The organism is Niastella populi (assembly GCF_002078015.1).
GTDB classification, from domain to species: domain Bacteria; phylum Bacteroidota; class Bacteroidia; order Chitinophagales; family Chitinophagaceae; genus Niastella; species Niastella populi.
This window is the reverse complement of sequence record NZ_LWBP01000112.1, coordinates 57672-170716: the sequence shown is the minus strand read 5'-3', so window position 1 is coordinate 170716 and position 113045 is coordinate 57672. Positions and strand designations below refer to the sequence as shown.

Sequence of the window (113045 nt, the reverse complement as noted above, 5' to 3'; positions counted from 1 at the left end):
AAAAGTGTATCCTATGTTATGCTATACGACAGTTAGTATTTAGAATCAGGTTTGCCACAGTTTATACAGGGCCGGACTCATGCTTCCGGGAATACAGACCGGTATTTGTTCATGGTATGGGATTGCAAAAATGTGGGAATTCGAATCCATTCCATTTGAAATGACCTAAGTCTATATATGACCTGATGTCTCCTTCAATGTCCTTTTTGCGTGCTTCACAATCCGCTATAAGGCTGGTTAAGGCTCGCCCATAGGCTATTTTGTACCGGCTAATTGCCTTTTTCTCTAACTGTTCGAAAGGCAACAATTCATCACCCCATCTCGCTATGAGGAATTTATTGGCGTCACCTTTTTTACGGTCATAGCCTATTAAAAACGGGTCGGGTGATTTGTCATCAAACCACACTTCAATTGCAGGAAACCATTCATTTTCTTTACAGCGATGAATCTCCTGCAAAACCTCCAGCGGCATTGTACTAACTTCATAGTCTGTATATAGTGCTCTTTCCGGACAAAGCATTTTGCAAACTCTTTCTGTACGAGGATCCAGTTTCATGTAAGGATTTCCAACTTTTTCTACCCTACCCGCTTTTTTAAGCTGTTTTTGAAGACCCAAACCGGCACACAGTTGCTCCCATTCTTCAGCATGTTTGTGTAGCGTTTCCAGTTCTGGTTCGATAAAAATTTCAGTTGCCATATGACTTTGCTTTTATTGGTGATGAAATTTGACTGCTATTAGCTTTAATAGAATTAAAACATAATCGGCATCCCATTGCCAGCAATGTATGGTGCAATTGCGACCAATAGCTATTGTGCGGAAAAATTTGTTTGCTGGTGCCTTATTGAAGATCTTAACGCTGCAAATGTTATTACTGATCTTATTATTTTTCTTCCGGTGCAATCAGCCGAAGCGTAATTATTCTTATGCAAGTTACCCATTCCCTGTATTCATTTTTGCACTTTCAGTTCATCTTTTGCACTTTGATTATTAGTTTTTAAAGGTTTGTTACTGTTATAGATCTGGTTGCCTATCCAGTCAGTTGGTGCGATTTTAAAGGCTGCTTAAACGCGTGGGTATAGGTGTTATGCTTATGGTAAAAACATTTGGAGGCTATTGTTTTCAAATCCATCCCTGTTCATCTTTTAAAATTACTTGAAAAATGAAGTGCAATATAAACCCAAAAAGAATTGGTAGCCGCATATACAAAAACCATAAAACAGTCCCAGACACCTATTCGCGTTCTACTATGTCCATCGAATTTTTAATAACTATTTTCAAAGCACTTCAAAAAGATTTCATTGCCATATTGTACACAGAAGAACCCCTGAGAGGTATGCGAAATGATGAGATTGCCCTGTTGAATTTGGAAATAAAAAAAGCTATGGAAGCAATAAATCGGATTCAAAAAGAACTAACACTTACACAAACGTTGGTTGATTTTCAAAAACCCCATTACTAGTCCGATTTACAAGTAGCAATACTGAATATGAATATTGCTGATGCCATCTGCTCGTGGACGAAAACACGCGGTAACTGTAAAGTTGTATAAAACTAAAAAAGGACCGCTTTTCAGCGATCCTTGATTTCGAGGTTCCGACCAGATTCGAACTGGTGTAGGAGCTTTTGCAGAGCTCTGCCTAGCCACTCGGCCACAGAACCGTTTTTATTCCTGTTCCTTATTTAGATTCCAGGCAGATTCGAACTTCTGAAGGTTTTGACCTCTGCCTATCCGCCACCTGGCGAACACAGAACCATTTTGAGAACCCGGAACCCTGTTTTGTCCCCGTTCCGAATGGGGTGTGCAAAAGTAGGATATTTGTCGGATATTTGGAACAACCTTTTCAAAGCTTTTTTATGCAACGCATTCAGGAATCGGAACTGATTATCAATAAACGGGGGGCCGTTTACCATCTCGACCTCCGCCCCGAGGAACTCGCCCCTACCATTATTACCGTGGGCGATCCCGGCAGGGTGGCCGCCGTAAGTAAACATTTCGACCGCATAGAACACAAGTGCAACCACCGCGAATTCATCTCCCATACCGGTTACCTCGGCAAAACCCGCCTTACGGTCATCTCAACCGGTATTGGACCCGATAATATCGATATCGTGCTTAACGAGCTCGACGCCCTGGTAAATATCGACCTCGAAACCCGTACCATAAAACCGCAGCTTACCCAGCTCAATATTATCCGCGTGGGCACTTCCGGCGCCCTGCAGGCCGACATTCCTACCGATAGCTTCGTGGTTTCTACCCATGGGCTCGGTATCGATAACCTGCTGAACTTTTACCGGTACGAAGAAAACGAGGAAGAAAAAGCCCTGTTGCAGTCGTTCGTTACCCAAACCCAGCTCAACCATCGCATTTCACAGCCCTATATCTGCGGCAGCAGCGCCCATCTTATTAAACATTTCGTAAATAACTTCCATCACGGTATTACGGTTACCTGTCCGGGGTTTTATGGTCCCCAGGGCCGCATTTTGCGGTTGGGCCTTAGCCACCCACACCTGATCGACCGGCTTACGCAATTCACCTTCGGCCCCCACCGCATTACCAATTTTGAAATGGAAACCAGCAGTATTTACGGACTGGGCAAACTGCTGGGCCATCACTGTCTTTCCATCAGCGCCATTGTAGCCAATCGCGTAAACAGGCAGTTTTCGCGCGATGGCCAGGCCGCCGTTGAGCAGTTGATCAAAAAAACGCTCGACACTATAAGTACATGGTAATTGGGTAGTAGCAGATAAGGATATGTTATAATAAGTGAGCTAAACAACAGGCTAACTTTGTTTGTAGTAATATTGCAATAAGGAACAACAGACTATGGAATTGATCTTTCACAAATACCAGGGAACAGGGAATGACTTTGTGATCCTGGATAATCGCGATGAACGTTACAATGGTTTAACCAATGAACAGGTACGCTTTTTATGTAACCGCCGCTTCGGCATCGGCGCCGATGGCCTGATGCTGCTGAACAATGCCCCCGGTTACGATTTTGAAATGAAGTATTACAATGCCGATGGCCGCGAAAGTACCATGTGCGGCAATGGCGGCCGCTGCCTGGTGAAGTTTGCTTATAATATCGGCATCCAAAAAGATAAATACCTCTTTATTGCAGTTGACGGCCCGCACGAGGCCGAAATAGATGACGATGGCATCGTGAGCCTCAAAATGAAAGACGTGGATGGGGTAAAAGACTATCACGGCGATTTTATTCTCGACACAGGCTCGCCCCACTACATCAAAATGACCACAGATGTGTGGAATTTCGATGTATATAAAAAAGGAAAAGACATTCGCTACAGCAACACTTTCGCCAAAGAAGGCATTAACGTAAACTTCGTTGAGCAAAAGAATAACGATGAGATCATTGTTCGCACCTATGAACGCGGTGTGGAAGATGAAACCCTCAGCTGCGGTACCGGCGTTACAGCCAGCGCCCTGGTTTGTTACCATAACGAACGGGGTTTCAACGATGTAACGGTTCAAACCCGTGGAGGAAAATTAACGGTTGAATTCGACCGCACCGGCGATGATACCTATCACAATATCTGGTTATGTGGCCCGGCCGAGAAGGTGTTTGAAGGAAACGTAACAGTAAAATAATTTACCTGCTGCCGGATACCCGGCCCCACAAAACGGGTATCCGGCAGCAGCCCCCGGCCACCAATAAGGAGCCTGTCGCTTTGCACATTAGATTAAAATTAACCCGCTGCACTATCAAAAAGCGGCCTTACCTTTGCGCCGCCTATGATCCAGTACTTCAAAAATATTAATTATCAAACCATAGCGACCGATAAGGCAGAGAACGGCTCCTGGGTGAATGTTTTGCCACCACTTAAACAGGAAGAGTTTTCCGAATTATCAAACACGCTGGATATTCCCCTCGACTTCCTTACCGACTCGCTGGATATTGATGAACGCACCCGTTTTGAAGAAGCTGATAACGTAAAGCTGGTGGTTATTAAAACACCCACAGAAAACAACTCGTTCAACGAAAGCGACGCTTATTATATCACCATCCCGATCTGTATCATCATTACACACAACCAGATCGTTACGGTGAATTCTTTCGAGAATGGCGCCATAAAAAAGTTCCTGAACACGTTTCAGAACCGCCATCCCGATAACCGCAAAATGATGGTGCTGAAGATCATTGAAAAGATCATTCAAACCTACCTCGAGTTCCTGAAAGAGATCAATCAGCGCCGGAATATACTGGAACAAAAACTGTACGCCGCCAGCCGTAACGAACAATTGCTGCAGCTGATGCGCATACAAAAAAGCCTGGTGTATTTTGTAACGGCCCTGCGTTCGAATGAAATGCTGCTGATGAAAATAGAACGCACCAACTTTCTCGGGTTGAATGAGGATGAGAAGGAATTCCTGAACGACCTTATCGTCGACAACTCACAGGCCCTTGAAATGTCGAACATTTACACCAACATCCTCAGCAGCACCCTCGATGCATTTGCGAGTATCATAGCCAATAACCAGAACGAAGTGTTGCGCCGCCTGTCGGTGATCACCATTGTATTATCGTTCCCGGTACTGGTAGCCAGTATCTATGGCATGAACGTGCCGATCCCCTATAAGGATTCTCCCTACGCATTTTATGTACCCGTTTCTTTATCGCTTATAATTTCGCTGGTGATCGGCTGGTTCTTTTTGAAGAGAAAGATCTTTTAAGCTGAACGCTGAATGCAAATTATTATACTGTAAACCAATTCCGAAATGTTCAGTATTAGAGTATACGGCCTTCTGATAAACGAAAACAAACAGGTTTTAGTAAGTGATGAATTCATTCGTGGCGATTACTATACCAAATTCCCCGGTGGCGGTCTTGAATTTGGCGAAGGCACCCGCGAATGTTTGAAAAGAGAGTTCAAAGAAGAAATGGACCTCGAGATCCGTGTTGGCGATCATATTTATACTACCGATTATTTCCAGTTAAGCGCTTTCAATCCTGCACATCAGATCATTTCTATTTATTACTACGCGCATCCGCTTGAAGAAATAAAAGCGCCGCTGCGCCAGAAGCCTTTCGACTTCGACGAGCGACAACTGGCGGTTTATGCAGAAAAAAGTGAAACAGAAACCTTCCGGTTCATCAACTGGGATGATTTCTCAGAAGCATCTGTTTCACTGCCCATCGACAAAATAGTAGCCAGGATGCTGAAGGAAGGCTTATAGCTGAACGTTTAAGGCTGAACGCTTCCTTCTCCCGAATTTGTTCAAACAGCTCGATACCCGGGATCTGGCGTTCTGCATTCAGCGTTTTGCGTTCTGCGTTTAGCGTTCAGCCTTCGGCCTAATACATTGCCGGCATCATGACGGCTAACCAGGAATCTGCCCGTTTTATTGGCTGATTGGATGACTTGCCCATTTTTTTTACGAACGAAATGGGTAATGTAGCGTTAACGCCATTTTTATCATAGATGAAAATCATTTTACATCCGTCTTTCATGCCGAAAACATAACCGGTGCCCTCTCCTACCGATTGCTGATCCTGCCGCGACGGCCCCTGCACATAACTGATCTGTTGCACCTGGCTTGCCTGAATGAACCGGACCGTGTTGGAATTGTACAAATTGGCACGATCGGTATGTATGTGCTTTTCTACCATAGTACCGGGGTGACTGTGGTAATACACCATCGCTTTTTCTTTTAGCATCAATGTAGCGCCCTGCAGCCAGCGGGGGTCCGACAGGTCGCCGGAAATACAGGTTACCGTACCATCGGGAAAAACCACACCGCCATGCTCTTTGTTTCGTGCACCGGCTGAAACACAACGCGATGCGATATTATCATACATGCGATATATGGTTCGTTTGTCCAGCACAGGTACCAGGTTATCAACCACCAGCGGATGACAAACCAGGCCCCGCTTTATCAGCCGTTTTACTTTACGGGCTGTAGCACGTTGAATATTATTTACTTCCGCTGTATTATAGGCGGCGCTTTTTGCTACCGTTGAATCATCGGCAGGTATATCCTGAAAGATCTGTTGGTATGTTTTTTTAGTTCTTATTACATAACTCGCCGTTTCCATGGCATGTACATTACGCCACAATAACTTACCGCGTTCATTGTAATAACAGGCAGTGTCATCAAAACCGGTAGCAGCAAATACGATCCCGGAATACAGGATCGAGATTGAAAGAAAAATGAAAAAGATGGGGTTGACGGGGATGAATGAAAAAAGATTCTTCTTCATAAAGATAAGGTTTACAGTAAAAAATAAATTCTTGTTATCACCCTGGATAAAAGAGTGATCGTAATGACTGGGTTGGCTGGAAGAAATATAACTCCTGGTAGTGTAGCAATTCCTGGCTAAGCAATAAAACTGTGCAGTGGTATATCTAACGGGCTGCAATAATATGCTGTATAAATTGTTCAACCAAATTTACATCTTCCAAAAAACCCTTATGTGACTTATTCATTTATTAAGATTTATATAAGAAACTGATAACTATTTATTAACTGAACAACATAGAAACCAGAAGAACGGCAGCGTTGCTTTTATTCCGTCTTTATCAAAAATATATATGAGGTGCGACCTTTTATTCATTCCAAAAACATAACCCTTCGCATCGACTTTCTTCTTTTTGTTTTGTTTCTTCCCTTTCATTAATGCTTCCTGATCCTTCAGTGAAGGTCCTTGTATATAATAGCAATCTCCCACCTTTCTTTCGCCACTCGGATGACTATGATAATATGCGATACCCTCTTCCCTGAATTCAACTGCAACGCCGCTGTCACATGGATTGCCTATACCTCCAACATGAAATGAAAAAGGCTTATCCTTAAAAATAGTTCCCCCATATTCCCTAAAATCATTTAAAGAATCGGTATTCGTTCCACTATCGGGAATTTTCGCAAATATTTTCCTTATCAGATTTCGGTCAAGTATCCTTACTACATTGTTTTTAACCAGCGAGTCTTCTACATAACCGTTGCAAATCAATGCTTCTACTTTCTTCGCCTCTTCAAAACTGATTGACTTAACCTCTATTACATCGAACGTATCCTTTTTTATTGCTTTACTGACTTTATCCCAATCATAATAGATCTCTTCTTTCTTTTTACAGGTACGAATAACAAAAGTCCCTGATCCCTCCGGAGCACAATACAACTCCACTCCCTGTTCATTGTAATAATACGCCGTATCACAGGCCGCCGTTAGTGCTCCCGATGCATGCACCGGTTGTTTTAATGTCGTTGCCAGGCAAGCCAATCCCATCCCTGCGGCCTGCAAGGCAAAAGAAATCCCCCGTTTCATAATTTTAATTTTTGAATGATAATAGGATCACGTAACAGTCAATGACTGCTCATGGCACCAATGGGCACAGCATTAATACGGTTTGTAAATGGTACAAAACATTAGGTAACGGCTTCTCTGATGGATGGTAATATAAACGCAGGAATGCGACTAACGGTTAACAATATTACTTTTTAAACAGCAGGCATCCAAAATAAATACCCCCTTTATAAAGTCACGTTTTCACCCGCTGCATTATCAAAATATAATATTCTTTTTTTTCGCCACACCCAACACCTTAAATAAGAAGTTGTAATACGGCGCTTCTACCGGCAACCGCAGCCCCGGTTTTTGCGTACCATACATAGCGTTCCTGAAAATTGGGTGTTTTCACCCCTCTAAATCGCACATCACCTGTGATAGCAATTTTTATAAAAACCATATCAGTTTTAACCGCACATGAAAAGAAGCAGTGGGCCCGGCTTACCGCACTCACCCTTTTTATCAGCCTGGCCGATATTGCATCCCTTGCACTGCTGGTGTATATCATTCACTTTTATACACAGCCCGTTAATGCGGCCGGTATTTTAATTCCGGGATGGGCAGAACCGCTTTCGAACGCGCTGTTCAACCGATCATCATTGCTGCTCATCACCCTGTTCGTAGTTGTTTTTAGTTTGAAAAACCTCATTGCATGGCTTATTCATAACAGTCAAACCCGTTTCGTGCACCGGGTGGCGGCCCGCATCTCCCGCAACAACATGATGCAGTACCTCAATGGCAATTATGCCAATTACGTACAAACCGACGCTTCAGTTCTTACCCGCACCATCAGCCTGCAACCGCTTGAATTCAGCCAGCACGTACTGGCGCCGCTGCAGCAGCTCTTTACCGAAATAGTACTGATCGTTCTGGCCATTGCAGCCATCCTTCTCTTCAATGCACAGTTATTTCTTGTATTATTACTAATACTATTACCGCCCGTTTTTCTGACGGCATGGCTAACCAAAAAAAAAGGAAATGCAGCCCGCAATTATATAAAGACCAGCAGAACCGTCATGTGGCAACACCTGCAGGAATCCATTGCCGGTTTTGTTGAAAGCAATATTTATAACAGGAACCGTTTCTTTACCAACCGCTACGCCACCTCGCAGCAACTGCTGAATAACCACCAGGCCAACCTGCAGTCATTGCAGGCCCTGCCGGCCCGGCTGGCTGAAGTGTTTGCTGTTTTTGGATTACTGGTGTTGATAGCTATCGGCGCCTGGTGGCAGCAGGGCCATTACGCAACCCGGGTGGTGACACTCGGCGCTTTTATGGCGGCTGCCTACAAGATCATTCCTGGCATCGCCCGCATTATGAACGCGGCCGGACAAATTCGCACTTTCTCATTTACCATTCATGACCTGGTTCAACAACGGCCGGTGAAAAAACCCAATGCGCCTGTTGTCGTTCAACCCATTCAATCGATCTGCTTCGATAAAGTCACCTTTCAGTACGAGCACAAACCGGTATTGAATAATTTTTCCTGCCAAATGCAAACCGGTGAACTTACAGGCATCGATGGACATTCGGGAAAAGGTAAAACAACCCTCATCAATATCTTACTGGGTTTTATTTCACCGCAGGCGGGTGAAATACACTTCGATCAGCAGCCAACAGACAGCCTGCAGCGCAAACTATACTGGCAGCAAATTGCCTATGTAAAACAGCAGCCATTCTTTATGTACGATACCGTGCTGGCAAACATTACGCTCAATGATGAACAACAAAACGAACAACAGTTACAGCAGGCCCTTGAGATCACCGGCATTACTACATGGCTGCCGGCCTTACCTGCCGGCATAAATACAGTGCTTACAGAAAACGGGAAAAATATCAGCGGCGGTCAACGGCAACGTATTGCACTTGCACGGGCCTTATACAAAAATGCCAGCGTACTTATTTTAGATGAGCCCTTTAGCGAACTGGATGAGAAAACGGAAGAACAACTAATGCAACATTTACAACAACTGGCCGCGGGTGGAAAAATGGTTATACTGATAACACATAACAGGAAATGCCTTGAGAGGTGCGGGAAGATCATTTCACTTTGAAGGCTGAAAGCTGTAAGCCGCAAGCCGCGAGCGAATACAGAAAATACAACTGCAAGCGATACAGGCCAAATACAAAGCCTGTAGATTTTTGAGGCATATAAAGTGATTATTAGTCCGCAATAAGAGAACCATAAACTATAAACCAAAAACTATAAACCATGAAGCCAACCTTTTAACCCAACCTGCCGTATTGAAGTTGGTCACATAATTTGAAACACCCCTGCTAACCATTGGAAACTGTTTTATAAACCCAAAAATTCTATTGTGCAATTACCTGCCAACCGGAAATTGGATAAGTACATTGGTTACTGCCTGATCATCTTACTGGTTCCCATTACCCGGCTGCTCGGGATCTTACTTCGCAAAGATCACCGCCTGCACCAGCCCCCGCAACACCTGTTATTTATAAAATTGCTTGGTCTCGGCAGCCTTGTAGTGGCAACGGAATCAATACAGGCCATGCGGCAGCAATATCCCAATACCCGCTTCATTCTTATAACCGATTCAAATATTGCCGATGGCATTGAGCCCTTTCAGGTGTTCGATGACATCTGGCGCGTTAATACAGGCAGTTTATCCGTCACCATCAGCACCTCTGTAAAGTATATTATCAAAACATGGCGATTGCAAAAGTTATGGGTGGCCGACCTTGAAGTATATTCAAAGCTCACTACGGTTTACGCCTTACTGACCCTGGCCCGCAACCGTTTTGGTTTTTATTTACGCCCCGTGTTCTTTCGCAAATACCTCAACACCCATAATATTCCTTTTAACCAGGCGGCATGCCTCGGGGATAATTATGACCAAATGGCGCAGGCCATTACCGGCAATGAAGTGTTGCCAGCCGGTAACCAACTGCCACTGCGTAACAATGAATGGAAAAAACAATACATTATCCTGAACAATACCTGCAGCAGCCTGGCCCCGGTGCGCAAACTTCCCAATACAACCTTCGCCGTTCTTTGTAACTGGATCCTCACGCACACCCCTTATCGTATTGCGTTCACGGGCACCGGCGGCGACAAGATCGACATCGATCAATTCATCGATGAGCACCTGTCACCGTATAAACAAAAAGGCCGCCTGTTCAATATTGCCGGTTCGCTTGAATTCGAAGCGTATTACCGGTTCATGGCCGATAAAGGAATTTGTATGGTTACCATCGACAGCGGGCCTTTGCACATCGCCCGCAAACTGGGCCTGCCAACGGTTTCCATTTGGGGACCAACCGATCCGCTTGCGTATATAAAAATACCGGCATCGCAGCAACAACGGCACCTGTTCATTTATAATAAAGTGGCCTGCTCGCCCTGCGTGCATTATCATGAGCGATTGCCCTGCGGTGGTAATAATATTTGTATGAAAGAAATCAGGCCAGAAAACATCATCGAAAAACTCAACACCTTACTCATGCATTTGAATGGCGAAAAAGAACCGGCGCTTCAACGGGGTGGCGACTATCGCGGTACAGCTATTCGCCGCAGCGTATAAAAACCAAACCCCCGGTTTTTGTCAGATAAATAAATTATTTCGCTGCCCTCGATCACCAGGGCCTGTTGTTTACGATCGGGGGTTGAGGTAAGCCGGCTGTTCTTATAATATACCTGGTTGTCTTTGATCGCTACATCTGCTGCCGAATGCTGCCGTACCGGGTAAGCCGCAATAACTTCATGACTGCCCTGTTGATCCCAATAATAATAAACAAGCCGGTTGTCTTTAATGGCATAGGTATATACCAATGGCAGTTTTTCTTTTAATAAATAACTGCTGTTATCATTTTGCGCAAACAACTTCGGCACATCAACCAGCAACAGTATCATAACAAAAGCAAACAAGGGTTGCCAGCTCAGCCGGGCGCTCGCAACCACCAGCATCAGTAAAAAGAATAACAGCAACAGATACAAACGGGGATATTGCAATAACAACGGCCATGTAGCCAATGCCTGTACCGGAATGATGTTGATCAAAAAAACAAGCGCCATGAAAATATATACATATACCCGTTTGCTATTGGCCAGCGCCAGTAATGGTATCAGCAGCAGCACCAGTGAATAAGAGCTCCCGTTGGGTGATAATAACAGGCTGGCGGTTACCCAACCGGCAAAAGCAAGCTGACCGGTTGTTCTTTTATGTAAGGAAATGCCCACACAGGCTGCCAGGATCAGCGATTTGAACAGCACCATGCAAATGATAAACACCGGCATGCTGTTCAAGAGTACCTGCGGGTTCTGCACCTCGTCATATACAAAAAGGTTCTTTAACAACATAAAGGCCGACTGGAACAGGAAGGTATAGCTGTTATTCAGTTCACCGTTGTTTGCCCGCGGAAAAATGGTAAACACATAATAATGCCATGATGCAAAACCATTGAACAACAGGGAAACAAGGCCCAATAACATACAGGCGGCAACACAATATGCCAGTTGTTTATATTGTTTTTTCGCCACAAGAAAAAACAGCAACACCAGCGGGAACAACTTAAACACAATGGCCACGGCCCACAACAATGCCGCCGTTATTGTTCTCCCCTTTTTATAAGCCATAAAGCCTTCCATCAGCAGGGCAAATAACAACAGATATGCCTGTCCAAAGAAGATGTTATTGCGAACCGGAATAAAGAAGAGCACCGGTACCAGCCAGCCAACCCATTGCGGAACCGAAAAATATGTAAGGGTTCTGGCCAAAACAATTACAAACAACGTTGCCGAAACTATATTGAAAATGATCTTTGAAACGGCAATGGGAAATACCAGGAACGGCGCCATCAAAACAGACGTAAATGGCGGAAAAGGCGTATAAGATACAAATACACCGGCATATCCCTGTTGTGCAATCAATGCGTTCAGCGAATACGTATCATATACCTGCTGAAAATTTCCCTGCAGCAGGGCCCTGCTGCCAAAATAATAACCGGCATAATCGGACAAGGGCGCACCGGCGGCTTTATATACAAACCAGGCAAGTAAAACCAACAGGAAAATAATTGGGTAATTAGGCCGCATGCCATGGAATACGGTTGCAGTAAGCATATGGTTGTCTGGCAATCCCGGCAACTATGAACTATGAACTGTGAACTGAGAACTATGAACTATGAACTATGAACTGTGAACTGTGAACTGTGAACTAAAAAGCAACTTTATTCCCCGAAAGCCCGTAACAACAATCATGGTCAGTGTCATCCTCACAACATACAACCGGGCGCACCTGGTGATGGAAAGCATTTACAGTGTGCTTGGTCAAACCCATTCCGACCTCGAACTTATCATTGCCGACGACGGTTCTACCGACAATACCGAAGAACTGGTGCAAGCCCTGCCCGATCCCCGCATCAGGTATTACAAAATGCCGCATACCGGACGCACCGCTATTTTAAAGAACGCCGCCATCCGCCTCTCAAAAGGCGAACTGATCGCATTCATAGATTCTGACGATACCTGGACGGAAAACAAACTCGAAAAACAGGTGCAGTTGCTGCACAAACATGCCCACATCGGTTTCTCTATCACCGATGCTTTTTCCTATAGATCGGGGGTGATGCTGTCGCCCCGCACGTACACCAACCGGCGGGGTATAGAGTTTGCCAGTATCTTCAACCGGTTAAAGGAGAACAGGTTCGTTATGTACAACCCTACCCTTGTAATGCGTCGTTCCTGCATTGAAAAAACAGGCTGGTTCAATGAAGACATGTTTTTCTGCTCCGACTATCATTTTAATATGCGGCTTGCTTATCATTTCGATGCCGGCATCATTTACGAATCGCTTTTATGGCGCCGCATGCACGATACCAACAGGAGCACCTTGGTTTCGATTGAAAACTATGAAGGGTTCGTTCAAACTTTTGAATACCTGTATGCGCATAACATGGTTTCGAAAAAACACCTGCAAAAGGCAAAAAGCCATGCTTACCTGAATATCGGTCACGCATTTAAACAACAACGCAACCTGCCCGCCGCCCGGCAGCATTATTGGCGGTCGCTAAAACACAACCTGTTACAACCCTTTTGTTACTTGTATCTATTGAAAACGCTGGGTTCCGGGGTTCAATCAAAACGATGAGAGTGCCGCAAAACCGGTTCTATGAGTAAAAAAGGCTGCAAAGCAACTCAACCTCATAATTATACGTATGGGTTTCAATGATCTGGCCTCCGTAAAGGATTTTCAACCGGCTGAAGGTTCCGGGAGACCAAAACATTCGTGGTCTCTTATTCACCATTGACCATTCACCATTGACGTTCACACATGAACAAAGTATTACTATTCAATCCACGCAGCGCTAACACAAAGCCCAGGATCCCCAATTCTATCCTTTCCATAGCCGCAGCTATTGAAGGCTTGTATGGATATGCCATCGTTGATGGAAACCTGGAAACCGACCCCTGGCAAAAAATAAACAGCTACCTGGCCACCGGCGGGTTTGATTTTTTTGGTTGCACCTGTATGCCGGGGCCGCAACTGCGGCAGGCCATTCCCATCTCAAAACAGATCCGCACTTTATACCCGGCTGTCAAAATCATCTGGGGTGGTTATTTTCCATCGAACCAGCCAAAGGTGGTGCTGAACTCGGGCTTTGTTGATGTTATTGTAAATGGTCCGGGTGAAAAATGTTTCCCTGCTTTGATACATGCGCTGAACAATGGCGAGCCAATCACTACTATTCCCAACCTGATTTACAAAGGTGAACAGGGCATTGTAAAAACCGGTAAAGACGAGTTGTACGACCAGGATGCACTGCCCCGTTTGCCATATGAAACACTCAATACATTTTATCCGCTTCGCCGTTACCTTGGCAAAACCTATCTCGGCACCCGCACCATCGCTTATCACAGCAGCATGGGCTGCCCCTTCAAATGTTCGTTTTGCGCGGTAGTGCCTATCTACAATGCCCGCTGGCGGGGAAAAAGTGCGCAGCTGATCTATGAAGACATCAAATACCTGAAAGAAAAACACGGTGGTAATGCCATCGAGTTTCACGACAACAACTTTTTTGTATCGGAAAAAAGAACGGTTGAATTCTCAAAACTTATTCAACCCGAGAACATGGTCTGGTGGGGCGAAGGAAGAATTGATACCATCGATAAATACTCAGATCATTCGCTTGAACTGATGCGGGCTTCCGGATGCAAGATGATCTTCTATGGCGCCGAAACAGGTAATGATGAGGTTCTTAAACGGATGGATAAAGGTGGTACGCAAAGCAGTGCACAGATAAGGGCCTTTGCCGCCCGTATGGCTAAGTTCGACATCATTCCCGAATACTCTTTTGTGTTAGGCATTCCACCTGCCGGCGGAACCGATTCGCCCGATCAGGTAATGAAACAAATTGACCAGGACATTGCGTTCATCAGGGAAATAAAAGAGATAAACCCCAAAACCGAGATCATTATTTATTTATACAGCCCCGTGCCAACCGAAGGATCTGACCTGTATAAGAAAGTGCTTGAAAGCGGTTTTCATTTTCCCGAACAACTGGAAGACTGGATCAGTCCGCACTGGGAGAATTTCGATTTACGCAGGAACCCGCTAACGCCGTGGTTAACGGCTGAAATGGTTGACAAGATCAGGGATTTTGAAACCGTATTGAACAGTTACTACCCTACCGTTTCCGACATCAGGCTTACCGGTTTCAAACGCAGCATCATGCGCAGCCTGTCGGCCGTTCGTTACAAAACCGGTTTGTACTGGAAGCCTTATGAGTTAAAAGTATTGCAATTATTATGGAAATACCGGCAACCCGAAATAGAGGGATTCTGATGCGGCAGGTCATAAAAAATATAGCCACCCGGTTATACAAACCGCTGCTGGTAAAATACCTGTCGGCCACCCGCATGTATACCTGCAAAGGCATCCGGTTGGTAATACCGCCTGCGGTTTTTCATCCGGGCTTTTTCTTTAGTACGCGCTTGTTGCTGAAGTATATCGCCGCATTGCCGCTAAAGAACAGGTCATTTTTAGAACTGGGCGCCGGGAGTGGACTGATAGCCCTATATGCAGCGCGGGAAGGTGCGCGGGTAACGGCAAGCGATATTAATGCGGAGGCCATTCACTCACTGAAAATGAACAGCCAGCGTAACCGGATATCCATTACCATAATAAACTCAGATCTGTTCACGCATATCGCGCAGCAGTCATTCGACATCATTGCCATCAATCCGCCTTACTATAAAAAACAACCGAAAACACCGGCCGGATATGCCTGGTATTGCGGGGAACAGGGCGAATATTTTCAACAATTGTTCAGCAGTCTGCCATCGTATATGCACCCGCAATCGATGGTGCTGATGGTGCTGTGCGATGGGTGCGATCTGCCAATGATAAAGGCGATGGCGGCGGAGAGGGGGTTCAGGTTGAATTGTGTATACGAGAAGGGCTATTGGGTGGAGGTGAATTATATATTTAGGGTTGAGACAGTTCACAGTTCTTAGTTCATAGTTTTTAGTTCATAGTTCTTTTATGTACAGCTTTGAGCTTTTAGTTGTATTTGCTTTTGGCTTTAGGCCTTCAGCCTTCGGCTTAAGGCTGTATTATTAATTAAAATGATCAACAAACTATATCATACCTACCAACGCTATCGCACGTTACAAACCGATATCATAACGGCACTGCCGGTGGTGATCCTGATGCCGCATAGCGCCTGTAACTGCCGTTGCGTAATGTGCGATATCTGGAAGGATAACAAAAACCTGAAGCAACTCACTGAAAATGATCTTACCGGTTTATTGAACGCCTTTAGAAAATTCGGTACGCGGGTGGTAGTGATGTCGGGCGGCGAAGCATTACTGAACGCCCACTTTTTCCGTTTCTGTGAAATACTAAAACAGGAAAGCATTTCGGTCACCTTGTTATCGACCGGTATTGCGCTGGAGAAAAAAGCCGGTCAATTGCTGCAATGGGTGAACGACATCATTGTGAGCCTCGACGGCGATGAGGCCCTGCACGACCAGATAAGACAGACCCCGGGTGCTTTTCAAAAATTAAGACGAGGGGTAGAACACATTAAATCGCAGAACCCGGCTTATCGCATCACGGCCCGCACCGTGATTCACCGCCTCAACTTTCGTCACTGGATCCCCATCGTGAACAGCGCCATGGAAATGGGGCTCGACCAGATCAGTTTTTTGCCGGCCGATGTAAGCAGTCAGGCCTTCAACCGTGCCACCGTTTGGACCAGCGACCGGCAACAGGAAGTACTGGTGCATGAAGAAGAATTGCCGGTTTTTCAATCGGCCGTACAGGAACTGATAAAATATCACAAAACGGCAATTGCCCAGCGGTTCATTGCCGAACCGGCCGATAAACTGCAAAAGATCTATGCGTACTATGCGGCGTTTTATGGCAAAAATCCTTTTCCATATAAGCAATGCAATGCGCCCTGGGTATCTACGGTAATTGAGGCAGATGGAACGGTACGGCCCTGTTTTTTCCACGAACCTATCGGGAATATTCGTGAACAAAAACTGGATACCATCGTAAACAGCCGCACCGCCATCGCTTTCAGAAAGCACCTCGATATGAATACCAATAGTACCTGTGTGAAGTGTGTTTGTTATTTGAACTTGAATCCCAGGGCAGGTTTATGAGTTTGTAAGTTATTCAGTTCGTTAGTTAATAGGTTTTACGAATAGTAACGGGCTTTACCTGAATAACTGAACAACTGAACAACTCAATAACTGAACAACTAACAAACTTTCTAAGAGAACGAACAATCATGAGCAACAATATATTATTTTCACATTCCTATTTCTTAAGATTTGATCCCAAACAATGGGCTACCGGGCAACCTTACCCTCCGCTGGCCACATTATATGCTGCCGCCCTTATGCGGGAACACGGTTATTCCGTTTCCCTGTTCGATACCATGTTCGCTCACAATGCACACGATATCCAAAACACCTTGAACGAACAAACACCGCGCTTTTTTGTGCTGTACGACGATGGCTTCAACTACCTCACCAAAATGTGTTTGACCAATATGCGCGAGGCTGCCTTTGCCATGATGAAACTTGCCAAAGAAAAAGGCTGCACGGTTATAATATCCAGTTCAGACAGCACCGATCATTTTGAAGAATATCTTACCAAAGGGGCCGACTTTGTTATCATCGGCGAAGCCGAATTGACGTTGCTTGAACTGGTTAAGGCCATCGATAATAAAGAAACAGCTTTTGAACATATTAGCGGTCTGGCATTCATGCACAACAACCAGGCAGTTACCGCCCCCCGCCGCACGGTGATGAAAGACCTCGACGCATTGCCATTGCCCGCCTGGGACCTGGTTGATCTTACACCTTACCGTTCTATGTGGCTAAAAAGCAGTGGCTACTTTTCGCTGAACGTGGCAACCACAAGAGGATGCCCGTTCAAATGTAACTGGTGTGCAAAACCTATCTATGGCAACCGCTACAATGCCCGCTCACCGGAGAAAGTAGTGGAAGAATTAAAACTCTTAAAGGAAAAATTCCAGTTTGATCATATCTGGTTCTGCGACGACATCTTCGGTTTAAAACCCGGTTGGGTAAACGCGTTTGCCAATATTGTAGAGAAAGAACAATTACAGTTCAGGTTCAGGATCCAGGCGCGGGCCGACCTGTTGTTACAGGAGAACACCATCAAAGACCTGGCGCGCGCCGGCTGCCATAACATTTGGATGGGTGCAGAAAGCGGTTCGCAAAAAGTGCTCGACGCCATGGACAAAGGCACCACAGTTAAACAAATATACCAGGCCACTACCCTGCTGAAAACACACGGCATCCATCCTTCCTTTTTTATACAGTTTGGTTATCCCGGCGAAACAAAGGAAGACATTGCGAAAACCATCCGCATGATCAAAGACCTGTTGCCATATGAAATGGGCATCTCCGTTTCCTATCCGTTACCGGGAACCGTATTTTATGAACGGGTAAAAGCTGAATTGAAAGTAAAAGCCAACTGGACCGATTCGGATGAACTGTTGCTGATGTTCAGGAATACTTACCCGCCCGGATACTATAAAAAATTACATCGCTATGTGCATCTCGTATTCCGTAAACAACAGGGTTGGGCGGCGTTTCGCAATGCCATCAGGAACCCGCTGACCGCCACTATACACGATTACAGAAAAATAGCCTCCGCCTGCTGGCATCTGCCATCGCTGCTGGTTGAATGGCTGCAGTTAAACCGGTACGCGCATGAGTAAAGTAACCACCTTCGACGTGCTGGCACGTACATACGATGCCGGGTTTACCGAAAGCATTACCGGCGGCGCGCAACGGCGCACCACCTATAAATGGTTACGGCCCCTGCTTGCCGGCAATGCCATGCAGTTGCTCGAGATCAATTGCGGTACCGGTACCGATGCCTGCTGGATGGCGCAGAAAGGGCATTCCGTTACCGCTACCGATGCATCGCCGGCCATGATAGAAAAAGCGCAACGAAAAGCAGCCCTTACGCCGGCGCCCCATCAGCCCCTGTTTCAAACCTGCGCATTTGATGAATTATACACTACATTTCAGGGCAGGCAATTTGACCGCATTGTTTCCAACTTCGCCGGGCTCAACTGCGTTTCCCCCGCAGCCATCACCGGTTTGTCGAAACAGTTTTACCAGTTGCTACAACCCGGCGGCTATTTCGCCGTAGTGCTATTTGGAAAATACTGTTTATGGGAAACGATGTATTACCTGCTGAAAGCGCAACCCCGGCAGGCATTCAGAAGATGGACCAACAAAGAAGTGATGGTGCCTTTGACCGCCCAGGTGCAGCAACCGGTTCACTATTATTCCATAAAAACGTTTGCACAGTTGATGAAGCCGCTGCAACTGATACAAAAGAAACCGGTGGGGTTATGCATACCACCATCGTGGATGGAAGGTTATATGCAACAACACCGCCGCTTTTTTCAAACCCTGGTAAAATGGGAAGAAAGGACCGCCAATGCGTCCTTTGCCACCAGCCTGGCCGATCATGCATTCCTGTTATTTAAAAAAGAAGCACAATGACAATCCTGTTGACACATGGATATTTTCTGGCAGAGGACGAAAAGGAACAAGCCATCATGCGGCCCTATGTACCATTGGGCATCCTGTATATCTCTGCCTGGCTCGAACAGCATGGGTACGACAACGAAGTGTTCGACAGCACTTTTTCATCTTTCGATCTGTTATGCGCCCGCCTGCTGCAACAACGGCCACAGGTGATAGGCATTTATACCAACCTGATGACAAAACTGAATGTGCTGCGCATTATTCGTTTTGTTAAGGGAAACGAAACCCTGCAACATACAAAGATCATTTTGGGCGGACCGGAAGTAAGGAACCACGCCATCAAATTTCTTGAACACGGGGCCGATTATATTGTATCGGGTGAAGGCGAGCAAACCATGCTGGAACTGGTGCAATACATCGAAGGCACCTATACCGGAAGTATAAACGACATTGAAGGCGTATCGTACCTGCATGAAGAAAAAGGTTTACTCCAGAATAAAGAACGCACCAAACTTAAAAGCCTCGATGCCCTGCCATTTCCCAACCGGCATAAAGTGAACCTGTCGTTGTATTTCGATGCATGGAAAGGCCGGCATGGCACCAGTACCATTTCGGTAAGCACCATGCGGGGTTGCCCGTACAGTTGCAAGTGGTGCAGCCGGGCGGTATACGGACAAAGCTATCGCCGGAGAAGTGCGGGTAAGGTGGCCGATGAAATAGCGCATATAAAAGCAAACTATGCGGTAGACAGCCTCTGGTTCGTTGATGATGTATTTACCGTAAGCCATCAATGGCTTGAGAAATTTGCAGAGGAAATGACGCAGCGCAACCTGGTAATGCCATATGAGTGTATTACGCGGGCCGACAGAATGAATGAAAAAGTGATCATTGATCTGAAAAAAAGCGGCTGTTTCCGGGTATGGATAGGTGCAGAAAGCGGTTCACAAAAGATCATCGATCTTATGGACCGCCGCGTGGAAGTAGAGCAGGTACAGCAAATGATTCAACTGGCGCGCAAACACGGATTGCAGGCGGGTACATTCATAATGGTAGGTTATCCCGGTGAAACCAAAGAAGATATTTATGCCACCGTTCAGCATTTAAAGAATGCCGATCCCGACCTGTTCACGATAACAGTGGCCTATCCTATTAAAGGCACGCCTTTGTATGCCGAAGTAGAAGACCGGTTTGTTACCAGCCTGCCCTGGGAAAACAGTACCGACCGCGATATCGACTTTACAAGAACCTACAACCGGAAGTATTATGATTACGCCATCCAGATGATCAACTATGAAGTGAACTTTCACAAGGCACTTAAGAAACCTGTTGCCAATTTATTCAGACTGCCGATGTTAAAACTGCGTTCAACACTGGCAAAGGGTCATATGTGGGTGGAAGAACGGAGAAAAATTAGCTAATGTGCTAATGTGCTAATGAAATGGAGCTTAAAGTTATTGATCGCTATGCCGCTTTTACTTTTTCATTTTCCTTTCTCATTCTTCATTTCACTCTTCCTTCGACATTCGACATTCTATATTCAATATTCATCTGTTCCGCCAGCTTTTTCTCCAGCGACCCGAGCACGCTCCTTTGAAAAAACGCAGGATTTGGTTTCGCAAAATGTTTGCCGGTACACAAACCCATTCTAACCCCATGATCATTGGTGCGGCATAACTGTTCTTTCTTTTTCCACCGGCGTGCGGTAATACGCATCAACAGCTCATCGAGGGCATTGCCCAGCCGGTTATTGAGCAGCCACTCCGCCGACCTTTTTACAAAACCCGGGCGGCTCAACAACATCGATTGCCGGCCCGGTTGTTGATTGGGGAAAAAATGGGTCGTCCAGTTATTTTGTCCATAAAAACGGCTCATAGTACCATTGCCACAAACCGGCAACAAGGTGACAAGCTCGGTAGCGGTAAAAATATTCTGCTCCCTTATCAGCATGGCCTCTTCATCGATATAATAGTTCATACAATACAAATGCTGATGGCCGGTAATAAATGTGAGCTTCTTGAACAAATGCATCAGTGTTCGCGCAATCCATAACCGGTTGGCGCGGGTAATAATAAAGAAATCGATATCGGTATCGTGACCGGCAAAGTTCTTCGATAACGAGCCGGAAATGCCAACTCCCCTTACAAAGGGAAACTGGTACAAAAAGCCGCCCACCCTGTATGCCGTTTTCAACATTGTTTCGGCCTTATGATTGCCAATGATCCTTCTGGTACATAATGCAGTATCGGCCTGTAATGAAAAAAAACGTCCCAAAAGGAAAATGCGTTTGTCTTCTACCAACTGAAATAGCGTTGCCATTACCACCTCCATTTCCAAGGGCTTATCGAGAAAATTATATATCTCCTCCTGTGTAAGCGGGTAATTAAAAATATCAAAATACGCTAATACTTTAATGATACTTTGTTCAGGATATACTGGCATGCAGTAAGTATTGTTGATTAAAGGCAACTGTATAAAATGATTGGCCGTATACTTGTATTAAGAATACTATGATTCCTGAAAAAAGGTTGCCTTTATTAAAAAGGACCGTCTTACGAAAATATGTTGATAACAAAAGGGGCTATTTCGTTTGCAAACGAATAGTAGATATATTGTTTGCAACGGCTGTCATAATAACCCTGTTAAGCTGGTTATTACCGGTGCTGGCTTTATTGATAAAGCTCACTTCAAAAGGCCCGGTTTTCTTTTTACAAAAACGTACCGGTCGTGGAGGCCGATCGTTTACCTGCTATAAATTACGTACGCTGGCTCATAACCCGGCAGCGCATACTAAGTACACAGCGATAGAAGAGGATTCAGTAACACCACTGGGGTGGTTCCTCAGGCAGTCGAACCTCGATGAACTGCCCCAGTTTTTTAATGTGCTGCTGGGGCACATGAGTGTTGTTGGTCCCCGCCCCCATATGCATTCCGATTGTAATGATTTTGCTGAAGTTATCGCCGGTTACAAACTCCGCAACCTGGTAAAACCCGGCATAACCGGTTTGGCCCAGGTAAAAGGCTTTCATGGGAAAGTCGTTAGCCGGGAATGCATTCTGAAAAGATTTGAATGGGATGCCTGGTATGTACAGCATGCCGGCATGCAGCTCGACGTATATATTATATATAGTACCGCCCTGCAGCTGGTCATGTTTCTGGTACGGGGCAAAAAAGGAAATGCGGCATCAGGGCTGCATTGCAACGAAGCAACCTGGCAACGAGGCAACGAGTTGAAAACCAAACCGGTTGAAAGTCACCAGCCGGTGATCCTGAAATCTACCTACACAAAGGTGGTTGCGCCAACCCGGAACAAAGAGCTGAAAACCAAAAACTAAGAACTGAGAACTAAGAACTATGAACTGTGAACTGAGAACTGTGAACTATGAACTATGAACTGTGAACTATGAACTGTGAACTATGAACTAAGAACCGGCAACCTGAAACTCACTCATTTATATTAATTTTACATCAAAATACGGGGCTCGCGGGCGGCATTTGGGTAACATAACGGCATTTTTTGCCATTTTTTTGTATTTAACATTACCTGTTTGCCTGAGAATCCCTACCTTTGCAAACTCTTTAAAAGGGTAGTTCATGAACAGCCGACGGAATTACGATATAGCTTTTGTAGGATTGAAACCGGGCACTCATGAGTTTGAATATACCATCGACGATAAGTTCTTTGTAGAATACCAGGAGCAGGACTTCCGGAACTGCACTGCACATGTAAAACTGACGCTGGATAAGCAAAACGGCTTTATGCTGCTGAAGTTTGAAGTGGGTGGTAAACTCGAAGTAACCTGCGATCGTTGCGGCAATAATTTGCCACTGGAATTGTGGGATGAGTTCAACCTCGTGGTTAAAATGGTTGACGAACCGGATGTAATGAACGAACAGGAAGAAGATCCTGATGTTTATTACATTTCAAAAGGCGAAAGCCATTTGCACACTGCCGACTGGATATATGAATTCATCAACCTGAGCATTCCAATGCAACGGATGTGTGCAGATGATGAAATGGGCGGTCCGCACTGTAATAAAGAAGTGTTGGAGATGCTAAAAAAACTCGAGGAGCAGAAACCATCCGTGAATCCTTTATGGAAAGGATTGGAGAAGTTTAAAGACCTGGAAGACAACTGATTATTTTATTTGACGTTATAAATTTGAGTGTATGCCTAATCCAAAACGGAGACATTCCCAACAACGGGGTGCTAAAAGAAGAACCCACTATAAGGCTGAGAAAGTAACTTTAAGCAAAGACAGCACAACTGGTGAAACGCACGTACGCCACCGCGCTCACGTGAGTGAAGGTAAATTATACTATAAAGGAAAAGTAGTATCAGAAAAGGCTTAATTATATTAAGCCCCTTTTTTTTATTTCCTTTATTATTATAATAAAATAAGCCTCGTTGCCGGAAATGACTATCTGTTTAGACATGATGGGCGGAGACTTTGCACCACTGGAAGCAGTAAAGGGCGTCCGCGATTACCTGACAGAAGCTGTAGATCCGGCTCTGTTGTTTTTAGTGGGCGATGAAGCGCAGATAAATCCATTACTGCAGCAACATCAGATACCGGCCGAAAAGGTTCGTGTTTTTCACGCCCCCCAGGTAATAGATTATAACGAATCTCCTACCAAAGCATTGAAAGAAAAGCAGCAATCATCTATTGCTGTGGGCTTTCACCTGCTGGCTACAGGAAAAGCGGGCGCATTTATAAGCGCCGGCAATACCGGAGCCATGCTTGTGGGCGCCATGTATAGTATTAAACCCATCGAAGGCGTTCAACGGCCTACCATTTCTACCATTATTCCTAAAGACAACGGTAACACCGGTTTATTGCTCGATGTTGGCCTCAACGCCGACTGCAAACCCGAGCACCTGAACCAGTTTGCCCTGTTGGGTTCCCTGTATGCAAAGCATATCCTGGGTATTGATAACCCGCGCGTTGCCTTATTGAATATTGGGGAAGAAGAAGGCAAGGGTAACCTGCTTGCTCAAAGCACCTACCCCCTGCTGAAAGAAAACAGCCAGATCAACTTTGTGGGCAATGTGGAAGGCCGCGATATCTTACTCGATAAAGCCGATGTAATGGTGTGCGACGGGTTTACCGGGAATGTGATCCTTAAAATGGCCGAGTCATTGTATGAGATCACCCACCGGAAAGAATTAAAACACGAGTACCTCGATCGTTTTAATTTTGAACTGTATGGCGGAACCCCGGTACTGGGCGTTGCCAAACCGGTTATTATCGGTCATGGTATTTCCCACGCCAAAGCCTTCAGCAATATGATCCATCTTGCACAAAAAATGATCGCCACCGACCTGATGGGTAAAATGAAAGCAAGCATAACGCCGAACGCATAACGCAGAAAAGGAATCCATCAACTAAATTATAAACGCCAGTCCCGGTCATTGCCAGGACTGGCGTTATTATTTTCGCATAAATCATTCTTAGTTCATAGTTCTCAGTTCATAGTTCTTAGTTCCGGCCAACAGGCTGGCAGAACAAATAATGCGGCATTTCACAGCCTGCCCCGATGAAGTCGGGGTTTCACGATTGCCGATTGCCGATTTCATTGTACTTTAGGATATCTATGAATGAGATCCTCGGTTATCTGCGCAACTACCTTCAAAGTATCAACCGCACCGTCTTCCTGCTCACTACCCTGCTCGTAGCCATAGCCATATTCTGTAATTATACCCTTGGCATAAACGCCGCCATCATATCCATACAATCATGGCCCCTACGAATACTGGGGTTCTTTGTGCTGTTCGGTTTTGTTTTTTCCATGGCCTGGCTACTGCAATTCCTGGTTGCCGCCGATACTATTCCCAACAACCGGTTCTTTTTTGTACTGTTGCTGGTTGCGCCGGCCATTTTCGCCATCAAGATCACTTTCGAAGAAGCATCGGGCTATATCACCCAGCACATTCCTGCTCCCTGGAACCGGTACTGGTACCGGGTGATCGACTGGCCTTTAAAGCTGGTGGTGACCGCCTCGCTGGTGATCGCCACCTGGCAATGGGGCCGGTTTGAAAAACCACTGGCCGGTTTACAAACCAAAGGCTTTAATATCAGGCCATATTTGCTTTTGCTCGCGGTTATGGTTCCCCTGATAGCATTTGCCGCCACGCGGAACGATTTTCTGCGCAAGTATCCCAGAGTGCAGCGTATCGATTTTATCGATCAGTACGTACAACATGCTTTTCCCTGGAAATTACTCTATGAGCTCTCCTATGGGATTGATTTCGTGACGATAGAACTTTTCTTTCGTGGATTTTTGGTGCTTGCGTTTGCCCGCTTTGCCGGAAAACATGCCATCTTACCGGTTGCGGCCTTCTACTGTTCCATACATTTTGGAAAGCCCCTTTTCGAATGCATAACCTCCTTTTTCGGTGGTATTATTCTTGGCGCTGTAGTCTATAATACGCGTAGTATCTGGGGAGGACTAATAGTACACCTCGGCATCGCCTGGCTCATGGAGCTGGCAGGATACCTGGGGCATATTTATAAAGGATTGTAAAGCACCCGAACTACAGTAAAAACAGGTTATTATTCTGCTTCATGTATGCACAGAAAGGATATTCACGTGCAATAGCATTTAAACGGGCTACTGTTTCTTCACTGGGAGGAACAGGCATTGCGTTATCAAGCAAAAGCCTTTCTGCTGTAGTGGTGTTCTCGAAGGTGTGGGTAGTAGTACTGCTGGTAGCATTTACCAATGTGAAAGTTTTCTTTTTCATGCGCCAAAATTTACAAGTAATGAAATAGATGTAATTAAACAGGCTTTCCAATGGATACGAACGCTACTTAAAAATCAGATTGGGCTCGTTCATATAGGCAAGAAAAAGAATCAGATCGTTGTCGTTAATTCAATGGCAAACGGGAAAAAGGAAAGAAAGGTGTTTTGAGAATTACTATCTGCTCAAAGATAGATCAAAAAATATTAGTACACCAGCTTTTAACAAAAAATCTCATCGCAATTTCAGGAAAAAAAGGGCCAATAGGGAAAAATACTTACACCCATTATTAACTAAATCGTATATAGATAAAATTATAATAGGTCGTGTAATTTGGCCTTAAAACACACACAAAACGGGTATTCCTGCCCGATGCGGTTCAGTTTTTCGATCAGTTCCTCCCCTGGTGGCGGAACAACGTTTTGTTGGGGATCGATAGCCGTGTTAAGCTTTCTTCTTTTGCTTCGGCGGGTAAGCTTCCTGGTAATAACCGGCAACTCCATTGAAGGAGAAAATATGGCTGCCTGTGATTTTTTCATACGTTCCAACTTTTTATAGTTATCAGATGGTGGCCCAATTTCAATAGGTAAATGCAAACCTGCACTATGTAAACCTGCTACGAACCAAACATCATAAAAACCAAAAAGTTCATTGGGTACAGTACCGGAAAGTAAATTGGGGTGAGACTTGACATTTCGATTACAAAATTCAAAAATCCGGCTGTAAAAAGGGTGTTTAAAAAGTTATCTAAAAATTAAATCTTTTTTGAATGCTATCCAAATAAAACCCATGTGTTAACCACAAAAAAAAATGCGTCCCGGCGACACCGTCAGGACGCATATTATAAAGTTGAACAACGTTGTTTGTACAATCGCTTAATCGGCAGCCTGCAGATAATCGAGCAATACTGCGTTGCTACCCGTTCCACCGGAAACTCCTTTTAAATACAATGTAAATGCATTACCGGCGCTCAGTGTTACAGAAGACAAAGAGGCAACTACAGAATCGGAATTGGCTTTCTTAACAACCACACTGTGCGTGTTGGGTGTTATTGAATTGAATTCATTGTAAAAGCTGCCCGCTGCATTGTCGGCATACTGACGGCTGGGATCAATAAGGTTGTTATCGAAATACAGATCTACCGCGCCTACATCGGGGCTCAGATGAAAAAAACGGTAAAACGATTTATCGGATGTTAAACTTCTGTAATCATCCTTGATACGTAATGCACCAACATGGGTTGGATCGGTATTGTACAATACGAGCGTATAATAACTTAATGAATCATAAAACGCCGATGAAAGGCTGGCTACCACACTATCGGAAGATGCCTTTTTAAAGGAGATGCCAAACGTACCGGGCTCGAGGGCTGAATAGCTGGGTGATACCATGCCATAACTGATAGCCGATGAAGCCTTGGTATTATCAAAATAAACTTCCACCGATGGTGCTCTCGGAGCCAGATGCAAAAGAGAAATGTACGTTTTAGGAGTGACTGTGGAATTTTGCGCCTCTTTCAAACAGCCACTTAACAAAACGGTTAAAAAAGACAGTGCTCCCAAAACCAAAAAAGCATTTTTTCTTACTTGCACAGTTTTCATTTTTTTGTTTACAAATATGATTGTCGTAGTTGATACTATTGGAATTGCAAATCGCTGTACATCCCGCACTCAGACTACAAATTTACCAATTAGTTTAGCCGGATACGATGATTTTCCGGCCTTTATGACAAATTCTCAATCAGGTACGTTGCACACACTTTTTATAATGCCTTACGGTAATGCAAAAAGAGCCTTTCGGCCCTTTTTGAAACTGAAAAAGTTGCATTTTATTATCCATTCCGGCGCCAGCCGCCCCTGCCCTGGCCCTTTTCTCCCCTATCGCCACCCTGCTGGGGCGACTGTTGGGCCTGAGGCTGAGGTTGTTGTGGTTGCCGCCCCCTGAATCCGCCAAATCCGCCACGGCCGGCCCCGATATCCCGGGGTTGGCTTTCCTGATCCTGGCCTCCACGCCGTTCAAATTGTGGCCGCTGTTGCCGTTCACGCATTACCCGTTCCTGCTGCTGGCGGCGTACTTCAAACTGGCGGCGATTATTGGCTTCGTTATTTCGCTCACGCATCATCCGTTCCTGCTGCTGGCGGCGTTCTTCAAACTGCCGCCGGTTATTGGCCTCGTTATTCCGTTCACGCATCATTCGCTCCTGTTGCTGGCGGCGGTCGTTAAACTGGCGACGGTTATTGGCCTCGTTATTTCGCTCACGCATTACCCGCTCCTGTTGCTGACGCCGTTCTTCAAACTGCCGCCGGTTATCAGCCTCGTTATTCCTTCCACGCATCATTTGTTCCTGTTGCTGGCGGCGGTCGTTAAACTGGCGACGGTTATTAGCATCGTTATTCCGTTCACGCATCATTCGCTCCTGTTGCTGGCGGCGATCCTGAAAACCGCGGCCATTATCACCCCTTCTTTCCATATTGTTATTGAAACGCCGGTTGCCATTCTCACCTCCGGGCCTGTTATCGGCCAGGTTATTACGTTGATCGCGGTTAAACCGTTCTACCCTGCCTGGCGCATACCGGTTATTATCGCGGTTTACCCGTGGCCGGTATACCGCCACTTCATTATTACGGAAACCGGTTCTGCCCGGCCTGCCGGCATCGCGAACAGAAGCAGACCTGATAGGCGACCGGCTGTACCGCTCCGCTTCGCGCCGGCCCGGTCCACCGGTTACAAAAACGTTGCGCTCGCGATGGTAATTGTTGATGATGGTGGTGTTGTTGATGATGGTTGTATTCCGTTGCACCCCTACACAATAGTCGTATATACGTGGCGAAGCAATGTATCGCCTGTCAACAAAACACCAGTAGTTGGAAGGCGGGTTATAGCGACCAAAAGAAAGGTTGACGCTAATACTGAATTGCGGCCCCAGCGGCGCCCAGCCGTAATAGTTACCTCCGGTTCGCCAGCAAACCCATGCGGGCGACCATTCATATCCCGGCATCCAAAGCCAGCCGTAATACTCGTCATAGAACCAGCGGCCATAGTGGAACGGCGCCCAGCCCCAATCGTAATTCGAAACCCACATCCACCCGTAATCATTGGTAAAAACCCAATGACCATTGGTGCTGTAAGGCCGGAACCCTGCTCCCAGATCAGGGCGCCAGACGTATCCGTATTCAGGATAATCGATCCAGTTTCCATATGGCTCCAGCTCGTTGTAGAACGTCTGGTATGAAACCTGCACCGATACCTGTGCAGCAGCCCTGTTCCGGGCGCCGCCAAACAATAATAACAATAGTATTATTGAAGTGCTGATGGTTGTGACTCGTTTCATTTAGGTGTGTTTAAGCATACACAATCGTGAAGAAAACTTACCTGCGGCCGGTTTCCTTCTTATATGGTAGATCGATTATTATGCCATTGAACAGCCACTTACACCTTTTAATAATACTTTATGTGAAGGAAGAACTAAATATATGGTTTAACAAAACGCTTGTGCAACTAAAGTCAATGTGCTAATTTGATAATGTGCTGATTTGCCAATGAAAAACAAAAGGCACAAAGAGTAAATCTTCATGCCTTTAGCTTATAGAAATTACAACAAATAAACTTAAAATACAAAAGTCGCTTAACCCGGTAACCGGTAACTAATAATAACCAAATCCCTGCCGCATCGATTTATACAATGCTGCGGGTTTCATGGCCGGAACAATGATACGGCGAATAGTGAACAATGGGTCCTTCTCATCGCGTGGCGCATACAACTGGAATGCGGCGATCATACCTCTCTTTTTCAACTCCGGGATCGCCTGCGGGTTCCACAAACCAAATGGATAAGCAAAGTATTTTACAGGCTTACCGGTAATCGCTTCCAGTTGCTTCGTGGGTTTTTCAATTTGAGTAGCCCAGTCATTGCCCTGGTACTTCTTAACATTGTGGTGGTCCCAGGTATGTGAAGCAATGGTATGTCCTTTATCGCTAAGATCTTTGATCTGTTCTTTGGTCATGTACCTTGGACGGCCAATTGAAACCGTCATAACGAAGAACACACCTTTGAAGTCATACTTATCCATGATGGGTTTGGCCACGGTATACTGGTCGAGGTCGGTATCATCGAAAGTAAGCATCACCGGTTTTGATGGTAACGGCGTTCCTTCGTTCAGATAAGCGTATAACTGATCGGGTAAAATAGTATGGTAACCGCTATCGGCCAGCATTTTCATTTGCTCTGCAAAAGAAGCAGGCGGAACAATATAAGCCTGGGCAGTTTTTGAATCGGTAGGTTTCCAGTCGCGGATCTGGTGATAACAAAGAATCGGTACTTCGGGCCGGCCCAGTATCGTTTTGGGATCAGCTACTTTTATGCCATCGACATCAGGCATTTTGACTGGTGCAGAAGTGGCGGATTTGTCGCCTTCTGTCTTATCATCGGAAGAAGTATTGCTTTTTACTTCAGCCGCTTTTGCTGAAGCATCCATACGGCAATTGGCAGCCATAAAACAGAAAAAAGCAATAACCAGGATAGCTATTAATTCAGGCTTCGAACGGAATGTGTGTGTTTTCATAGAACGCCGCAAACTTACGTAAAATAGGCAATGCATAAACGGACAAAACCGCTGTTTTGTTGTAAAATGTACGACCTGCAAGCCTTTTTTTTGCACATACCAGGTAAAGCGTATCGTCCTTCAGTATTTACCATAGATCACTACATATTTCCCCTAAAGCAAATTTCAGAAAATACTATTATCATATCCATGACGCGTATCATTAACATAAGTTAATTTGCAGCAAGGCGGAGCGTGAATCGTGAATCATTAATGGACTCGCGAAACGTGAAACGGCAAACGTGAAACCCCGACTCCATCGGGGCAGGCTGTGAAAGGACTCGAGGGCTTCGTTAATATTGTACAAACTGCGGCGCCAAAAATCGATTGCCGGTTGCCGACGTACGCCGCGCAGAGGTTTGCCGATTACCACTTAAGACCGTTTAGATCAATGAATCAGATAAAAGATTACTATAAAATACTGGAACTTCCCACCACCGCTTCCCATCAGGAGATCAAACGGTCTTTCCGGCGGCTGGCACAACAATATCACCCCGACAAGAACAGCGGCAGTCACCTGGCGGCGGCCCATTTTCGCGAAATTCATGAAGCCTACCAGGTATTGAGCGATCCCAAAAAACGCGAAGCCTACCACTACCAGCGCTGGTATGTACGCAGCACCGGTAAACCATTTGCCAGCGCTCCGCTTACCCCGGCCCACATTTTACAGGAATGCCGTATTCTTGAAAAATACGTTGCCTCCATGAATATTTTTCACATTCGCTTCGATGCCGTAAGCCTGCACATTCGCGAACTGTTAACCCCAAACGCCATTGGCATTTTGCACGAACGGAACGAAACAGCCATCAACCGCAGCATCATTGAAAGCTTGCTGACCTCAGCCCACCCCCTACCCAAAAAATACTTTATTCCCGTAGCAGAACTGTTACTACAACTGGCCGCCGGTGACACCGCCGCTCAATCGACCATCGAGCAGGAACTGGTAGCGAAAAAACAACGTCATGTGTGGGACAAATACAAATGGGTAGTGGTGGTGATAATTACCGCAACCATTTGCTGGCTGATGTACCGGTACGGGAAGTAATGTTATCTTTATTCAACTTTTATTCATTAAAATACCTGTAGCTGTTTTTAACCACCTGGCTGTAGTTAAAATAGCGCCGGGCTAATTTCAACAGTACATATTATCGATTGACATATGGCACGCACACCTTCTGTAATGATACCACTGGGCAAAAAAGCACCCGGTTTTACTTTGTACGATACGGTAAGCGGCAACAACCTTTCGCTGCAAAAACTGAAAGGAACAACGGGTACCGTCATCATGTTTATCTGCAATCACTGTCCGTTCGTAAAACATGTGAATGCACAGCTTGTACAACTGGGCAATGATTATAAAAACAAAGGCGTAAGTTTTATTGCCATCAGCTCCAATGACGTGGCCGGTTACCCGCAGGACGGCCCCGAACAAATGAAACTGGTTGCAGAAGAATTGAAGTATCCCTTCCCCTATTTATACGATGCTACACAGGATGTGGCCAAAGCATACCAGGCCGCCTGTACGCCCGACTTTTTTATTTTCGACGGAAACCTTTCGCTGGCTTATCGCGGACAACTCGATGATTCCCGGCCCGGTAATGAAAAACCGGTTACGGGCGCCGATATCCGAAATGCGCTTGACCACCTGGTGGCAGGCAAACCGGTACCGGAAGATCAAAAGCCGAGCATCGGTTGTAATATCAAGTGGCGGGAAAGCTAAGGAAATGAGTAATGAAAAAAGCTAAGCTATTTCCGTGGCATAAACCTGCCGGGGAATATCATAGGAACCCGTTGTTTGTATAAAACATATTGTTCGCCAAATTGTGTAACCAGCTTTTTTTCTTCCAGTCTGGCCCCCAATACCGTGTACAGGGTGATTACACAGCAGGCGAGTAAATTGTTCAGATAGGGAAAAACCAGGAACAGCGCCCAGATGAACAAGAGCGTGCCAAAATAAAGCGGATGGCGAACATAGCGGTGCAATCCGCCCTGCTCCAGCACAACCGGCGCCTGTTGTTTATAAAAAACGCTGATGCCGCTGAGTGAGAAAAAGTATTTCCTGATCACTACCACCATAATGGCCAACCCCGCCAGCACCGGCAGGCATAACAATAAATTTACCCAAACAGGCGCAACGTATAACAAACGGCTTTCCATGGTTATTTGAAAAACCAGTATGCCAATGAGGGTTAGCGCAGCAAATACAGAATAGGCAAAATGATAATATTTAAAACCTGCGCCCAGCCGGCGTTGCATAATGCGCTTCCACCAATTGGCGGCCAGCAGGCTATGCAAGAAGCCGAAAAGCAGCCATAGCACCACAAGGATCATATGGTTTATGATGAACATGCCTGATAGCTGTAAGTTACGTGCCGGAACGCAATTGACAAGGCCAAAGTTCAAAGCAACAGGCTGAAAGCCAAAAAGCGGAACGTTGAAAGCCCTTTATTGAAATTCAACAAATAATTGCTTTCGGCTTAACCGGTAACTGCCGGCAATTTGCAGGTAATCTTAAATTGAGGAAACCACAAACCATAAACAATAAACCGTAAACCATAAACAGCTAAATTTGCGCCATGCATTATGTATCCGTAGAAGCGCTCACGAAGTCGTTTGGCGTAAAACCATTGTTTGAGAATATTTCCTTTCATGTTGAAGAGGGTGACAAAGTTGCGCTGGTAGCCCGTAATGGCAGTGGCAAAAGTACCCTGTTACGAATACTTGCCGGAAAGGAAACGCCCGATAGCGGCACTTCATGGATCAATAAAGAAGTGACGGTAGCCCTGTTTGAGCAGGACCCCATGTTCGATGAAAGAGGTTCCATTGCCGATAATATCTTCTATCATAACCACCCGGTAATGAATGCCATCAGGGAATTTGAAGCCATCAGCGAAGAAGGCAATGCCGAAAAACTGGGAGCAGCCATTGTAAAAATGGATGAACTGGGCGCCTGGGATTTTGACGCCAAAGTAAAACAGATCCTGGGCAAGCTGAACATCCATCACCTGAACCAGGCGGTAAATACCCTTTCTGGCGGTCAGCGTAAACGGGTGGCCCTGGCCAAAACGCTTATCGATATCGGGTTCGAGCACAAACACGTGTTACTGATCATGGACGAACCTACCAACCACCTCGATATTGAAATGGTGGAGTGGCTCGAAAATTATCTCGATCAGCAAAACGTAACCCTGCTGCTGGTTACCCACGACCGCTATTTTCTCGATTCGGTATGTAATGAAATATGGGAACTCGACGGCAGCGAACTGTACGTTTACAAAGGCGATTATGAAAACTTCATAGAAAAGAAAGCGGCCCGCCAGGAAAGCGAAGCGGCATCTATAGAAAAAGCACGTAACACCTATCGCAAGGAACTGGAATGGATGCGTAAGCAGCCAAAGGCCCGTACCACCAAAAGCAAAAGCCGCCAGGACAATTTCTATAAAGTGGAGGCCAGGGCCAAACAGCGTTTGGAAGACAACCAGCTCGAGCTGCAGATGAAGATGAACCGCCTGGGCGGAAAAGTGATAGAGCTTAAAAAAGTATACAAAAGCTATGGTGAAAAACCGATCCTCAGAGGTTTTGATTACACTTTTAAGAAAGGCGAGCGTATTGGCGTAGTGGGTAAGAACGGGGTGGGCAAATCTACCTTCCTTAATATGCTGCAGGGCCTGGAAGCTGCTGATAGCGGTAAAATAAATATTGGCGAAACCGTAGTGTTTGGCAATTACAGCCAACAGGGCCTGGTGATCAAAGAAGATATGCGGGTGATCGAATTTGTAAAAAGTATGGCGGAAAGCTTTCCGCTCGCCAGTGGCGGAAGTTTGAGCGCCGCACAGTTCTTACAATTATTCCTGTTTCCACCGGAACAACAATATACCTACATCTCCAAACTAAGCGGTGGAGAAAAAAGAAGGTTGCACTTATTATCCATTCTTTTCCGCAACCCGAACTTCCTGATCCTCGATGAGCCTACCAACGACCTCGACCTGCCTACCCTCGGGGTGCTGGAGAATTTCCTGAGCGAATACCCGGGCTGTTTACTGATCGTTTCGCACGACCGGTATTTTATGGACCGCCTGGTTGATCACTTATTCGTATTTGAAGGCGAAGGCGTGGTACGCGATTTCCCCGGTAACTACTCGCAATACCGGATATGGTTAAAGGAAAAAGAAGAAGAAGAAAAAACAGAGGTGAAGACCGAAAAGCCGGAAGTAAAGGCCGCTGCCACGGCAAAAGAGCCTGAAAAGCGGAAAATGTCGTACAAGGAAAAACGCGAGTTTGAACAATTGCAACAGGATATTGCCAACCTCGAAAAGGAAAAGCAAACCGTTACCGAGCAATTGAACAGCGGTTCACTGCCCTTCGATCAGTTACAGCAATTATCGGTTCGCATAAGCGAGATCACCAACCTGCTCGATGAAAAAGAATTAAGATGGCTGGAACTTAGTGAAATTGAAGCATAGTACCTAAAGTAATGTCATTCATCTATAAACGCCGTTATAGGGCACAGGTTGCAGGTTACAGGAACAGGTAAAACAGCATCCGGCTTCGCTGGTTTCTTCTGTAACCCGGAACTTGTAACCTGAAACAACCCGATGCGCCCATTGCCCATTGACTATCGCCACTCAACAATCAATTTCCGAAAAAACATCCAACTCCCCTATTTTTGAACTCCAACAAAAAACACACTATGAGAAGGATGCTCCTGGTAATGGCTTTGACTGGCGCTACAGCGGTCTCGGCACAAAAAATTGCCGACCCAAAGCCATTTGCCGCCACCATCACCCCCGACGATCTTAAGAAACACCTGTACATTGTAGCAGGCGCAGAAATGCAGGGCCGCGAAACCGCCAGCGAAGGACAACGTAAAGCAGCTGCTTATATTGAAAACCAGTTTAAAACATTGGGACTGCTGCCCGGCAATAAAGACAACTTTCAGGCCGGCTTCCCGGTATACCAGGATTCATTGATAAGTTCTTTTATAGAGGTGAATGGTAAACGTTTCGACGGAACAAAAGATTTCCTCATCAACCTCAGCCAGGCCAACACCAGCACCATAATGAGCAGTGAAGTTGTTTTTGCAGGTTATGGTGTCAGCGACAGTACCCGCAACGACTATAAAGACATCGACGTGCAGGGAAAAATTGTGCTGGTGATGCAAAGTGCAACCAGTTCGTCGGGCGGCAATAGCGTTCGTGTTCGAACCAGCCCGTTTATGATCATGAGAGATGCGCAAAAGAACGGGGCCGCAGCCGTTTTACTGGTGCCAGGCACGGTTATGCGCCGCGGTGCGCCGCTCGCTAAGGGCCCGCTTTACCAGGAAGCGTACAAAAAGAATATTCTTCCCAATACATACCTCATCACGGAAGACGTTGCCAGGGCCATTATGGGCGCCGAATTCGAAGCTGCGAAAGAAGCTATAAAGAATGGAAACCCGCAGCCCAAAACCTACCAGGCCGATGTAAAGCTCGATTTCAAAAAGAGTGTGAACGAGCTCAACAGCACCAATGTGATCGGTTATCTTGAAGGCAGCGATAAAAAAGACGAGTACGTTTTTATTACAGCACATTACGACCACCTTGGCAAACGCGGTGATTCAGTGATCTATTATGGCGCCGATGACGATGGTTCAGGAACCGTAAGCATACTGGAACTGGCAGAAGCATTCGTTAAAGCAAAAGCCGCCGGCAAAGGCCCGCGCCGCTCCATCGTATTTATGACCGTTTCAGGAGAAGAAAAAGGTTTATGGGGTTCGGAATATTATAGCGATCATCCGCTGTTCCCACTCGAAAAAACAACCGTTGACCTCAACATCGATATGATCGGCCGTACTGATCCCAAACGTAAGGGCGACAGCTCAAATTATGTGTATGTGGTGGGCGACGATAAGCTCAGCTCTGATCTGCGCCCCATCAGCGAGGCCATGAATAAAAAATACACGAAGCTGGAACTGGATTATAAATACAATGCACCCAATGACCCCGAGCGTATTTATTTTCGCAGCGACCATTACAATTTTGCGCGCAAAGGAGTGCCCATTATCTTCTATTTCAATGGTACACACAAAGATTATCATCAGCCCAGCGATACACCCGATAAGATCGATTATAAACAAATGGCAAAAAGGGCACAATTGGTATTTTATACCGCCTGGGAAATGGCCAACCGCAACGAGATGCTGAAAAGAGATATTCCACTCACTAAATAAGTAATAAGTAATAAGTTGTAAGTAATAAGTTTAAGGTTTAAGGTCTAAGTTTAAGCCCGTTCTGGTTGAGCCGGAACGGGCTTTTTTGCTTTATTGAAGAACCTGCTACTTACAACTTATTACTTAAAACTTATTACTTAAAACTTACAACTACCTGAAGCAACCTGCTCTTCACCCGGCTCGTATACCTTATTACAAAAGCTTATTTAAAACAATATATATGAAACGATTACTGCCCGCACAGGTAGCAGGAATGCTATTGCTTGCTGCTGTGTTTCAAAGTTGTGAGCACGATAAAGACGATGGTCCTTCTACCGTAAAGAAATGGAATGTCGACATAAAAGCCATCTATGAAGTTCCTGCGCCTGCAGGCCGAAATGAAGAAGGGGAAGCCACCATAGAACTGCTTGCCGACAACTCCCTGAAGTTCGATCTGCACATTCACAACCTGTCGGCCAGCGATAACCTCACCAATGCACATATTCACAATGGCAACGCCGGCACATCGGGCGGCATTCTTATACCCTTCAATCCTACGTTCAACGGGGCCCGGTCGAGCGGCAGGGTAACCGGGCTACGGCAGGGACAGATAGATTCATTACTGGGTTATCCCGTGTATGTAAATGTACATAGCAAAGAAGCACCGGCCGGACTGGTACGCGGACAGCTTGATAAAAAGATCGTATATGCCCAAGATATCATATTGCTGGGAACAAATGAGGTGCCGCCGGTTACCACTACCGCAACCGGCAAAGCCATCTTACGGCTTACCGGTGACAAAGTACTGTATTCAGTAGTTACGGTTAGCGATCTGGAAAGCAACGATACACTAACGGCAGCCCACATACACCCGGGCGCCACCGGAACCAATGGCTCACCGCTTATTTTCCTTTGTAATAATCTGAGTGATTTTGGCGTGGTGAAGGTGTCTGCCCCGCTCACAGATGCCAATTATAACCAGCTTTTAAATGATCCCATGTATGTAAATGCACATTCACGCCGTCATGGGCCGGGGCTGGTAAGAGGGCAGATCAGGTAATGTGCTAATTAGCTGATGTGATAATGTGATAATGCTTCACGATCGTGTAGTTCCTATAAAATCGAAGCTCACGCGAAAGCGTATAGCCAGCCTGTATTCAATTAGCAGATTAGCAAATTTGTCTTTTAATTCACCATGATCACTTCACCTCAATTCATCCTTTCTTCAACTTGAAACAATACCTGAACAGCTTTCCCTCGAAATCAAATGGCGTGGTGGCCCTGGTGATATCTTTTATCTCAGGCGTATCGATATTGCCTTTATCAAGCTCAAACTTGCGGTAATTAGTACTGAAATAGATCACGCCGCCGGGGGCCAGTGCCTGCAATGTTTTATTCAGCAGTCCGGCATGATCGCGTTGAATGTCGAGAAAATCTTTCATCCGTTTGCTGTTGCTGAATGTGGGCGGGTCCATAACCACCAGGTCGAACGAAGCGGGTGCAAGTTGATCGAGGTATTGTTTAACATCGGCATGAACATAGTGATGTTTCTTTTCATCAAAGAAATCATTCAGCCGCATATTTTCTTCAGCCCATTGTAAATAGGTTTTCGACAGGTCAACAGATGTTACGCCGGCGGCGCCGCCAGCAGCGGCATATACCGAAAAGGAACCGGTATAACAGAACAGGTTCAACACCCGTTTTCCTTTTGCTTCGTCACGCACCATACCGCGCGTAATGCGGTGATCGAGAAAAAGACCGGTATCGAGGTAATCGCTCAGGTTCACTTTAAATTTCAGCCCTGCTTCCTCTACAATAAAGTTAGCGCCTTCCGTACCAACGCGCTGATACTGCCCCAGCCTGCCGGGTTTGCGTTGCCTTTCTTTGATGTAAACATTTTCAACAGGCATTTCAAGCACATCGCAGATCAGCACAATGCATTCTTCCAGCCAGGCTTCATGTTCAGCTTCCGCCATTTCAAATTTCCGTTTGTATTCTGCCAGGTATAAATTATCGCCATAACGCTCAATACAAAGGGCAAATTCAGGAAGATCATGGTCATAGATCCGGTAACAGGCAATACCCTGCCGCCTGGCCTGTTTGCCAACATGCCGGTACACTTTTGTGAGCCGGTTACGAAACATTTCGAACTTTTCGGGAGACATGGGAGCAAATGTAGTTGAAAAGTTGACTCGTTGACTGGTTCACGAGGGAACAACATCAAAACCCAATAACTCAACAACTGAATAACTGAGAATAACTGAACAACTCAACAACTCAACAACTGAATAACTGAACAACTTTATCCCTCCAGTTTCTTTTTCAACCAAAAAAAACCTGCTGCCGTTGCAAAACTCATGGCCCCCAATGCCCACCACAACGCCGTAAACCCGGCACGTTCGGCCAGTTGCGATGCAAGGAAGGGGCCAGCCGTTTGTGCAATTGACCAGGCTATGGTATATAAACCGGCGTATTCGCCCCGGTTGTGATCGGCGCTGCGGGAGGTCCAGAAAGTGTTCATAAACGGCAGCACCAGTATTTCACCCATTGTCATAACAATTATCATCAGCAGGGCCATTATATGATCGATGTGAAAGATATTCAGCATTAAATAGGCAATGCCTACCAGCATGGTGCCCCTGATAATATAAAATAAACTTGACCGCCGGTTCTCCAGCTTGAATACCAGCACCATTTCAATTACGGCTATCATGATCCCATTTACCGCACCAATCAATCCAATGAACTGTTCATTGAAATGAAGCACTATTTTATAATAGGCATTGAGGTTAGTAAACAATTGAAAAAAGCAGGTGGCAAATAAGATGGTAAGCAAAATAAACCACAGGTATATTTTATCGCGGTAAGCAGAATGCAACGGATCTTTAACGGTTTCTTCCTTAACGGGCTTTGCCTGTTTCGATGGACGTAACAAATATACCAGCAGCAAAGCCGCCATAATATTGGTGGCGCCATCTACCCAAAACAATAACTGATAACTGCGGGCAGCCAGCACACCGCCAAGCGCGCTCCCTACCGCCCAGCCGAGGTTGATTGCCAGCCGGTGAAGGGCATACGAACGGGTACGGGTATTATCTTTACTATACGCCACAATGGCCGTTGAATTGGCCGGCCTGAATGCTTCATTTACCAGGCTAAGCAAATAGGTGAATAAACAGATGAGAGGAAATGACTGCATTTGCCCCAGCACCATGAACAGCACGCCGCCACCCAGCAGTGCAATAAGCTGCACCGGATAGTAACCTATACGATCGGTGAGTTTGCCGCCGAGGAATGCACCGGTTACCGCACCAAGACCAAACAAGGCCATAACAACCCCCGCCATACCAATACTGTATCCTTTCGAGGCGGTGAGGTAAATGGTCATGAACGGCAATACCATGGTGCCGCTGCGGTTTACCAACATAATAAACGACAGCCACCATGTTGATGGGGACAATCCACTATAAGCATTCTTATACAGGGAAAGCGTTCTGGAGATCATGTGACTGATATATTATAAAAAAAACATCCCGACAGGTCGGGATGCAATTTATAATAAATCTCCAAGCAGACGAGGGAAACTAACTACCAAAAACTTTTTTCAGGATATCAGAAACACGGGCGGCAGGATCTTTACGGATCTTTTGCTCTTCCTGTGCTACCTGATAAAACATACCGCTCAATGATTTTTCGGTAACATAACCGGCAAGATCAGGATTTATCTTATTGAAAGTAGTTGGCAGTTTATTGTATGCATCGAATACCGTTTTCCAGTAAGATGTGGCTGATGTTTTTTGTAACGCGGTATCAATTACCGGACGGAATGCAGAAGTGAGCGCAGCTACAGTTTTACCGCGAAGATAACCGGTTGCAGCCGTGTCGCTTCCTTTAAGAATGTTCAGTGCATCGGTGATGCTCATACTGGTGATCGCATTCACAAAAATAGGAGCTGCAGATTTACTGGCTTCTTCAGCAGCACGGTTCATTGATAAAATAGCATTGTCAACTAGTTTGCCCATACCGGCAGTGCGTAACGCTGTTTCTACTTTCTTTGCTTCGGGCGGCATCAATACTTTAATGGCGGCATTCGCAAAAAAACCATCTACCGACGATAATTTATTGGCGCTGTTCGTTGCACCAACAGACAATGCTTCTTTTAATCCGGATACAATTTCATCGTTGGTCAATGAGGTTTTGCCAGACGTAGCCTTATTGAGCACACTGCCCGCCTTCTTCAAAAAGCCGCCTTGTGCAAATGTGGTAACACTGGTAAACAGTAACAGAGGTAAAACTATTCGTTTCATAGAGATATTCATTAAATAATTCAGCTAAAGTAACGTGTTAAATGGTAAAAAGTTGTTAAGCCACCCTGTTATTTATCCCACACAAACTGTTCAGCCTTAGGCATTTTCTCAAATACATGCGTCACAGTATCGGGCGGAATGGTGAGTTTGCGCTGCACCAAGTCCATCCACGCGCCATCAACGGTAATAATGGCAGCAACTTCATCGCCGTTTTTCGTAATGCGATGTTGTATGGTCCATCGCGAATGATCGGGCCGCGCTTTAAACAGCTCAACATCGATGGCTATTTTGTCACCCATCTTTATCTCCCGTTTAAACAAACATTCCTCGCGGAAAATAATTGGTCCGAACTGGTGTTTCAGCATAAATGCCGGTGTTAAGCCATGCTCTCCTAAAAAAGAGATGCGCGCGTACGCCCCGAAATCATAATATACGGAATGCCGTAAATGAAAGTTGGGGTCCAGATCAGACCAGCGAATTTCCAAAGGTTTAATATATGCACTCATAAAATATGTTAAAATTGAAGACTGTAAAATTAGCCAGTTACCGGTATTATTAGTATTTTTTCAGTATCTAATCAGCATTTGTGCGATCATTACCTGCCTTCATATGCCTTACCGTCTTTTTTGCCCTTCAATATGGCAAACTGGCAAGCTATTGGCAGTGCCGTTTTGCCTCCCTATACACCTCTACGCGGTGCGATTGCGTTCAACAATTACTCGATAAAGATGCCAACAGCTCACAACTTCCTTCGGCCACGTTAAAAGAAAAAACAGTTGAGATCACGCTGTTCCATGAACAGATACAACAATGGCAATCACCTGCCATTCCTTTAACACATGAAATGGCTTATACCGGTATAATACCTGCCATTCATACCGCCACGATATTTCAACCTCCCCGGTTTTCGCCCAACGCTTAACGCACCATACATACTATAAACTCAACTGAACTGCGTAGCATTTGCGTTATGCATCAATTTGCCATTATGCAAGCTCATTGCTATGCGTAATGCGAAGCCCTGCGCCCTCTGCGCTGTATTACGCCGCATTCTGTATTGCATTTCGCGTTAAGCATTCTGCGTTCAGCGTTTCAGGTATCATTTATAACCACACTTAATTTAAATTTATGTACGCCATCCATATAACCATTACAGTTATCTTTTTACATTTAATTAACGCCTGTTCCCCAAATATGTTTGCTCACCAAACCAAACCGGTGAATATAGAAGCCACCGACAAAAAAGGCAACCTGATATTACTTGGCAAAACAACCCGTGAACGGCTGTCGCAGGCGCCATTCGATAGCTGGTACAATAAAAATTATGAGTCTTATATCGTTGACAGCAATATAGCCGCTCAGGTAAAACCATTGCTCGGCAATAAACATTTCCTGGTATTTATGGGCACCTGGTGTGGCGATAGCCGGCGCGAAGTGCCGCGTATGTACAGGATCCTCGATTATTGCCAGGTTAAGCCGTCGCAAATACAGCTTATTAATGTGAGCAACAGCGATACGGCATATAAGCAAAGCCCCGGGCATGAAGAACAGGGTTTGAACATTCGCCGCGTGCCTACCCTGCTGATCTTTGAGGGCCGGCGCGAGGTGGGCCGCGTAGTAGAATCGCCCGTAACCTCGCTCGAAAAGGACATGCTGGCCATCGTATCGGGGCAGCCTTACGAGCATCGTTACAAACTTCCCGGAAAAAATATGGCCGATACCACCCGGTTACAGCCAGCCGCCTTGTTGCGCAAGACCGGTAAAGCCGGCCCCGGCCGGCAATAAACCAGCGGTGAATTCGTTTCTTTCACTTACTGGTGAATTCAATCCATTCACTTACTTTTGGTGCCTAAAATATATTTAATGAAAAAATATGTGCTGTTGGCTTTAGCCGGTTTACCAGCCACTGTAATGCTGGCCCAGGCTCCAGCTAAAAAAAAGCCGGTTGCAGCTGCTCCTAAGAAAACTACCACCGCAGCACCTGCTGCGCCCGTTTTGAAAAATTCAGCTGATTCATTTAGTTATGCCATTGGCTTAAGCATCGCGAGTTTTTACAAAGCCCAGGGTATAAGCAATATAAACAACGCGTTAGTACTGAAAGCGCTTTCCGATGCTAAAGTTGACAAACCCCTGCTGAACGAAACGCAGGTGAATAACTGCATCGTAAACTACATGCAGAACGCCCGCAACGCCAAAGCAGGTCCCAACAAAAAAGCCGGAGAAGCTTTCCTAGCAGAAAATAAAAAGAAACCCGGAATCATTACACTGGCCAGCGGCCTGCAATACAAAGTGGAGAAAGAAGGTACCGGCGCCAAACCAAAGCTGGAAGACATGGTGAAAGTGCACTACCACGGCACCCTGATCGACGGTACTGTATTCGATAGCTCGGTAGAACGCGGTCAACCCATTAATCTGGCATTGAAAAACGTAATTCCCGGTTGGACCGAAGCGTTACAGTTAATGCCTGTTGGCAGCAAATGGAAACTGTTCATTCCTTCCGACCTGGCATATGGCGATAATCCTGCCGGACCAACCATTAAAGAAGGCTCAACGCTGATCTTTGATGTAGAACTGATTGACATCATTACTCAATAGTTTGTATCAATAAAAATCTAAGTGTGCCACGTTTTGGAAACGTGGCACACTTTACTTTTACAGGTTTATCGTTTTATCTTTCGGGTATTTCACGCTGTAGCTCACGCGATATTTCTTTATTTCTCCGGGCGCCAGCTGCGCCTTCCAGGTTAAAATCCCGGTTTCCGCATTTACGGTTGCGCCGTCATGCTGCAGTAGTTCCACTTCAATGTCTTTATTCGTTGATACCGGGTATTGATCCTGGATCTCCATTTGCACCGCTTCTTTCTTGTTGTTGCGAACCGTTATTTCAAACGTCAGGGTTTGCTTTTTGTTAGCGCCCAGGAATTTCACGCTGCTGAAATCAGCCAGCCTGTCGCGGTTTACCACTACCCTTTTATCGCGGCCCAGCGTAAGGTTGAGCGTATCCTGTACAGAGCTCGCATCGATATTTGTTTTACCTATATAGGTGCCTTCAAAAATAATATTGGCCAAACCCGGCAACAGGTTCAATGCTTCCCAGTCAACTATTTCACCCATCAGGTAGGCATCCTTATCGAGGCGCGGAGCGCTGTAATATTTATATTGTGCCGGTATTTTAAAATCTTTCAGGTTAACGTTCTGTTCTTTTCCGTTAGATGGTACATCGTAAGGCAGATCGATATCGAATACTACATTCAGCAGATTGTCTTTTACATCAACATAATCTCCTAACTCTTTCAGAGTTACCACTACAGCCCCGCCTGATGCCCGGCTCCCATATATTGCTGAAGCCTGATTGTCTTTTAAGACGTTGGTTGATTTAATAGCACGGCGATCAATTTTTTTGAACTCCTCTTTACTAATAATGTTTCCATTTACCACATATACCGGTTCTATTGCCTTCTCCTTTTCCTCGTCCCTATTTGATGTTGTGCCATAACCTGATACCACTACTTCACTTAATGCAGGTGAAGGCGCTGCTGCTACTCCGGCAATCCTGTTACTGTAATAGGGAGCCACATAATTTCCTGCATTTACAAATGCAAGATACCAGGCCTTTACCTCAGGTGCATTATTATGTTGTGAAGGAATAGAAGTAGACAATGACAGTTTCACATTATCCCAGTCAATGCCTGTGATCTGCGTCAATTTCGCTTTATAGGCCAATGCAACCGGTTTAGTGATATTCTCCACCCGAAGATCATAAGCAGGGTTCCAGCTGGCAGAAGGCGTTACATACGAGATATTGAAATCATACTGGCCGGCTATGGGACAATACAACTGCAGCATCAGTTTACCAATGGTCTTATAATTCTTTTGCTCTTCTTCTTTTATCTGCTGGTTTATTTTAGCGGTAATGGCGTGAAGCTTTTTTTCTTTTTCCTTATACCGGCTGATCTCGTTCTGCAACTCCAGCGTTTTGGTTTTATAGTACTCCATCATTTTGGTAAGCTCGGCCACACTCACCCCGGTTTGATCGCCCCGTATTTCCTTGTTGGCTTTTAACAGATCGAGCAACTCCTGGTCGGTCTTTAATATAACCTGTATCCTGTTTATTTCATCATTAACGGAATCCAGCGAATCTTCCAGCTTTTTTACAATGGGCAGCTTTTGCTCGGGCCGTAAAAAATTAGTGGAAAACTCAACCGACAAAATGGTTACGTTGCCATTACTGCCTATTTGCAAACTATTGACATCTATCCTGTTGCTGATATTATCTATCACCAGTTCATTATTGCCCCGGCTTAACGTGGCTTTTGCCGTGTGGGTCAGTTCGGCGCCAACGCGGTACACCATGGCCGATTTCAATACCGAGCTAACGATATTCTTTTCATCGCCGGCAAACACACCTGCAGCCATTGACAGGGCTATCAATAAAATAAAAGTACGTTTCATGTAATATAGTTTGGTGAGTGATTTAGTAGTAGATGCAGGTTTTTATGGAATTACATAAAGTTGAAAAGTTGATATAGTTGAAAGAGTTGATAAAGGATTTCTGTTGTATAGAATGAACAAATGCCAGCCTGAACCTTCGCCGCAAAGTATAGACCAGGAGCCAGCGAGGGCTATTCATAAAAAAGGACCATCCGCCAACCGGCTGATGATCCTTAATATTATTTTAACAATTTTTCTTAAATACTGTATTCCCCTGTATCAACTATCAACCCATCAACCTGTCAACTATTTATACAACAACTCGTAGTACTCATTCGCCATTCTGCCCGAATCGAACTGGAAGCGAACATCGCGCATTCCGTTTTTGGCGATCGTGCGCCAGGTATCGTACCGCTCGTAATACATAGGCAGAATTTCATTCTCGAGAATGTCATACATTTTTTCCAGGTCGTATTGGTCCTGTTCCTGTACGCTCATTTTGCCATAATCGGGATGGAAAATCACAAAACCATTATGCCCCTGATCAATAAACTCGGGAATCCAGCCATCGGAAGTGGAGAAGTTGATGGCGCCGTTCATGGCAGCCGTCATACCACTGGTACCCGAAGCCTCGCGGGGAACGCGCGGGTTATTTAACCAGATATCCGCAGCCTGCTTCATCCGCTTCGATAACGCCAGTTCATAACCGACAAGCACCGCCACGTTTTTATAATTTTTGCTTAAATGAACCAGGCTATTGAAATCATTGATAGCGGGGTAATCCATCGGGTAGGGTTTACCGGCCCAAATGATCTGCACGGGATGTTTGGTATTGTTCAATAATTTTTCAAATCGTGCTTTATCACGCGTTAGCAGCTCTGCTCTTTTGTAACCGGCAAAACGGCGCGCCCACACAATGGTAAATACATTCGGGTTGAATATTTTACCCGTTTGATCGGCTACTATATCAAACGACCGGCGTTTGAGGTATTTCTTGCGATCATCCCACCAGCTGTCATTGCCCTCTTCAGCGGCGCGGTACAATTGTTTATCGGCCCAATAGCGCCAGTTCTGTGCATTGGTGATTGATATGATCGGACAAACATTTTCATGCTTTCCCCACATGCTTCGCGATACTTCGCCATGTAGTTTCGATACCCCGTTGGCCAGGTGCGCAAAACGCAATGCTACCAGGGAGTGATTGAACAGATCGTCGTGCATGCCGGTGAGTTTGCGTACTTCGTCGATGCTCAGGCCGCAGAAATAACTCATCTTATGACACAGGTGTATATCGTGCTTTTCATTTCCGGCTTCTTCAGGCGTATGCGTGGTGAACACCAGGCGCTTCTTTACTTCTTCAACCTTGTTGCCGAATTTCTTGTACAGGTAAAACACCGACGATACGCCATGCGCTTCGTTCAAATGGTATAGGTCGGGATTGAACCCTAATTCATCCAGCAGCTTGGCGCCGCCAACACCCAGTAATATGAACTGGGCAACTTTGGTAGCCACGTTGGCATCGTATAAGCGATGAGTAATGGTTTGTGAAACGTGATCGTTTTCAGGCAGGTCGGTGCTCAACAAAAAAAGCGGCGCTGTTTTGAATGTTTCCGGGTTCAGATAATATGCCTTCACCCATACCAGGTGATCGTGAATGGTTATCTGAAATTTAATACCGGTATCTTCCAGGAAATGATAGTTCTTTTCGAGCCAGGTTACCTGCAGGGTGTGGTCCTGGTTACGCGCCTGATCGTAATAGCCATACTTCCACAAAATGCCAATGCCCACCATATTTTGTTGCAGCTCATATGCGCTGCGCAAATGCGATCCTGATAAAAACCCCAAACCTCCGCTATAGATCTTCAATGGTTGATGCACTGCATACTCCATTGAAAAATAAGCTACTCGTTTACTGTATTTTCCCTCTATCGGGTAAGGAACTGTAAAATTGGTAAAACTCATATACACTGTTCATTTTAAACTTCCAGGTACTTATATATAAATAGCCTGTCAATGGTACAAAGATGCTATAAAAACGGGGCGAATATAACGTATAATTCCAATTCGACGGGATTAAGCGATGTGGTTATGCCGAAAGTTAAAACAATCTGAACTAATGCTCGTTAGCACGCTTGCATGAAGTTGCGGTTTACCGGTTTCAACTTATCAGCTGCAAAAGGCATATTCCTTGTCAACCTGTTAACTGATCAACCAGCCTCCTATTTCACTTTTTCTTTACCCTTTGATGTAGACGCCTTCTTCTTAAAATAGCTTCCGCTAAAGAAACACTGTATGTCGCGGTACGATCCGCAACCGCCTTTTTCTTTCATGGTAACCTTACTGCCACTGAATGTAAATTCAACTGAACAGGGATTATCGCTTTTAACAAACTGCGCCACCGTAGGTGAAATAAAACGTGCATTACCTTTCAACTCGCCGTTACATTTGCCGCCATTTTTTTCAAAATGCACAAAGAAGATTATTTCAGAAGCATTCTTTCCATCCCGCACTGAAACGAAATTGCGGTCATTTTGCACATAGTCGCCCGAAAATTTATTATTAGCCGCCAAGGTATCGATGGGATTGAAAACGTCCTGAATTATATCTTCATTTGGCTCTGTTACAATAAGGGTAAAATTATCCCCGTTCCGGTCGTAGAAATAAACGTTCCTTTTATATATCAGGTCGCCGCCGGTTTTTTTGGTATCGCGGTAAGTGGTGATCTGAAATTTTTTATCGAGCATACCATATGCGGAACTGTAATTGTCGAAACCGGTTCTTACCAGCGTCATGGCCTGCAGGAATTTATTGTCCTTACTGAAACAGGCCAGGTAGGCGGCCCGCTTGCTGCCGGCCACCAAAGCGGTGAACAAATAGTTCTCCTTTTCCTTTTCAACAGCCCGGCCAAGTGCATATACTTTTGGCGAGGCCTTCCCAAAATCTTTCCGCCAGATGCTATCGGGTATAAATTGTGAAAATGTATTAAGCTCAAGCAGCATTGAATCATTCTGTTTCTTCAGCAGGGTGGTATCGGCTACAGAAAAAGGCAGGTTTACTTCAGGATAAAATGCAACAAAGTCAGCAGAGGTCACTATCTCACCTGCCTGTAGCGTTTTTTTATCATCCTTACATGAAAATAAGATTAAAATAAAACCCAGACTAAAAAGGTACTTCTTCATAAAACATCCAATAGCTGTTGATGAATAAAAGTAAGCATTCAATCCCACTTGTAAAAGAAAACACATTTGCCTAAAAACTAATGCCACCTTAATGCGGCACTGTTTGGCGGAGCCGATTTATTTTTTAGATTTGTCTAAATTTTATTTTAGATAAGCAATAAAAAGAGAATTTCAGATTTCTGATTAAAGGATTTTAAGATTTGTTTATTTGGCTAAGCTCAAAAGGAATTTCAGGGTTTTGCGATCTGTCAGCATGCTAAACTCAAGGAAATCTCGAAATCAGAAATCCCAAAATCAGCAATCTCACGTATGGTTCCCCAATATTCAAGCAGCAGAGAGAATTACCTGAAAGCGATCTTTCACCTGCAGGAAGTTCATGGCACTGTGACCACCAACGATGTGGCCAGTGAAATGCAAACCCGGCCTGCATCCGTGACGGATATGCTGAAGAAGCTGAAAGCGCAGAAATTATTATTGTATGAAAAATATAAGGGCTTTAAACTGAGCACGGAGGGCCGTAAAGTAGCGCTTCAGATCATTCGAAAGCACCGGTTGTGGGAATATTTCCTCGTTGAAAAACTACGCTTTGGCTGGGATGAAGTACATGAAATTGCGGAGGAACTGGAGCATATCGGCAGCAAAAAACTCATCGACCGCCTCGATGAATTTTTAGGTTTCCCTAAAACCGATCCGCACGGCGATCCCATCCCCGACAGCCAGGGCCGATGGACGCTCACCCGGCAGGTTGACCTGCTGAACCTGCCTGTAAATCAGCAGGCTGAAGTAAGCGGCATCGGCGATCAGTCGGCAGAGATCCTTGAATTACTTAACCACAAACATATAGGCCTGGGCACCCGGCTGGAGGTAAAGAAAAAGTTCGCGTTCGACAATTCCATTGAACTTAAAATAAAGAACCAGTCGCCCGTAACCATTAGTGAACATGTAGCAAAAAACGTATTTGTGAAATATGATGATGAATAGAATAAAAGGGGATGCCTCTTTAAGCGAAGTACACGAATCGGTCGATATCAGCAAAAAAGCTATGGGCTGGAAACGCGTGTTCGCATTTTTCGGCCCCGCTTACCTTGTTAGCGTAGGTTATATGGACCCCGGCAACTGGGCCACCGACCTGGCCGGCGGCAGCCGTTTCGGCTATTCCCTCATCTGGGTTTTACTCATGAGCAACCTGATGGCCCTGTTGTTACAAACCCTGAGCGCCCGGCTTGGTATCGTTCGCGGGCGCGATCTGGCCCAGGCTAACCGCGAAACCTATCCCCGCCCGGTAAACTTCCTGTTGTATATACTGGCAGAGATTGCCATAGCCGCTACCGACCTGGCTGAAGTACTGGGCATGGCCATTGGTATTAACCTGTTGACCGGCCTGCCACTTATCTGGGGCGTTTCCATTACCGTGCTCGATACTTTTTTACTGTTATTCCTGCAACGGCTGGGCATTCGTAAAATGGAAGCTTTTATCATTGCTCTTGTAGCGATAGTGGGATTGTCGTTTCTCGTAGAGATCATTATTGCCAAACCTGCCTTTGGTGAAATAGCTACCGGTCTGGTGCCTACCCTGCCCAATGAACAGGCATTATATATAGCTATAGGCATAATCGGTGCAACTGTAATGCCGCACAACCTGTATTTACATTCTGCGCTGGTGCAAACCCGTAAAATTGCCAAAACAAAAGAAGGTATAAAACAGGCATTGAAATGGAGTTTTATCGATTCAGCCATTGCACTGAATGTGGCCTTCCTCGTAAATGCCGCTATACTGGTTCTGGCAGCCACTACCTTCTTTAAGAAAGGAATGGTTGAAGTGGCCGAGATCAAAGAAGCGCACCAATTATTGTCGGGACTGTTAGGTTCATCAGTAGCGCCGGTGCTTTTTGCCGTTGCGTTGATCGCCGCCGGACAAAGTTCAACTGTTACCGGCACCCTGGCCGGACAAATAGTAATGGAAGGTTACCTGCGCTTGCGGATCAATCCCTGGATGCGGCGCATGATTACCCGATTGCTGGCCATTGTTCCTGCCATTCTGGTTATTGCCATTGCAGGAGAAAAAGAAGTAGATGCCCTGCTGGTATTGAGCCAGGTTATCCTCAGCCTGCAACTGGGTTTCGCCATCATTCCGCTTATCCATTTCGTAAGCGACAAAAAGACCATGGGCTCGTTTGCGATAAAACCCATTGTGCAAATAGCTGCCTGGATAGTGACCGCCACGCTGGTGTACCTGAATCTTCGCATGTTGATCAACGAAGTAAGCTCATTCTTTGCGGGGCCTACCAATATTTTATGGAATATCCTGATCATTACCAGCGGCGCCGTTTTCCTTGGCTTGCTGGCCTATATTATCTTTTATCCCATCTTCAGCAAATCAAAAAATGCATCTATACAAATGCACCCGCATGTAGATGGATTGCAAAAACTAAACATCCCAACCTATAAAAAGATAGCGGTAGCACTTGATTTCGGCGAGCATGACGACCAACTGCTGGCACACGCCATAGGCCAGGGAAAGGGAAATGCCGAATACCTGTTGATACATGTGGTAGAAAGCGCCTCGGCGCGTTTGCTGGGCAGGGAAAGTGACGATTACGAAACCCGCCACGATGAAGCGCGCTTACAAATGTATGTTCAACAATTACAGGAACAGGGGCTGACAGCCACCAGTCAACTCGGTTTCAGGAACCGCGCGGAGGAAATTGTCAGGATTATCAAAGAATCAAAAGCCGATATGCTGGTCATTGGCGCTCACCGTCACAGCGGCATCAAGGACTGGTTGTATGGCGAAACCATCAACTCTGTACGGCATGAGTTGAAGATACCGATCTTGGTAGTAAATCTATAACAGTTTATTGTTTATTGTTTTTGGTTTATTGTTCTTGCACTTCCAGGCTCGCGCAATTATTTTAGTTGTTCGAACCGCGAAGCAACCATAAACAATAAACGATAAACCATAAACTACTTCTTCTGAAGTAACAGGTGTTTTAACCTCGAAAACGTTTCCGGTTTAATATTGAGGTAAGAAGCAAGGACCTTCTGCGGCACCCGCTGCAACATATGAGGATGGTTGTTGATGTATTCGAGAAAGCGGTCGCGGGTAGAAGTGTTTAGCTGATCGAAATAGCGGGCGTCCTTTTTTATGAACATCTGCATAATGATAGCGCGGCCCAGGACTTCGGCTTCGGGCACTTTTTCGAGCGCCTCCTGCATGCGGTCGTGCCGTATTGAAACCAGCACCGTAGGCTCTAGTGTTTGAATGATGACTTCAGAGGGAACGCGGTGATGAAAGGAGATCTCAGACTGGATGATATGCCCCTCGGTGGCCAGTTGCAGGGTAACCTCGCCCCGAATGGGCGAAAGCACGTATTTACGAACAAGGCCTTTGATAACTACGTTCAGGTAATCCTCCATTTCGCCCTGGTTAACCAGTCTCTTCTTTTTCTCAAAACGGCGGATCTCAAGGTAAGGTATCAATTGCTCCACCGATCCACGGCTTATTTCCGAGAATCGCTGAAGATGCACCAGTAGTTGTTCGTAGCATTCCCGGGCAACAATATTTTTTTCCCCCATAAAAAAACATCATTTAAGATAAGGAGCATCTGAGTTCTTTTTGGTTCTCAGTAAATGCTTGAGCCGGCTGAAAGTTTCAGGTTTTATGTTCAGGTACGAGGCCAGGTACTTTTGCGGTACCCGCTGAAACAGTTCCGGGTTTTCGTTCATAAAACGCAAAAAACGCTCTTTTGTGCTATACCGGATGCGTTCAAGCTCCCAAACTTCTTTTTGCAGGAACAATTCGGTAATGATCAAACGGCTTAAACGCTCCAGTTTAGGGTATCGGCTATATAACTGTTCTGCTTTGTCGTGATGGAGTGAGTAAAAAGTGGTGGGTTCTATGGTTTCAACCACATACCCCGAAGGGTTTCCTGAAAAATACGATACGGAAGAAGAGATCAGCTCTCCTTCCTTTGCTATCTGGGTTATTATCTCTTCTTTTCCCTTTACAAAAAACTTTCTGGCCAGTCCTTTTATAACGAAATACAAATACTTTTCCGTTTCGTTTACGTCGGTTAGCCGAACTTTTTTATCTACAGATCTTACTTCAATGGAATTGATAAGTGCCTCCAGTTCCTCAGCCGGAAGATCAATAAACTGGTCTATATACTTCTGTAATATAGCAACCATACTGCAAGTTATGTTTTATCAACAATTAATAGTTGGGGTTTCACCGGGAGCCTCAGTTTTTTAGGTACATATATGTAGCCGCTTCTGGAAAAACAACATACGATCGGGCGGTTGGGCAGCTAAAAAGCCTTTTGCACATTTGGCCATTCTGCTGTAGGTTTGCACCCTTATTTGAAGGCAAAAACAAGCATTTATGGCACAAAAAATCAATGTACAGAATCCTGTTGTAGAACTGGATGGCGATGAAATGACACGCATTATCTGGAAATTCATCAAGGATAAACTCATCCTTCCCTACGTTAACGTCGATATCAAATACTATGACCTGGGTGTTGAATACCGCGACCAGACCAACGACCAGGTTACAATTGATGCCGCCAATGCTATCAAACAGTATGGTGTAGGGATCAAATGTGCTACTATCACTCCCGACGAAGCGCGGGTAAAAGAGTTCTCCCTGAAACAAATGTGGAAGAGCCCTAACGGTACCATTCGTAACATCCTGGATGGTACAGTATTCCGTGAACCCATCGTAATCAACAATATCCCCCGTTTGGTTACCAACTGGACAGCCCCCATCATCGTTGGCCGCCACGCTTTTGGCGATCAATATCGTGCTACCGATTCAGTGATCAAAGGAAAGGGTAAACTCACCATGACCTTCACTCCCGAAGACGGCGGCGAACCTCAGACTTTCGAAGTATATAACTTCAAAGGCGATGGCGTTGCCATGACAATGTACAACACCGACGAAAGCATCAGGGGTTTTGCCCGCAGTTGCTTCAACATGGCCCTCGCTAAAAAATGGCCTTTGTACCTGAGCACAAAGAACACCATCCTTAAAAAATACGACGGTCGCTTCAAAGATATTTTCGAAGAAATTTATCAGAACGAATTCAAACAGGCTTTCGATCAGGCCGGCATCGTTTATGAGCACCGTTTGATCGATGACATGGTTGCCAGCGCGCTGAAATGGAATGGCAATTTCGTTTGGGCCTGTAAGAACTACGATGGCGACGTTCAAAGTGACACTGTAGCGCAAGGATTTGGTTCACTGGGTTTAATGACCTCCGTTCTGATCACTCCCGATGGCAAAACCATGGAAGCTGAAGCGGCTCACGGTACCGTTACCCGTCACTACCGCGACCACCAGAAAGGCAAACCAACCAGCACCAACCCTATCGCTTCTATCTTTGCATGGACAAGAGGACTGGCCTTCCGCGGCAAGCTCGACGGCAACCAGGCCCTTATCGACTTCTGCAACACATTAGAGTCTACCTGTATAGAAACAGTTGAAAGCGGTAAAATGACTAAAGATTTGGCCGTTTGTATCCATGGAAATAAAGTAGAACACGGAAAACACTTCCTGTATACTGAAGAATTCCTCGATGCCATCGATACCAACCTGAAAAAGAAAATGGGTCTTTAATAACTCTCCCGGTCTGAACCGGGATCAAAATCAGCAGGTTATAATAATTTTCATATGCCCTGGCGTTACGATAGCTATCGTACCGCCGGGGCCTTTTTATTTACACCCCTTCGCAAACTGTATTGAAACACTCTGAATATGGCTATCTCCTCCTCCCCGGCTTACACCGGCGTTGCACCGGATAGTAAGGGCCAGTGCAATTTCTATGCAATTCCTATGCAATTTCCAGGGCTGTTATAGTGCAATCGGGGACCATAAACCTGCAGTCGGGAAGCCAGTCGTACGGCTGCGGTAGTATTTATGGTAACCATCCTGCTCCCCCAAACAAAAAGGCCCTTCCCACCGAATAGGATCGGCATCGGGAAAAGCCTTTGTGATGATAATACCCCTTAACTTACCTATTTTAAAAGTTCTTTGTGCTCAATTTTTAGTTCCCCGCCCCGGGGGCTGCTCTCCTTAGCCCCTGTGCGCTCTGCAGGATTATTGAATTATCACAACTTGTCCCGATATAGTCGGGATTATCGGATAATTACCTTATCACATTCACTATTTCTGTGCCTGAGCAGGCTGCCGCACCGGAATTCCTGTTAACGAAACCATAAACCCCACCAAACATTTCAAAACCCGCTGCCGCCTGAGACATAATTTCTACAAAAAAGGCCCCGTTTTCACCGGGGCCTTTAGAAATGATTGATTAAACCCTAAACAGTACATTCTTTAACGTGCAGGAACCACTACCGCGAGCTTAGCGGTTAATCATCACCTTGTTATGTAGGGTCGATGATCTATTTTAATTGACAGTTCACGCAATAAATACGTTGCGCCTTCAGTTAAGTAAGCATGTTAAAGTATAGATAATGTACCGGTAATTTTTACGGTAGCGGAGAAAAGCCGTTCGAACGTTTTGCAGAAACATGTCATGTTCAAATACTAAATGACAGCAGGATCACCGGCTTAAATATTATAACAAAAAATATTTTGCCATTAATCTGAAAAGCCCGAACGTTATTTGTGAAAGAGAGTTGAATTACAGCACGTTGTCGAAACATTAACCCAGTTATTACCCTTCCTTTTAAAAATATTTAAGTTTTCTTGCCAGGGGAACGCCCATGTACGCGTGAAGGATTAAACAAAAGTACGGCCGGCGTTCCTATTTTATTTTAAAGTAAAAGGTCTGACGGGTTTCCCATCAGACCTTTTTTATTCCTGCATTTCAACATTATCGAATTATCACATTACTTCTTCTTCTCTGCCCGCTTTTTCAATTCGGCAACCGGAATAACAACCATTCTTCCAATCGGTTCCTTCCCCCTGTACGTGATCACTTTCAAATTAACGGCATCAACCGGCACTTTTACCGCCTGGGTGTATTTGGGATAGAACCGGTCGGGAAATGAATTATCGAAGCTGTAATAGATATCCAGTCCCTTCACCTCAGTGGTCATTTCAACTTTCAACTGATCGCCGTCTTTGGAAGCATTGAAAATTGGATCGTACATACTGGGTGCATACTTTATTTCGGCTACATCAAAACGGGTGAAATGATCTTCCACACGGCGAATGAAGTCGTTCCAGTTCTTTTTTTCTTTAGGCGTCCAAACACTTTCTGCCACCGCGAACGCCCGGGGCCAGGTCATATATTGTGCATGGCGCATATTGTACACCTGCTCCGTCCACAAGTTGGCCTGACCGCCTTTGATAAATTTAGGATCTGCGCCCTCGGGCACCGGTTCAAAGGCATATGAATTTGTTAAGAGCACCGTTTGGTAAACCGGCGGCTCAATAGCGGCGTCGCCCTGCATCAGATCGATGTACACATGGTTATTGGGGCTCATTACAACTTCATGTTTTAGGTTAGCTGCTTCCGCCCCGCCTTTTGAACCGCGCCAGCTCATCACCGCCGCATTGGGCGCCAGTCCGCCTTCCAGAATTTCATCCCAGCCCATCATCTTTTTTCCTTTCGACTCAATGATCTTTTCCACGCGTTTAACAAAATAACTTTGCACCTCATGCATATCTTTCAGGTTCTCCTTTTGCATCAGTTGTTTTACGGCGTCGCTTTTCTCCCAGAAATTCTTGGCGCATTCGTCGCCTCCCATATGAATATATTCAAATGGAAACAGTTGGGCTACTTCGGTGAACACTTTATCGAGCACTTCGTATACTTTTTCATTGGCCGGGCACAGGGTATTGTCAACCAGCGCATAAAAGGTGCCGTTGCCCCATTGCATGAATTTTTCGCCTGAGTTTACCCGGTAAGTGCCGGGTGTGCACGACAATTCGGGATATGATGCCACAACCGCCATGCTATGACCGGGCACATCCACTTCGGGAAGAATATTCACGAAACGATCGGCTGCATATTTAACCAGCTCTCTGATATCGTCGTGGGTATAAAAACCGCCATAGGTGCGCGGTTCATTATCGGCAGGGGGCGTGAAAGTACCGAATGTACCCGTTTTCTCAACGCGCCAGGCGCCTACCTCTGTAAGTTTTGGAAGCGATTTTATTTCAATGCGCCAGCCCTGGTCATCGGTAAGGTGCAAGTGTAATAAATTGTACTTGTACCTAACCATATTGTCTATGTAGTCTTTAACCTGTTCTTTGGTAAAGAAGTGGCGCGATACATCGAACATCAGACCACGCCAGGCAAAACGCGGATAATCGGTAATGTGTACACCGGGAATAACCCAGCCTGCTTTTTTTACCACCACAGGGCTTTCTATTTCTTTAGGCAGTAACTGAAACAGGGTTTGAACGCCATAGAACAAGCCTGCCGCATCATTGGCAGTAACCTGTACACCCGTTGCCGTCACATCCAATGTATAACCTTCTTTGCCGATCGATTTGTCGGCTGTTTTGTTGATTGCAAAACTGATCACATTTCCTTTAGCGCCAGGAGCAGCGGCAGCCAGTGTGTAACCGGCAGCTTTTTTTACCTTATCGGTGAACATCCGCACCACCCGTTGTACTTCGGCATTTTTAGCATCGGCGGCAACTTTGGTTTGGCCGGAAAGCATGAACCGGGCGCTCTTTTTTTCAAGCGAAACCGGTTGTGGAATAATGGCAATGTCATTCGCTGTTTGCGCAACCACCATGGTACCAATTAAAAAAGAGGTAAGTAACAGGCTGATTTGTTTCATATTAATCTTATTCTTTGAGGATGTTTTTTCGTGAATCGTGAATCGGCAATCGTGAATAACCCCAAAGTCGGAGTTAGCCGCGAAATGGTTGCACCCGAATTGTAGGCCAGCCAATTGCAGGGCGGTCTGCATTGCCGACTGCCGATTGCCGGTTTGTAAATTAAGGGAAAATATCCGGTCACTTCCATGAAAATTAATGCAAACGATTGATCCTCTTTATTGAATGATCATTAATTTGTAACTTCCCAAAAACAATCAAATACATGAAGAAATTGCTGGTTCCTACTGACTTTTCAGATACATCGAAGAATGCGGCCCTGTTTGCCGCTCAAATGGCTGCAGACGTTCAAAATGCAACGATCATACTGATCCATGTATCAGATAAGATAACCGGCGGCTCAGACGGATCTCCTTTAACCGAAGACGATGATGACCGTCGTATCATTCTTTCACAGGCGCTTAGCCAGTTGAAAGACGAACTGTTAGCCGTAGCCAACGTACCTATTGAATTCGTTATGGAAAAAGGCTCTTCCCTTGTGGAAATCCTCAGCCGCTATGTTCGCCACCAGGGCATTGACCTGGTGATAATGGGTATTACCGGCGCCACCCGCCTCGAGCAGATCTTTATGGGTAGCAATACCCTCGAAATGGCCCAGGAAAGCGCCTGCCCGGTTTTGATCATTCCGCCAGACGCAAAATACCGCAAGATCAAAAATGTGGTGCTCGCCAGCGACTTTAAAGATGTTGATTCCACTATTCCCCTGGCGCCGCTGAAAGCCACCCTCGACCTGTTCAAACCAGCCCTGCATATAGTGAATGTCGATAGCGAGCATTATGTTGAGCTCACCGACGAATACAAAGCTGAAAGAAAAAAGCTGGAAACCATGTTGAGTAAGTATACACCTGAGTTTTACTTCATCAGGCAATATGATTTCTTTGACGCCATCAGCCAGTTTGCCGAAGACAAGAATATCGACCTGATCGTAATTGTTCCCAGGGAACGTTCTTTCCTCAGCGGTCTGTTCAAAACCAGCCACACCAAAAAGCTGGCCTATCACAGCCATATTCCAATTGTGGCCATACACCAATAAAATGCTGAACGCTGAACGCCTAACGCTTAAGGCTTGCTCGCGAAATTCCGACTAGTCTGCTACTGCCTACCCGCAAGGTTATAAGCCGTAATTCCCGACAGCCTGTGCTTTGGGCATTCAGCGTTAATTTTCAACTGTATTCGTATTTGCCCTGCTTCGGCTTTTATCCTTCAGTTGTATTTTGCGTTAAGCGTTCGGCATTAAGCGTTAAGCTCAAACTTACAGCGGTGAATAATACTATTAACTGAATGCTCAGTTACAGTCATATTGTTTTTTTTGAAGTGGCTTCCCACCTCAGCTTCTCCAAAGCGGCCGATATTTTATTTATCAGTCAGCCGGCTATTACCAAACACATTCAATCACTCGAAAAGCATTATAAAGTAAGCCTGTTCGAACGTAAAGGCAATTCGGTATCGCTCACCAGCGAAGGCCGGATCCTGCTCGAATCCGTGGTAAAAGCCCGGGAGCTGCAACGCCAGCTGGAATTCGACCTTACCAAACAAAAGAATCTGCAGCTAGCCCGGGGCTCGCTAACGCTGGGCACCAGCACTACCATATCACTTTACGTTATTCCACCCGTTTTCTCGGCCTTTCACCAACAATATCCCAATATCGATCTCACCCTTATTAACCGCAACTCGGAGAACATTCTGAAAGCCCTGCTCGATCATGAGATCGACCTCGCCATCACCGAAGGGCGCAACACCATTACCTCCGTGAAATATCAGTTCTTTTTAACAGATGAGGTAATACCCGTTTGCAGCGCCAAAAGCAACCTGGTAAAAAAGAAAAACCTCACTCCCGATGACCTGAGGACCCTACCCGTAGCCTTACGTGAAAGAGGTTCCGGCACACTGGCAGCGGTTACCGAAGCATTGCAAAAATGTAAAATAAGTATCGCCGATCTGCAACATAAAATAGTACTGGGCGGAACCGAGGCCCTGAAGAATTTTCTGCTCGATGATGTTTGCCTGGGCTTTTTGCCGTTGCGGTCAGTTGCGAGGCAACTGAAGAATGGCGAACTGGTTCGGTTATCCATTGCTGGTTTGCAAATACATCGTGCGTTCTATTTTATGCAACGGCGCGGTTCAGAAACGGATCGCATCAATCAACTCTTCATTAAACTGGCTACCAGCCATTATAACAAAAAGTTATAGCATATAAGCAAACGGTATCGTTGCGTTTGCAGCAGGTTGTTACTTTTACCTTGTCATTACGGAACAATGAAAACAGTACAACCACTTACCTCGTTATCACAGCTTGTGTGTTCGCAGTGCGAACAAACTTACAGTGCATTTGAGATACAATCTTTTTCTGCCTGTTGCCGGCAGCCACTGACAGCCGGATACAACCTGGATGAAGTACCGGCAAAAACGGTGCTGCACAACCGCCCGGCCACCATGTGGCGTTACAAAGAAGTTTTGCCTGTGCTGGAAGAAGAGAACATCGTAAGCCTTGGCGAAGGCATGACGCCCATTCTTGAACTAAAACGTTTACAGGCAGCCTATGAGTTGCCTAATCTCTATTTGAAAGATGAATCGAAGAACCCGACGGGTTCATTTAAAGCAAGGGGATTAAGCGCTGCCGTTTCAAAAGCAAAGGAATTCGGGGTGGAAACCTGCATCATACCAACAGCCGGTAACGCCGGCGGGGCGCTGGCAGGCTATTGCGCCAAAGCAGGGTTGAAAGCAATTGTAGTAATGCCCCGGCATACGCCGCAGGTATTTAAAGATGAATGCGAACTGTACGGCGCTGAACTGATTTTGGTCGACGGGCTCATAAGTGACTGCGCCAAAAAAGTAGCCCGGCTAAAAGAGTCGATCAACTGTTTCGATATCTCTACCATGAAAGAGCCTTACCGGCTGGAAGGTAAAAAAACCATGGGCTATGAAATTGCAGAACAAAACAACTGGACGCTGCCCGATGTGATCCTTTACCCAACCGGTGGCGGTACGGGGTTGATCGGCATGTGGAAAGCGTTTAAGGAAATGCAGCAAATGGGCTGGATAGACGAAAAACTTCCCCGCCTGTATGCTATACAGGCAGAAAACTGCCAGCCTGTGGTACAAACCTGGAAAGGATTACAACCCAACGCAAAAAATTATACCGGCCAACCTTCCCTCGCGAATGGACTGGCAGTACCTAATCCCTTTGCAGAAGATATGATGTTGAAAGCGCTGCGCGAATCGAAAGGCCAACCGCTGGCCGTTAGCGATAATGAGATGGTAGCTGCGGTAAAAGAAATTGCACGAAAGGAAGGCCTGATCATTGCCCCCGAAGGCGGCGCATTGTGGAGCGCGTTATTGCAACTGGTGCAGCAGGGAATTGTTCAGCGGGCCGAGAAGATCTTGTTGTTGAACACGGGGAGCGGGTATAAGTACCTGGAAAATATTTTATAAAACTATGATTACTTCTTCTTTGACTTTGGGGTATTAATATTAGGTGTACCGGCTGATTTTGGCACACCATAAGTTGTAAGCATTTTATTAGCCTTGTCTAATTTTTCCTTAAAGATCACTTGCCCCTTATACTTTTCCAGGGATTTCATACTTTTCATATTTCATACTTCAGACAAGCACATTAGTTTCCAAAACAGAGATACCCGTTAGTAAAAATAAACTAACGGCAGGTATTAACGAAACTAACTGAATTGATCGTGATTAACTTCTTAAGACAAAAAAAGCACAACAGACTTATTCAGTTGTTGTGCCTATATTAGGTTATACTATTTCAGATTTACACAGCCGGCTCCTGCTGGCTTAAACAATGGAAACTTCCCAAACCCCAAATGATATCGGTCGAATCGATGCCCACTACTTTTCTATCGGGGAAATGCTGCTGAATTATCTGCAATGCCTTATCATCATTGACGCAACGGAATGTAGGCACAATGACCGCCGCATTGGCAATGTAGAAGTTTGCATAAGAAGCCGGCAAACGCTGGCCATCATATACCACCGCATTGGGCATAGGCAGCTCAACAATATTCAACTGCTGGCCGTTCAGCAAACGCATGCTTTTCAGCTGACGTAAATTATGTTGCAACAGCTCGTAATTCTCGTCCTGTTTGTTTTCCTCTATTACGGTCAAAACGGTATTGGCATTTACAAAACGAACGGTATCATCGATATGCCCGTCGGTATCATCGCCAACAATACCTTCATCAACCCACAGCACCTGCTCTACCCCGTAATAATTATACAGGTATTCTTCTATCTGCTGCCGGTTCAAATGCGGGTTACGATTTTCGTTCAACAAACAGGCCGTTGAAGTAAGCAAGGTGCCCTGTCCGTTAAACTCAACAGAACCACCCTCCATCACAATACCAGGGTTATATACCGGAATGTTGTAGTGTTTGCCTATTAAAGTAGGAATAACATCATCGAGATCGTATGGCGGATATTTATTTCCCCATGCATTATACCCCCAGTCAACAATCACTTTTTTGATTTCGGCGTTGGGATTTATCAAAAAAGCCGGACCATGATCGCGGCACCAGGCATCGTTGGTTGGGTGAATGAAGAATTGAATTTTGCCGAGGTCAGCACCTGCCTCTCTCAGGCATTTGATGGCAAAAGCCTTCATGGCTTCATTTATCACGTTGATGCACACGTTCTCACCCGCAGCCACCTCTTTTATGAACTGGCTGTAATTAGGATAAATGCTTTCAATTTTACCGGGCCATGATGCCTCTTTATGCGGCCAGCTTAACCACGTGGCGGTATGCGGCGCAAATTCGGCGGGAAAGAAATAGCCTGATTCTTTGGGTGTTGGTGTATCTGGAAACTGAAATGATGCCATTCTTAGTAATAAGTTCTGAGTTCCTGGTTTTAAGTTCTTAGTTGCCGCGCCGGGCGAACCGTATTTGCTTACAACTTGTAGCTGTATTTAGTCCTCGTCTATAAACCGTTTTGTAATGGGTTGGTAGCTATCGATCCTGCGGTCGCGCAAAAACGGCCAGTGGGTGCGATAACGATCGCTCAGACCGGTATTCAGTTCCATCACATGCACTTCTTCCTGATCGGCCGATGCCTGGTATAGAATAGTGCCGAAGGGATTGCTCACGAATGAACCGCCCCAGAATTTCATGGCGCCGTTCTGCTCGAGCCCTACGCGGTTTACGCTAACTACGTGCACCCCATTTGCCACGGCATGACCGCGTTGTATGGTTTGCCACGCATTATACTGTTCTACATTGGTTTCATCATCCTGTGAAGTGGCCCAGCCGATAGCGGTTGGGTAGAACAGGATCTCGGCTCCCATCAGCGTCGTGATCCGCGCTGCTTCAGGATACCACTGATCCCAGCAGATGAGCACGCCAATAGTGGCGAATTTTGTTTTGAACACTTTGTATCCCAGATCGCCGGGCGTGAAATAGAATTTCTCATAGTACGCCGGGTCATCGGGTATATGCATTTTACGGTATTTACCCAGGTACGTACCATCGGCATCGAGCACGGCGGTAGTATTGTGATAAATGCCCTGTGTTCTTTTTTCAAACAAGGAAGCAATGATCACCACACCGGTTTCAGCCGCTACCTTAGCCAGCGCTTCAGTAGAAGGACCGGGAATGGGCTCTGCCAGTTTAAAGTTGTCATAATCTTCCACATCGCAGAAATAGAGCGAAGTGAAGAGCTCCTGCAAACACACGATCTGCGCACCTTTGGCTGCCGCCTCACGTACTTTGGCGATCGCTTTCTGCAGGTTGGCATCTTTATCGTTGGTGCAGCTCATTTGCACCATCCCTACTTTTACTTTTGTCATTTCTTCCAGATCCGCCCGGCTGGCGGCACGTTTAAAGGTTTAAAATTCTTTGTTCTGCATTATAACAGGGAACTATCTTATTTGTTGACCTGTAACCTTATCGACTTGTTAACTTTTGCCTTGTCAACTCGTTAACTATTCAACCCGTCAACTAAGTTTCAACCTGTAATAAAGCGTCTAAATTCCTGATCCCTATCTTCTTCTCACAAATAAACCCTTCGGCATATTTTACGCCGATACGTTTTCCCATCATCCGGGCACGGCCAATTACGCTATCGAGGAAATCAGGTGTGGAAATATAGGTTTGCGGCCCGTCGCCTCCATTCTCTTTATTGAAGAATTGCGTTGAATATGCTTTTACGGCTTCCATGCGCTGCTCGAACACATCGGAGATATCAATGAGCAGGTCGGGCTCATGATACCAGTCCTGCAAATAATGCAGTATGTATTTAGGGCGCCAGCGTTGTTGCGGGTTCCCGTTCTCATCTTTTGTTTCAATTTTCGCCAAACCCGATAAAAAACAGGCTGTGGCTATCAGTTGGCCGGCACGGCCATGATCGGGGTGACGGTCTTCCAGCGCATTCGCCAGCACTACTTCGGGCTGCCAGGTCCTGATGGCCCGTATCAGCTGCAGCTGGTGCTCCTCATCGTTCTTAAAAAAGCCATCGCGCATTTTCAGGTTGGCACGCACCTGCACACCCATTATTTCAGCGGCTTTGGCAGCCTCGGCATACCGGGTTTCAATGGTTCCCCGGGTGCCCAGTTCCCCTTGTGTAAGATCGAGGATCCCGGCTTTCCTGCCCCGCTTTATTTCATTAAGGATCGTTCCCGAACAGCTTAATTCCACATCATCAGGATGAACGCCTATGGCCAGTAAATCCAGTTTCATAATAAAATTTGAGCCGCAAAGGTATGAAAAGAGTTTATTGTTTACGGTTTGTGGTTTGTGGTTATTTCCGGGCTTTGTAGAGGTTTAACAATAGCTTACCGCCTTTGGTTCAGGCAGTTAAAGGTTTGTTGTTTGTCGTTTGTGGATGTTTCCCGCCTTAGTAGAGGTTTAACAACAGCTTACTGACCGGTTTTCAGACAGATAAAAACCGTTGGGGTTGCCTGAATAAAAAGCAACCACAAACCATAAACTACAAACCCTTAAAAACTCATTCCCCAACGAATAAGTGCATCTACCTCTGCCGGCGCATTGTCTATCCGCCTGTCGGAGCGCTTCTTCCCAAGCCGCACAATTATTGTTTTTTTGGAAGGAATAACAATCACGTATTGTCCCAGAATGCCGCGGGCATAAAATATTTCGGGCCGGCTGGGAACTATCCACCACTGATAGCCATAATACGTACAGGGTTTGCCGGTGGCATCGGGGATCATACAGGGCTTTACCGATTGGTGAAAGTAGTCCAGGGGAATTATTTCATTGCCCTTCCAGCGGCCGCTGTCGAGCATCAGTTTGCCCAAACGGGCAAAATCGCGGGCGTTGGAATTAAAGCAACAATAGGCCTTTTCGCTTCCACCTATGCGGTCGGTGCTCCATAATGCTGCATGTTCGGCCCCCATCGGTTGCCACAGTTTCTCCGAAGCATATGCGCTGAGCGATTTTCCGGTTGCCTTTTCCAATATGAGCCCCAGTAGTTGCGTATCGCCCGATTTGTATTCGTGCAGGGTGCCCGGCTGGTGTATAATGGAAACCCCGGTAGCTGTTTTGTAAATGTTATGCCCGTAATACAATTCGGTAGTAACCGAAAACGGGTTGGCATATGACTCATCCCAGTTGCTGCCACTGCTCATGGTAAGCAGATCGATAATACGCAGTTTTGCTTTTTCGCCGGTTTTGAATTCCCGCAGGTAATTGCCTGCCGGTTCCTCAAGCGATTTGATCTTTCCTTCCTTAAGGGCAGCACCCACCAGCAGGCTGGTTATGCTTTTGGCCATGGAAAAAGAACCGGATAAGGTAGAATCGCTGTAGCCATCCCAATAAAATTCATACAAAACCGAATCATTCCTGATGGCCAGCACTGCAACGGTTTCCAGTTCTTCCAGCATTTTCTTCAATGCAACCGGCAGCGGGTTCCTGTTATACCCTGTGGAAATAACCCAGGGCTGCGGTTCACCGGTGACCACGGTGTTATTGGAGAATATTTTATAATCGTCAATATCGGCAAAGTTGTACCATACCGCCTCAAAAAGATAAGTGCGGCCTGAAATGACGGCATATGCAGAAAAAGCGACAATAATCGACAGAATGACAACTACAATAGCCTTAATAAACTTTCTCATAGCGGCGGTTGTTGAATGAAGGTAACAAATTGAACCAACCTGTATGAACCATCTTACTGATTATTACTGTTTTTTTCGGGTCTGTGTAAAAAAAGGCAATGTATAACACAATAAAAATTAACTGAAAACCTCCGGGAACGTGTTCGTCCCTTTTTTTTGCTCTTTTCTCATTTTCAAGTAGCTTCGCAGGTCTTTATTAGAAAGAGACAAAGAAAGTCAGTAACAGAAATACTGCCGGAAGAATCGGTAAATCGTAAAATCTAAAATCGTAAATCGAAATGGCATACGACGTAGTAGTTCTCGGAAGCGGCCCCGGCGGATATGTGGCAGCAATCCGGGCATCTCAACTGGGATTCAAAACCGCAATTATTGAAAAAGAAAGTCTGGGTGGTATTTGTTTGAACTGGGGCTGTATTCCCACCAAAGCCCTGCTGAAAAGCGCCCAGGTATTTGAATACATTAAGCATTCAAAAGATTATGGTATCGAAGCCTCAGGAACCGCTGATTTTTCGGCAGTAATTAAACGCAGCCGCGGTGTTGCCGACAAAATGAGCAAAGGCGTTACCTTCCTCATGAAGAAGAACAAGATCGATGTGATCATGGGCTTCGGAAAACTGAAAGCAAAAGGACAGATCGAAGTGAAAGCCGCCGACGGCAAAACACAGACCGTTGAAGCAAAACATATCATTCTGGCTACCGGTGGCCGCAGCCGCGAACTGCCCAGCCTGAAAATAGATGGCAAAAAGATCATTGGCTATCGCGAAGCTATGGTGTTACCGCAACAACCAAAGAGCATGATCGTGGTAGGCAGCGGCGCCATCGGCGTTGAATTCGGTTATTTCTATGCCACCCTCGGTACTAAAGTGACCATCGTTGAGTTCATGGACCGCATCGTTCCGGTTGAAGATGAAGAAATTTCAAAAGAACTCGCAAAGAACTTCAAGAAGAACGGTATCGAAATCATGACCAGCGCCGAAGTTACCAGTGTTGATACCGGCGGAAACGGTGTTAAAGCCAAAGTAAAAACCAAAGAAGGCGAAGTTACGCTGGAAGCTGATGTGGTATTGAGCGCTGTAGGCGTATCGGCCAACATAGAAGGCATCGGCCTCGAAGAGCTCGGTGTAAAAACTGAAAAAGGCAAGATCACTGTAGATAAATATTACAAAACAAACGTACAGGGCGTATACGCTATCGGCGACTGCGTTCCCGGCCAAGCATTGGCGCACGTAGCTTCAAAAGAAGGCATCATTTGCGTTGAAAGCATTGCCTACAGTGAAAAGAAATACAACCACCAGCCCGAAGCGCTCGATTACGGCAACGTACCAGGTTGTACGTACTGCACACCCGAGATCGCCTCTGTTGGTTTAACAGAAAAACAGGCTAAAGATGCCGGTTATGAGATCAAGGTTGGTAAATTCCCGTTAAGCGCTGCCGGTAAAGCTTCTGCCGCCGGTCATAACGAAGGTTTCATTAAAGTTATCTTCGACGCTAAATACGGCGAATGGCTCGGCACCCACATGATCGGTTACAACGTAACTGAAATGATAGCCGAAACTGTAGTTGCCCGCAAACTGGAAACTACTTATCACGAAGTACTGGATAGCATCCATCCTCACCCAACCATGAGTGAGAATATCAAAGAAGCTATCGAAGTAGCTTACGGTGAAGCGATTCACATTTAATTGAAATATCATTTATATAAAAAAAGGATCATCTGGTTTCAGGTGATCCTTTTTTTATGCCCGCCATCCCCCGACTTCATCGGGGCAGGTTGTGAAACCGGTACCCTCCCCAGCCTCTCTACCAGTTGGCGGAAAGAGAGCGCGTTTTAACCTGTCAACCCGCCAACTTGTTAACTCGTCAACCCGCCTTCAATTATCAACAACTTATCCCGGCTTTATTCGATCATCAAATTATCACATCCGCTATGAATCCCGCCAATTAATGTTTAAATTTAGAATATGGATATAAACCCCTGGGGCATCCTGTTCTCTTATGGCGTCATATTTATCGTAATAACCGTGGTTTGCATGCTGCTGCTCACGCTGTTACACGACCAGCATATGTTCCGCTTCAAAAGCCGCTCAGGCTATTTATTATGGGGAGTTGCCGCCGGTTTGCTGGTAACGTTCATATTTGTTTCTCTCACATTTAAAACCCGCCTTACAACCCGCGAAAATGTTGTTGTGCCGCCTGTATCGGCTAATAAATAAAAAAAGGACCACCTGTTGACAGATGATCCCCTATAAATATTGAATAATGAATATCGAATGGTCAATGTCGAAGTATTCCTTACTTCAACATTCATTATTCAAACTTCAACATTCGATTTTTTTATTGTCCCTGCGCTTCTTTACTTCCAAACACTTTCTTCAACAGGTCGGTAACGCGTGCAACCGGATCTTTACGGATCTTCTGTTCTTCCAGACTTACCTGGTAAAAGATGCCGCCGATGGCTTTTTCGGTTACAAAACCACTCAGATCGGGATTGATCTTATTGGTAGCGAACCTGTTGTAGGCATTGAACACATCGCCCCAGTATTTCGTGGCGCCCACTTTTGAAAGCGAGTTATCGATAACCGGTTTAAATGCAGCCGTCAATGAAGCAGTGGTTTTTGATTTCAGGAAATTGGTTGCTGCAAAATCACCGCCCTTTAAAATGCCCAACGCATCCTGAATGGTCATGCTTTTGATGGCGTCGATAAATATGGGCGCGGCTGATTTTGCTACATCCTCTGCCGCCCGGTTTACCGATAAAATGGCTTTATCAACCAGGCTGCTCATGCCCAGATCGCGCAATGTTTTTTCAACCTTTTGCGCTTCGGGCGGTAATAAGATCTTAATAGCGGCATTTTTAAAAAAGCCATCGAGGGACGAAAGCTGGCTTGAAGAGTTTTGAGCGCCTACTTCAAGCGCTTGTTTCAAGCCGGAAGCAATTTCATTTGACGTTAACCCGCCATTGGCACCGACGGCATAAGGCTCCAGCGCCTTCATAATGTGTTGGGAATGCTCACAGCCGGAAAACAGGATTACACAGGATAATAATTGGATAATTTTTTTCATCATCAATAGTTTACTGATTATATTATGCAAGATTAAGGCGTAAAATTAAAAAAATGCAAATATCTGTCTGGGAAAAAGAAAGTTTTTATGCTCCAAGGGATGTGATCATCGTGGGCAGCGGCCTCGTGGGCTTATGGTGCGCCTGGTATTTGAAAAAAAACGATCCCAATATTTCCATCGCCATTGTTGACCGTGGTATTATTCCCACCGGGGCAAGTACCCGCAATGCCGGTTTTGCCTGTTTTGGCAGCGTTACCGAACTGATTGAAGATGCCGCCCGCTTTGGGGAAGACAATATGCTGCAACTGGTTGAAATGCGTTATAAAGGTTTACAACGCATTCGTAAAGTGTTCAAAGAGCCGGCAATCGATTTTGATCTCTGCGGCGGCTACGAACTTTTCACGCCAAACGATAACATTAATAAAAGTGCGCTCGGGCACGATACAGAACGGTTGAATAAATTGCTGCACGATATAACGGGCAGGAAAAGAACGTTTAAAAAAGCAAACAAAAAGATCGACCGCCTCGGCCTGCATCATGTCGATTACCTCATCGAGAATAAACTTGAAGGTCAACTGCATTCCGGCAAATTATGCCAGGCTTTATTACAGGCTGTGCAGGCGATGGGCGTTACCGTATTAAATGCCATCGAAATAAGCGGGCTTGAAAAAGTAAATGATAACGTAGTATTATATACGAACCAGCTCATGCATTTTAAAGCAGCCAGGGTATTGATCTGCACCAATGCATTTGCCCGGCAGCTGTTACCCGATCTGAATATTGTTCCCGCCCGCGGACAGGTGCTTGTTACCTCCCCTATTGAGGGATTACCATTAAAAGGCACATTTCATTATGATGCCGGGTATTACTATTTCCGTAACCTGGGCAACCGGGTACTGCTTGGCGGCGCACGCAATAAAGCGTTTGAAGAAGAAACAACCACCGGGCTCGACATTACCGAAAAAATACAACAGGAGCTGGAACATTTTCTGAAAACATATATACTGCCCGGTTACGAATACCAGATCACCGATCGCTGGAGCGGCATCATGGGTATGGGCAATGAAAAATTACCCATTGTAAAAGAAGTATCGCCGCAGATTTTCTGTGCTGTACGTATGAGCGGGATGGGGGTTGCTTTGGCGCCTGTTATTGGAGAACGGGTTGCTGAGTTAATGATTTCGTAACTAAATCTCACAGTTCACAGTTCACAGTTCACAGTTTATAGTTCACAGTTCATAGTTCACAGTTCATAGTTTAGGGGCCAGGAAAGACATTATTTATCTGTACTTTTATAAGTATCTATATTTAGTAACAGGCTTTGAAGTAGTACAACTAATTTATTCAATCTAATAAATTTATAATGGCTACATTCAACACATTTGAAGAAATTACAGCCTGGCAAAAAGCACGTGTACTATGCTCAAAGATTCAAACGCTTACTACAACAACAGACCTTGCAAAAGACTATAAGTTAAAAGATCAGATCAATGGCTCCAGTGGTTCAATAATGGACAACATAGCAGAAGGTTTTGGCAGAGGGGGAAACAATGAATTCATTCAATTCCTTACCGTTTCATTGGGCTCTGCTTCCGAATGCCAATCACAACTATACCGCATTTTAGATCGTAAGTATATTAATAAAATACAGTTTGATGAATTGTACTTTTTATGCAATGAGATCAGGAAGATTATCTTTGGGCTAATTAACTATATCCAGGCAAGCAGCCAAAAAGGACTAAAATTCAAAAACCGTAATAACAACAAGAACAATAACAACTCTTCGGGTTCAAACAATAACCCATTAACAATCAACTAAAATAGAAGCTACCCCCGTAAACCATCAACTATTAACTACGAGCTATGAACTATGAACTGCGAACTATGAACTGCAAACTATGAACTGTGAACTGTGAACTAAAATCTTGTCTTAGTCGAAATTATCGTAGTCATAAATCCTAATACCGCAATCAAACCAAGTGACCAACGCAAACTCGCCGCATGCGCTATAAAACCTATCATGGGCGGACCAGCCAGAAATCCCAGGTAACCGATAGTTGACACTGCGGCCAACGCTACGCCAGGTGAAAACACGGTTGACTTACCTGCAACCCCATACACAAGCGGTACCACCGACGAAACGCCAATACCTACCAGCATAAAACCGATGGTAGCCGTTACGATCGCAGGGAATGCAACGGCAATGATCAGGCCCGTTGCTATTACCAGTCCGCTCACCTGCAACAACCGCAGGGTGCCCAGCCGCATAACCAGTTTATCTCCCGCAAAACGGCCGCCGGCCATCGTGCTCATAAACGCGGTATAGCCCAATGGTATCAAACCTTTTGGCGCTTCCACCACTTTTTGAAAATATACTCCGCTCCAGTCGAACATGGCGCCTTCGCAAACCATACAACACATGGCTATCAAACCCAGTTTCAGCAGGGTTGCATCGGGTTTTGCAAACAACGGGCGGTCGTCACCGGCATTGATATCCTTTCGCAGGGAATTGCGGTACAACAGCGTGATCAACAAATAAGCGGCGCCGGTGATAATACAAAAATGTACAAATGGAGTTAAATGAAAATTGATCATCAGGGTGCCAATTGCTGCACCGGTAAAACCGGCGAGGCTCCAGATACCATGAAAAGATGCCATAATTGAACGGCCATACAATGCTTCAAGACTCACGGCCTGGGTGTTCACGGCAATATTGAACAGGTTCCCCATTAACCCAAAAACAAATAAAACCGCTACCAGTTGCCATGTTTCCTGCACCAGGCCAATATTGCATAAAATAAGCGGGTACAACACCGCCGATAATAACACCATTTTACGGCTTCCAAAATGATGTACCAGCCAACCCGAAAATGGCAACGATACCATTAACCCTACCGGGAGGGCAAATAATACCGCTCCCAGTCCCCCTTCACTTAATCCCAGTTTCGACACAATATCAGGAATACGGGAAGCCCAGCTGGCAAAACATAATCCCGCAATAAAAAAGAAGGACCCTATCGATAACCGCGCGGCCCGTTTTGAAACAGGCTGCACCAGAAAACTTTCCATGGCGCCAAAATTACTGGTAAGTAAGCGATTGCAGCACAAAAACATTTTTGCAGACTTTTTTCATTTTTACACAACCCTTCCGGCGTTGCACACGTAACAGGGAATGATATCGATGTGTTTATTGAACAAGTAGATAGGACTGCGAATAATATTTCATGCGTTCAATCAAACAATAGTTAAGATTTATAACCGTTAATGCAAAGTGATTGATATATTTCTTTAAATTTACAAAACGGGTTTTCGCTTTACACGTTTCTATATAAGGCTCAGTGACTTTCCAACCAGTAGATCATTCATTCTCTCTGAATAGTAGCAATTAATCCCTTCCAAACCAAACAGGGTCTTCATGACGCATCATGAAGACGAGGAGTTTTATTGATGTAAATACTTACTATTTTATGCAAACCTCATCTGTTTCGCGTAGTAATGCTACTATGCCGGCAACGAATGGCCCCAAACGTCAACTGGCTTTCGCCGCCATATTAAATGGCGTAATCGAAAATACTGAAGGATATACATGGATCATTGATAAAAGCCTGCGGTACATCGTTTGTAATATTCACCTCCGCAACCTGATAAAACAATTCACCGGCAATGAATCAACGCCCGGTTCGGAGGTCATCGACTGCATTGCTTTGCTCGACAATACGCAACCGCTCAACTGGGCCGGCATTTACGAGGCAGCATTCAACGATATGCCCAGCCGGTTCACACACCAGATAACCATACAACAAAAGCCTTTTTTCTTCGACATTTCGGTAAACCCGGTTCGCGAAGGAGATAATATAATCGCCCTCGCCTGTTCAGCCCAGGATATCACCGAACGAAAAACCGCAGAAGAAGCATTACGGCAAAGCGAACTGAAATTCAGATCGCTTATCGAGAACAGTACCGACATAATAACCATGGCCAACATAGAAGGAAATATCTTTTACGGTTCGCCTTCCGCCAAAAAAGTATTCGGTTATGAAGAAGCGGACTATATGGGCCGCCATGTTTGTTCGTTTGTACATCCCGATTACCTACCGGCCATCGGCGAATTGCTGCAGAACCTGATCCAATACCCCGACGAACTGTTCACCATTGACCTGAAAGTATTTGACAAAGGCGGTAATGAACGATGGGTGCAGGGACTTGCCTCCAACATGTTGCAGGTACCGGGTATCAATGCATTGGTTGGGAACTTCAGGGATATTACCGAACGTAAAATATCGGAAGAATTAATAAAGGAATCGGAATACCTGTACAAGAACCTTTTTTATAAAAGCCCGCTTCCTATTTGTGTGTGCAACGCAGATACGTTACAGTTCCTGGAAGTGAATGAAGCAGCGGTACAGTTGTACGGGTACACACGCAAAGAATTTATGAAGATGGCGGCATTTGATATCATGTCGCAGGAAGAGAAATACGAATTACAACAATCGCTGCCAAGGGCCCATCACATCAACCGGCCGCCTATTTTACGCAAGCATATTAAAAAGAACAATGAAGCCATATTTGTTGAAGTATGGGCGCATGCCATCAATTACAAAGGCAGCAATGCCTGGCTGGTACTTGCCAACGACATCACCGAAAAAATTCAATTACAGAATCAGCTGGTTGAAGAAAAGATAAGGCGGCAACAGGAAATTGCCAAAGCGGTGATCGATGCGCAGGAAAGCGAACGCGAAACCCTTGGCCGCGAACTACACGATAACATCAGCCAGGTATTAACCACGGCCCGCCTGTATCTCAATTGCGCCAAAGATATGCCCGCCATGCAGGAAAGCATGATCAAAAGAAGCGTTGACACCATCAGTAGCGCCATTGAAGAAATTCGCCGCTTATCAAAATCAATGATAGAAACATTTCATAAAGAAGTAGGTTTGGAATTATCGCTGAACGATCTTCTTGAAAATGTTCGCGTAGCCCAGCAATTCTCCATCGATCTGGAATTTAAGGTACAGGATGAAAAACAACTGGATGATAAACTGAAGATGACCATTTTCAGGATCGTGCAGGAACAACTGAACAATACGGTAAAACATGCAGCGGCATCACAGGTATATATCGCCATTGTTCAAAAAGACCGGCAGTTACAGGTAACCATTGCCGACGATGGCAAAGGGTTCGATACCGGTCAGAAACGAAAAGGCATTGGCATTACCAATATCATAAGCAGAACCGAATTGTTTAACGGCCGTGTTAAAATTGAGTCGGCGCCGGGGCATGGGTGCCGGATGCAGGTAAACTTTACTATTTGATAACCAAAGCGTTCATTGCCCTAATTAATTACCGGAGGCATTAATAATATATTGTGTTTTGTTGTTTTACACTGCAAAACGAGGCGCAAGCCTTACTTTTGCGGTGTTTTTTTATTTTAAATAGTACAGGGGGAAATTTATGGATAAGGCTTTTTTGTTCGATCTGAACGGCACCATGATCGATGATATGGAATTTCATTTAAAAGCATGGTATCATATTTTGAATGACGACCTTGGCGCCGGCTTAAGCTGGGAAGATACAAAGGTGCAGATGTATGGTAAAAACACGGAGTTACTGGTGCGCATCTTCGGGCCAAATAAATTCACACAGGAAGAAATGGACCGGCTTTCGGTTGAAAAAGAAAAAAGATATCAACAGGAATACAAACCGCACCTGAAACTGATTCCCGGTTTGCATGAGTTCTTAGAGAAAGCACATGCCATGCATATTCCTATGGCCATTGGTTCTGCAGCCATTATGTTCAATATTGATTTTGTGCTCGACAATCTCAACATCAGGCATTATTTCAAAGCTATCGTAAGCGCCGACGATGTAACAACCAGCAAACCACATCCTGAAACATATCTGAAGTGCGCTGAAATACTGGGTGTAGATCAGGCCAACTGCCTGGTATTTGAAGATGCCCCCAAAGGCGTGGAAGCAGCCCTGAATGCCGGCATGCCGTCTGTAGTACTTACCGCCACCACATTGCACGAAAAAGAGGAATTTACCGTATACAATAACATCATTCAATATATAACTGATTATACGCAGTTATCGCCGGCCGACCTGGTACGGTCAATGGCTGTGTAACAATTCAGGTGAGCCTCGTTTTAATACGTGGCTCACCTGAACTAAACTATTCTCCGGATAATTTCCATACAGGCACGCCCGTTATGATACGGGCATTTCCAAAAACCTGCTTTATCCTGCCCCGGCATTACCGAATGGTCTTCCAGCACGCCCCAAAACCATTCGCCATTCTTATTATCACGTATATGCTGTTTTATAAACGACCAGTTATTGAGTGCATACTGCAGAAATTCATGACGCCCGCTGATCTGCCAGGCATTGTAAAAACCCACCAGGGCTTCCGCCTGCGGCCACCAGTGTTTTTCCCTGATCAACCGGTTATGGGCCGCTTCATACTCATACCATAATCCGCCATCGGTGTCGACACCTATGATAACGGCTTCCGCCATTTTTACTGAAAGCGTTTTCATTTTTGCAATCAACTCCTCATCTTTAATTACTTCCGCCGCTTCCAGCAACAACCAGCTGGCTTCAATATCATGCCCATACGAAACCGTTCCCGATCTTACATTCCACTGCTCATCAAAAAATAAATGCAAATGACCGGTATGGGCATCGATGATATGCTGTTCAAAAATGGCGAGCAATTGTTTAATATGTTGTTTCAGTTCGTCACTCGGCCATATGCGGTATAAGCAGGTGTACGCTTCCAGCACATGCAGGTGCGTGTTCATGGTTTTCTTTTCATTGGCATCTTTATGGCTCAGCCGCAGGTCTTCAACAGGTTGCCAGTTGCGGGCAAATGCCTCGAGGTAACCGCCGTGCAGGGGATCGAAACTTTTTTCCCGGATTATCCTGTAGCAATCCATCGCCAGTTGTTTTGCCGGCTCGCTGTGCATGGCGATGTAATATTCACTGCAGGCATACACTACAAATGCCAGGGCGTAGATCTGTTTTTTGGGATCAAGCGGTTCGCCCCTGCTGGTCACACTCCAGTACACACCGCCATATTCCTTATCAACAAAATGATCGCGGATGTATGCAAATGCACGGTTGGCTATTTTTGCATAACGCCAGTCATTGGTTAAACCGGAAGCGGCGGAGAAGGTCCATAAAATGCGGGCATTCAGCACACAGCCCTTTGGCGCACCGGCATCGATAACCTGATCATTATCGAGGCGGCCGTAGAAGCCGCCCTGTTGCTCATCGATGCTGTGCTGTATCCAGAAATCGAGGATCGAACGCAGCTCCTGCTGCATTTCAGATTTGAAAACGGAAAGGTTCATAATACCACATTACCATTTTTTTGATCAGCCGGAGATTAAACATCCTGCTGCTGCACGATCTTATTGTTTTCGATCATTTTATATAAAGTTCGAACTGAAGCCGCGGAGGTAAAGCCGTCTGCCGGCGTGTTCATCACATAATCAACCAACCGGTCGATGGTTGATTCAGCCACATGCATGCGCGTATCAGATGATGCATAATAGATCAGCACCCGGCCATTGTCATCAACCACCCAGCCATTACCAAACACTACGTTCGATACATCCCCCACCCGTTCTTCGCCTTCGGGCGCAATAAAATAACCCGCCGGTTTATATATGACCCTCGACAGGTCGTTCAGATCGGTCATGAACATATACAACACATATCGCATTCCCGCAGCCGTATTCCGAACCCCATGCGCAAGATGCAGCCAGCCATAGTCTGTTCTGATCGGTTGCGGCCCGAGGCCGTTCTTTAATTCAGCAACGGTATGGTATACTCTTTTATCTATTACCATTTCTTTATGGATCACGGCATTTTCGATGGACCGGCTTAAGCCAAACCCGATACCTCCGCCGGTACCAGCTTCTATAAAGCCATCCTGCGGCCGCGTATAAAATGCATACTGCCCATCAACAAACTCAGGGTGCAGCACTACGTTTCTTTGCTGGGGCGAAGGCGTTTTCAGATCGGCCAGGCGTTCCCATTGCCGAAGGTCCTTTGTTCGGGCAATACCACATTGGGCTACAGCCGAAGACTGGTCGGAAGGCAGCGCAGCAGGATTGCGGCGTTCCGTACAGAACAAACCGTATATCCAGCCGTCTTCATGCTGCACTACCCGCATATCGTAAATATTGGTGTCCTCCACTTCGTTTTGCGGCATCAGTACGGGGTAATCCCAAAAGCGAAACCCTTCGGTACCATTATCACTTTCGGCAACCGCAAAAAACGACTTACGGTCTGAGCCTTCTACCCTTGCTATCAAATAATATTTCCCGTTCAGTTTTATTGCCCCGGCATTGAGCACGGAATTTATTCCGATCCTTTCCATCAGGAATGGATTGGATGCTGCATTGAGATCATACCGCCAGATAAGGGGCGTATGCCGGTTCGTCAACACCGGGTTTTTATACCGGCTGTAAATACCATTGTCTTCTTCAGATCTTTCATTGGTACGGGTGATCAATTGTTCATGTGCTTTTTCCAGCATTTCCAGCCGCGTCAAAAAATTCTTATCCATTGCATTTCAGTTTTAAAGTCTTTTAGTTTTCAAGTTTATCCCACCAGGTCTTTTTTAACACCAGTACAATGATCACCAGCATACCTGCAGTGATCAGTAATGGCAACTTCAACCATAACACGATATACATGGGCAGAATGGTAAGGCAACACTGGCCAATGATGCCCAGCACTACATTGAACATATCTCTTTTGAATGCTTTATTGGGTACGAATGCCGGGTCTTCGGCCATTACCTTTACCTGTATGGGTTTCCAGAAACCCCAGGGGTTTACTGTTCTGTAGAATTGTTTCAATACGGTTTCATCTGCGGGCGGGGCCAGCCAGGTGCCTATAAAACAACCGGCCAGCGAGATCACGAATAGCAGGGGCCAGCTATATAATGGCAGCGTATTTTTAAAAATATATGGGAATGCCATTGCGGCAATGATACCACTGGCCATGCCCCAGAAAAATCCATTGGCATTAAACCGCCACCAATACCATTTCAACATATTGGCGGCAATGTAACCGCCGTATAATGCGCTCACGATCCATTGTAAAACGCTGTTAACGTCTTTGGCAAAAAAGCCGAGCGTTACTCCAATGGCCACAACTATAATTCCAACTATATAATTGGCCGTGATCACTTTTTTGGTGCCTGCCTGCGGGTTTACATACTTGAGGTAAATATCATTGACTATGTATGCCTGCGCCGCATTGAGCGTACCGGAAAACGTGCCCATAAACGCACCCAGTAAACCGGTGAGCACCAGGCCAAGAATACCAACCGGTAAAAAATTATTGATGGCGGCCGGTAAGATCTTTTCGAAATCGGTTCCGTTGGCCGAGCGCAGATCGAGCTGGTTATAATACAACAACGCCAGTACGGTTAACCCAATGATCATCGAATACCGTACCGGCAACAGGATGATAGATACGAACCCCGACATTTTACTCGCCTCCTTTGGCGAACGGGTTGATAAAACTTTTTGCATATCGTAATTGGGCGCCGGCCCCGCAAGGCTGGCGAAAATGCCTTTGAACAACATCATCATGAAAAAGAAACCGAACAATCCAAAGCCATCCCCGGCTATCTTCTTATTGGCATCAGGCACCAGGTTGCTCCAGTCGAGATCCAGTTGCCAGTTGAAAAAAGGATTGGTCCAGTTTTCAGGCACCACCAGTGCAGTGCCAGGTGCATGTAACCGCAACATGGCAATTACCGCAATGGAAACACAGGCAACCGTCATGATGGCGTACTTGATCACATCGCCCAGTACAATGCTGTGCATACCGCCCAATATGGAATAGAACATCGCAAACAACGTGAATACGATACCATAAAAATGCGGCACATATTCCGGAGCGATCGCAAACGGAACATAGTTCTGCACTACCTGCCAGGGAACAAAGATCTCGATGAACTTGCCAAGGCCAACAAAACCATAGGCCAGAAAACCAAAACAGCTTAGCAGTGCAAAGGCCACCACTACATTATGTGAGCTTTTAACGCTTTTGCCGGTTGTACCAAAACGCGTCACCAGCCATTCGGCGCCGGTGCTGGCATTGGAGCGCCGTACCCATTTTGAAATGAACATCATCATAAATACCTGGTTGAACACAGGCCATAACCAGGGGATCCAGATACTCTTCATTCCATATACAAAACATAAGGCTACCATCCACATGGTGCCGCTGATATCGAACATATCGCTGGCATCGCTCAGGCCCAGCATATACCAGGGAAGCGACTTGCCACCCAACAGGTAACTTTCTTTATTCTTTCGGGCACGTTTTCGTAACACCCACCCTATCATTACCATAGTGGCCAGGTACAGAAAAACAATCGTTGCGTCTAATAATGTAATTCTCATTCTTTCTTAATTCGTGAATCGGCAATTGTAAAATACAACTGAAAGCCTAAAGCTAAAAGCAAATATAAAATACAGCTGCGCTACACACTTTCGCTGGCACCCCGCCTACACTAAAGATTTGGGCGGCAAAGCCGGAACCCGAAACCTGAAACCCGAACTATAGACAGGTTACCATTAAAAGCGGGTTTCGCATTAAAAACCAAGAACGTAAAACTAAAAACTTAGAACTGTATTTCCCTCTATCACCTTTATCAGCTTTTCAATTGCCTTGTCAACTCGTTAACTCGTCAACTCGTCAACTTATCAACTCGTCAACTTATCAACTATTCATATAACTTCTCCCTGGCAACATCCTTTTCAAATAAAGTATTTTCCTGCTGGTAAAACTTTACAAAATCAGCCGCCGATCCATGATCTTTATAGGGCGCGTAGTAATGCATTTTCTTCATCCATTGATTGTAACCATGATTACGCCATACCAGCACATACGAGATCTTATGCTCCCCTATCGCTTTTGATAATGTTTCCGTCCACCAGGTGGCAAATGGAATTTGTTCATACCCGGTTTCACCAATAGCCGTCAGTTTGTTCTTCTCTGCGGCGATCTCGCCCATTAATCCCAACTGAACATTGGTGTTCTTTACAAACCAGTCGCTTTTGGCGGGATCATCGTACTGGTAGCTGTCGAAACTGATCATATCTACCGCATCATCGCCGGGGTATCGTTCCATAAACTCCTCTTTTGTTTTGAAATCGCCGGCGGTATTGTATACATACAACAGGTTATGCACTTTCTTTTCTTCGCTCAGGTAGTACAGGGTGAACCGCCACAGCACTTTAAACTGTTCTGCCGAACAGGCATTGCGGCACCACCAGAACCAGTTACCCGTTAACTCATGATAGGGCCGGAACAATACCGGTATGGCTTCGCCTTTACTTCCCTTCAGCGACAGGAAGAATTTTGCCAGCTCATCGAGCCAGGTTCTGTACAACTGGTGATTGGCAGCGCCCGGTAGTATTGAAGCCACGGTGCCATGCGTGGTATCCCAGGCCCCTTTTTCGGCGCCGTACGGACTGCGGGCATGCCAGCTGATAGTGATTACCCCGCCCCGTTCATATCCTTCTTTAATGAACTGACGCATTTTTTTGAACGGAACACCATCGATATTTCTTTCTGCCCCCGCTTCCAGCCCGCCTAACTCCCAGCCATATACGGCCGGGTAATCGCCGGCCACCTCCTTTACATCGCTGCGCCCGTTTTCATACCGCCAGTTCACGCCGTACGCCAGGTCGTCCTGGTGACCGAACATATATCCTTTGCCAGCCAGCTTTTTCAGGTTATTATACAATAAAACAGTTTGCGTGGTAGCGTTTTTATCGGCAGGCAGTTCTCCTGTTACCGGCCGCAAAAAGGAGTTGTTCGCCCCAAATAATGCGGCCAGCAGCAAAAGGTGCTTTATTTGGTAAGCAATCATTTTCATATGCTTATTTCACCAAAAGCAGGTCGTCAAAATAGAATGTTTCATCCTGCGCATCAGGTCCCTGAATGCGGAAACCCAGTTGATTGAACGGAGAACCGGTAGCCCACAGGTTCAGCGTCGATAATGGCACTTTGAAATAAGTCCACACATTGGCAGGAACGTTTATTTTGTTTGCATCGAGATAATTGCCGTAACCGCCTGTTATCTTATCAGACATTATATACAGCGAGTAATCTCTTGAAGCACCTTTTATCCAAACAGTGAGGTATTTGTACGCGGGATCCTGAGCAACCCCTGTGCCCCAATTCGACAAACCGAGAAGGTGCCAGTTGCCTTTCTGATATTTCTTGGCAACTGATCTGGCGCCTGTTTTAAACTCTTCGGTTGTAATGAAGGCTGCATCGCCCCATGAACCGTTCTCAAAGCCGCTGCCATAATCATCTGTAAAGATCTGTAACGCCTGGTCGATATTTACAAACTCCTGTGTAGTAGTGATCTCTCCGGTTACGTTAGTGATGTTCAATGCCGCGCGGGCAACTGTTGTCGACGGCATTTTTATCACCAGTTGTTTTTTTGACTTAGATACAACGGTAGCCTCATCTGCAGTGCCGTTCACCACCACCTTACTAACTGTTTCCAGGTTGTTACCGGTGAGCGTAAGCGCTGTGCCGGCAACAAAATTATAGTTCGAAACGGTTGTTACGCTGGGAAAGGCCAGTCCTGTAAACGGCACCTGCAACGTTTTACCTGCACCGTTGGTGAATATGACATTTTGCGCCCCCCCCGAAACTGTATCAGGAACCCTGAATACAATTGCGCTTTCCGTATTCAGCGTTGTATAGAACGGCGCGGGCACGCTGTCTTTATCAAAAACGATGCTGCGTATATCGCCCAGGCCCCTGCCTGTAAGCGTAAGTAACGTACCACCTGAAGCCGTTGACGGTGTAAGGTGTTCGGCCTCCAGGCTGCCGGAAGGCGCACCGGGATTGCCATCTTTGTCCTTTTTACACGCATGCAGCATCACTCCTGATAAAACAATAAGAACGATCAGAAAAGATCTATAGCGGAATAACTTTTTCATATCAACAATCGTGTTTAGAATTCATTAATAATAGCTAACCGGTTCTTTAGCCAGCTCGGGATCCTGCAATATTTCGCCGGCAGGTATTGGCAGGTACATATACTTTTCCGTGAATGTCACATACGAGGGTACTTCGGCAGTGCCTCTGTTCTGCGCCTCTATCAGTTGCTTCGCTTTCGCAAAACCCTGTCGCTGCAGATCGAACCAGTAATCTCCCTCGAACGCAAATTCAACACGGCGTTCTTTAAGTATATCATCTTTTGTGATCATGGTTTTATTGCTCAATCCTGCGCGGGTACGCACCCTGTTAAACGCCTCCAATGCAGCGGCATCGGTGGTCGATGCGCCGGTTCCCATAACAGCTTCGGCATAGATCAATAAAACATCTGCAAACCGTAACATCATTGTATTGATACCTGTATTCATCCCGAGCACCAGCTCGCCGCCAAACGCCTTACCGGGGCCAACCACATACTTGGCGATATTGGAACGGGTTGGATTCTTGATGCCGCCATCGCCATCTTTTTGGATTGTATCGTATATATAACCGTTAGCCATAAATGTATTGTAGGCTGCATTGGCATTCTTCGGTTTCCATTCAGGTTTTGCCCAGCCTTGTTCCATAACCGAACCTTTACGGCGAAGATCGCCGAACTCATAGGCGTTCAGCATATCTATGGAAGGAATATACAACTGCCACATACTGGCTTCCTCGGTTTGCAGGTTGGAAGGCCCCCTGTCGGGATTCTTCTGGTTGGCAGAACCCCAGGGATTGCTGGTCAACTGGTGTTGAATAGAGAAAAGGGATTCTTTGTTATTGTTGAAAGTGCTTGAGCTGAACATGCCGGCATAATTTGTAACCAGATCATATTTGTTCGAACTGATCACTTCTTCCGCCAGTTTTTTTGCATTTTCATAATCTTTCAGATATAGATATAATTTCGCCATCATGCCCTTAGCCGAATACTTTGTAAGCCGGCCGGGTTGCGGATCGGTTTCAGGCAAACCGGCTTCCGCCAGTTTCAATTCTTCCAGCGCAAAGCGCAATACATCTTTCTGGTAATATTTGGGAATATTGAAATTGCCCGACAAAGCCGTTTTACCGGGATCGGTTACAATTGGCGCATCGCCCCAGATGCGGCCAATATAGAAATACACGGTACCCCTGAAGAAATGGCACTCCGCAATAGCGGGATCGATAAATGCAGGATTACCGCCCATTCCCTTTTTCTGCTCCAGCGCCTTCATGTATTCGCTCGTCCAGCCGCCGATCTTATAAAACACTTTCCAGGCGTCGGCAATACGCACAGAAGTGGAAGCAAACGAAAAAGCAAGATAGGGCACATCATCGTTGCCGCTTGAATATTCATTACCGGCCATTACATCGCCAATGGCATCCATTGCACGGTTCTCATAACCCGACCAGGGCAGGCCGTACAAAGTGCTGGTAAGACTCCGTACTTCTTCGGCCGTGTTATAGTAATTCGAAAGCGTGGTAGCATCGAGAGAAGGTCTTTCGGTAAATGTTTTTTTACAGGCCGCCAGCACCAGCACCGCTCCTGCAAAAGCATATATATTAAATCGTTTCATTGTAATAGTATTTAATTCCATCACGATCAGAAAAATTAAAATTCAAGACTGGCGCCAATGGTAAATGTGCGCGGATTGGGATAGTGGCCCATATCTACATTCATCAACTTGATACTGTTGTTGAATGCACCAACCTCGGGATCGAAACCGCTGTAATCGGAAAATGTTTTCAGGTTTTGAACCGACACATAGATCCTTGCGCTGTTAACTTTTACCTTATTCAGAACATTTTTGGGAATACGGTAACCCAGGCTGATGTTTTGTATGCGTATATATGAACCATCTTCTACATACCGGTCGCTGATATAGATGTTATTCGTATTGGTATTGGTGAACCGGGGCAATTTGCCGTTTGGATTGGCAGCTGTATACCTGTCAAGCACAGTACTCAGCTGGTTATAGTAGGCATTATCGAGTTTCTCCAGTTGCCAGCGCAGGAAGTTGAAGATCTTTGCGCCATGGCTACCCTGTATGAAAACACTAAGATCAAAGTCCTTGTACTGGAATGTATTGGTGAACCCAAAGGTGAACTTTGGCAACGGACTGCCGATAAACGTAATATCATCGGCATCGATCACCGTATCGCCGTTGATATTTTTAAAACGTACATCGCCAAGCCAGGTATGCGCCTGATCGCGGCTGTAACCGAACTGTGTTAAACTATTATCCAGTTCATCCTTGGTACGGAACAAACCATCGGTAACCAGCCCGAAAAATGAACCTACCGCATAACCGGGTTTGGTAAACGTGATGGTGTAGTTATCGTAATACACTTTACCGGTTAAGCCGGCGGTTGAAGCGGCCATTTTATCGAGCTTGTTCTTGAATTGAGAGAACACCACATTTGTCTTCCAGGAGAAATCTTTTGTCTTTACGTTCGTGCTTGTAAGACTGATATCGATACCGGTATTGCTCATTTGACCTACGTTGCCAATAGGCGCCTTCAGATCGTCCCATTGGTCGCCCACACCTATCAGGCGCGGACCGGTAAGGAACATCAGCATATCGGTCGTTGTTTTTTTGTAAACGTCAAAGTTCAGGTCGATGCGCCCTTTCAGGAACGAGGCGTCGAAACCTGCGTTCTTTGTTACAACAGATTCCCAGCTCAGATCGGGGTTTGAAATACCGTTCAGGTAGCTGGATGTACCAAAACCAACAGGCCCGGGCCAGAAACCAACCACAGAAGTATAGGGCGGATTGGGGGCGCCGGAAGGCAGGTTTTGGTTACCTACCGAGCCATAGCCAACACGCAGTTTCAGATAGTTCACTACATCTTTAAAACGATCGGCGAAACGTTCGTTGGTAACCGTGTAGCCAACAGAAGCGCCGGGGAAATACCCCCATTTATTATTGGGACCGAAATTGGAAGAGGCGTCGGCCCTGAAGCTCAATGAGAGCGAGAAGCGGTCGTCATACGTATAACTGCCCCTGGCAAACCACGATTCCATAGCCCAGTTATTTTTTCCGCCGCCCAGTTCCCAGGTTTGTTTATCGCTTTCACCGGCATCGAGGTCGAGGATATTATTGGCCAGGTTCACTTTCTTGCCGCCAATGGCTTCGTAATAGGAATACTGCACTTCATGCCCCACGGTAGCGGAAATGCTGTGTTTGCTAAACCATTTATTATAGTTCAGGTAATTTCTAAGCGCATAATAATAGCTGTTTGACCGGGAGTCGAACAACTGGCTTTGCAGTTGAGTGGGGCCAATAGCGCCTGAGTTCTGATAGGCTATGCGGTTGTTCAACCCGAGCGAATAGGCAAATTCCGTTTTAACGGAAAGGTCTTTACGCAACTGCACATCGGCATAGGTATTTCCGAACACCTGCCAGTTGGTGTTCCTGTTGCCGCGGTAATGGCTTCTGGCGATAGGGTTATCCTGGCTGTACTGAACACCGCCGATAGTGGTTCCGCCGCCCCAGGTGCCATCGAGGTTCTTAACCGGGATCAGCGGACTTTGTACCGCCCCCCACCAGATGGTACCTTCGGCCGCATCGGCCAGTGTAACGTTTTGAATGCTCCTGGTGGCATTGGTGCTGAAACCGATCTTCAACCATGACTTCAACTGGTGATCGAGATTGAAACGGAGGGTATACCGTTTAAAATCGGAACCGATCAAAATTCCCTTCTGATCGAAATAGTTCAGCGAGAGATAATAAGACGTTTTATCTTTTCCGCCCGAGAAACTGAGCTGGTGATTTTGCATTTGTCCGTGCCTGAACATGGCTTCCTGCCAGTCGGTACCTTCGCCAAGCACGGAGGGATCTTTAAATTCATCGGAAGGTGTAAGACCCAGCGTTGGCGCTACTTCGTTCTGGAACTGTGCAAATTCGCGCAGGTTCATGAGATCGAGTTTTTTCTGTACTTCCTGTTGGCCGTAATACATTTCATAACCGATCCTGCCTTCCCCGTTCTTTCCCTTCTTGGTAGTGATGAGAATAACGCCATTGGCAGCCTGGGAACCGTAGATAGCCTGCGCCGAAGCATCTTTCAATACGTCGATGCTTTCGATATCGCCGGGGTTTATGGTAGACATTACGCTATTTCCAATCTGTCCGTCGGAACCGCCAAGGCCGGCATAGCCGGTGCTGTTCCTTGTATTGGTGAAAAACGGCACGCCGTCGACTACGATCAGCGGGTCGTTGCTGTTGATGGAGGTAACGCCGCGTACTTTTACCGATACGCCGCCGCCGGGCTGACCGCTGTTATTGATAACCGTTACACCGGCCACCTTTCCCTGGATAGCCTGGTCGATACCGGCCACGGGCAGGTCTTTAAGGTCTTTTGCCTTTACCGAAGAAACGGCCGACGACACATCGCTGCGGCGGGCGGTGCCATATCCGATAACCACCACTTCGTTGAGTTTGCTATCGGTTACGTTCAGGGTAACCAGCACAGTTTCTTTGCCATCGATGGCAACAGTTACTGGTTTCATGCCCACATACGACACTTCGAGCGCGGTGGCCCCTTGCGGAACAACCAGCCTGAACTGGCCATTGTGATCGGTAACGGCTGAACCTTTTGTCCCTTTTACTTTTATGGAAGCTTTTTCAAGCGGAACCCCGTTTTGGTCGGAGACAATGCCCGAGATCGTTTTGGTTTGGGCATACGCAGAAAGGTTTAGTGCCAGCGCCCATGCAAAAAGCACAAGCACCCGGCAGAGTACTTTTTTTCTCATACAGCAATACAATTTACTCCAAATTTATGCCTGGATTATGATTATAAAATAATACTATAATGACCTATTTTTATATTATTTTCCATTTTATATCTGGCAAAAACCAATATACCCCTGCTAAATCGTTGAATACACTGGATTCTGTTAATTCCACTCCGGCAATACAATTATGATATTAATTATACCAGCAATTGTATATTTTTGATCACAATTACGATACAATTGCCAGCATATGAAAAGCACATTATTGCGTGAAATCACGCCGCTTACCCAAAGCGATTGTTTTACCCTCTTTTCCCGCGTGAAATCCGAGTTCGACTTTCCGCTTCATTACCATGAGGAATTTGAACTCAACTTTATTCAGAACGCCAAAAACGCCAGGCGGGTGATCGGCGATCATATTGAAGAGATCGATGAGCTGGAACTGGTTCTGGTGGGCAGCAACCTGCAGCATGCCTGGTTCACCCATAGTTGTAAAAGCAATGAGATCAGGGAAATCACTATCCAGTTTCACAAGGACCTCTTCGATGAAAAACTATTACGCCGCAACCAGCTGAGCTTTATCCGTACCATGCTGGAGAAATCGCTGCGGGGTATCCTTTTTTCGAAAGAGACCACCCAGCTATTGGCGCCGCGTATTATTGAGTTGAACCAGAAACAGGGATTTGATTCAGTGCTTGAATTAATGTCAATATTACACGATTTATCGATCTCCCGCAATATGCGCATCCTGTCGGATGCCACTTTCAATAACACCGAGCAGTACACCTACAACAGCCGGCGTATTGAAAAAACACTGGAGTACATGAACCACAACTTCGACAAACCCATTACCCTCAACGAAGTGGCGCGGCTGGCCAATATGTCCGACGCTGCCTTCAGCCGCTTTTTTAAACAGCGCACCGGCAATACATTTATCGACAGCCTCACCGAAATAAGGCTGGGTCATGCTTCCCGCATGCTGATAGACACCACCCAGTCGATCGCTGAAATAGCCTACCACTGCGGGTTCAACAATATTTCCAACTTCAACCGTATTTTTAAAAAGAAAAAAAGCTGCACGCCCAAGGATTTCAGGGAAAGCTTTTCGGGCACCCGCATCTTTATTTAGCGAATACTTGACCGGCGTTAGTATTATCGGTTAACTCCGGCAGGCACTGACGTTAGTTATGGCAAAAACCTGCACCGCCCATCGCGCCGGCAGGCCCCTTTTTAAAAAAAATAGCTATCTTCATCTCACGGTAATACCATTGTTCAGTTTTTCTTATTACTTTAACCCAAAATTCTATCCGTTTCCACTATTCTGATTTCCGGATCTTAGTAGTATAAATGGACCGATATACTTTCATATGAAACATTATTCCAAGCAAAAACGCATGCTTGTTGCGGTAGACTCGATCATTTTTGGATTTGACGGACATGAATTAAAACTGCTGCTCATACAAAGAGGATTTGAACCCGAAAAAGGTAAATGGAGCCTTATGGGTGGTTTCGTTCAGCCCGACGAAGACTTTGAACAGGCTGGCGCCCGCACCCTGAAACAGCTTACCGGTCTTAAGAACGTATATATTGAACAATTATATGCCTTCGGCGAACCAACCCGCGATCCCGAAGAGCGCACCGTGTCTATCGCCTATTTCGCCCTCATCGATATTCATAAGTACGAGAAGCAGATAAGCGATGACTTCCATGCCGAATGGTTCTCCCTGAAAAAAATACCGAGGCTCATATTCGACCATAGCCGTATGGTTAAAATGGCGCAGGAGAAACTTCGCTACAAAGCAGCCTTCCACCCTATTTTATTTGAACTGCTGCCTGAGAAATTCACGTTGCCCCAACTGTACAACCTGTATACCGGTGTATATGACACTGTGCTGGACAAACGTAATTTCACCCGCAAGATCCTTTCTACCAAACTCCTCGTTAAGCAAAAAGAAAAGGAGAAAGAAGGTTCTAAAAAAGGCGCGTTCTATTATAAGCTCGATAAACGCCGCTACGATTCGCAATTCCATTCATTCATGAACTTCATTCCCAATCCCGATAACCTGAAGTAGGCAAAAAAAAAGGCGGCTCCCCGGAGGAGGAACCACCCTAAAAAACAGGACATAACTGGAGGAGAGTTGCTATTCCAACTGCGACATCCCATTGTTTGCCTTTCCCGTAAACCATAATATCTTTTAGTTTATGGTTTATTGTTTTTGGTTTGTTGTTGTCTGACTTTCATAACTCGCCGTTATTTGCAGCTTGCGATTAAGCCGAACGCCAACCATAAAACATAAACTATTAACTATGAACTGTGAACTGTGAACTTTAATATAATCTGATGGCCGGCGCCATTATGGGACGAACATTCACCTGCAGTTGTATGCCAGGTGAATTTTTATTTTCCGGAATCTTTGGAGATGATCTTACGGCAAAGCCGTTCCTGATGATCATGAAAGAACAACACAGCATAATAACGTATCTCATAGTTAGCGAAAATTATAAAAGGGTACAACCCGCATGTGCGGCCATAATATTCAGGTTAAAACAAGTGCAATGGAGGGATAATCAACAGGCAATGGGCAATGGGCAATAGACGACAGGCATTGGGCAAAACAAAAAGAATTACCGGTTCACAAAACTCAAACTTCACAAGCCCTGAAACCTGTACGTTCAGTAGTTACTTTAAGTGAGAGATTACTTTCTGCAGAAAATTAACGTCATTCATACCTTTGAAAGAACCATGCCAAAGTGAACGTTGCCGATGTTTGGGAAGCGGCTGCGATGAGATATTTATTTTTTGAATACAAAACCCGGGAAATACAAGTTGTTCAGTTGTTCAGTTCGGGACTCGCTATTAATTGTCAATAGTTCACAGGCGCCTTTGCGCCATTGATAGAAGACTTACAAACTCAATAACTGAACAACTGAATAACTCAATAACTGAACAACTGAATAACTTATAAACCCTTTTCTTCATAATAACCCTTCAACACATAAAAGGCCTTCTTCTTTCTCCCCTGCTGATCTATAAGCCCTTTGTTGTTCCAGCCTTCCTGGAAGGTTTGGTTGTTACGGCGGGGCGAACGGAAATCGCAGAGCAGCCAGGGCGAGAGCCCGGCAAAATTCTCAGGCATGCGTTTGAACATGGCTACCTGCTCGCGATAATACCATTCCTGGTATTCTTCGCTCCAGCGGGTAAGCGAATCGCCATGAAAGCCATACAGCGTTTCAGCGCCTGTTTCGCTAATGAAGAAAGGTTTATCATAAGCAAACTCCCATTGGGCGGTACGGCATCTGTCGGGCAGGCCTGCATACCAGCCCAGGTATTCATTGAAAGAAACGATATCTACAAATTCTCCCAGCGGGTCATCAATCTTACTTACGCCCGCCTGGTAATTCACCTCCAGCGCCGCCGATACCAACCGGGTTGAATCGAGCGACTTCGCCGCACTGATAAGGTTGCGCATAAAAGCAGTACGCGCGGGCTTAACCGGCGTTTCATTACCAACCGACCAAATGATGATGCTGGCCCGGTTCCGGTCACGGGTTATCATTTCAGTAAGTTGTGTACGTGCTTTGTTAAACACTTCGGCACTGGTGAAATCGATCGTCCAGTAAACCGGGATCTCCGACCATACCAATATGCCCATTGAATCGGCTGTACGGGACATGTTTTCATTATGCGGGTAATGCGCCAGCCTCACCATATTGCACCCAAGCTCTTTTGCATACCCCAGTAATTGCAGGGCATCCTGTTTACTGTATGCGCGGCGGATCTGTTGCGGTATTTCTTCATGCATACAAATACCGCGCATGAACAACGGCTTACCGTTCAGCAATACCTGCTTTCCCGCCACTTCAATAGTGCGGAACCCGATCTTTTCTTCTATACGATCGGCGCCATTGCTTACTACCACCGTATATAGCTTTGGGGTTTGGGGCGACCATAACTGCATAGCAGGCAAATTAAACCGCAGGTTTACCCGTTCGCCCGTTACAGGGAATATCTTTTTGATCTTTAATTCAGGCAGTTCTACAGTCACCTCGCGGGTGTTTTGCCAGTCCTTTACATTCACCCACCCTTCTACCGGAACATTCTTCATTGTTTTTAGCGCAGCGCCTTTTTGTACCTGCAGCGTAAAATCCCTGATGAATGCCGGTGGCACTTCAACCAGTTGCACATCGCGGGTAATGCCGCCATAATTCCACCAGTCGGTATTCACAGTAGGCACTTCATCTTTGTGGCGGGTATTGTCTACTTTCACCACCAGGTAGTTACCGGTTGCTTTCAGCACCGAATCGGGCACTTCAAAATTAAAGGGCGTAAAACCGCCTTTGTGTTTACCCAGCTTTTTGCCGTTGAGATACACGTCGGTTTCGTAGTTGGAAGCGCCAAAGTACAGATATACTTTATCTGTGGAGTTGGCTTTTGTAAAATCAAACGACTTCTTATACCATACTATGCCTTCGTAATACAGGAATTTTTCCGCCTGAGAGTTCCAGTCGCCGGGCACGTTCAGGGTATATTCATCAGTGAACTTATGTTCTTTGCGATCGGTCTTGTTTTCGGGCACATCCGTATTCCAGTAGGCCTCGCGGTCGTTTTCTTTTCTTTCGAGAAAACGGTAATCGTAGAACCCCGTTCCATACGGATCAATAATATATTGCCACTTACCGTTGAGACTGGTTGTTTTTCGACCGGCGATATTTGTTATCAATGGAGTTTGTGCGTACACGATGGTACTGGCTACTGTTATAATAACGGTTAAATATAATGACCTCATAAGGGAATTTCATGAATGTTAAAATCGCGTCATCGGAAAATAAGGCGTGCCATCCCGGATGAGCCGGAATAACACGCCATTCTGCTTACCAACTAAAAACTGCGAACGAAAAACTTTGCATTTTAAACCATGAGTTGGCACTCATTCTTATCAACTTGTCAACTCATCAACTATTTACCCAACTCCTTATATCTTTTACAGGCTTCTATAAAATAATAATCGCCATAAGTAAGCGGTACATCTATTTCGGTGCCGGCGGGTTTATGCCCTACCCCGTGTTGTAAAATAAAACCGCCATTGGTGCCAGCAGCGGCTTTGTATTCGGGGGTCGATAAATTAGTGATCATCGTTTCCGCAGCCTGCATATACTTACGGGCTTCTTTGCCTTTTGTATACTGGCTCAATTCAATAAATGCAGATGCCATGATAGCGGCAGCAGAAGCATCGCGCAACGCATTGGGAATATCGGGTGCATTGAAATCCCAATAAGGGATCTTATTTGCAGGCAGGTTAGGGTGTGATAAAATAAACGCTGCGATATGCTGCGCCTGTTGCAGGTAACGAACATCTTTGGTATAGCGATAACAAACGGCATAGCCATATAAACCCCATGCCTGTCCGCGGGCCCAGGCCGAGGCATCGGCAAAACCCTGCGCTGTTTTCTTTTCCTTTACATCACCGGTAGTTATATCATAGTTCAATACGTGGAAAGAACTGTAATCGGGCCGGAAATGATTCTTCATGGTAGTATTGGCATGGGTAACGGCAATTTTCCAGAAAGAGGAGTCGCCGGTAGCTTTTGTTGCTTCAAACAACAATTCAAGGTTCATCATATTGTCGATGATCACCAGGAAATCGGTTTCCTTTTTCGAATCCCATGATTTTATACAACCTACTTTTTCGTTAAACCGGGTACTGAGCGATTTCGCGCTATTGACAATAATGTCTTTGTATTCAGGTTTTGGCTTTATGCGGTCGGCATTGCCAAAACTGCAATACATCATAAAACCCAGGTCGTGGGTGGTTTTGTTATATTGTTCTTTCTGTAATACCCCGAGTATACGGTCCGCCTCGTTGTATAGCACAGTATCACCTGTTTGTTCGTACAGGTATAACAGTGTGCCGGGATAAAAGCCGCTGCACCACCAGCCTGAACCGCTGGTTTCGGCTTTACCGGTTTGCGGAAAATAGGTTTTCGGAAACCTGTCGGGTGGTAATGTCGCTTTCAATACCTTGTATTGTTTTGCGCCATCTTCAAAATTCGCTTGTATGGTTTGCAAAAGGGGGCCTTTCGCCTTAAAAACCGTTTTCTTTTGGGCTTCACAGGCAACACTGCCGGTGATTACACTGAACAATAAAGCAGGAACAAATACAGATGATCTCATGGATAGCAATAATTTCCGTCGAATGTAATGAATTATATAGTAAACTTTTGAACGTTAATAGTAAGCTTAATTGGGAAAACAATAAGCTGAATGAGCATCGAACATTAAGAAGTAAGATGTAAGAAGTATGATTTAAGCATATAGTAATTTTTCAATATTTATCATTAAATCGCACCTAAGACTTAATACTTCGTATTACCTGTTCTTATTTTTTACTTACTTCTTACATCCTACTTCTTACATCCGGTTCCGGCCTCATTTTACCGACAAGCCCACATGCTAATAAAGCTCATTCTGCTCCAGCCTCGCATCCTTATTCAGATCGATCTCCGACTGCGGAACGGGCAATAGCAAATGTTTGCTGGTAAGTCCAATAACCGGGTTAATATTCTGCGTATTGTATTTTGTTGTTCTGGTAACCAGTGTTTTGGTGCGCATAAGGGTCATGCGGCGGTTCTCTTCGGCCAGCAGTTCCCTTGCCCTTTCATCGAGGATGAAATCAAGCGTTACATCGGCTGCCGATATGGGGGCAGCGTTCGCCCGGGCCCTGAGCGTATTTAAGGTGGTAGCAGCCTCCCCTGTTTTACCCTGTTTGAACTGGGCTTCGGCCAGTAACAAATAGGTTTCGCCCAAACGCATTAAAATAAAATCCTTTACCATCGCAAACCCAAACACATCGTTAGGATCGAACTGGTACCATTTGGTAGTATGCGGCGCAATTTTGAAAACGGTGTCGGCTCCCGCATACGGCACCTGTTGGCCGTAATTTGGCTTACCAACGGTATTGTAGTAAAAACGGTGGCGGATATTGTTTTCCGAATTACGCATATCATTGGCGCCGTACAGGCCATATACCACCCAATCGGTCAACCGCATTCTTCCAATGCCGCGGCCGCCCAGCGAATCGCAAATTGTCATATCGGTGATCTGGTAATACGCTGCACCCCAGTTACGGCGTTGTTGCGGAGCGCCGCTATAACCGCCTACCACAGTGCTGGTATTTTCCAGCTCAAGCACCCAGATGGCCTCCTTGTTCCCTTGTCCGTACCGCATATTGCCGTATACAAACATATCAGAAAATGCATCGCCGGGCTGACTGGTCTTCACCCCATACCGTGAAGTAACGAGGTTGAACTTACCGCTACTGATAACCGCCTGCGCCTGTGCTTCAGCGAGGTCGTTCTTACCCATGCGCAGGTACGCTTCGGCCAGTAACTGCTGCGCCATGGCCTTATTGGCGCGGCCATACAATTTGCCTTTTGAGTTCGACTTCAAATTATCTATGGTTGGCAAATAGGTGGCAGCATAGGTAAGGTCGGCGGCGATCACGTCGTTTATTGAATCGAGCGGCGACCTTGTAAAATTGGTCCTGGGTTTTGTAAGCGGTTCGGTTACCAGAGGCACCCTTCCAAATAAAGTGGCCAGCATATTGTAGGCATAGGCCCTGAAAAAGCGGGCTTCCGCATTGAAAACATTCTTGCCGGCTTCAGAAAAACTGGTAACGGCCGGGTTTTCGGCATTGGCAATGATATTATTGGCATTATTGATCAGTTGATAAGCCCAGGTCCAGGTAAAGGAAGCGGCGCCATCAGTTGATATCAGCTGCGTATAATCGTAGTAAGGCACTTCAATGCCCTGTTTCTGGGTTGGCGGCACCCACGCGATATCGGTTCCGGCATTCCATACGCTGGGCCAGCCCTGGGCATCGCTTTTTGAGAAAAACAATCCTGTTTGATAATATAACCCTATGGCAGCCGCATCGAACCCGAGGGAGTCGGTGAGGGTTTCGGGCGCATAGTAAGAATACAATTCCTCGTCGAGGAACTTTTTATTGCACGAATACAAACCCTGCAAAACCAGGTACACACACGCTATAGTGATAATATGCTTTTTCATTTAATACTGTTTTAAGTTGATCAATTAACGAAGTCCTACATTGACACCGAATATGAATGACCGTACAAGCGGATAGTTGCTGTCCCAGCCGTTGCTGCCCCTGAAGGTGAAGTCATTTTCGGGGTCCCAGCCTATCCAATCGGTGAATGTATACAGGTTACGACCACTTACATAGAAAGTAAGACTGCCCAGTCCGGTTTTGGTTAATAACCGTTGCGGGGTAGTGTAGCTTAATGTAGCATCTTTGATGCGGGTAAAGCTATTATCTGAAGCGTATCCATAACCGCGGGTGTTGGTATAACGCAAAGAAGGGCGCGAGTTGCTTTTGTTCTCTTCCGTCCAGTAACCTATTTCTTTCGGCGTGTTCATACGGCCGGCCTCATCGGCAAAGGTGAGGTTCACATTGTTTTTTAAAGCGCCCTGAAAGGTTTGAATGAAGATGTTCAGGTGCCAGTTCTTATAATGGAAGGTATTGGTCAGCCCGCCGATCCATTTGGGCAGGGTAGACCCGAGGATGCGTCTGTCAGCGGCAGTTATGGTTTTGCTGCCATCCATGTCGGCGAACTTCAGATCACCGGGTTTTACGCCGGGGTCGTGGCTGGAAGCATCTTCACCGGTTTGCCAAACGCCCTGCAATACATAATCATAAATAACGGAGATGGGTTGGCCAATGAACCAGCGGTTACCGAGATCGTCTTTTTTATCGCCATAGATATCAACGATCTTATTCCGGTTGCGTGAGAAGTTGATCATGGATTCCCATTTGAAATCCCCGCTTTTCACATTGATGGTATTCAGTGTTATTTCCAATCCTTTATTAGCTAATTTTCCCAGGTTGTCCCAAACGGTTGCGTACCCGGTTGCAGCAGGCAGGTTACGCCTGAGCAAATTATCGGTTGTACGGGTACTGTAATACTCAACGGTACCGGTAATACGGCTGCCGAGTAACGAGAAGTCGATACCGGCATTGAAACCCGTAGTTGTTTCCCAATGCAGTTCTTTATTTCCCATGGCGCTGGTGCTTATTACGCCAATTGTGCTTACGCCGTTATAGGGGAAACGAACGGAGGCATCGATGGCCGATGTTCCGTTGGGCGAAATGGCCTGGTTGCCCGATTTACCATACGATACCCGCAATTTCAGGTTATTTACAAAAGTAACCGGGGCCATAAAGGCTTCATTGCTGATATTCCAACCTACGGCAAATGACGGGAACAGGCCGTATTTGTCGGTATTGGCGCCAAAAGCGGAATAACCGTCGCGGCGGGCAGTAACAGTAAAGAGGTAGCGGCTGTCGTAATTATAATTCAACCGGCCCATTTGCGAGGTGAGCGTACTTTTGGTTTGGTAAGAACCGTACACGTTCGCAAAATTGAAATACCCCACATAACCGGCGCTGAGGGTAGCGGCAGCGCTCAGGTTCGTATAGGTTAATTCATCGTTCACAAAACCGGTGCCCACGGTAGATGTTCCGAAATAATCATTCCGTTGTGCACTGTACAAACCGGTAAAGTCGATATGATGTTTTTGCCAGTCTTTATTATAGGTAATGATATTTTCAAGGATCCAGTTTTTATTTTCGGTACTGCTCACAGTAGCCGTTCCCAACTGGTCATTCGATTTTCTGCCGGTATAATTGGCGCTTCTGCCGGGCAGGTACGACCAGGCGGCATTGAGGCGGTATTTCAACCCGGGTATAATAGCCGGTTTTAATTCAGCATAAAAAGTACCATTGAGGTTATTACCCCGGCTGATGCGGTCATTATACAAACCAAGCAACGGGTTCACATACAACAACTCGGGGTTCATTGGGAAAATCTCATAATCGCCATTGGCCTTACGCAGGGTTCCATATGGGCTCATAATAGCGCCGAGGTAAAAATTCGCTCTTCCGCCGTCATAATTGTTATTGGCAAAGAACAGGGAGGTTCCAACGGTAAGGTAATCGGTGAGATTTACATCGAGATTCGACCGGATGCTCAGCCGTTTATACTGGTAACCTTCCACCACGCCTTTCTGGTTCAGGTAATCGCCCGACAAATAGTATTTCACGTCTTTGGTACCACCCGATACGCTTACATTATGATCCTGGATGATACCCTGGCGGGTAACCTCTTTGATCCAATCGACCGTATTGCCGGCATTATAGTTGGCTATTTCATAGGCGTTGGGCAATATATTGGTTTGCGTTTGTGTGGGGTTCACCTGTGCCCACCAATCGGCATATTTCTTTACATAACCTTCCGGACTGTTTGGTTCCATTATATGGGCCAGGTTTTCCAAACCAACGTAGCCATTGTACCGGATGACCGGTTTACCCGAAAGCCCTCTTTTAGTTGTAATGAGGATAACGCCATTAGCGCCGCGGGTACCATAGATCGCAACGGCAGACGCGTCTTTCAACACCTCTATTGAAGCGATATCGTTTGTATTGATGTCGTTGATATTTCCGCCTGTAGTGCTGAACGGAATACCATCTACCACGATGAACGGTTCCCTGCTGGCATTAAATGAATTGATGCCCCTAACGGTTACAGTAGCGCCACTGCCTGGTATGGATGAGTTTTGTGTTACGTTCAACCCTGCCACCGAACCCTGCATGGCCTGGTATACGTTGGTCACCGGCAGTTCGCTCAAACGTGCTTTGGGCACCGATACCACTGAACCGGTAACATCAGATTTCTTTTGGGTACCATACCCAACAACGATCACCTGGTTCAGGTCGGCCACATTCTCCTGCAAAACCACATCGATCGTATGGCGGCCTTTAACGGGAATTTCCTGATCGAGGAATCCAACGGAACTAAATACCAGCACGGCGTTTTCACTCGAAACGTTTATGCTGAAGGCACCCAGTTCTTTGGTAGAAGTACCATTAGCGGTACCTTTTTCCTGCACTGTAACGTTCGGCAATGGATTGTTGCGGGTATCGGTAATACGGCCCGTAACCTCAAAGGCCAGCGGCGTACGTTCTTCTACCGCAGTTTTTTGTTCCGTTGAAATAACGATAAGATCGTTGCCTACTATCTTATAAGTGAGCGCGGTTTTGTTGAGCAGTTGCTTCAATACATTACCAACCGGTTCACTTTGTACATTGATATTGATCTTTTGTTCAGTGGGTAAGATCTCTTCATTGTATACAAACCGGAAATATGTTTGCCGCTCGATTATTTTGAAAGCAGTGCGCAGGGATGCATTTGCCAGTTTCAGGGTAACCTTTTCCTGGCCAAATGATTCGTGCGCTATAGACTGAAGCGAGAAAAAGCAGATAAGCAGAACAGTCAATTTCATCAGCAGCAAGCATTTGATGACAGGGGCAGGGCATGAGAATACCCTACATCCATTTTTTTTCATAACTTAGTTTTGAATAGTTAAAGGATGAGAATTTCCTTAAGCAAGAAGGTTGTCAGAATTTAACTTCAAACGGGGGATGCGTCAACATTCTCCGTTTTTGTTATTACGGTAGTCAGGTTAGATTTTTCATTGCATTCGTTTTGGTTACACAATCGTTAACTTCTATATAGCGCACTCGTACTTTACCAGATAATGACTTCGGCGCCTTTGATCTCATAATGAAACCCGCGCGCCAGGCTAAGCGCTTCCATTACCTCGGCCAGTGACTTATTTTCAAAAACACCGGTAAAATGGAGCCCTTTCAGTGATTCATTTTTCAATACTATAGAAACATTGTACCACCTTTCCAGTTCGGGCAGCATACGGTCGAAGGTCTCGTTTTCAAAAGCCAGTTTATTTTTAACCCACATGGTTTCATAGTGGGTGGTGGTATCTTCTTTCCAGGGGTGAATTTTGCTCAGCGTCATCATAGGCACATTATCTGCAGCGCCAGGGCTGTCTGCCGGTGTGTTGCTGACGATCGTGGCGTTATCATTTTTAACGATCAGCTTTTCATCGGGTTTAAGTACGATCTTCTTATCGGGATTGTTATGCAGGGTAACTTCTACAGAACCCCGGATCAGCGCCGTTTCTATGGTTTTCTCCCCCGGGTACGACCGAACGTTGAATGCCGTTCCCAATACTTTTATATCAACTGAACTGGTGTGAATGATAAAGGGTATCCTTTGCCCGGTTTCGGGCGAATTAACATGTGCCACATCAAAATACGCTTCCCCCGTAAGGGTCACTTCGCGGGTATTGCCTAAGAAATTGTGGGCATAAGTGAGTTTGCTATCCGCATTCAGCCAAACCTGGGTACCATCGGGCAGTTCCACTTTCGATTTGGAACCGGGCCGGGTACTAATGGTGTTGCTGGCCACCGGTTTGCCACCTGTTTTACCGCCGGGTGCAAATACCAGGAAAACAACGAGCACCGATGCGGCTATGCCAGCGGCCAGCCAAAGCCAGCGCAGACGGCTTCGCTGCGGTACGGTCTCCATTTCCGGTTCGGCATCAACAGCCTCGGCATCAAACTGCAATGCAGGCTGTGCCAGGTGATTGCTAAGGCGTTGCAGGTGTTTATCATAACGACTGGCTGAAGCAGGTACCGCCTCACGGGCCTGTTTGCTTTTCCAGATATTACGCATAATGTCGGCACGCAAACCCAACCCGGGCTGCTGCTGCAGTAAGGTGTTTAATTCTTCCAGTTCTTCAGGGGTAGCTTCGCCTGAAAGCTGTACACTTAACAGATACCAGACTCTTTCTTCGGTCATAATGATTAGCTGTATCTCTTAAGACAAGGGTTTGTTGGCAGATGTACCAAAGGGGAAGAAAAAAAGTTGACGGGTTGACGGGGGAGTTGAAATGTTGATAACGTTGATAAAGGACCTGAATTCCCGGCCTCGCGACTAAATCGCACTTCGCGCTGTATTACCGCTATCAACCCCGACTTCTTCGGGGCAGGCTTTGTCAACATTTCAACATATCAACCGCTACCTGGTTCCTTTAAGATTGTATTGCAAACCAATAGATGCAGGCAGGGTATCTGCAATTTTCTTTACTGCTATCGCCACCTGGTTGCGAACGGTGAGAACGGAAATATGAAGAATATCGGCCACCTCTTTATAGCGCATGCCATCTTCCTTTACCATTTGGAAAATAAGCCGGCATTGCGGCGGCAGTTGTTTAATGGTTTGTTGAATAGTATTTATGATATCGGCGGAAATGCACAGTTCTTCTGGGTTATCGAGACTGATGACGGCTTCGATATCGATTTCATCGAGCCTGGCCACCGGGTTTTTAAAATGGCGGGTAATATAGTTAAGGCAGAAATTCTTAGCGATCTGGTACAGGTATACTTTCAGATTGGCGATCTCCATCAGTTTGTTCCTGATTTGCCATAATTTGATAAATACGTCAGAAACAATTTCTTCCGCGGCTTCGGATGATTTTACAAAAGAAAAGCAAAAACGATGGAGGTTGGTGAAGAAGAGGTCATACAAGGCATGATAGGCCTGCATATCCTCATACAAAGCAATACGCTCCTGGAGCGATCTGATATGATTGGGATCATTCAAAATGGCAAGTTCTGGTTTTATATCGCGGTTCTAATTTCAGATAAAAAACTAATATGTGCAAAATTTGCTCACTATTTTTTAGCAGGGAGTAAAAAAATTGTAAAAAATACAGTTGAAGCATTTCTCTTTGCACACTTATTGCCCAAATAGACACGTGTATTTCTAAAACTGCACGTTTATCAAATTGTTGCCCGGTACCGCTTATTCTGATTTACCTTTGCAACAATCCCTTAAACAACCAAAAATATTTGACTGCACATGACCGATGTATCTAAAATAAGTTTCCTCAGGTAATCGTATACTTCGCTAATAGTAATATTACAGCCAAACTTTAGAATCTCTAAAAATCAATTAAATCATAAAGAACTTTATACTACCCCTCACGGTCTACTTAAACTACCGAATGCAATGTTCGATAGATGGTGGTTTGATCAAAATGATGTACTTGCTTATTATATGTTTCCATTGATTACGCTCCTCTTACTTTTCACTGTTTCCGAACTATGCTCAAGTAAGTAGCCCTCTTAAGAGGGTCGGCTTTTAGCTCCAACAATAAACTTTACAAGTTTGCTCGTTCTAACCATTCGGCACTTGATTTTGTGAATGCTTTCGGCCGCATTACGTCTTATTATCCCACTAATTTGTCGCTCGCTGACTTTGATAATTGCCTACTCGCATCACTGGGGATACTGCATTGGAACGCATGTCTTCCGTTGTATGCCTATTATCAGATATCCCAAGGTAAGTATATCCGCGTTCCGCTCAGGTTGCCTCTGCTTTTATGTTCCGACATTCCGTATAATGTTGAGCTTCTTTTTGTTGTTAACACTGGTTTCCACCGTCGATTTACTGCTGTTCATCTTGCACATAAGAAAGCCAGGCTGTTGCCTGGCTTTCTTATGTGAATGTTACTTATGTGAACTTTTCAACTAATTCATTCGCCATCTGATCTTATAAATCCCTTATTTTCGTTTGATAACATATTTGTATCAGATCCTCCAACCTCGTCCAATGACTTACCAGATGTGACAGCATCTATAAATGCTTCACGAAACATTTCATTTCCGTCCTTCCCATCACTCCATGCGGTAGCGTTCATAACAATTCTATCAGCATCAACTAGTGACAACTCCAATTCGGCCCGAAGCAATCTTACGGCCTGCGCTTTGCTATACTCTTTTTCTTTTAAAGAAGTTAATATAATCTGAAGAGACTCTATAGTCCCATTATAATGACCCTTAAAGATCATTCTCATTTCATCAGTGATAGGTATTAGTGATCCGCTCATAAAATTAAATTAATATTAATTCATACTTATTCTGTACTTGTAAAATAACATAGCTCTGCGCTTTTGCATGATACTTTACTTATGACTATTCCACTCCCTGGGAAATACGTAATAGGTTTTACGATCTATTAACCTTAAATCAAATCGTTGTTCAAAACTATGTCCAGGGTTTGTAGAAGAGCTATTTAATGTTCTCTTGCCCGATAATGTGATTGATTCGAATTGTAGAGGCCTAGCCCAGTCCCCGATCACTTTTGGTAAAGTTAAAGTCCCCTGAATTCCCGATCTTTGAAACCAATTGTTGCTGAATAGCTTTGGGTTCAGTCAGCATCCCTTTCAGTTCTCCCTTTTGTGCTTTTACTAATTTTAATGGCGATAGTGTATCAGTTGCAGGCAACCGAAAGCGCCCTTATACACCTGACAATTCTCTCTTAACCTGCCCGGTAACTTTAGCCTTCAGGGAATCTATCTCCAATGATCCTTTCTCCTGCGAATAAGCAGTTGTTGAAATAAAATTTGCCAAAAGTATGGTACATGCAGTACCCAGTATCTGCCGTATAGACATAGAATTCATAGTTCGCGTTTGAAAATCAAAGCGGAATACCTTCAATATGGCACCATCGTTGTATTATTTCCGGTAAGAAATATCCGGCTTCAAGGGAAGATCGCTTACGTGAGGATAAAACAAATAATAATAAGGCCTGCTCATAAAACAGTCGTTTGGGTTGGGGTAATTAATCGATAATGGTCTGCGCTGATTACACAATTCAAAACTATCGCATTTATCATTAGACACTAATTATTTTTAATATTCGTGCTGATTCGACAATAACCGTGTCATTTTCGGCAATAACCGTGTAACCCGAAATATGAACGCACAGAACAGGTACAAAACAAATGGAATTGTTTAAACCCTCAAAATTCTGCGCCCGCCCGTTTGTCACGTTACCGGAATATTGCCCCCGCGCAAACCGCCTTACCCGTAAATCCCAATAAATTCAAAAATTAATTATTCTGTCAGCTTTACTTATCTTTCCGATCGTATTTTTGACAGCTTACTCCCTTTATTATGAAGAAAGTATCTATTGCAGCTATCGTTCTCTTTACCACGCTGGCTGCCTGTAACGAAGCCGGCACAAACAACACTGACAACACCAGCAATAACGCTGCGCCGCCGCCACCTGCCATTCAATATGCCGTGGTCAATAAATTTCCGCACGACACATCTTATTTCACCGAAGGGCTTGAATTCTATAAAGGGCAGCTTTTTGAAAGCTCAGGCGGAAATGCCGACGAAAGCCCCTACCCTTCCGAACTGGGTATCGCCGACCTGAAAACCGGCAAGGTGACCACCAAAGTGCAGCTCGATAAAACAAAACACTTCGGCGAAGGCATTACTATTTTTAATGATAAACTTTACCAGCTTACCTGGACCAGCAAGGTTGGCTTTATATACGATGCCAATACTTTTAAAAAGCTCGGCGAATTCAAACTACCTGCCAAAGAAGGCTGGGGTTTAACGCATGACTCTGCCAGCCTCATCATGAGCGATGGCAGCAGCAACCTCTATTACCTTACCCCCGATTCGCTTAAATTATTGAATATTCTACGGGTAACCGATAACAACGGCCCTGTTCCCAACCTCAACGAACTGGAGTATATCAACGGGTACATTTATGCCAACCAGTGGGAAACGTCCTATATTCTGAAAATTGACCCCGGCACCGGAATGGTAGTCGGCCGTATCAACCTGGAAAATCTGCAAAGGGAAGCCTCGTCCCTGCGCCCCGGCGCCGATGTGCTGAATGGCATCGCCTATGATAGCGCCAACAATAGAATACTTGTTACAGGAAAAAGATGGCCGTTCATTTACGAGATAAAGATCCAATAGCAGGAGCCCAATACTAACTTTGAACTTTTAGGTATTTATGGAACCGTTACAGGTTGCAGGGGTACCGGGTACCGGTAAACAGTTTCCGGTTACCGGGAAAGCCAGTTCCAGGTTTCAGGTTACAAGGCTGCATAGTGTAAGCAAATTCCGAATATAGTTAGCTTTAAAATAGCTGTTAGGCGCGTGTTTGAGCCTTTCACGTTTGCCGTTTCACGTTTCACGATTGCCGGCATTATTTCGAAACAACATAGATCAACGAACTACACTGCTCCTTATTGAAAAGCGTATTGATATTAGAAATTGACCCCATAATACCGCCTTTCAACACACTGTCTTTACCTGATTTATATTTCTCGCTCAGCATGCTTACATAAAAGCTATCGAACCACATGGGTTTTACGGCCTTTAACTTCAGCCCATGCTTTTCAACCAGTAAACGCATTGAATCGGGCGAGAAATGATACAGATGGCGGGGAACATCATACGCCGCCCAATGCGCTCCGTATTTGGTGGCATCGTAGCTGGTATAATTGGGAACGGCAATGAACAGGGTGCCCTGCGGACGAAGCAGCTCTTTCAGCCGGTACATGTATTCGTTCAACAGGTGCACATGCTCGAGCACATGCCACATGGTTATGATATCAAAATCACCGAAAGATTTATCGAAGAACTTATCGGGCGGATAAACGTACAGCCCATATTGTTTTACGGCCAGGTTGCGTGCGGTTTCACTGGGCTCAACCCCTTCAACCAGCCAGCCATGCTGCCGCATATGGTCCATGAAGGCGCCAATGCCACAACCAACATCGAGCAGGCGGGGCATGCTTTCGGCATTGGTGTACGACTGTACTAATTTTCTTTTATTTTTTAAACTACGTTCTCGCACGCGGTGGTATAACCTGTTCACCAGTCCTTTGCTGGTATTGCTGTGTGAAATATAATTATCCGACTGGTAATAAGCGGCTATATCATCCTGTTGTGGTACATCCTGGGTAAATCGCATGGTACAACGGGCACATTCCCAAATTTCGAACATTTTATGCGATACCGTAAAATCCTTTGATGCCAATACACAATGAATGTCTGACGAATCGCAGGCAGGGCAGGTGGTATAATGAATAGGTGATGACATCAGGTATTTATGACCTGCAAAGAAAAGAAAGAAACAGGTTGTTTAAAAGAAAAATATCAGGGCGCTGCATTGATCCGCTGCTGATTACCTGCTGCGGATGTTACAAAGCCGTTTTTATATACCCTGAAAAAGATCACCGTCAACGCCAGGGCGACAATTACCAGTGCGAAGATCCACCAGCCCCGCTTTTTAGGCGGCTCTTCCGGATAGGGTGGATAATCAGGCACCTGCTCATCACCGGATATAACATTATTGTTATCTGAAATTGGGCTGTTAGTGTCGACATTAGAGATCTTCCGGGTCACTTCCTGGTCGCCCACCAGCATAGTATGCTGGCTATGGGTATGAATAACCCGGTTGGCCGGCGTTGGCTCCTGCAAACTGGGAATACGGCCTGCAGATTCGAATACGATTTCTCCTGATATATCCTTTTTCAGCGTGCCTATTCCGGCCCATTCTACGTTCTGTCCTTCCCGCAATTTACTCCGCAGCTCGTATGCCCACTCATTATACCATTTAATGGCTTCATAATCGGCAATGTCCTGTTGTTTTGCCAGGTAGGTGAAAAAATCTTTATCGGGAGCATCGAAATATTTATCGAAACGAAAATGATAGTCAGGTGGCAGAATACGACGGTTCACAAAGTCAGTCTGCGCAGGGATACGCTCAATATACATTGAACCCAGTCCCGGAATACTGATGCTTTTATGTTGAAGCAGATAACTTACCAGCACATTATTCATAATATTCTGTTTACTTCTGCAAAGAACAAAAAATTTCCGGTAATGGAAGCACAAACATGTTAAAACCTTTATCCCCAGGCCAGGCTAAAAGCTAAACGCTGAAGGCCGAACGTGTCAGTCCGAATTTCGGAATGCCTTAGTCAGATCGGGAAACACTCATGACGGGAACCAGCGTTAAGCTTAAGCCTTAAGCGTTCCGCCTTATTTCGTATTAAATGAATAAGTTATACCACCCATAATGCTGAAGCCGAACACTTCGTACTGGTTCCAGCGCTGGTACCTGTCATTTAACAAATTATTAAGTTGTACCCACAGGTTGAAGTTCTTTGTTATCCTGAATTCGGCGCCGGCATTCAGGTCCAATGCATTGTCGCCTTTGAAGCTGTCGCCATCTTTGGTAAGATATTTTGGCTTGGTCCAGGCCCACAGTTCACTGTAAAAGAACAGGTCTTTTATCAGCTGCCAGCGAATGGCGGCATTCAGCTCTACCGGTATCAGCCCATAAGCGTCTTTTTCGCGCTCGAGGTTGAAATAATTATTGATTGTTAAACCGGCCGTTGCACTGAACTTTTCGCCAACGGTATATCCCAGCTCACTATGCAATTGCAGGTCGTTCATCTTTGGTTCATACCGTATTTTAAATGATTTGCCGCCATCGATCGAATCGTTTACGAACAGGGGCATGTCGTGATAAGTAACTATGCCCAGTTTGGCTGAATAGGTAAAATGGTCGCCCAGTGAACCTTTTATTCCGCCATACAGATCGATAGCCCGCGTATTAATCAATGTATCGGGCTGCGCCAGCCATGGGTTAATGGATGCAAAACGCTGGTACGATCCCTTCTGGTAGTACCCTACCCAACCCACCTGCAAAGTAAACTGCCGGTCGCCGGTAGTGATATCCGCCATAATATTCGGCAACATGTGAAACTTCTTCTGATCCCAGCTGGGCAAAATACCTGCGTGCAGGTTAAAGTTGTTTGTCTTAACCGACACCGCTGTCGCAATCTGGTATAAGTTATTCTTGATATTTAACTTGTTATTATCGTCGCGTTTGTAATTCGTGAGGTCGGCTGTGGCGCCAATGTTGAACGCAAACTTCTCATCATCGCCAAAAGTCTTTTCCAGCGGCAGGTTCACTACCGTGTTGATCTCACTTCCCTTAGGATCGTGTTTGTCGCTAAAGCTGCTCACTTTTATACTGGGATGGTAATTGAGCCCAAACTCGGTTGAACTAAGATTACGAAAATCAATTTTTCCTTCAATGGTTTGAAAACGTTGCCGCAGATCCTCCTTGGTATATGGCAGATCAGATGGTTTGAAGCCGTACAAATAATAATCATCGCTGCGGAAACCCAAACCGGCATTCCACTCGAGGTTCTTTGTGGTTTTATATGTACCTGCTGCCGCTACACTGGTTTGGCTGTTCTTCTGAAAAGGCAATTCGCCCTTCGACGTATAGTGATTGGCAAACAGGTTAAAGAAGGTTTGTCTGCCATCGCCAAAACTAAAGCCTGCCTTTACAAATGGCTGATGAATGTTACCTATACCCGCTTTTATGTAATTGCTCGATTGCCAGGCATTCATTGAATCAACCTTCAAAGCCACCGGGTGTACGCCTGCGGGCTGATAGGTAAAAAATAAATTCTGCGCCGGAATATTGTAATTGAGCCTGGGTTTTGTGGTGTCGACTGCAGGCTCGGTTGCATTGAAATTGATCTTTGAAGCTTCCCGTAATACCGGTTTGAATGTAGAGGTTACATCGATGGTTTTCCCTTTATTGGGCTCCTGTGCCTGTGCTGCAGCAACACCAAAAAAGCAACCACTGATAAAGAAAACTGTTTTTCGAAATTGTTTATTCATCTGAAAACGATGTTCTTTTTAATAATATCGAATATCCAATGTTCAATGTCGAATATCGTATGTCCAATGTTGAATGTCGAGTGAAATGCAAAAGACATAACGAAACTATATTATACTTCAACATTCGATGTTCTTCAGTTCAATATTCGTCATCCTTACCCTCCTACTTTACTGTTCTTTCTTTCCTCTTCCTGGGTTTGTTTCAATTTCTTATCCGCTTCCTGGCGCACGTCTTCCAGTTTGGCATTGTCTACAATGCTTTGGAACGTAGCTTTTGCATTGAAATAATCTTTCTGTTTCAGGTAGATATCACCCAGTAACAAATAAGCCCTGGTTACCCATACTTCATAAGAACCTGATTTGTTCACCACCTCGAATGCCGCTTTTTCGGCATCTGACAAGCGGTCCTGTACAAAGAAGCACTGAGCAATTCCGTAACGGGCTTCCGCCCCATAAGCCGATTTATTCAATGAAACTACCTGACGGTAATAACTGATCGCCTGATCGCATTGATTTGATGTGTGGAATGATTTGGCAATAGCCATATTGGCTATCACTTTATCATCGGAACCAATACCTTTCTGGTTCAACAGGTCTTTGGCATTGGTAACGGCATCGTTCCATTTTTGCAGCTGGAACTGGCTTCGCAGTAATCCGCGCATGGCTTCGAGTTTATTTTCCTGCGAAGTAGCAAAATCTTTCAGTTTAATAAAATACTTTTCTGCTTTTTCGTAATTCTTCAATTCAAAGAAGTTCAGCCGGGCTGCGTTGAGCAATGCTTTTTCGCCAAATTTATTGGGCACCAGTTCGCTCAGCTTCTCATATCCGTCTGCAGCTTTTTTCCAGTCTTTCTGGTTATAATAAATTTCACTTTTATAATACAATGCTTCCAGCGCAAATTTGCCTTCAGGGAACCGGGCAAGATATTCCTCAAATTTTTTGGCTGCACTGGGGAAGTTCCCATTATTGAATTGCACTTCTGCCTGCTGATACATCAGCTCATCTTCCTGGTTGGTGGTAATTTCCTTACCCATTGAACGGGCAAATGCTACGTATTCGCTTGTTTTACCCTGCTCAACATAAATGATCCGGGAGTTCTCGAGCGCAGCTTCCGCTTCGGTTGAATTGGGAAACTGCTGCAAAACGGTTGCATATTGCTTCAACGCCTCGTTATCGTTGTTCAGGTTGTAATAGGCAATTCCCATTTTTAAATAGGCCTTTGGCTTCAATGAAGAAACCGGATCGTTCACAACATTCTTTAAATAAGGAAGGGCTTCGCGAAAATTTTCAGCAGCAATATGGGTGGTGGCCACTTCCATATTGGCGTCGGCCGATAAGTTCGATTGCGGATAACGGCGGCTGATGCTGGCCAACAGGGTGATCTTCTCTTTTTCATTGCTCACACCCGTGATCATGGCCTTTTGAAAAGTGGCATAGTCACCTGCGGCCCACGAATAACCGATCACTTTATCGTACATCGCGAGGGCTTTTTTGTAATCGCGGTTCATATAATAACAATCGGCACTGCGAACGTAAGCGTCCTGCTCCAGCGGATTGGCATTGATCTTCGGATTGACAACCACTTTTTCGAAGAATCCCAGGGCCTGGTTATAGTTTTCGCGTTTCAAAAAACAATAACCCAGACTGTAATTGGCATTATTGGGGTTAACCTCTATATATGAAACCGGGCGTTTCAAATATTCGAAAAAATAGCGGATGGCATCATCGACTTTATTCAACCGGTATGAGATCTCCCCTTTCCAAAACTGGATCTGGGGCAATACCGATGTGTTATTGGCATCGGCTTCTGCTTTGGTTAGCAGGTCGTTGGCCGTCACCAGCATTCCATCATTTATCATTTCAGTAGCCCGGCCCAGCAGTACCACCGGGTACAAACGCCGTGCGTTGGGTGATGGCGTTTTCAGGCTTTCCAGTAAAGCCAGTGCATCTTTATAGTTATTGGTGCTGGCAAGCATGTTCACCAGCAATTCCTTTGCTTCATTATTATAGTCCGATTGGGGGTATTTGGTCAGAAATTCCTGCAACTCGGTTAACGCTACGTCCTGGTAACCCAGTTCGTAAGAGAGTTTGGCATAATTGAACTGCGAAACCTCCTGTTGTTTTTGGTTACTGCTGTTGCGGGCGCACATCAGGAAGGCATTACGCGCATTGGCTTTCTGGCCTGTTCTCAAATAGGAATCGCCCAGCAGGTACATGGCGTTCTGCGCCAGCGAATCTTCTTTTCCGCCGATCTGTTTAAACCCTTCAATGGCTTTGTTCCAGTTCTTAGCCTCATAGTAACAATACGATAACTCGTAAATATCCTCGCGCTTTACGCTATCGGCTTTGTTAACATATGTTTCAAGGTATGGAAGGGCTTTGTCAAATTGTTTTTTCTCAAAATAGGCATGTCCCACCATCTGGCGCATGGGCACATCATAATGCAGGTTGCCTCTTTTGAGTTTTGCTTCGGCATATTGAAGCGCTTTTTCTTTTTGACCAAGCGAGTAATGGATGCCTGCAATATAGAACGGCACTACCCGGCCATAGTTAGGATGATCTTCTACGATGGTAAAAGCGGCAAGCGCGTCATTATATTTCTTTTCGTAAAAGCAAATAAAACCGTAGTAGTAGTTGGCATCGAAATAATTGGGGTCCCTGCTATCCTGCCTGATGGCATCGAATTTCGGTTTGGCCTTATCGAATTGCTTTAAAGTGAAGTATACATACCCCTGATGAAACTTCATATCCGCTATTTCGCGATTGCTCAGGTTCGCAATGCCGGTAGTTTCGTACAGGGATGCAGCCTGTGCCAGATCGTCTTTCCGGAAATAATATTCGGCCAAATGAAAACTCATCATTTGCACCCGGGCCGCATTATCTTCCTGATCTATAAATTTTCGTGCCTTTAATACCGCGCCCTCCTCATTTTGCTTCAGCGCACACACTATAGTGTAGTATTTAACTTCCTGGTAGCTGATCGCCTTGCTGCTACGGTCGATGGCAGTTTGTTGCAACTGCAGGTCCTTTAATAAAGGATATGCCAGACTGTACTGCTCGCGTTGATATAATTCTTTGGCGTGCTTGAAAGTTGCCTGGGGATCAGTTATTACACGGGTTTGCTGCGCATAAGAAAAGTGAAAAAGACCTAAAAGGGTTATGAAGGCTGTCGTTTTTTTCATTCAAAGTGTCCTTAAGGTGATAGGTAAAACAAGGTAAAGGTTCTAAATTATTTACCTCCAACCAAACATCGTTCCAAACAGATGTGGATAAGTACCAGGATTAACAATTCTTTTTAATACTAAATGTGAAAAAAACAAATACCCTATTTTTGAGCCTCCTAAAAACGAACTCATGAAAAGACTATTGAGCACCGCCTGTTCCGAAACCTCGTTCAATATTGCCGTGTTGATTTTACGGGTCACTTTCGGCATGTTACTCCTCGTTAACCATGGGATTGACAAACTAAAGCATTTTGCAGAAAGACAAAACAGTTTTCCCGATCCCATACACATTGGCCACATGCCCTCGCTGATGCTGGTTCTGTTCGCTGAAGTTTTTTGTGCCGTATTTGTGGTATTGGGACTGTTTACCCGTATTATGACCATTCCGGTCGTAATCACATTTTTAGTAGCCGTTTTCATGATCCACAAAGGGTTTCGCGGCGATAATGAAGTTGCCGTTCTTTATCTGGCCGGCTTTTTCAGCATTCTGTTAATGGGACCGGGCAAGTATAGTATCGATGGAGCAATGGGAAAATAGAACGTCAGTCGTGAATCGGCAATCGTGAATTGTCAATGGCTCGCGATTATTCTGATGTATATACGATCTTGCGCCGCTCGAATTTCGAGCGATTGCCGACGTACGCCGCGCTAAGGTTTACCGTTTGCCGATTCACGATTGCCGCATACGCCGCGCTAAGGTTTTGCCGATTCAACCACAAAACCACCTGAAACCACTCAAGACACAACTTAGTATATGTTTATCTCAGAAACCCAGATCCGTGTTCGTTACGCCGAAACCGACCAGATGAACGTCGTTTACTATGGTAATTATGCCCAGTATTTTGAAGTAGGCCGTGCAGAGTCGATCCGCCAACTGGGCTTTACGTATAAGGATATGGAGGCTATGGGCGTTATTATGCCCGTTGTTGAACTCCATTGTAAATACTTACGCACCGCACATTACGACGACCTGCTAACCATCAGAACCACCCTCAAAGAATTACCCGCCGATCACCGGATCGAATTCCATCATGAAGTATATAACGAGAACAAAAAACTGTTGACGGTGGGCCGCATAGTTCTTTATTTTGTAACTGCCGGCGGCATGCAGAAGACCACGATGCCTGTTCAACTATACGACAAGTTGAAACAATTCTTCTAGTTTATGGTTTGTTGTTTGTGGTTCAGCTACAAACTGATATTTATTTCAAAACGTTCAATACCGAATATAGTTTTTTAACAATTTCTCCCGACGATCCCTCATAGTTATTTACAATGATCGAGAACACGTATTGCCTGCCATCCTTTGCAGTATGATAACCTGCAAAAGCACGCGCTCCGCCAATGGAACCGCTTTTCATTTTCATCCCATTGTATTCGGGCAGGGCATTGTAAAAAGCTTTGTACCAGCTACGCGTTCTGGCGTATTGCAACACTTTCACTTCTGCATGGGTTGTTACCCGGTTTTGCGGACTTAACCCACTGCCATCGATCACATTCACCGCCCCTTTATCGATGCCGCGCTCACTCCAGAATGTGCGCACCAGTTCAACGCCTTTTTGGGTAGAACCAAAACCGGTTTTCTCGAGGGCGATCGTTTTTATCAACGCTTCGCCATACAGATTTATACTTTTCCGAAGGAACCAGTAATTAATGCTATCGAACGGTGGCGACAACAGGGTGGTCAATGTGTGCTGCATGGGTGTGCATTCCTTTTTATTCGCTCTTAAACTATTATAAGTTATAAATACACCACCCACCTTTATTTGCTGTTTTGAAAATAATTGTTCCAACACATCGGCAAACTGCCCGGGTGCATCGGGGAAAGCACCGGAAATGGCAAAGGGTTTATTCCCCAATGGAATAGTACCCTCGGTAAAGCCCATCGACGAATGAGGCGCCAGGTAAATGTAGCCATTGTCGCCGCTCCCCTGTTTTCCGGTAGTAATGGTATTATACAGCGCCGCTTCCTTTAAATGGGGTATTATTTTTACAATTTTAGTAGTGTCGCCTTCTTTCTTTCCCGGTTCCAGCTGCAGGTCATACTGGTTCTCGTGCCAGTTGATGGCCCAGCAACCTGCACCATAATAATTACCGATATCATCCCAGATCCAGCCACCGGGTGTGGGTTGTATTGAAAAAGCGGCATCGTTCAGCACCACATTGCCCGATATTTTTGTGATGTTATTTTTTTTCAGCGCATTCATTATTTTGCCGGTAACTACTTCTTCTTTGGTATCGTTCCAGCGCCAACTGCCCAATGTGGGGTCTCCATAACCGTTAATATGCAGGTTACCATTCAAAACACCGTTCTCAATATGGCCATCATAACCCAGCACCGTTTGGTAGCGGTAGGCGCTTCCCAACAGATCGAATGAAGCCACGCTCGTAAAGATCTTTTGCGTGCTGGCAGGAGCCATACCGATCTGCGCATTGTGCGCATATACCGTTTTGCCCGTTTGCGCATCGGCAACATACAAACTAACTATGCCATGCCGCACCTGCGCGTCTGCTTCAAAATGTTTTATGGCTGTTGCCAGCCTGGTGGCTATATTTTGCGATATGCCTGTTTGCGCCTGTGCCAATAGTAACAAAAAGAGTAGCTTCTTCATTTTGGCAAATTAATGAAAAGCCACAAGCAATCGTGAAACGTGAAAGGGCTCACGAAAATCCGGGATTTATTTACGACCTTGCGCCGCCGAAATTCAAGCCGCAAGCCGCAAGCCGCAAGCCGCAAGCCGCAAGCCGCAAGCCGCAAGCCGCAAGCCGCAAGCCGCAAGCCGCAAGCCGCAAGCCGCGCTAAGGTTTGCCGTTTGCCGATTGCCGACGTAAGCCGCGCTACCGTTTGCCGTTTCACGTTTCACGCCATTAACCTACATTTGCGATAATTGACCGGTATGG

General features: G+C 45.5%; 94 protein-coding genes and 1 tRNA gene (1 of these 95 only partly in view). 45 read left to right on the top strand and 50 right to left on the bottom strand.

What is annotated here, in order from left to right; translation table 11 throughout:
* Positions 1 to 109 precede the first annotated feature (109 nt).
* A complete protein-coding gene (locus A4R26_RS11545; protein ID WP_081163933.1) occupies positions 110 to 697 on the bottom strand; it encodes a hypothetical protein in 588 nt (195 codons plus the stop codon).
* Positions 698 to 1160: 463 nt separating this feature from the next.
* Between A4R26_RS11545 and A4R26_RS11540 the strand changes: the two genes are divergently transcribed.
* Positions 1161 to 1460, top strand: a complete 300-nt coding sequence (locus tag A4R26_RS11540) for a hypothetical protein (protein ID WP_081163932.1) — start codon at positions 1161 to 1163, stop codon at positions 1458 to 1460.
* 129 nt (positions 1461 to 1589) lie between these two features.
* Here the strand turns inward: A4R26_RS11540 and A4R26_RS11535 are convergent.
* Positions 1590 to 1660, bottom strand: a tRNA-Cys gene (locus A4R26_RS11535).
* 195 nt (positions 1661 to 1855) lie between these two features.
* On the opposite strand from A4R26_RS11535, the gene A4R26_RS11530 reads away from it, so the two are divergent.
* From A4R26_RS11530 to A4R26_RS11515, 4 genes are all read left to right on the top strand, one after another.
* A complete protein-coding gene (locus A4R26_RS11530; RefSeq protein ID WP_081163939.1) occupies positions 1856 to 2731 on the top strand; it encodes a nucleoside phosphorylase in 876 nt (291 codons plus the stop codon).
* Between the two features lie 94 nt (positions 2732 to 2825).
* Complete coding sequence (dapF, locus tag A4R26_RS11525) at positions 2826 to 3611, top strand: diaminopimelate epimerase (RefSeq protein ID WP_081163931.1); 786 nt, start codon at positions 2826 to 2828, stop codon at positions 3609 to 3611.
* 144 nt (positions 3612 to 3755) lie between these two features.
* Positions 3756 to 4694, top strand: a complete 939-nt coding sequence (locus tag A4R26_RS11520; protein WP_081163930.1) for a magnesium transporter CorA family protein — start codon at positions 3756 to 3758, stop codon at positions 4692 to 4694.
* A gap of 45 nt (positions 4695 to 4739) precedes the next feature.
* Positions 4740 to 5198: an NUDIX domain-containing protein gene (locus A4R26_RS11515; protein WP_081163929.1), complete on the top strand. Its 459-nt coding sequence runs from the start codon at positions 4740 to 4742 to the stop codon at positions 5196 to 5198.
* 118 nt (positions 5199 to 5316) lie between these two features.
* Here A4R26_RS11515 and A4R26_RS11510 read toward each other — a convergent pair whose 3' ends face one another.
* Both A4R26_RS11510 and A4R26_RS11505 read right to left on the bottom strand, forming a co-directional pair.
* Entirely contained in the window at positions 5317 to 6222 is a 906-nt protein-coding gene (locus A4R26_RS11510; protein ID WP_081163928.1) for a hypothetical protein, read from the bottom strand.
* 255 nt (positions 6223 to 6477) lie between these two features.
* Positions 6478 to 7287 carry a hypothetical protein gene (locus A4R26_RS11505; RefSeq protein WP_081163927.1) on the bottom strand — a complete coding sequence of 270 codons (810 nt, stop codon included), beginning with the start codon at positions 7285 to 7287 and terminating at the stop codon, positions 6478 to 6480.
* A gap of 395 nt (positions 7288 to 7682) precedes the next feature.
* Between A4R26_RS11505 and A4R26_RS11500 the strand changes: the two genes are divergently transcribed.
* The gene (locus A4R26_RS11500; protein ID WP_081163926.1) at positions 7683 to 9362 is read left to right on the top strand and encodes an ATP-binding cassette domain-containing protein; all 1680 of its coding nucleotides are present in this window, start codon (positions 7683 to 7685) and stop codon (positions 9360 to 9362) included.
* A 264-nt stretch (positions 9363 to 9626) separates the two neighbouring features.
* The gene (locus tag A4R26_RS11495; protein WP_081163925.1) at positions 9627 to 10853 is read left to right on the top strand and encodes a glycosyltransferase family 9 protein; all 1227 of its coding nucleotides are present in this window, start codon (positions 9627 to 9629) and stop codon (positions 10851 to 10853) included.
* Here the strand turns inward: A4R26_RS11495 and A4R26_RS11490 are convergent.
* Complete coding sequence (locus tag A4R26_RS11490; protein ID WP_081163924.1) at positions 10820 to 12391, bottom strand: glycosyltransferase family 87 protein; 1572 nt, start codon at positions 12389 to 12391, stop codon at positions 10820 to 10822. The genes A4R26_RS11495 and A4R26_RS11490 overlap by 34 nt on opposite strands.
* 136 nt (positions 12392 to 12527) lie before the next feature.
* On the opposite strand from A4R26_RS11490, the gene A4R26_RS11485 reads away from it, so the two are divergent.
* From A4R26_RS11485 to A4R26_RS11455, 7 genes are all read left to right on the top strand, one after another.
* A complete protein-coding gene (locus A4R26_RS11485) occupies positions 12528 to 13418 on the top strand; it encodes a glycosyltransferase family 2 protein (RefSeq protein ID WP_081163923.1) in 891 nt (296 codons plus the stop codon).
* Between the two features lie 183 nt (positions 13419 to 13601).
* Entirely contained in the window at positions 13602 to 15113 is a 1512-nt protein-coding gene (locus A4R26_RS11480) for a B12-binding domain-containing radical SAM protein (RefSeq protein ID WP_081163922.1), read from the top strand.
* The gene (locus tag A4R26_RS11475) at positions 15113 to 15784 is read left to right on the top strand and encodes a methyltransferase (protein WP_165760234.1); all 672 of its coding nucleotides are present in this window, start codon (positions 15113 to 15115) and stop codon (positions 15782 to 15784) included. The genes A4R26_RS11480 and A4R26_RS11475 overlap by 1 nt, the downstream gene beginning before the upstream one ends.
* A gap of 111 nt (positions 15785 to 15895) precedes the next feature.
* Positions 15896 to 16939 carry a radical SAM protein gene (locus tag A4R26_RS11470; protein WP_081163920.1) on the top strand — a complete coding sequence of 348 codons (1044 nt, stop codon included), beginning with the start codon at positions 15896 to 15898 and terminating at the stop codon, positions 16937 to 16939.
* 128 nt (positions 16940 to 17067) lie between these two features.
* Positions 17068 to 18531 (top strand): B12-binding domain-containing radical SAM protein, encoded by a 1464-nt coding sequence (locus A4R26_RS11465; RefSeq protein ID WP_081163919.1) that lies wholly within the window; start codon positions 17068 to 17070, stop codon positions 18529 to 18531.
* Positions 18524 to 19330: a class I SAM-dependent methyltransferase gene (locus A4R26_RS11460; protein ID WP_081163918.1), complete on the top strand. Its 807-nt coding sequence runs from the start codon at positions 18524 to 18526 to the stop codon at positions 19328 to 19330. Before A4R26_RS11465 ends, A4R26_RS11460 begins: the two co-directional genes overlap by 8 nt.
* A complete protein-coding gene (locus tag A4R26_RS11455; protein WP_081163917.1) occupies positions 19327 to 20733 on the top strand; it encodes a B12-binding domain-containing radical SAM protein in 1407 nt (468 codons plus the stop codon). The genes A4R26_RS11460 and A4R26_RS11455 overlap by 4 nt, the downstream gene beginning before the upstream one ends.
* 82 nt (positions 20734 to 20815) lie before the next feature.
* Here the strand turns inward: A4R26_RS11455 and A4R26_RS11450 are convergent, their stop codons facing one another.
* Entirely contained in the window at positions 20816 to 21754 is a 939-nt protein-coding gene (locus tag A4R26_RS11450; protein ID WP_081163916.1) for a hypothetical protein, read from the bottom strand.
* Between the two features lie 68 nt (positions 21755 to 21822).
* Here A4R26_RS11450 and A4R26_RS11445 point away from each other — a divergent pair, with 68 nt between their 5' ends.
* The 5 genes from A4R26_RS11445 (at position 21823) to A4R26_RS11425 (ending at position 25838) form a co-directional block, all read left to right on the top strand.
* Complete coding sequence (locus A4R26_RS11445) at positions 21823 to 22647, top strand: sugar transferase (RefSeq protein ID WP_081163915.1); 825 nt, start codon at positions 21823 to 21825, stop codon at positions 22645 to 22647.
* A gap of 259 nt (positions 22648 to 22906) precedes the next feature.
* On the top strand, positions 22907 to 23452 hold the full coding sequence (locus tag A4R26_RS11440) for a YceD family protein (RefSeq protein ID WP_081163914.1): 546 nt from the start codon (positions 22907 to 22909) through the stop codon (positions 23450 to 23452).
* A 31-nt stretch (positions 23453 to 23483) separates the two neighbouring features.
* Positions 23484 to 23666 carry a 50S ribosomal protein L32 gene (rpmF, locus tag A4R26_RS11435; RefSeq protein ID WP_081163913.1) on the top strand — a complete coding sequence of 61 codons (183 nt, stop codon included), beginning with the start codon at positions 23484 to 23486 and terminating at the stop codon, positions 23664 to 23666.
* A gap of 64 nt (positions 23667 to 23730) precedes the next feature.
* Positions 23731 to 24678, top strand: a complete 948-nt coding sequence (gene plsX, locus A4R26_RS11430; protein WP_081163912.1) for a phosphate acyltransferase PlsX — start codon at positions 23731 to 23733, stop codon at positions 24676 to 24678.
* 230 nt (positions 24679 to 24908) lie between these two features.
* Entirely contained in the window at positions 24909 to 25838 is a 930-nt protein-coding gene (locus A4R26_RS11425; RefSeq protein WP_165760233.1) for a CPBP family intramembrane glutamic endopeptidase, read from the top strand.
* 10 nt (positions 25839 to 25848) lie between these two features.
* Here A4R26_RS11425 and A4R26_RS11420 read toward each other — a convergent pair whose 3' ends face one another.
* The 5 genes from A4R26_RS11420 to A4R26_RS11400 all read right to left on the bottom strand — a co-directional run bounded on the left by A4R26_RS11420 (position 25849) and on the right by A4R26_RS11400 (position 30617).
* A complete protein-coding gene (locus A4R26_RS11420; RefSeq protein WP_081163910.1) occupies positions 25849 to 26058 on the bottom strand; it encodes a hypothetical protein in 210 nt (69 codons plus the stop codon).
* A gap of 311 nt (positions 26059 to 26369) precedes the next feature.
* Positions 26370 to 26594: a hypothetical protein gene (locus A4R26_RS11415; RefSeq protein WP_081163909.1), complete on the bottom strand. Its 225-nt coding sequence runs from the start codon at positions 26592 to 26594 to the stop codon at positions 26370 to 26372.
* Positions 26595 to 26930: 336 nt separating this feature from the next.
* Positions 26931 to 27656 carry a DUF4397 domain-containing protein gene (locus A4R26_RS11410; protein ID WP_081163908.1) on the bottom strand — a complete coding sequence of 242 codons (726 nt, stop codon included), beginning with the start codon at positions 27654 to 27656 and terminating at the stop codon, positions 26931 to 26933.
* 230 nt (positions 27657 to 27886) lie between these two features.
* Entirely contained in the window at positions 27887 to 29386 is a 1500-nt protein-coding gene (locus tag A4R26_RS11405; RefSeq protein WP_081163907.1) for a DUF6600 domain-containing protein, read from the bottom strand.
* Positions 29387 to 29699: 313 nt separating this feature from the next.
* Entirely contained in the window at positions 29700 to 30617 is a 918-nt protein-coding gene (locus A4R26_RS11400) for a polysaccharide deacetylase family protein (RefSeq protein ID WP_242674885.1), read from the bottom strand.
* Positions 30618 to 31047: 430 nt separating this feature from the next.
* Between A4R26_RS11400 and A4R26_RS11395 the strand changes: the two genes are divergently transcribed.
* Positions 31048 to 31701: a J domain-containing protein gene (locus A4R26_RS11395; protein ID WP_081163905.1), complete on the top strand. Its 654-nt coding sequence runs from the start codon at positions 31048 to 31050 to the stop codon at positions 31699 to 31701.
* Between the two features lie 114 nt (positions 31702 to 31815).
* Positions 31816 to 32376, top strand: a complete 561-nt coding sequence (locus A4R26_RS11390; RefSeq protein ID WP_081163904.1) for a thioredoxin family protein — start codon at positions 31816 to 31818, stop codon at positions 32374 to 32376.
* A 26-nt stretch (positions 32377 to 32402) separates the two neighbouring features.
* Here the strand turns inward: A4R26_RS11390 and A4R26_RS11385 are convergent, their stop codons facing one another.
* On the bottom strand, positions 32403 to 33005 hold the full coding sequence (locus A4R26_RS11385) for a methyltransferase family protein (protein WP_081163903.1): 603 nt from the start codon (positions 33003 to 33005) through the stop codon (positions 32403 to 32405).
* A gap of 227 nt (positions 33006 to 33232) precedes the next feature.
* Here A4R26_RS11385 and A4R26_RS11380 point away from each other — a divergent pair, with 227 nt between their 5' ends.
* The 3 genes from A4R26_RS11380 to A4R26_RS11370 all read left to right on the top strand — a co-directional run bounded on the left by A4R26_RS11380 (position 33233) and on the right by A4R26_RS11370 (position 37903).
* Positions 33233 to 35119 (top strand): ABC-F family ATP-binding cassette domain-containing protein, encoded by a 1887-nt coding sequence (locus A4R26_RS11380; RefSeq protein WP_081163902.1) that lies wholly within the window; start codon positions 33233 to 33235, stop codon positions 35117 to 35119.
* 227 nt (positions 35120 to 35346) lie between these two features.
* Positions 35347 to 36864, top strand: coding sequence for a M28 family peptidase (locus A4R26_RS11375; protein ID WP_081163901.1), 1518 nt, complete (start codon positions 35347 to 35349; stop codon positions 36862 to 36864).
* 220 nt (positions 36865 to 37084) lie between these two features.
* On the top strand, positions 37085 to 37903 hold the full coding sequence (locus tag A4R26_RS11370; protein WP_081163900.1) for a CHRD domain-containing protein: 819 nt from the start codon (positions 37085 to 37087) through the stop codon (positions 37901 to 37903).
* Between the two features lie 154 nt (positions 37904 to 38057).
* Here A4R26_RS11370 and A4R26_RS11365 read toward each other — a convergent pair whose 3' ends face one another.
* From A4R26_RS11365 to A4R26_RS11350, 4 genes are all read right to left on the bottom strand, one after another.
* Positions 38058 to 39008 (bottom strand): class I SAM-dependent methyltransferase, encoded by a 951-nt coding sequence (locus tag A4R26_RS11365; protein WP_081163899.1) that lies wholly within the window; start codon positions 39006 to 39008, stop codon positions 38058 to 38060.
* Positions 39009 to 39145: 137 nt separating this feature from the next.
* A complete protein-coding gene (locus A4R26_RS11360; RefSeq protein ID WP_081163898.1) occupies positions 39146 to 40348 on the bottom strand; it encodes an MDR family MFS transporter in 1203 nt (400 codons plus the stop codon).
* A gap of 79 nt (positions 40349 to 40427) precedes the next feature.
* Positions 40428 to 41150, bottom strand: coding sequence for a DUF4197 domain-containing protein (locus A4R26_RS11355; protein ID WP_081163938.1), 723 nt, complete (start codon positions 41148 to 41150; stop codon positions 40428 to 40430).
* A gap of 68 nt (positions 41151 to 41218) precedes the next feature.
* Entirely contained in the window at positions 41219 to 41656 is a 438-nt protein-coding gene (locus A4R26_RS11350; RefSeq protein ID WP_081163897.1) for an acyl-CoA thioesterase, read from the bottom strand.
* A gap of 80 nt (positions 41657 to 41736) precedes the next feature.
* Here A4R26_RS11350 and A4R26_RS11345 point away from each other — a divergent pair, with 80 nt between their 5' ends.
* The 3 genes from A4R26_RS11345 to bamJ all read left to right on the top strand — a co-directional run bounded on the left by A4R26_RS11345 (position 41737) and on the right by bamJ (position 43745).
* A complete protein-coding gene (locus A4R26_RS11345) occupies positions 41737 to 42072 on the top strand; it encodes a hypothetical protein (RefSeq protein ID WP_081163896.1) in 336 nt (111 codons plus the stop codon).
* 272 nt (positions 42073 to 42344) lie between these two features.
* Positions 42345 to 42935, top strand: coding sequence for a thioredoxin family protein (locus A4R26_RS11340; protein WP_133054633.1), 591 nt, complete (start codon positions 42345 to 42347; stop codon positions 42933 to 42935).
* A gap of 78 nt (positions 42936 to 43013) precedes the next feature.
* Positions 43014 to 43745 (top strand): BamJ family beta-barrel-assembly machinery protein, encoded by a 732-nt coding sequence (gene bamJ / locus A4R26_RS11335; protein ID WP_081163894.1) that lies wholly within the window; start codon positions 43014 to 43016, stop codon positions 43743 to 43745.
* Between the two features lie 57 nt (positions 43746 to 43802).
* Here the strand turns inward: bamJ and A4R26_RS11330 are convergent, their stop codons facing one another.
* The 3 genes from A4R26_RS11330 to A4R26_RS11320 all read right to left on the bottom strand — a co-directional run bounded on the left by A4R26_RS11330 (position 43803) and on the right by A4R26_RS11320 (position 48760).
* Positions 43803 to 45602, bottom strand: coding sequence for a mucoidy inhibitor MuiA family protein (locus A4R26_RS11330; protein WP_081163893.1), 1800 nt, complete (start codon positions 45600 to 45602; stop codon positions 43803 to 43805).
* Positions 45603 to 45887: 285 nt separating this feature from the next.
* Positions 45888 to 47543, bottom strand: coding sequence for an alpha-glucan family phosphorylase (gene glgP, locus A4R26_RS11325; protein ID WP_081163892.1), 1656 nt, complete (start codon positions 47541 to 47543; stop codon positions 45888 to 45890).
* Between the two features lie 257 nt (positions 47544 to 47800).
* Complete coding sequence (locus A4R26_RS11320) at positions 47801 to 48760, bottom strand: hypothetical protein (protein WP_081163891.1); 960 nt, start codon at positions 48758 to 48760, stop codon at positions 47801 to 47803.
* Between the two features lie 309 nt (positions 48761 to 49069).
* On the opposite strand from A4R26_RS11320, the gene A4R26_RS11315 reads away from it, so the two are divergent.
* Together A4R26_RS11315 and A4R26_RS11310 are read left to right on the top strand one after the other, a co-directional pair.
* The gene (locus A4R26_RS11315; protein WP_081163890.1) at positions 49070 to 49741 is read left to right on the top strand and encodes a metal-dependent transcriptional regulator; all 672 of its coding nucleotides are present in this window, start codon (positions 49070 to 49072) and stop codon (positions 49739 to 49741) included.
* A complete protein-coding gene (locus tag A4R26_RS11310; RefSeq protein WP_242674884.1) occupies positions 49728 to 51611 on the top strand; it encodes an Nramp family divalent metal transporter in 1884 nt (627 codons plus the stop codon). Before A4R26_RS11315 ends, A4R26_RS11310 begins: the two co-directional genes overlap by 14 nt.
* Before the next feature lie 113 nt (positions 51612 to 51724).
* On the opposite strand, the gene A4R26_RS11305 is transcribed toward A4R26_RS11310, so the two are convergent.
* Positions 51725 to 52336: a Crp/Fnr family transcriptional regulator gene (locus A4R26_RS11305; protein ID WP_081163889.1), complete on the bottom strand. Its 612-nt coding sequence runs from the start codon at positions 52334 to 52336 to the stop codon at positions 51725 to 51727.
* Between the two features lie 9 nt (positions 52337 to 52345).
* Entirely contained in the window at positions 52346 to 52948 is a 603-nt protein-coding gene (locus tag A4R26_RS11300; RefSeq protein ID WP_081163888.1) for a Crp/Fnr family transcriptional regulator, read from the bottom strand.
* A 193-nt stretch (positions 52949 to 53141) separates the two neighbouring features.
* Here A4R26_RS11300 and A4R26_RS11295 point away from each other — a divergent pair, with 193 nt between their 5' ends.
* Positions 53142 to 54377 carry an isocitrate dehydrogenase (NADP(+)) gene (locus A4R26_RS11295; protein ID WP_081163887.1) on the top strand — a complete coding sequence of 412 codons (1236 nt, stop codon included), beginning with the start codon at positions 53142 to 53144 and terminating at the stop codon, positions 54375 to 54377.
* A gap of 1235 nt (positions 54378 to 55612) precedes the next feature.
* Here the strand turns inward: A4R26_RS11295 and A4R26_RS11290 are convergent.
* Positions 55613 to 57520 (bottom strand): beta-N-acetylhexosaminidase, encoded by a 1908-nt coding sequence (locus tag A4R26_RS11290; RefSeq protein WP_081163886.1) that lies wholly within the window; start codon positions 57518 to 57520, stop codon positions 55613 to 55615.
* A 263-nt stretch (positions 57521 to 57783) separates the two neighbouring features.
* On the opposite strand from A4R26_RS11290, the gene A4R26_RS11285 reads away from it, so the two are divergent.
* The 3 genes from A4R26_RS11285 (at position 57784) to A4R26_RS11275 (ending at position 61010) form a co-directional block, all read left to right on the top strand.
* Positions 57784 to 58611, top strand: a complete 828-nt coding sequence (locus tag A4R26_RS11285) for a universal stress protein (RefSeq protein WP_081163885.1) — start codon at positions 57784 to 57786, stop codon at positions 58609 to 58611.
* 248 nt (positions 58612 to 58859) lie between these two features.
* A complete protein-coding gene (locus A4R26_RS11280) occupies positions 58860 to 59768 on the top strand; it encodes a LysR substrate-binding domain-containing protein (RefSeq protein WP_081163884.1) in 909 nt (302 codons plus the stop codon).
* Positions 59769 to 59834: 66 nt separating this feature from the next.
* Positions 59835 to 61010 carry a threonine synthase gene (locus A4R26_RS11275; RefSeq protein ID WP_081163883.1) on the top strand — a complete coding sequence of 392 codons (1176 nt, stop codon included), beginning with the start codon at positions 59835 to 59837 and terminating at the stop codon, positions 61008 to 61010.
* Between the two features lie 8 nt (positions 61011 to 61018).
* Here the strand turns inward: A4R26_RS11275 and A4R26_RS34890 are convergent, their stop codons facing one another.
* The 5 genes from A4R26_RS34890 to A4R26_RS11255 all read right to left on the bottom strand — a co-directional run bounded on the left by A4R26_RS34890 (position 61019) and on the right by A4R26_RS11255 (position 65661).
* Complete coding sequence (locus A4R26_RS34890; protein ID WP_165760226.1) at positions 61019 to 61159, bottom strand: hypothetical protein; 141 nt, start codon at positions 61157 to 61159, stop codon at positions 61019 to 61021.
* Between the two features lie 188 nt (positions 61160 to 61347).
* Positions 61348 to 62412, bottom strand: coding sequence for an agmatine deiminase family protein (locus tag A4R26_RS11270; RefSeq protein WP_081163882.1), 1065 nt, complete (start codon positions 62410 to 62412; stop codon positions 61348 to 61350).
* Positions 62413 to 62499: 87 nt separating this feature from the next.
* Positions 62500 to 63375 (bottom strand): carbon-nitrogen hydrolase, encoded by an 876-nt coding sequence (locus A4R26_RS11265; RefSeq protein WP_081163881.1) that lies wholly within the window; start codon positions 63373 to 63375, stop codon positions 62500 to 62502.
* A gap of 151 nt (positions 63376 to 63526) precedes the next feature.
* On the bottom strand, positions 63527 to 64264 hold the full coding sequence (gene bshB1, locus A4R26_RS11260; RefSeq protein ID WP_081163880.1) for a bacillithiol biosynthesis deacetylase BshB1: 738 nt from the start codon (positions 64262 to 64264) through the stop codon (positions 63527 to 63529).
* Between the two features lie 260 nt (positions 64265 to 64524).
* Positions 64525 to 65661 carry a serine hydrolase domain-containing protein gene (locus tag A4R26_RS11255; protein WP_081163879.1) on the bottom strand — a complete coding sequence of 379 codons (1137 nt, stop codon included), beginning with the start codon at positions 65659 to 65661 and terminating at the stop codon, positions 64525 to 64527.
* A 278-nt stretch (positions 65662 to 65939) separates the two neighbouring features.
* Here A4R26_RS11255 and lpdA point away from each other — a divergent pair, with 278 nt between their 5' ends.
* Positions 65940 to 67343: a dihydrolipoyl dehydrogenase gene (lpdA, locus tag A4R26_RS11250; RefSeq protein ID WP_081163878.1), complete on the top strand. Its 1404-nt coding sequence runs from the start codon at positions 65940 to 65942 to the stop codon at positions 67341 to 67343.
* 279 nt (positions 67344 to 67622) lie between these two features.
* Positions 67623 to 67874, top strand: a complete 252-nt coding sequence (locus A4R26_RS11245) for a hypothetical protein (RefSeq protein WP_081163877.1) — start codon at positions 67623 to 67625, stop codon at positions 67872 to 67874.
* Between the two features lie 121 nt (positions 67875 to 67995).
* On the opposite strand, the gene A4R26_RS11240 is transcribed toward A4R26_RS11245, so the two are convergent.
* On the bottom strand, positions 67996 to 68724 hold the full coding sequence (locus tag A4R26_RS11240; RefSeq protein WP_081163876.1) for a DUF4197 domain-containing protein: 729 nt from the start codon (positions 68722 to 68724) through the stop codon (positions 67996 to 67998).
* Positions 68725 to 68777: 53 nt separating this feature from the next.
* Here A4R26_RS11240 and A4R26_RS11235 point away from each other — a divergent pair, with 53 nt between their 5' ends.
* Entirely contained in the window at positions 68778 to 69911 is a 1134-nt protein-coding gene (locus A4R26_RS11235; protein ID WP_081163875.1) for an NAD(P)/FAD-dependent oxidoreductase, read from the top strand.
* Positions 69912 to 70087: 176 nt separating this feature from the next.
* Positions 70088 to 70543: a four helix bundle protein gene (locus tag A4R26_RS11230; RefSeq protein ID WP_081163874.1), complete on the top strand. Its 456-nt coding sequence runs from the start codon at positions 70088 to 70090 to the stop codon at positions 70541 to 70543.
* 98 nt (positions 70544 to 70641) lie between these two features.
* Here A4R26_RS11230 and A4R26_RS11225 read toward each other — a convergent pair whose 3' ends face one another.
* The gene (locus tag A4R26_RS11225) at positions 70642 to 71793 is read right to left on the bottom strand and encodes an MFS transporter (protein ID WP_081163936.1); all 1152 of its coding nucleotides are present in this window, start codon (positions 71791 to 71793) and stop codon (positions 70642 to 70644) included.
* A gap of 398 nt (positions 71794 to 72191) precedes the next feature.
* Between A4R26_RS11225 and A4R26_RS11220 the strand changes: the two genes are divergently transcribed.
* Together A4R26_RS11220 and A4R26_RS11215 are read left to right on the top strand one after the other, a co-directional pair.
* Positions 72192 to 74036, top strand: a complete 1845-nt coding sequence (locus A4R26_RS11220; protein ID WP_165760232.1) for a PAS domain-containing sensor histidine kinase — start codon at positions 72192 to 72194, stop codon at positions 74034 to 74036.
* A gap of 139 nt (positions 74037 to 74175) precedes the next feature.
* Positions 74176 to 74850 (top strand): HAD family hydrolase, encoded by a 675-nt coding sequence (locus A4R26_RS11215; RefSeq protein ID WP_081163872.1) that lies wholly within the window; start codon positions 74176 to 74178, stop codon positions 74848 to 74850.
* Positions 74851 to 74891: 41 nt separating this feature from the next.
* Here the strand turns inward: A4R26_RS11215 and A4R26_RS11210 are convergent, their stop codons facing one another.
* From A4R26_RS11210 to A4R26_RS11180, 7 genes are all read right to left on the bottom strand, one after another.
* Positions 74892 to 76076, bottom strand: coding sequence for an AGE family epimerase/isomerase (locus A4R26_RS11210; RefSeq protein ID WP_081163871.1), 1185 nt, complete (start codon positions 76074 to 76076; stop codon positions 74892 to 74894).
* A 35-nt stretch (positions 76077 to 76111) separates the two neighbouring features.
* Positions 76112 to 77299, bottom strand: a complete 1188-nt coding sequence (locus A4R26_RS11205; RefSeq protein WP_081163870.1) for a glycoside hydrolase family 130 protein — start codon at positions 77297 to 77299, stop codon at positions 76112 to 76114.
* A 22-nt stretch (positions 77300 to 77321) separates the two neighbouring features.
* The gene (locus A4R26_RS11200; RefSeq protein WP_081163869.1) at positions 77322 to 79154 is read right to left on the bottom strand and encodes a sodium:solute symporter family protein; all 1833 of its coding nucleotides are present in this window, start codon (positions 79152 to 79154) and stop codon (positions 77322 to 77324) included.
* A 323-nt stretch (positions 79155 to 79477) separates the two neighbouring features.
* A complete protein-coding gene (locus A4R26_RS11195) occupies positions 79478 to 80635 on the bottom strand; it encodes a glycoside hydrolase family 26 protein (protein WP_242674883.1) in 1158 nt (385 codons plus the stop codon).
* Positions 80636 to 80639: 4 nt separating this feature from the next.
* Entirely contained in the window at positions 80640 to 81716 is a 1077-nt protein-coding gene (locus A4R26_RS11190; RefSeq protein WP_081163868.1) for an IPT/TIG domain-containing protein, read from the bottom strand.
* 24 nt (positions 81717 to 81740) lie between these two features.
* Positions 81741 to 83306: a RagB/SusD family nutrient uptake outer membrane protein gene (locus A4R26_RS11185; protein WP_081163867.1), complete on the bottom strand. Its 1566-nt coding sequence runs from the start codon at positions 83304 to 83306 to the stop codon at positions 81741 to 81743.
* A 35-nt stretch (positions 83307 to 83341) separates the two neighbouring features.
* Positions 83342 to 86482, bottom strand: coding sequence for a SusC/RagA family TonB-linked outer membrane protein (locus A4R26_RS11180; RefSeq protein ID WP_081163866.1), 3141 nt, complete (start codon positions 86480 to 86482; stop codon positions 83342 to 83344).
* Between the two features lie 232 nt (positions 86483 to 86714).
* Between A4R26_RS11180 and A4R26_RS11175 the strand changes: the two genes are divergently transcribed.
* Entirely contained in the window at positions 86715 to 87593 is an 879-nt protein-coding gene (locus A4R26_RS11175; RefSeq protein ID WP_081163865.1) for a helix-turn-helix domain-containing protein, read from the top strand.
* 238 nt (positions 87594 to 87831) lie between these two features.
* Entirely contained in the window at positions 87832 to 88536 is a 705-nt protein-coding gene (locus tag A4R26_RS11170) for an NUDIX hydrolase (protein WP_081163864.1), read from the top strand.
* 256 nt (positions 88537 to 88792) lie between these two features.
* On the opposite strand, the gene A4R26_RS34885 is transcribed toward A4R26_RS11170, so the two are convergent.
* The 9 genes from A4R26_RS34885 to A4R26_RS34880 form a co-directional block, all read right to left on the bottom strand.
* On the bottom strand, positions 88793 to 88951 hold the full coding sequence (locus A4R26_RS34885; protein WP_165760231.1) for a hypothetical protein: 159 nt from the start codon (positions 88949 to 88951) through the stop codon (positions 88793 to 88795).
* A gap of 473 nt (positions 88952 to 89424) precedes the next feature.
* Positions 89425 to 91251: a glycoside hydrolase family 2 protein gene (locus A4R26_RS11160; protein WP_081163862.1), complete on the bottom strand. Its 1827-nt coding sequence runs from the start codon at positions 91249 to 91251 to the stop codon at positions 89425 to 89427.
* 170 nt (positions 91252 to 91421) lie between these two features.
* The gene (locus A4R26_RS11155) at positions 91422 to 92636 is read right to left on the bottom strand and encodes a glycoside hydrolase family 88 protein (protein WP_081163861.1); all 1215 of its coding nucleotides are present in this window, start codon (positions 92634 to 92636) and stop codon (positions 91422 to 91424) included.
* Between the two features lie 279 nt (positions 92637 to 92915).
* A complete protein-coding gene (locus A4R26_RS11150; RefSeq protein WP_081163860.1) occupies positions 92916 to 94532 on the bottom strand; it encodes a RagB/SusD family nutrient uptake outer membrane protein in 1617 nt (538 codons plus the stop codon).
* A gap of 24 nt (positions 94533 to 94556) precedes the next feature.
* Positions 94557 to 97823, bottom strand: a complete 3267-nt coding sequence (locus A4R26_RS11145) for a TonB-dependent receptor (RefSeq protein ID WP_242674882.1) — start codon at positions 97821 to 97823, stop codon at positions 94557 to 94559.
* A gap of 245 nt (positions 97824 to 98068) precedes the next feature.
* On the bottom strand, positions 98069 to 99199 hold the full coding sequence (locus tag A4R26_RS11140) for a FecR family protein (protein ID WP_081163858.1): 1131 nt from the start codon (positions 99197 to 99199) through the stop codon (positions 98069 to 98071).
* Between the two features lie 219 nt (positions 99200 to 99418).
* The gene (locus tag A4R26_RS11135; RefSeq protein ID WP_081163857.1) at positions 99419 to 100003 is read right to left on the bottom strand and encodes an RNA polymerase sigma-70 factor; all 585 of its coding nucleotides are present in this window, start codon (positions 100001 to 100003) and stop codon (positions 99419 to 99421) included.
* A 934-nt stretch (positions 100004 to 100937) separates the two neighbouring features.
* Positions 100938 to 101291, bottom strand: a complete 354-nt coding sequence (locus A4R26_RS11130; protein WP_081163856.1) for a hypothetical protein — start codon at positions 101289 to 101291, stop codon at positions 100938 to 100940.
* Between the two features lie 409 nt (positions 101292 to 101700).
* The gene (locus tag A4R26_RS34880; protein WP_165760230.1) at positions 101701 to 101865 is read right to left on the bottom strand and encodes a hypothetical protein; all 165 of its coding nucleotides are present in this window, start codon (positions 101863 to 101865) and stop codon (positions 101701 to 101703) included.
* A gap of 495 nt (positions 101866 to 102360) precedes the next feature.
* Here A4R26_RS34880 and A4R26_RS11125 point away from each other — a divergent pair, with 495 nt between their 5' ends.
* Complete coding sequence (locus A4R26_RS11125; protein ID WP_081163855.1) at positions 102361 to 103182, top strand: glutaminyl-peptide cyclotransferase; 822 nt, start codon at positions 102361 to 102363, stop codon at positions 103180 to 103182.
* Positions 103183 to 103414: 232 nt separating this feature from the next.
* Here A4R26_RS11125 and A4R26_RS11120 read toward each other — a convergent pair whose 3' ends face one another.
* The 4 genes from A4R26_RS11120 to A4R26_RS11105 all read right to left on the bottom strand — a co-directional run bounded on the left by A4R26_RS11120 (position 103415) and on the right by A4R26_RS11105 (position 110102).
* A complete protein-coding gene (locus A4R26_RS11120; RefSeq protein WP_081163854.1) occupies positions 103415 to 104314 on the bottom strand; it encodes a class I SAM-dependent methyltransferase in 900 nt (299 codons plus the stop codon).
* Positions 104315 to 104370: 56 nt separating this feature from the next.
* The gene (locus A4R26_RS11115; protein WP_081163853.1) at positions 104371 to 105057 is read right to left on the bottom strand and encodes a hypothetical protein; all 687 of its coding nucleotides are present in this window, start codon (positions 105055 to 105057) and stop codon (positions 104371 to 104373) included.
* Positions 105058 to 105258: 201 nt separating this feature from the next.
* Entirely contained in the window at positions 105259 to 106920 is a 1662-nt protein-coding gene (locus A4R26_RS11110) for a TonB-dependent receptor (RefSeq protein ID WP_081163852.1), read from the bottom strand.
* A gap of 155 nt (positions 106921 to 107075) precedes the next feature.
* Positions 107076 to 110102 (bottom strand): tetratricopeptide repeat protein, encoded by a 3027-nt coding sequence (locus A4R26_RS11105; RefSeq protein ID WP_081163851.1) that lies wholly within the window; start codon positions 110100 to 110102, stop codon positions 107076 to 107078.
* A gap of 172 nt (positions 110103 to 110274) precedes the next feature.
* On the opposite strand from A4R26_RS11105, the gene A4R26_RS11100 reads away from it, so the two are divergent.
* Both A4R26_RS11100 and A4R26_RS11095 read left to right on the top strand, forming a co-directional pair.
* Positions 110275 to 110682 carry a DoxX family protein gene (locus tag A4R26_RS11100; RefSeq protein ID WP_081163850.1) on the top strand — a complete coding sequence of 136 codons (408 nt, stop codon included), beginning with the start codon at positions 110275 to 110277 and terminating at the stop codon, positions 110680 to 110682.
* A 216-nt stretch (positions 110683 to 110898) separates the two neighbouring features.
* Complete coding sequence (locus A4R26_RS11095) at positions 110899 to 111306, top strand: acyl-CoA thioesterase (protein WP_081163849.1); 408 nt, start codon at positions 110899 to 110901, stop codon at positions 111304 to 111306.
* Between the two features lie 40 nt (positions 111307 to 111346).
* Here the strand turns inward: A4R26_RS11095 and dacB are convergent, their stop codons facing one another.
* Positions 111347 to 112756, bottom strand: a complete 1410-nt coding sequence (gene dacB, locus A4R26_RS11090) for a D-alanyl-D-alanine carboxypeptidase/D-alanyl-D-alanine endopeptidase (RefSeq protein ID WP_081163848.1) — start codon at positions 112754 to 112756, stop codon at positions 111347 to 111349.
* Between the two features lie 285 nt (positions 112757 to 113041).
* Between dacB and A4R26_RS11085 the strand changes: the two genes are divergently transcribed.
* Positions 113042 to 113045 carry the start of a CinA family nicotinamide mononucleotide deamidase-related protein gene (locus tag A4R26_RS11085; RefSeq protein ID WP_081163847.1) on the top strand. Its footprint extends 1253 nt past the window's final position, so only the first 4 of its 1257 coding nucleotides appear in the window; the start codon lies at positions 113042 to 113044; its stop codon lies off the right edge, out of view.

Excerpts from the sequence above, each read along its gene's own strand:
- A4R26_RS11545 (WP_081163933.1), bottom strand. The coding sequence starts at position 697 with ATGGCAACTGAAATTTTTATCGAACCAGAACTGGAAACGCTACACAAA.
- A4R26_RS11540 (WP_081163932.1), top strand. The coding sequence starts at position 1,161 with ATGAAGTGCAATATAAACCCAAAAAGAATTGGTAGCCGCATATACAAA.
- A4R26_RS11530 (WP_081163939.1), top strand. The coding sequence starts at position 1,856 with ATGCAACGCATTCAGGAATCGGAACTGATTATCAATAAACGGGGGGCC.
- dapF (WP_081163931.1), top strand. The coding sequence starts at position 2,826 with ATGGAATTGATCTTTCACAAATACCAGGGAACAGGGAATGACTTTGTG.
- A4R26_RS11520 (WP_081163930.1), top strand. The coding sequence starts at position 3,756 with ATGATCCAGTACTTCAAAAATATTAATTATCAAACCATAGCGACCGAT.
- A4R26_RS11515 (WP_081163929.1), top strand. The coding sequence starts at position 4,740 with ATGTTCAGTATTAGAGTATACGGCCTTCTGATAAACGAAAACAAACAG.
- A4R26_RS11510 (WP_081163928.1), bottom strand. The coding sequence starts at position 6,222 with ATGAAGAAGAATCTTTTTTCATTCATCCCCGTCAACCCCATCTTTTTC.
- A4R26_RS11505 (WP_081163927.1), bottom strand. The coding sequence starts at position 7,287 with ATGAAACGGGGGATTTCTTTTGCCTTGCAGGCCGCAGGGATGGGATTG.
- A4R26_RS11490 (WP_081163924.1), bottom strand. The coding sequence starts at position 12,391 with ATGCTTACTGCAACCGTATTCCATGGCATGCGGCCTAATTACCCAATT.
- A4R26_RS11485 (WP_081163923.1), top strand. The coding sequence starts at position 12,528 with ATGGTCAGTGTCATCCTCACAACATACAACCGGGCGCACCTGGTGATG.
- A4R26_RS11480 (WP_081163922.1), top strand. The coding sequence starts at position 13,602 with ATGAACAAAGTATTACTATTCAATCCACGCAGCGCTAACACAAAGCCC.
- A4R26_RS11475 (WP_165760234.1), top strand. The coding sequence starts at position 15,113 with ATGCGGCAGGTCATAAAAAATATAGCCACCCGGTTATACAAACCGCTG.
- A4R26_RS11470 (WP_081163920.1), top strand. The coding sequence starts at position 15,896 with ATGATCAACAAACTATATCATACCTACCAACGCTATCGCACGTTACAA.
- A4R26_RS11465 (WP_081163919.1), top strand. The coding sequence starts at position 17,068 with ATGAGCAACAATATATTATTTTCACATTCCTATTTCTTAAGATTTGAT.
- A4R26_RS11460 (WP_081163918.1), top strand. The coding sequence starts at position 18,524 with ATGAGTAAAGTAACCACCTTCGACGTGCTGGCACGTACATACGATGCC.
- A4R26_RS11455 (WP_081163917.1), top strand. The coding sequence starts at position 19,327 with ATGACAATCCTGTTGACACATGGATATTTTCTGGCAGAGGACGAAAAG.
- A4R26_RS11450 (WP_081163916.1), bottom strand. The coding sequence starts at position 21,754 with ATGCCAGTATATCCTGAACAAAGTATCATTAAAGTATTAGCGTATTTT.
- A4R26_RS11445 (WP_081163915.1), top strand. The coding sequence starts at position 21,823 with ATGATTCCTGAAAAAAGGTTGCCTTTATTAAAAAGGACCGTCTTACGA.
- A4R26_RS11440 (WP_081163914.1), top strand. The coding sequence starts at position 22,907 with ATGAACAGCCGACGGAATTACGATATAGCTTTTGTAGGATTGAAACCG.
- rpmF (WP_081163913.1), top strand. The coding sequence starts at position 23,484 with ATGCCTAATCCAAAACGGAGACATTCCCAACAACGGGGTGCTAAAAGA.
- plsX (WP_081163912.1), top strand. The coding sequence starts at position 23,731 with ATGACTATCTGTTTAGACATGATGGGCGGAGACTTTGCACCACTGGAA.
- A4R26_RS11425 (WP_165760233.1), top strand. The coding sequence starts at position 24,909 with ATGAATGAGATCCTCGGTTATCTGCGCAACTACCTTCAAAGTATCAAC.
- A4R26_RS11420 (WP_081163910.1), bottom strand. The coding sequence starts at position 26,058 with ATGAAAAAGAAAACTTTCACATTGGTAAATGCTACCAGCAGTACTACT.
- A4R26_RS11415 (WP_081163909.1), bottom strand. The coding sequence starts at position 26,594 with ATGAAAAAATCACAGGCAGCCATATTTTCTCCTTCAATGGAGTTGCCG.
- A4R26_RS11410 (WP_081163908.1), bottom strand. The coding sequence starts at position 27,656 with ATGAAAACTGTGCAAGTAAGAAAAAATGCTTTTTTGGTTTTGGGAGCA.
- A4R26_RS11405 (WP_081163907.1), bottom strand. The coding sequence starts at position 29,386 with ATGAAACGAGTCACAACCATCAGCACTTCAATAATACTATTGTTATTA.
- A4R26_RS11400 (WP_242674885.1), bottom strand. The coding sequence starts at position 30,617 with ATGAAAACACACACATTCCGTTCGAAGCCTGAATTAATAGCTATCCTG.
- A4R26_RS11395 (WP_081163905.1), top strand. The coding sequence starts at position 31,048 with ATGAATCAGATAAAAGATTACTATAAAATACTGGAACTTCCCACCACC.
- A4R26_RS11390 (WP_081163904.1), top strand. The coding sequence starts at position 31,816 with ATGGCACGCACACCTTCTGTAATGATACCACTGGGCAAAAAAGCACCC.
- A4R26_RS11385 (WP_081163903.1), bottom strand. The coding sequence starts at position 33,005 with ATGTTCATCATAAACCATATGATCCTTGTGGTGCTATGGCTGCTTTTC.
- A4R26_RS11380 (WP_081163902.1), top strand. The coding sequence starts at position 33,233 with ATGCATTATGTATCCGTAGAAGCGCTCACGAAGTCGTTTGGCGTAAAA.
- A4R26_RS11375 (WP_081163901.1), top strand. The coding sequence starts at position 35,347 with ATGAGAAGGATGCTCCTGGTAATGGCTTTGACTGGCGCTACAGCGGTC.
- A4R26_RS11370 (WP_081163900.1), top strand. The coding sequence starts at position 37,085 with ATGAAACGATTACTGCCCGCACAGGTAGCAGGAATGCTATTGCTTGCT.
- A4R26_RS11365 (WP_081163899.1), bottom strand. The coding sequence starts at position 39,008 with ATGTCTCCCGAAAAGTTCGAAATGTTTCGTAACCGGCTCACAAAAGTG.
- A4R26_RS11360 (WP_081163898.1), bottom strand. The coding sequence starts at position 40,348 with ATGATCTCCAGAACGCTTTCCCTGTATAAGAATGCTTATAGTGGATTG.
- A4R26_RS11355 (WP_081163938.1), bottom strand. The coding sequence starts at position 41,150 with ATGAAACGAATAGTTTTACCTCTGTTACTGTTTACCAGTGTTACCACA.
- A4R26_RS11350 (WP_081163897.1), bottom strand. The coding sequence starts at position 41,656 with ATGAGTGCATATATTAAACCTTTGGAAATTCGCTGGTCTGATCTGGAC.
- A4R26_RS11340 (WP_133054633.1), top strand. The coding sequence starts at position 42,345 with ATGTTTGCTCACCAAACCAAACCGGTGAATATAGAAGCCACCGACAAA.
- bamJ (WP_081163894.1), top strand. The coding sequence starts at position 43,014 with ATGAAAAAATATGTGCTGTTGGCTTTAGCCGGTTTACCAGCCACTGTA.
- A4R26_RS11330 (WP_081163893.1), bottom strand. The coding sequence starts at position 45,602 with ATGAAACGTACTTTTATTTTATTGATAGCCCTGTCAATGGCTGCAGGT.
- glgP (WP_081163892.1), bottom strand. The coding sequence starts at position 47,543 with ATGAGTTTTACCAATTTTACAGTTCCTTACCCGATAGAGGGAAAATAC.
- A4R26_RS11320 (WP_081163891.1), bottom strand. The coding sequence starts at position 48,760 with ATGAAGAAGTACCTTTTTAGTCTGGGTTTTATTTTAATCTTATTTTCA.
- A4R26_RS11315 (WP_081163890.1), top strand. The coding sequence starts at position 49,070 with ATGGTTCCCCAATATTCAAGCAGCAGAGAGAATTACCTGAAAGCGATC.
- A4R26_RS11310 (WP_242674884.1), top strand. The coding sequence starts at position 49,728 with ATGATGATGAATAGAATAAAAGGGGATGCCTCTTTAAGCGAAGTACAC.
- A4R26_RS11305 (WP_081163889.1), bottom strand. The coding sequence starts at position 52,336 with ATGGGGGAAAAAAATATTGTTGCCCGGGAATGCTACGAACAACTACTG.
- A4R26_RS11300 (WP_081163888.1), bottom strand. The coding sequence starts at position 52,948 with ATGGTTGCTATATTACAGAAGTATATAGACCAGTTTATTGATCTTCCG.
- A4R26_RS11295 (WP_081163887.1), top strand. The coding sequence starts at position 53,142 with ATGGCACAAAAAATCAATGTACAGAATCCTGTTGTAGAACTGGATGGC.
- A4R26_RS11290 (WP_081163886.1), bottom strand. The coding sequence starts at position 57,520 with ATGAAACAAATCAGCCTGTTACTTACCTCTTTTTTAATTGGTACCATG.
- A4R26_RS11285 (WP_081163885.1), top strand. The coding sequence starts at position 57,784 with ATGAAGAAATTGCTGGTTCCTACTGACTTTTCAGATACATCGAAGAAT.
- A4R26_RS11280 (WP_081163884.1), top strand. The coding sequence starts at position 58,860 with ATGCTCAGTTACAGTCATATTGTTTTTTTTGAAGTGGCTTCCCACCTC.
- A4R26_RS11275 (WP_081163883.1), top strand. The coding sequence starts at position 59,835 with ATGAAAACAGTACAACCACTTACCTCGTTATCACAGCTTGTGTGTTCG.
- A4R26_RS34890 (WP_165760226.1), bottom strand. The coding sequence starts at position 61,159 with ATGAAATCCCTGGAAAAGTATAAGGGGCAAGTGATCTTTAAGGAAAAA.
- A4R26_RS11270 (WP_081163882.1), bottom strand. The coding sequence starts at position 62,412 with ATGGCATCATTTCAGTTTCCAGATACACCAACACCCAAAGAATCAGGC.
- A4R26_RS11265 (WP_081163881.1), bottom strand. The coding sequence starts at position 63,375 with ATGACAAAAGTAAAAGTAGGGATGGTGCAAATGAGCTGCACCAACGAT.
- bshB1 (WP_081163880.1), bottom strand. The coding sequence starts at position 64,264 with ATGAAACTGGATTTACTGGCCATAGGCGTTCATCCTGATGATGTGGAA.
- A4R26_RS11255 (WP_081163879.1), bottom strand. The coding sequence starts at position 65,661 with ATGAGAAAGTTTATTAAGGCTATTGTAGTTGTCATTCTGTCGATTATT.
- lpdA (WP_081163878.1), top strand. The coding sequence starts at position 65,940 with ATGGCATACGACGTAGTAGTTCTCGGAAGCGGCCCCGGCGGATATGTG.
- A4R26_RS11245 (WP_081163877.1), top strand. The coding sequence starts at position 67,623 with ATGGATATAAACCCCTGGGGCATCCTGTTCTCTTATGGCGTCATATTT.
- A4R26_RS11240 (WP_081163876.1), bottom strand. The coding sequence starts at position 68,724 with ATGAAAAAAATTATCCAATTATTATCCTGTGTAATCCTGTTTTCCGGC.
- A4R26_RS11235 (WP_081163875.1), top strand. The coding sequence starts at position 68,778 with ATGCAAATATCTGTCTGGGAAAAAGAAAGTTTTTATGCTCCAAGGGAT.
- A4R26_RS11230 (WP_081163874.1), top strand. The coding sequence starts at position 70,088 with ATGGCTACATTCAACACATTTGAAGAAATTACAGCCTGGCAAAAAGCA.
- A4R26_RS11225 (WP_081163936.1), bottom strand. The coding sequence starts at position 71,793 with ATGGAAAGTTTTCTGGTGCAGCCTGTTTCAAAACGGGCCGCGCGGTTA.
- A4R26_RS11220 (WP_165760232.1), top strand. The coding sequence starts at position 72,192 with ATGCAAACCTCATCTGTTTCGCGTAGTAATGCTACTATGCCGGCAACG.
- A4R26_RS11215 (WP_081163872.1), top strand. The coding sequence starts at position 74,176 with ATGGATAAGGCTTTTTTGTTCGATCTGAACGGCACCATGATCGATGAT.
- A4R26_RS11210 (WP_081163871.1), bottom strand. The coding sequence starts at position 76,076 with ATGAACCTTTCCGTTTTCAAATCTGAAATGCAGCAGGAGCTGCGTTCG.
- A4R26_RS11205 (WP_081163870.1), bottom strand. The coding sequence starts at position 77,299 with ATGGATAAGAATTTTTTGACGCGGCTGGAAATGCTGGAAAAAGCACAT.
- A4R26_RS11200 (WP_081163869.1), bottom strand. The coding sequence starts at position 79,154 with ATGAGAATTACATTATTAGACGCAACGATTGTTTTTCTGTACCTGGCC.
- A4R26_RS11195 (WP_242674883.1), bottom strand. The coding sequence starts at position 80,635 with ATGAAAATGATTGCTTACCAAATAAAGCACCTTTTGCTGCTGGCCGCA.
- A4R26_RS11190 (WP_081163868.1), bottom strand. The coding sequence starts at position 81,716 with ATGAAAAAGTTATTCCGCTATAGATCTTTTCTGATCGTTCTTATTGTT.
- A4R26_RS11185 (WP_081163867.1), bottom strand. The coding sequence starts at position 83,306 with ATGAAACGATTTAATATATATGCTTTTGCAGGAGCGGTGCTGGTGCTG.
- A4R26_RS11180 (WP_081163866.1), bottom strand. The coding sequence starts at position 86,482 with ATGAGAAAAAAAGTACTCTGCCGGGTGCTTGTGCTTTTTGCATGGGCG.
- A4R26_RS11175 (WP_081163865.1), top strand. The coding sequence starts at position 86,715 with ATGAAAAGCACATTATTGCGTGAAATCACGCCGCTTACCCAAAGCGAT.
- A4R26_RS11170 (WP_081163864.1), top strand. The coding sequence starts at position 87,832 with ATGAAACATTATTCCAAGCAAAAACGCATGCTTGTTGCGGTAGACTCG.
- A4R26_RS34885 (WP_165760231.1), bottom strand. The coding sequence starts at position 88,951 with ATGAGATACGTTATTATGCTGTGTTGTTCTTTCATGATCATCAGGAAC.
- A4R26_RS11160 (WP_081163862.1), bottom strand. The coding sequence starts at position 91,251 with ATGAGGTCATTATATTTAACCGTTATTATAACAGTAGCCAGTACCATC.
- A4R26_RS11155 (WP_081163861.1), bottom strand. The coding sequence starts at position 92,636 with ATGAGATCATCTGTATTTGTTCCTGCTTTATTGTTCAGTGTAATCACC.
- A4R26_RS11150 (WP_081163860.1), bottom strand. The coding sequence starts at position 94,532 with ATGAAAAAGCATATTATCACTATAGCGTGTGTGTACCTGGTTTTGCAG.
- A4R26_RS11145 (WP_242674882.1), bottom strand. The coding sequence starts at position 97,823 with ATGAAATTGACTGTTCTGCTTATCTGCTTTTTCTCGCTTCAGTCTATA.
- A4R26_RS11140 (WP_081163858.1), bottom strand. The coding sequence starts at position 99,199 with ATGACCGAAGAAAGAGTCTGGTATCTGTTAAGTGTACAGCTTTCAGGC.
- A4R26_RS11130 (WP_081163856.1), bottom strand. The coding sequence starts at position 101,291 with ATGAGCGGATCACTAATACCTATCACTGATGAAATGAGAATGATCTTT.
- A4R26_RS34880 (WP_165760230.1), bottom strand. The coding sequence starts at position 101,865 with ATGAATTCTATGTCTATACGGCAGATACTGGGTACTGCATGTACCATA.
- A4R26_RS11125 (WP_081163855.1), top strand. The coding sequence starts at position 102,361 with ATGAAGAAAGTATCTATTGCAGCTATCGTTCTCTTTACCACGCTGGCT.
- A4R26_RS11120 (WP_081163854.1), bottom strand. The coding sequence starts at position 104,314 with ATGTCATCACCTATTCATTATACCACCTGCCCTGCCTGCGATTCGTCA.
- A4R26_RS11115 (WP_081163853.1), bottom strand. The coding sequence starts at position 105,057 with ATGAATAATGTGCTGGTAAGTTATCTGCTTCAACATAAAAGCATCAGT.
- A4R26_RS11110 (WP_081163852.1), bottom strand. The coding sequence starts at position 106,920 with ATGAATAAACAATTTCGAAAAACAGTTTTCTTTATCAGTGGTTGCTTT.
- A4R26_RS11105 (WP_081163851.1), bottom strand. The coding sequence starts at position 110,102 with ATGAAAAAAACGACAGCCTTCATAACCCTTTTAGGTCTTTTTCACTTT.
- A4R26_RS11100 (WP_081163850.1), top strand. The coding sequence starts at position 110,275 with ATGAAAAGACTATTGAGCACCGCCTGTTCCGAAACCTCGTTCAATATT.
- A4R26_RS11095 (WP_081163849.1), top strand. The coding sequence starts at position 110,899 with ATGTTTATCTCAGAAACCCAGATCCGTGTTCGTTACGCCGAAACCGAC.
- dacB (WP_081163848.1), bottom strand. The coding sequence starts at position 112,756 with ATGAAGAAGCTACTCTTTTTGTTACTATTGGCACAGGCGCAAACAGGC.